97 protein-coding genes (2 of these 97 only partly in view) are annotated in these 115343 nt (G+C 38.5%); 45 read left to right on the top strand and 52 right to left on the bottom strand.

Going from position 1 to position 115343, the window contains the following annotated elements; translation table 11 throughout:
* A protein-coding gene (locus tag R8N23_RS11975; RefSeq protein WP_318171836.1) for a DUF2911 domain-containing protein crosses the window boundary here: on the top strand, nt 1–67 show its final stretch. It extends 809 nt beyond the left edge of the window; 67 of the gene's 876 nt are visible here — the last part of the coding sequence; the start codon falls outside the window, past its left edge; the stop codon is at nt 65–67.
* A gap of 64 nt (nt 68–131) precedes the next feature.
* On the opposite strand, the gene R8N23_RS11970 is transcribed toward R8N23_RS11975, so the two are convergent.
* The 3 genes from R8N23_RS11970 to R8N23_RS11960 form a co-directional block, all read right to left on the bottom strand.
* A complete protein-coding gene (locus R8N23_RS11970) occupies nt 132–968 on the bottom strand; it encodes a tetratricopeptide repeat protein (protein ID WP_318171835.1) in 837 nt (278 codons plus the stop codon).
* Nucleotides 969–1112: 144 nt separating this feature from the next.
* Nucleotides 1113–1358 (bottom strand): DUF6952 family protein, encoded by a 246-nt coding sequence (locus R8N23_RS11965; protein WP_318171834.1) that lies wholly within the window; start codon nt 1356–1358, stop codon nt 1113–1115.
* A 1-nt stretch (nt 1359) separates the two neighbouring features.
* Nucleotides 1360–1677, bottom strand: a complete 318-nt coding sequence (locus R8N23_RS11960) for a thioredoxin family protein (RefSeq protein WP_318171833.1) — start codon at nt 1675–1677, stop codon at nt 1360–1362.
* Nucleotides 1678–1776: 99 nt separating this feature from the next.
* Here R8N23_RS11960 and R8N23_RS11955 point away from each other — a divergent pair, with 99 nt between their 5' ends.
* The gene (locus R8N23_RS11955) at nt 1777–2388 is read left to right on the top strand and encodes a hypothetical protein (protein WP_318171832.1); all 612 of its coding nucleotides are present in this window, start codon (nt 1777–1779) and stop codon (nt 2386–2388) included.
* On the opposite strand, the gene R8N23_RS11950 is transcribed toward R8N23_RS11955, so the two are convergent.
* Both R8N23_RS11950 and R8N23_RS11945 read right to left on the bottom strand, forming a co-directional pair.
* Nucleotides 2385–4076 carry an ATP-binding protein gene (locus R8N23_RS11950; RefSeq protein WP_318171831.1) on the bottom strand — a complete coding sequence of 564 codons (1692 nt, stop codon included), beginning with the start codon at nt 4074–4076 and terminating at the stop codon, nt 2385–2387. The genes R8N23_RS11955 and R8N23_RS11950 overlap by 4 nt on opposite strands.
* A gap of 186 nt (nt 4077–4262) precedes the next feature.
* Nucleotides 4263–6692, bottom strand: coding sequence for an ABC transporter permease (locus tag R8N23_RS11945; protein ID WP_318171830.1), 2430 nt, complete (start codon nt 6690–6692; stop codon nt 4263–4265).
* A 170-nt stretch (nt 6693–6862) separates the two neighbouring features.
* On the opposite strand from R8N23_RS11945, the gene R8N23_RS11940 reads away from it, so the two are divergent.
* The 8 genes from R8N23_RS11940 (at nt 6863) to R8N23_RS11905 (ending at nt 17546) form a co-directional block, all read left to right on the top strand.
* Nucleotides 6863–8251 (top strand): sigma-54 dependent transcriptional regulator, encoded by a 1389-nt coding sequence (locus R8N23_RS11940; protein WP_318171829.1) that lies wholly within the window; start codon nt 6863–6865, stop codon nt 8249–8251.
* Complete coding sequence (locus R8N23_RS11935; RefSeq protein ID WP_318171828.1) at nt 8238–9539, top strand: sensor histidine kinase; 1302 nt, start codon at nt 8238–8240, stop codon at nt 9537–9539. Before R8N23_RS11940 ends, R8N23_RS11935 begins: the two co-directional genes overlap by 14 nt.
* 2 nt (nt 9540–9541) lie before the next feature.
* A complete protein-coding gene (locus R8N23_RS11930) occupies nt 9542–10051 on the top strand; it encodes a hypothetical protein (protein ID WP_318171827.1) in 510 nt (169 codons plus the stop codon).
* A gap of 114 nt (nt 10052–10165) precedes the next feature.
* The gene (locus R8N23_RS11925; RefSeq protein WP_318171826.1) at nt 10166–14527 is read left to right on the top strand and encodes a PAS domain S-box protein; all 4362 of its coding nucleotides are present in this window, start codon (nt 10166–10168) and stop codon (nt 14525–14527) included.
* A gap of 67 nt (nt 14528–14594) precedes the next feature.
* A complete protein-coding gene (locus tag R8N23_RS11920) occupies nt 14595–14972 on the top strand; it encodes a response regulator (RefSeq protein WP_318171825.1) in 378 nt (125 codons plus the stop codon).
* Nucleotides 14962–15237 carry a hypothetical protein gene (locus R8N23_RS11915; protein WP_318173574.1) on the top strand — a complete coding sequence of 92 codons (276 nt, stop codon included), beginning with the start codon at nt 14962–14964 and terminating at the stop codon, nt 15235–15237. Before R8N23_RS11920 ends, R8N23_RS11915 begins: the two co-directional genes overlap by 11 nt.
* Complete coding sequence (locus R8N23_RS11910) at nt 15234–15995, top strand: MBL fold metallo-hydrolase (protein WP_318171824.1); 762 nt, start codon at nt 15234–15236, stop codon at nt 15993–15995. The genes R8N23_RS11915 and R8N23_RS11910 overlap by 4 nt, the downstream gene beginning before the upstream one ends.
* Entirely contained in the window at nt 15996–17546 is a 1551-nt protein-coding gene (locus tag R8N23_RS11905; RefSeq protein WP_318171823.1) for an NFACT RNA binding domain-containing protein, read from the top strand. It begins immediately after the preceding gene.
* 29 nt (nt 17547–17575) lie between these two features.
* Here the strand turns inward: R8N23_RS11905 and R8N23_RS11900 are convergent, their stop codons facing one another.
* The 4 genes from R8N23_RS11900 to R8N23_RS11885 all read right to left on the bottom strand — a co-directional run bounded on the left by R8N23_RS11900 (nt 17576) and on the right by R8N23_RS11885 (nt 24109).
* Nucleotides 17576–18241 (bottom strand): heavy metal transporter, encoded by a 666-nt coding sequence (locus tag R8N23_RS11900; RefSeq protein WP_318171822.1) that lies wholly within the window; start codon nt 18239–18241, stop codon nt 17576–17578.
* Between the two features lie 75 nt (nt 18242–18316).
* Nucleotides 18317–19756, bottom strand: coding sequence for a TolC family protein (locus R8N23_RS11895; protein ID WP_318171821.1), 1440 nt, complete (start codon nt 19754–19756; stop codon nt 18317–18319).
* Nucleotides 19753–22989, bottom strand: coding sequence for an efflux RND transporter permease subunit (locus tag R8N23_RS11890; protein ID WP_318171820.1), 3237 nt, complete (start codon nt 22987–22989; stop codon nt 19753–19755). Before R8N23_RS11890 ends, R8N23_RS11895 begins: the two co-directional genes overlap by 4 nt.
* Before the next feature lie 31 nt (nt 22990–23020).
* Complete coding sequence (locus R8N23_RS11885; RefSeq protein ID WP_318171819.1) at nt 23021–24109, bottom strand: efflux RND transporter periplasmic adaptor subunit; 1089 nt, start codon at nt 24107–24109, stop codon at nt 23021–23023.
* Nucleotides 24110–24169: 60 nt separating this feature from the next.
* Here R8N23_RS11885 and R8N23_RS11880 point away from each other — a divergent pair, with 60 nt between their 5' ends.
* Both R8N23_RS11880 and R8N23_RS11875 read left to right on the top strand, forming a co-directional pair.
* The gene (locus R8N23_RS11880; protein ID WP_318171818.1) at nt 24170–24331 is read left to right on the top strand and encodes a hypothetical protein; all 162 of its coding nucleotides are present in this window, start codon (nt 24170–24172) and stop codon (nt 24329–24331) included.
* A 538-nt stretch (nt 24332–24869) separates the two neighbouring features.
* The gene (locus tag R8N23_RS11875; RefSeq protein ID WP_318171817.1) at nt 24870–25226 is read left to right on the top strand and encodes a DoxX family protein; all 357 of its coding nucleotides are present in this window, start codon (nt 24870–24872) and stop codon (nt 25224–25226) included.
* A gap of 21 nt (nt 25227–25247) precedes the next feature.
* Here the strand turns inward: R8N23_RS11875 and R8N23_RS11870 are convergent, their stop codons facing one another.
* The 7 genes from R8N23_RS11870 to R8N23_RS11840 form a co-directional block, all read right to left on the bottom strand.
* Complete coding sequence (locus R8N23_RS11870; protein WP_318171816.1) at nt 25248–26492, bottom strand: hypothetical protein; 1245 nt, start codon at nt 26490–26492, stop codon at nt 25248–25250.
* Nucleotides 26493–26615: 123 nt separating this feature from the next.
* On the bottom strand, nt 26616–27215 hold the full coding sequence (locus R8N23_RS11865) for a vancomycin high temperature exclusion protein (RefSeq protein ID WP_318171815.1): 600 nt from the start codon (nt 27213–27215) through the stop codon (nt 26616–26618).
* Nucleotides 27216–27914, bottom strand: a complete 699-nt coding sequence (locus R8N23_RS11860) for an RNA methyltransferase (protein ID WP_318171814.1) — start codon at nt 27912–27914, stop codon at nt 27216–27218.
* Nucleotides 27907–30606, bottom strand: a complete 2700-nt coding sequence (locus R8N23_RS11855) for a DNA gyrase/topoisomerase IV subunit A (protein ID WP_318171813.1) — start codon at nt 30604–30606, stop codon at nt 27907–27909. Before R8N23_RS11855 ends, R8N23_RS11860 begins: the two co-directional genes overlap by 8 nt.
* 3 nt (nt 30607–30609) lie before the next feature.
* On the bottom strand, nt 30610–32475 hold the full coding sequence (locus R8N23_RS11850) for a DNA topoisomerase IV subunit B (RefSeq protein ID WP_318171812.1): 1866 nt from the start codon (nt 32473–32475) through the stop codon (nt 30610–30612).
* 196 nt (nt 32476–32671) lie between these two features.
* Nucleotides 32672–33136, bottom strand: coding sequence for a hypothetical protein (locus R8N23_RS11845; protein ID WP_318171811.1), 465 nt, complete (start codon nt 33134–33136; stop codon nt 32672–32674).
* Nucleotides 33137–33191: 55 nt separating this feature from the next.
* Nucleotides 33192–34010 (bottom strand): DUF4197 domain-containing protein, encoded by an 819-nt coding sequence (locus R8N23_RS11840; RefSeq protein ID WP_318171810.1) that lies wholly within the window; start codon nt 34008–34010, stop codon nt 33192–33194.
* A gap of 125 nt (nt 34011–34135) precedes the next feature.
* Between R8N23_RS11840 and R8N23_RS11835 the strand changes: the two genes are divergently transcribed.
* Genes R8N23_RS11835 through R8N23_RS11820 form a run of 4 tightly spaced genes read left to right on the top strand, consistent with a single transcriptional unit; the run spans nt 34136 to nt 36734 of the window.
* Complete coding sequence (locus R8N23_RS11835; protein ID WP_318171809.1) at nt 34136–34633, top strand: mechanosensitive ion channel family protein; 498 nt, start codon at nt 34136–34138, stop codon at nt 34631–34633.
* Nucleotides 34634–34656: 23 nt separating this feature from the next.
* Nucleotides 34657–35487: a mechanosensitive ion channel family protein gene (locus R8N23_RS11830; protein WP_318171808.1), complete on the top strand. Its 831-nt coding sequence runs from the start codon at nt 34657–34659 to the stop codon at nt 35485–35487.
* A complete protein-coding gene (locus R8N23_RS11825; protein ID WP_318171807.1) occupies nt 35484–36236 on the top strand; it encodes a glucose 1-dehydrogenase in 753 nt (250 codons plus the stop codon). The genes R8N23_RS11830 and R8N23_RS11825 overlap by 4 nt, the downstream gene beginning before the upstream one ends.
* Before the next feature lie 39 nt (nt 36237–36275).
* Nucleotides 36276–36734 carry a heme-binding domain-containing protein gene (locus R8N23_RS11820; protein ID WP_318171806.1) on the top strand — a complete coding sequence of 153 codons (459 nt, stop codon included), beginning with the start codon at nt 36276–36278 and terminating at the stop codon, nt 36732–36734.
* Here the strand turns inward: R8N23_RS11820 and R8N23_RS11815 are convergent.
* From R8N23_RS11815 to R8N23_RS11800, 4 genes are read right to left on the bottom strand one after another with little or no spacing between them, the layout of a single operon-like run.
* Nucleotides 36731–39190 carry a TonB-dependent receptor gene (locus R8N23_RS11815; RefSeq protein WP_318171805.1) on the bottom strand — a complete coding sequence of 820 codons (2460 nt, stop codon included), beginning with the start codon at nt 39188–39190 and terminating at the stop codon, nt 36731–36733. The genes R8N23_RS11820 and R8N23_RS11815 overlap by 4 nt on opposite strands.
* Nucleotides 39171–40544, bottom strand: a complete 1374-nt coding sequence (locus R8N23_RS11810; RefSeq protein WP_318173573.1) for an HTTM domain-containing protein — start codon at nt 40542–40544, stop codon at nt 39171–39173. Before R8N23_RS11810 ends, R8N23_RS11815 begins: the two co-directional genes overlap by 20 nt.
* Nucleotides 40534–41646 carry an imelysin family protein gene (locus R8N23_RS11805; protein ID WP_318171804.1) on the bottom strand — a complete coding sequence of 371 codons (1113 nt, stop codon included), beginning with the start codon at nt 41644–41646 and terminating at the stop codon, nt 40534–40536. The genes R8N23_RS11810 and R8N23_RS11805 overlap by 11 nt, the downstream gene beginning before the upstream one ends.
* A 60-nt stretch (nt 41647–41706) precedes the next feature.
* Nucleotides 41707–42876, bottom strand: coding sequence for a DUF4856 domain-containing protein (locus R8N23_RS11800; RefSeq protein ID WP_318171803.1), 1170 nt, complete (start codon nt 42874–42876; stop codon nt 41707–41709).
* Between the two features lie 224 nt (nt 42877–43100).
* Between R8N23_RS11800 and R8N23_RS11795 the strand changes: the two genes are divergently transcribed.
* The 6 genes from R8N23_RS11795 to R8N23_RS11770 are packed head-to-tail and all read left to right on the top strand — an operon-like array spanning nt 43101 to nt 48518.
* A complete protein-coding gene (locus R8N23_RS11795; protein ID WP_318171802.1) occupies nt 43101–43757 on the top strand; it encodes a metal-dependent transcriptional regulator in 657 nt (218 codons plus the stop codon).
* Nucleotides 43754–44671, top strand: coding sequence for a metal ABC transporter solute-binding protein, Zn/Mn family (locus R8N23_RS11790; RefSeq protein WP_318171801.1), 918 nt, complete (start codon nt 43754–43756; stop codon nt 44669–44671). The genes R8N23_RS11795 and R8N23_RS11790 overlap by 4 nt, the downstream gene beginning before the upstream one ends.
* Nucleotides 44668–45459: a metal ABC transporter ATP-binding protein gene (locus tag R8N23_RS11785; RefSeq protein WP_318171800.1), complete on the top strand. Its 792-nt coding sequence runs from the start codon at nt 44668–44670 to the stop codon at nt 45457–45459. Before R8N23_RS11790 ends, R8N23_RS11785 begins: the two co-directional genes overlap by 4 nt.
* A gap of 4 nt (nt 45460–45463) precedes the next feature.
* Nucleotides 45464–46768, top strand: coding sequence for an iron chelate uptake ABC transporter family permease subunit (locus tag R8N23_RS11780; RefSeq protein WP_318171799.1), 1305 nt, complete (start codon nt 45464–45466; stop codon nt 46766–46768).
* Nucleotides 46768–47652 (top strand): metal ABC transporter permease, encoded by an 885-nt coding sequence (locus R8N23_RS11775; protein WP_318171798.1) that lies wholly within the window; start codon nt 46768–46770, stop codon nt 47650–47652. The genes R8N23_RS11780 and R8N23_RS11775 overlap by 1 nt, the downstream gene beginning before the upstream one ends.
* Nucleotides 47653–47702: 50 nt before the next feature.
* Nucleotides 47703–48518 carry an alpha/beta hydrolase gene (locus R8N23_RS11770; protein WP_318171797.1) on the top strand — a complete coding sequence of 272 codons (816 nt, stop codon included), beginning with the start codon at nt 47703–47705 and terminating at the stop codon, nt 48516–48518.
* Between the two features lies 1 nt (nt 48519).
* Here R8N23_RS11770 and R8N23_RS11765 read toward each other — a convergent pair whose 3' ends face one another.
* The 3 genes from R8N23_RS11765 to R8N23_RS11755 all read right to left on the bottom strand — a co-directional run bounded on the left by R8N23_RS11765 (nt 48520) and on the right by R8N23_RS11755 (nt 51140).
* Nucleotides 48520–49077, bottom strand: coding sequence for a rhomboid family intramembrane serine protease (locus R8N23_RS11765; protein ID WP_318171796.1), 558 nt, complete (start codon nt 49075–49077; stop codon nt 48520–48522).
* A 50-nt stretch (nt 49078–49127) separates the two neighbouring features.
* Nucleotides 49128–49601 (bottom strand): hypothetical protein, encoded by a 474-nt coding sequence (locus tag R8N23_RS11760; RefSeq protein WP_318171795.1) that lies wholly within the window; start codon nt 49599–49601, stop codon nt 49128–49130.
* 108 nt (nt 49602–49709) lie between these two features.
* Complete coding sequence (locus R8N23_RS11755; protein ID WP_318171794.1) at nt 49710–51140, bottom strand: thioredoxin-like domain-containing protein; 1431 nt, start codon at nt 51138–51140, stop codon at nt 49710–49712.
* Nucleotides 51141–51581: 441 nt separating this feature from the next.
* Here R8N23_RS11755 and R8N23_RS11750 point away from each other — a divergent pair, with 441 nt between their 5' ends.
* The 3 genes from R8N23_RS11750 (at nt 51582) to R8N23_RS11740 (ending at nt 56218) form a co-directional block, all read left to right on the top strand.
* Complete coding sequence (locus tag R8N23_RS11750) at nt 51582–54425, top strand: response regulator (protein ID WP_318171793.1); 2844 nt, start codon at nt 51582–51584, stop codon at nt 54423–54425.
* A 274-nt stretch (nt 54426–54699) separates the two neighbouring features.
* Complete coding sequence (locus R8N23_RS11745) at nt 54700–55782, top strand: potassium channel family protein (RefSeq protein WP_318171792.1); 1083 nt, start codon at nt 54700–54702, stop codon at nt 55780–55782.
* Between the two features lies 1 nt (nt 55783).
* Complete coding sequence (locus tag R8N23_RS11740) at nt 55784–56218, top strand: hypothetical protein (protein ID WP_318171791.1); 435 nt, start codon at nt 55784–55786, stop codon at nt 56216–56218.
* Nucleotides 56219–56255: 37 nt separating this feature from the next.
* Here R8N23_RS11740 and R8N23_RS11735 read toward each other — a convergent pair whose 3' ends face one another.
* Together R8N23_RS11735 and R8N23_RS11730 are read right to left on the bottom strand one after the other, a co-directional pair.
* A complete protein-coding gene (locus R8N23_RS11735) occupies nt 56256–56891 on the bottom strand; it encodes a GOLPH3/VPS74 family protein (protein WP_318171790.1) in 636 nt (211 codons plus the stop codon).
* Between the two features lie 39 nt (nt 56892–56930).
* A complete protein-coding gene (locus R8N23_RS11730; RefSeq protein ID WP_318171789.1) occupies nt 56931–58205 on the bottom strand; it encodes a sodium:proton antiporter in 1275 nt (424 codons plus the stop codon).
* A gap of 466 nt (nt 58206–58671) precedes the next feature.
* Here R8N23_RS11730 and serA point away from each other — a divergent pair, with 466 nt between their 5' ends.
* The 3 genes from serA (at nt 58672) to R8N23_RS11715 (ending at nt 62962) form a co-directional block, all read left to right on the top strand.
* Nucleotides 58672–60570: a phosphoglycerate dehydrogenase gene (gene serA, locus R8N23_RS11725; RefSeq protein ID WP_318171788.1), complete on the top strand. Its 1899-nt coding sequence runs from the start codon at nt 58672–58674 to the stop codon at nt 60568–60570.
* Nucleotides 60571–60886: 316 nt separating this feature from the next.
* Nucleotides 60887–61969 (top strand): aminotransferase class V-fold PLP-dependent enzyme, encoded by a 1083-nt coding sequence (locus R8N23_RS11720; protein WP_318171787.1) that lies wholly within the window; start codon nt 60887–60889, stop codon nt 61967–61969.
* Between the two features lie 69 nt (nt 61970–62038).
* The gene (locus R8N23_RS11715) at nt 62039–62962 is read left to right on the top strand and encodes a universal stress protein (RefSeq protein ID WP_318171786.1); all 924 of its coding nucleotides are present in this window, start codon (nt 62039–62041) and stop codon (nt 62960–62962) included.
* On the opposite strand, the gene R8N23_RS11710 is transcribed toward R8N23_RS11715, so the two are convergent.
* Nucleotides 62959–63420 carry a MarR family transcriptional regulator gene (locus R8N23_RS11710; RefSeq protein ID WP_318171785.1) on the bottom strand — a complete coding sequence of 154 codons (462 nt, stop codon included), beginning with the start codon at nt 63418–63420 and terminating at the stop codon, nt 62959–62961. The genes R8N23_RS11715 and R8N23_RS11710 overlap by 4 nt on opposite strands.
* A 126-nt stretch (nt 63421–63546) precedes the next feature.
* Here R8N23_RS11710 and R8N23_RS11705 point away from each other — a divergent pair, with 126 nt between their 5' ends.
* On the top strand, nt 63547–63972 hold the full coding sequence (locus R8N23_RS11705) for a DoxX family protein (protein ID WP_318171784.1): 426 nt from the start codon (nt 63547–63549) through the stop codon (nt 63970–63972).
* On the opposite strand, the gene R8N23_RS11700 is transcribed toward R8N23_RS11705, so the two are convergent.
* The 3 genes from R8N23_RS11700 to apaG all read right to left on the bottom strand — a co-directional run bounded on the left by R8N23_RS11700 (nt 63973) and on the right by apaG (nt 66168).
* On the bottom strand, nt 63973–64902 hold the full coding sequence (locus R8N23_RS11700) for a chromosome segregation protein SMC (protein ID WP_318171783.1): 930 nt from the start codon (nt 64900–64902) through the stop codon (nt 63973–63975). It abuts the gene before it with no gap.
* A gap of 76 nt (nt 64903–64978) precedes the next feature.
* Nucleotides 64979–65767: a class I SAM-dependent methyltransferase gene (locus R8N23_RS11695; RefSeq protein ID WP_318171782.1), complete on the bottom strand. Its 789-nt coding sequence runs from the start codon at nt 65765–65767 to the stop codon at nt 64979–64981.
* A gap of 14 nt (nt 65768–65781) precedes the next feature.
* Nucleotides 65782–66168, bottom strand: coding sequence for a Co2+/Mg2+ efflux protein ApaG (gene apaG, locus R8N23_RS11690; protein WP_084370606.1), 387 nt, complete (start codon nt 66166–66168; stop codon nt 65782–65784).
* An 80-nt stretch (nt 66169–66248) separates the two neighbouring features.
* Between apaG and ung the strand changes: the two genes are divergently transcribed.
* On the top strand, nt 66249–66911 hold the full coding sequence (gene ung, locus R8N23_RS11685) for a uracil-DNA glycosylase (protein ID WP_318171781.1): 663 nt from the start codon (nt 66249–66251) through the stop codon (nt 66909–66911).
* Between the two features lie 57 nt (nt 66912–66968).
* Here ung and lepB read toward each other — a convergent pair whose 3' ends face one another.
* From lepB to R8N23_RS11650, 7 genes are all read right to left on the bottom strand, one after another.
* Nucleotides 66969–68060: a signal peptidase I gene (lepB, locus tag R8N23_RS11680; RefSeq protein WP_318171780.1), complete on the bottom strand. Its 1092-nt coding sequence runs from the start codon at nt 68058–68060 to the stop codon at nt 66969–66971.
* Nucleotides 68061–68101: 41 nt separating this feature from the next.
* Nucleotides 68102–68815, bottom strand: coding sequence for a 4-hydroxy-tetrahydrodipicolinate reductase (gene dapB / locus R8N23_RS11675; RefSeq protein WP_318171779.1), 714 nt, complete (start codon nt 68813–68815; stop codon nt 68102–68104).
* A gap of 57 nt (nt 68816–68872) precedes the next feature.
* Nucleotides 68873–69469, bottom strand: coding sequence for a DUF5683 domain-containing protein (locus R8N23_RS11670; protein WP_318171778.1), 597 nt, complete (start codon nt 69467–69469; stop codon nt 68873–68875).
* A gap of 7 nt (nt 69470–69476) precedes the next feature.
* Nucleotides 69477–70391 carry a ParB/RepB/Spo0J family partition protein gene (locus R8N23_RS11665; RefSeq protein ID WP_318171777.1) on the bottom strand — a complete coding sequence of 305 codons (915 nt, stop codon included), beginning with the start codon at nt 70389–70391 and terminating at the stop codon, nt 69477–69479.
* A 30-nt stretch (nt 70392–70421) separates the two neighbouring features.
* Nucleotides 70422–71204 (bottom strand): AAA family ATPase, encoded by a 783-nt coding sequence (locus tag R8N23_RS11660; protein WP_318171776.1) that lies wholly within the window; start codon nt 71202–71204, stop codon nt 70422–70424.
* A 188-nt stretch (nt 71205–71392) separates the two neighbouring features.
* Complete coding sequence (yidC, locus tag R8N23_RS11655; RefSeq protein WP_318171775.1) at nt 71393–73228, bottom strand: membrane protein insertase YidC; 1836 nt, start codon at nt 73226–73228, stop codon at nt 71393–71395.
* 4 nt (nt 73229–73232) lie between these two features.
* Nucleotides 73233–74867: a CTP synthase gene (locus tag R8N23_RS11650; RefSeq protein WP_318171774.1), complete on the bottom strand. Its 1635-nt coding sequence runs from the start codon at nt 74865–74867 to the stop codon at nt 73233–73235.
* Nucleotides 74868–75070: 203 nt separating this feature from the next.
* On the opposite strand from R8N23_RS11650, the gene R8N23_RS11645 reads away from it, so the two are divergent.
* From R8N23_RS11645 to R8N23_RS11625, 5 genes are all read left to right on the top strand, one after another.
* Nucleotides 75071–75610 carry a sigma-70 family RNA polymerase sigma factor gene (locus tag R8N23_RS11645; RefSeq protein WP_318171773.1) on the top strand — a complete coding sequence of 180 codons (540 nt, stop codon included), beginning with the start codon at nt 75071–75073 and terminating at the stop codon, nt 75608–75610.
* Nucleotides 75611–75653: 43 nt separating this feature from the next.
* On the top strand, nt 75654–76097 hold the full coding sequence (locus R8N23_RS11640; RefSeq protein ID WP_318171772.1) for a hypothetical protein: 444 nt from the start codon (nt 75654–75656) through the stop codon (nt 76095–76097).
* Between the two features lie 22 nt (nt 76098–76119).
* Nucleotides 76120–76635, top strand: a complete 516-nt coding sequence (locus R8N23_RS11635) for a hypothetical protein (RefSeq protein ID WP_318171771.1) — start codon at nt 76120–76122, stop codon at nt 76633–76635.
* Nucleotides 76636–76680: 45 nt separating this feature from the next.
* Entirely contained in the window at nt 76681–77736 is a 1056-nt protein-coding gene (locus R8N23_RS11630) for a hypothetical protein (protein ID WP_318171770.1), read from the top strand.
* 97 nt (nt 77737–77833) lie between these two features.
* The gene (locus tag R8N23_RS11625; protein WP_318171769.1) at nt 77834–80365 is read left to right on the top strand and encodes a PAS domain S-box protein; all 2532 of its coding nucleotides are present in this window, start codon (nt 77834–77836) and stop codon (nt 80363–80365) included.
* Here R8N23_RS11625 and R8N23_RS11620 read toward each other — a convergent pair.
* From R8N23_RS11620 to R8N23_RS11590, 7 genes are all read right to left on the bottom strand, one after another.
* The gene (locus R8N23_RS11620; protein ID WP_318171768.1) at nt 80362–81339 is read right to left on the bottom strand and encodes an ROK family protein; all 978 of its coding nucleotides are present in this window, start codon (nt 81337–81339) and stop codon (nt 80362–80364) included. The genes R8N23_RS11625 and R8N23_RS11620 overlap by 4 nt on opposite strands.
* Nucleotides 81339–82196 (bottom strand): hypothetical protein, encoded by an 858-nt coding sequence (locus tag R8N23_RS11615; protein WP_318171767.1) that lies wholly within the window; start codon nt 82194–82196, stop codon nt 81339–81341. Before R8N23_RS11615 ends, R8N23_RS11620 begins: the two co-directional genes overlap by 1 nt.
* Nucleotides 82197–82304: 108 nt before the next feature.
* Nucleotides 82305–83396 carry an acyltransferase family protein gene (locus R8N23_RS11610; protein ID WP_318171766.1) on the bottom strand — a complete coding sequence of 364 codons (1092 nt, stop codon included), beginning with the start codon at nt 83394–83396 and terminating at the stop codon, nt 82305–82307.
* A gap of 56 nt (nt 83397–83452) precedes the next feature.
* Nucleotides 83453–85417, bottom strand: a complete 1965-nt coding sequence (gene nagB / locus R8N23_RS11605; protein ID WP_318171765.1) for a glucosamine-6-phosphate deaminase — start codon at nt 85415–85417, stop codon at nt 83453–83455.
* Nucleotides 85418–85729: 312 nt separating this feature from the next.
* The gene (locus R8N23_RS11600) at nt 85730–89014 is read right to left on the bottom strand and encodes a VCBS repeat-containing protein (RefSeq protein WP_318171764.1); all 3285 of its coding nucleotides are present in this window, start codon (nt 89012–89014) and stop codon (nt 85730–85732) included.
* A gap of 91 nt (nt 89015–89105) precedes the next feature.
* Nucleotides 89106–90689 (bottom strand): RagB/SusD family nutrient uptake outer membrane protein, encoded by a 1584-nt coding sequence (locus R8N23_RS11595; protein WP_318171763.1) that lies wholly within the window; start codon nt 90687–90689, stop codon nt 89106–89108.
* 25 nt (nt 90690–90714) lie between these two features.
* Nucleotides 90715–93813 carry a SusC/RagA family TonB-linked outer membrane protein gene (locus tag R8N23_RS11590; protein ID WP_318171762.1) on the bottom strand — a complete coding sequence of 1033 codons (3099 nt, stop codon included), beginning with the start codon at nt 93811–93813 and terminating at the stop codon, nt 90715–90717.
* A 301-nt stretch (nt 93814–94114) separates the two neighbouring features.
* Between R8N23_RS11590 and R8N23_RS11585 the strand changes: the two genes are divergently transcribed.
* From R8N23_RS11585 to xseB, 4 genes are all read left to right on the top strand, one after another.
* Nucleotides 94115–95176, top strand: coding sequence for a sensor histidine kinase (locus tag R8N23_RS11585; protein ID WP_318171761.1), 1062 nt, complete (start codon nt 94115–94117; stop codon nt 95174–95176).
* On the top strand, nt 95166–95879 hold the full coding sequence (locus tag R8N23_RS11580) for a LytTR family DNA-binding domain-containing protein (RefSeq protein ID WP_318171760.1): 714 nt from the start codon (nt 95166–95168) through the stop codon (nt 95877–95879). The genes R8N23_RS11585 and R8N23_RS11580 overlap by 11 nt, the downstream gene beginning before the upstream one ends.
* 65 nt (nt 95880–95944) lie before the next feature.
* Nucleotides 95945–97174, top strand: coding sequence for an exodeoxyribonuclease VII large subunit (gene xseA / locus R8N23_RS11575; protein WP_318171759.1), 1230 nt, complete (start codon nt 95945–95947; stop codon nt 97172–97174).
* Nucleotides 97171–97362: an exodeoxyribonuclease VII small subunit gene (xseB, locus tag R8N23_RS11570; protein ID WP_318171758.1), complete on the top strand. Its 192-nt coding sequence runs from the start codon at nt 97171–97173 to the stop codon at nt 97360–97362. Before xseA ends, xseB begins: the two co-directional genes overlap by 4 nt.
* A gap of 4 nt (nt 97363–97366) precedes the next feature.
* Here xseB and R8N23_RS11565 read toward each other — a convergent pair whose 3' ends face one another.
* The 3 genes from R8N23_RS11565 to R8N23_RS11555 form a co-directional block, all read right to left on the bottom strand.
* Nucleotides 97367–98425: an alpha/beta hydrolase gene (locus tag R8N23_RS11565; RefSeq protein ID WP_318171757.1), complete on the bottom strand. Its 1059-nt coding sequence runs from the start codon at nt 98423–98425 to the stop codon at nt 97367–97369.
* A 285-nt stretch (nt 98426–98710) separates the two neighbouring features.
* Nucleotides 98711–99373 carry a response regulator transcription factor gene (locus R8N23_RS11560; protein ID WP_318171756.1) on the bottom strand — a complete coding sequence of 221 codons (663 nt, stop codon included), beginning with the start codon at nt 99371–99373 and terminating at the stop codon, nt 98711–98713.
* A 12-nt stretch (nt 99374–99385) separates the two neighbouring features.
* Nucleotides 99386–100960 carry an ATP-binding protein gene (locus R8N23_RS11555; RefSeq protein ID WP_318171755.1) on the bottom strand — a complete coding sequence of 525 codons (1575 nt, stop codon included), beginning with the start codon at nt 100958–100960 and terminating at the stop codon, nt 99386–99388.
* Between the two features lie 503 nt (nt 100961–101463).
* Between R8N23_RS11555 and R8N23_RS11550 the strand changes: the two genes are divergently transcribed.
* Nucleotides 101464–101673 carry a DUF2892 domain-containing protein gene (locus R8N23_RS11550; protein ID WP_318171754.1) on the top strand — a complete coding sequence of 70 codons (210 nt, stop codon included), beginning with the start codon at nt 101464–101466 and terminating at the stop codon, nt 101671–101673.
* Between the two features lie 4 nt (nt 101674–101677).
* Here the strand turns inward: R8N23_RS11550 and R8N23_RS11545 are convergent, their stop codons facing one another.
* Both R8N23_RS11545 and R8N23_RS11540 read right to left on the bottom strand, forming a co-directional pair.
* Nucleotides 101678–102418 carry an alpha/beta hydrolase gene (locus tag R8N23_RS11545; protein ID WP_318171753.1) on the bottom strand — a complete coding sequence of 247 codons (741 nt, stop codon included), beginning with the start codon at nt 102416–102418 and terminating at the stop codon, nt 101678–101680.
* Between the two features lie 42 nt (nt 102419–102460).
* Nucleotides 102461–103276: a 2,3,4,5-tetrahydropyridine-2,6-dicarboxylate N-succinyltransferase gene (locus tag R8N23_RS11540; RefSeq protein ID WP_318171752.1), complete on the bottom strand. Its 816-nt coding sequence runs from the start codon at nt 103274–103276 to the stop codon at nt 102461–102463.
* Between the two features lie 417 nt (nt 103277–103693).
* Here R8N23_RS11540 and R8N23_RS11535 point away from each other — a divergent pair, with 417 nt between their 5' ends.
* From R8N23_RS11535 to R8N23_RS11520, 4 genes are read left to right on the top strand one after another with little or no spacing between them, the layout of a single operon-like run.
* Complete coding sequence (locus R8N23_RS11535) at nt 103694–104905, top strand: acyl-CoA dehydrogenase family protein (RefSeq protein ID WP_318171751.1); 1212 nt, start codon at nt 103694–103696, stop codon at nt 104903–104905.
* 4 nt (nt 104906–104909) lie between these two features.
* Nucleotides 104910–105995: a phosphotransferase family protein gene (locus R8N23_RS11530; RefSeq protein WP_318171750.1), complete on the top strand. Its 1086-nt coding sequence runs from the start codon at nt 104910–104912 to the stop codon at nt 105993–105995.
* Nucleotides 105996–105998: 3 nt separating this feature from the next.
* Nucleotides 105999–106979 (top strand): NAD-dependent epimerase/dehydratase family protein, encoded by a 981-nt coding sequence (locus tag R8N23_RS11525; RefSeq protein ID WP_318171749.1) that lies wholly within the window; start codon nt 105999–106001, stop codon nt 106977–106979.
* A complete protein-coding gene (locus tag R8N23_RS11520) occupies nt 106972–107721 on the top strand; it encodes a DUF1295 domain-containing protein (RefSeq protein WP_318171748.1) in 750 nt (249 codons plus the stop codon). Before R8N23_RS11525 ends, R8N23_RS11520 begins: the two co-directional genes overlap by 8 nt.
* A gap of 51 nt (nt 107722–107772) precedes the next feature.
* Here the strand turns inward: R8N23_RS11520 and R8N23_RS11515 are convergent, their stop codons facing one another.
* Together R8N23_RS11515 and R8N23_RS11510 are read right to left on the bottom strand one after the other, a co-directional pair.
* On the bottom strand, nt 107773–108945 hold the full coding sequence (locus tag R8N23_RS11515) for a mechanosensitive ion channel (RefSeq protein ID WP_318171747.1): 1173 nt from the start codon (nt 108943–108945) through the stop codon (nt 107773–107775).
* Between the two features lie 124 nt (nt 108946–109069).
* Nucleotides 109070–109642 carry a DUF4202 domain-containing protein gene (locus tag R8N23_RS11510; RefSeq protein WP_318171746.1) on the bottom strand — a complete coding sequence of 191 codons (573 nt, stop codon included), beginning with the start codon at nt 109640–109642 and terminating at the stop codon, nt 109070–109072.
* A gap of 77 nt (nt 109643–109719) precedes the next feature.
* Between R8N23_RS11510 and R8N23_RS11505 the strand changes: the two genes are divergently transcribed.
* Complete coding sequence (locus R8N23_RS11505) at nt 109720–110223, top strand: FKBP-type peptidyl-prolyl cis-trans isomerase (protein ID WP_318171745.1); 504 nt, start codon at nt 109720–109722, stop codon at nt 110221–110223.
* Nucleotides 110224–110305: 82 nt separating this feature from the next.
* Here the strand turns inward: R8N23_RS11505 and R8N23_RS11500 are convergent, their stop codons facing one another.
* Entirely contained in the window at nt 110306–111007 is a 702-nt protein-coding gene (locus R8N23_RS11500; protein ID WP_318171744.1) for a DUF2490 domain-containing protein, read from the bottom strand.
* Between the two features lie 160 nt (nt 111008–111167).
* A protein-coding gene (locus R8N23_RS11495; RefSeq protein ID WP_318171743.1) for a T9SS type A sorting domain-containing protein crosses the window boundary here: on the bottom strand, nt 111168–115343 show its 3' portion. It continues 6459 nt past the right edge of the window; 4176 of the gene's 10635 nt are visible here — the last part of the coding sequence; the start codon falls outside the window, past its right edge — the gene reads right to left on this strand; it ends in the stop codon at nt 111168–111170.

Raw genomic sequence — 115343 nt, 5'->3', positions numbered from 1 at the left:
AGCTTTTGAAGCTGGTGACTTTGGATACATCAAAAGAAATGAGGATCTTATTGCTTCATTGAAGTAAGAAGAAATTCCAAGGAATTAAAAGCCAACCTGATATAATCGGATTGGCTTTTTTATTAAACTTTTCAGTACTTGCTTTTCAACAACGCTAGATTCTCCTTGGCTAATTGATTAGTAGAGTCTAATTCAAGGCTTCTTTTGATAAGTGAATCGGCTAATGTGTAATTACCCAGATGAATTTGTATCAAGCCTTTATTATTCAGAAAATAAGGTTGATCAGCGACGAGTCCCATGGCTATATCAATAGTTGAATCTGCTCTGTCAAGTTTTCCTTGCTCCAAATACACTAACGACAGCGGGTTTAATACCTCAGGCGCATTCCCGCGAATCTTTAGCGCTGAATCGAATGCTTCTTCTGCGGACGAATAAGATTTGAGATGATAGTTCATCACACCAAGATTAGTCCAAGAGTCAAATTGATTGGCATCTTTTTCTATCGCCATTTCAAAACTTGCCTTAGCGCTTTCATAGTCTTCCTGTTGGCCATATACATATCCTTCTATTTGATATACCAATGCCGTATCAGGGTACAACTTCTTTAATACATTTAGATCTTCTAACGCCGTGCTATATCGCTCCATAGCTAGATACGTATACGCCCTATTGAACAACACATCGTTGAAATCAGGCCGAGTTTGCCGCACCACATTGTAGTCTGCAAGCGCCAAAGCATAATGCCCCGTTTCGTAATAAGCCACTCCTCTATTTAAATGTGCATCAATTACTTCATGATCCATTTCAAGCACTTTGGAATATAAGGCAATCGCATCCTCATAATAAGCGTCATTCAATTTTTGAGTAGCTGCTTCAAAAGTCTTCTTAATCCTGTTCTTCTTGTTGATTGGGCTACAGGCAACGAAAACAACACCAATAGAAATGATAATAATTTGAAAAATACGCATAGAGTCACTGTCAAAGTTCGAATAGCAAAACTAAAACTTCCAACCTAACATCAATAAGCTATTGAGGTTCAATTATGAAATAACCTGTAGAAACAAAAAAGGCCTCGAATTGATCCGAAGCCATAGATTAAATATCTTGATTCTTTAGCTAGATATGGATGTTCTAACCTTTTCAGTGTAAGCTCTTAGTGCTTTGGGAAATGGGATATCATCTTTATCCATTTTCTCTATAATCCACCCTGCAGCTATCAAATGTGTGAGTACCTCGCCATCATCTTTTCCTTCTACTTCAAATGGTAATTCTTTCTCTTCCATGAGGCAATATTCCGCCGCTTCTAGCTCCTCAACCGAGTGATTTTCCACCAGCTTTTTTATCACAGGTATTTGCATACTAGTTTAGTTTATTTAATAATTCTACAACTGCTTCTTCTTTGCTACTAGCAATGGTGTCAACTAATTCACCGCCCTTAAAAATAGCAAAAAATGGAAGGTTAGTAACACCAGCTGCTTTTCTTGCCAACTCATTCTCTTCAGCATTTACATTCAAAAATGTTACACCTTCAAATCTATCGTCTTTAGCCAACCTTTTGTACTTTGGGTTGAACAGCCTACAAGAACCACACCAGTCAGCATAGTACTTTACAATTGCCTTATCTGTACCTGAAATCTCTTGCTCAAAGTGGCTATCTATAGTTTCTTTTACTTCCATTATTTTATCATTGATTATCAACGCAATTTTACTGAAGTTTGTGGAGGAAGAATTTTTTCTGATATAAAATAATTTGATCGGGCCATTGCCTCAGTTGATATGAATCTAAGAACGTTTGTGAAGGTCGGAAGTATTACCAATTTAAGTGATGCTCGTTTTTGTGCAGGTTTTGGTGTGGACCTATTAGGATTTGATCTTAATCCCAATTCCGAAAACTACATATCAATAGAACAAGCCAATGAAATCATGGGTTGGGTCGCTGGACCTGCGTTTGTGGCTGAATTTGGTAATATGCCAGTCGATCAGATCGTACAGCTTCAAGAAGAAAACAAGTTTCCCTTCGTGCAGGTAAACAATATAGATCATGCAAATGAATTGAAACAGGAAGGTTTTCAAATCATCCTTGCTATTCAAATAGCTTCTGAAAGTGACATTAAAGTATTAGCCCAGGCAATCGGAAATGAATATTCACACATCATTGTTTCTTGCGATGCACCACAGCTTATTCCGGCAATCGAAGAAACATTGGCCACAGGTAGTGAAACTACATTAATTAAAGGGTATGATGTTGAGTTATCACAGTTGGACCATATCATTCAGGTCCAGCCATTTGCTGGAATTGAACTGAAAGGCTCTCAAGAAGAGAAACCTGGGTTCAAAGAGTATGATGATTTGGCTGATATATTAGAAGCTTTGGAAGTGGAAGATTAAGCAGAAGGTAATGAGATAGTAATATCTGTTCCTTTTTCAGGAATACTTTTGATTTCCATAGTGCCACTATTCAGTTTTAGTATATCAAGACAAAAATTTAATCCGAGCCCCGTACCCTTTTCTCCTTCGGTCCCCAATCTGGTTGATGCTTTGTTCTTATTGATTCCTTCCAGAACTGAAGTAATCGTATCCTGACACATACCAATTCCGGTATCGATTACAGATAAACTGACGTTATCGTATTCTCTTGTACTTTTCAATATGATCTTACCATTAACTGGGGTAAACTTAATGGCATTGCTTACTAAGTTTCTAATCACAATAGCCAAATGATCAGGATCAATAAAAACTTCAATTTCTTTGGAGATATCGTTTTCTACAGCAATTGATTTTCCTTTCACTGATTCATTGTACAGCTTAATTACATTGGCGGCCACTTTGTCCAAATTAACTTTTTGAGGATTTGCCATGAATGCTCCTAATTGGGATTTAACCCATGTAAGTACATTATCCAACGTAAAACTGATAGAATCTACCTGCTGTTTTACAGTGCCCATGAGTTCCTTGAATTTTTTAGGTTCAATATCATCGGCGTACACCAACAACCCCCCTAATGATATGAGTGGAGATCGCAAGTCATGAGATAATATACTTAGAACCTTATCTTTTGAAGCATTCGCATCCATAAGTTGGTTTTCAGTTTCTTTTACATCACTGATATCGGCCACATAAGTCAATATCCTAGACACATTTCCAAATTGGTTTTTCAAGGGAATGTATTTACCATAAGCATGAATGCTTTCTCCGTTCATAAAAGTAACGGGGCTATCTACAATTGACTCATACCCTTCCAAGCATCTGTTGAACAACGGAGTGGCCATTTTAGAAATTTCAGGGCCTAAAATTTCGGTGTAGTGCTTGCCTTCAATTGTGCTCACATCTTTAAGGATTACATCTTGAAACCTATTGTTGACAATCATGTAATGGCCGGTCTTATCTACTAGCGCAATAAATATCGGGAGATTGTCGATTGTCGTTCGCAATAAATGCTTGTTATACAATAAGTTGTCTCTCTCGAATTGAACAAGTGAGTTTTGCTTTTCAATTTTTTTGCTAAACATTCGGATTCTCTGCTCACTTCTTTGCAAATCCAATTTGAATACATTGGTAAATAGATAGACACAAGCAAACGCCACAGTTAAATTCGTCAGTGCAAGAAAGTGGTCGGATAAGAGTACACCGTCATGGCTCTGAGATATCCTCAAATATTTCATCACTAAAGCTGACAAAACCGCACAAAAAAACAAAGAGCGCTTTGCCATACCATCAAATAGCGCAACAATAATTGCAGAAAAACCAATGAAGAAAAATTCATTGTCGCGATTTTGGTTGTTAAATATGGTTATGTATCCAATAACATTTGCAAATGTCCAATTAGCAATCACCAAATAATACTTGGCGATAATGTTGTGCTTACCACCATTTAGAAAATAGACGGGGATAGTTAATAAAGCCAAACCTGAAAAAATACTAATGGCATGAACATAAGAACCAACAATCAGATTGATCGTTCCAAAAAGAACGATGATAAAACCCCCAATCGTGTTGAAAATATTGACCAGTCGAGTCCTACGGCGCTCGATAATTTCTGGATGACCATAGACTCCAGCGTTGAGAAGGAGCCGCATTAATTTTCTCAGTACTACCATTCAATTCTTACTGCTGCTTTATTTCAGTCTATTAGGTAGGTATAGTCTCAACTAAGATAAGATAATGAATTAATTACAAAAAACACTTAGGAAAAAAATGGATAACAAAAAAGTCGAAATAAAACTACTTCGACTTTGAGTTTTAGCTACCTCATTATGTATAGCTCATTCATCTCTCAGTGACAACACAGGATTAGCCCTAGCGGCTAATATAGCTTTGTAACCTGCAGTAATAACAGCTATGCCAAAACTGATCAATAAGGCTAAAAGAAATATGAAAAAAGACAATTCAATCTTGTAGGCAAAGTTGTCCAGCCAATCGCTCATCACCACATAGCTAATGGGTCCGGCAATGAGAAAGGAAATGAAAACCAGAAGTATCATTTCTCTAGAGAATATATTGAGTACATTCAATGTGCTTGCTCCAAGAACTTTCCGGACTCCAATTTCTTTGGTCTTTTTATTTGCTATATATGAAATAAGACCATACAATCCCAAGCATCCTATAAAAATGACGATGATCGAAAAGAGTTTGAACATACTTCCCATATTCTTTTCTTCTTCGTACCAGTCAGCGACCTGCTCATCAAAAAAAGTAAAATCATAGATATCCTTGCTATAGACACTCTCCCATTCTTTTTGTATGATAGATAAGGTGGGGTTGACTTCATCTATGGTTTGACCTGCAGAGGTAATCTTCACAGCCATTTCATAAAACATGCGTGGATTATTCATAAAAATGCAATAGACAAAGTCTGACTGCAAAGAATGAGTATGAAAATTCTCTACAACACCGACTACCTGCATGTCACGATACCACCCACTGATCTTCTCACCGATTACTTCTTCCGGATTATCGAAGCCTAATGCTTCAGCCAATTTTCTATTTACCAATATTCGGCTGGTATCTGCTTTATCCACCCACTCCCCAGCAATAAGTTTTAACCCATAAACATCAAGAAAATCTTTGTCTCCAAATTTGAAATTGACGCGCACATTCTCTCCTTCTGGAATACTATGGTGATTGATATGAGAGTTTGAATTTGACGTACCCATAGGTGCGCTGAGCGTAAACGTTACCCCTTTTATCTCAGGGTGGCTTAGTAGGTTAGTTTTCAATCGATTAAGATCCTCTTCATTTTGACCGGGAAGATCAGACAGAACAATATTGTCTTTTTCAAAACCCAAGTCTTTGCTTAAAAAGAAGTCCATTTGATGTTGCACCACCAAAGTCCCAATAATAAGAACCTGGGTAATGATAAATTGCACAATGACTAAAACTCTTCTGAACGATAAAAAGCCACTGCCCTCTTTGAGGTTGAATTTGGTTCGCAACGCTGCAATCGGATTGAGCTTAGACATAGACAATGCTGGGTAGATTCCCGCCAACAAACCAATAATTAGAATATTGATGGTAAGAAAAAGTAAAGTGGTTGGCTCTTCGAATAGGTTGATCCAAAGTTTATACCCAAGAATGTCTTCCAAATAAATCAATAGTACTTCGGCGAAAATCAGACCTATAAACGAAGACACTATTGTGATTAACAATGTCTCAGACAAGAACTGAATGGCTAGCTGATAAGACTTTCCTCCCAGCGTTTTTCTTATGCCAATTTCCTTAGACCGTTTAATTGATTGTGCAGTTGTCAGGTTAATAAAATTGATTGCTGCAGTTAGGATCAGAAATATTCCAATAACACCAAGTGCTTGAATGAATTCCATCGAAATGGTTCGCTCATTATAGTTATCATATTTATCACTAAAGTGAATATCACTCATGGGCTGCATATTGTATTTCAAATCGACAGAAGCCCCTTCCCCATGGTATTTCTCAACAAAGCCATGCAGACTTTCTTCAAAATTCTCTACGTTAAAATTGTCAGGGACCATGATGTAACAATTTGTAGCTGAACTATTACTGTTCCAATTACCTTTTCGATAGTATGGATTTAACCCATCTAAGTTTTCGTAGTGAATCAAGACATTGAAGGGAATATTGGTAGTTTCTTTGTAGTCCTCAACAAGCCCCTTAACAATCAGGTCTTGTGTGTTTGACAGCAAGACTTGTTTCCCTATAGCCTGATTAATGTTATCATCATTCAAACCAAAGAATTTTTTCGCTTGAGACCTGGATATCACCATCGAATTAGGTTCATCTAAGCAATTAAGAGGATTGCCTTCGATAAACTCAAAATCAAAAATTTGAAATACCGAAGATTCAGCAAAGACTAATCCCTCATCATCAAGATATCGATCGTATTCCCCGTTTTCTCTTTTAATGGCCACTTGATGATAGGGTTCGTAGTGCGTCCTTGCAATCACCAAATCCGGATAATCCGCTCTAAGTCCTTCTCCGACTGGATGCGGAACACCCTCATTATATCGAATTCCACTACTGATTCTTGTTTCTCGCACTGCACGATAGATATTATCGTAATTGGAATGATGCTTATCAAAACTTAGTTCGTAGGAAATGATTTTGAAGATGACAAGAATACAGCCTAGACCCAAACCGAGTCCTGACAGGTTAAGTAAGGTGAAGAGTTTTTCTCTCTTTATGTTTCTGTAAATGGTTTTGAAGTAATTTTTAAACATGGTTATTGGTATTTAGAGTTGTCCTTCCAATTACAACCTGGATGCCATATTTTATAACTCGCTGATTTACTGATAAGTACATTTTTTACTCATGTCAAAAAGAGACTCAACTGTTTGAAATCAAACAGTATATTGTTTGATTCCGAACCTTTATCCCTAGTTTTGAAAACATGGAATCATTGCCCACTTTCCAAGATGGAAATATACTTATTGTAGACGACGATGCCGGGATTTTAACCTCTGCACAGCTTTTTTTAAAGCAATACTACAAGAAGGTCTACGTCGAGCTTAATCCAGACAAAATTCAGAGTCAGTTTAAAAAACATGAAATCAGTATTGTGCTTTTAGATATGAATTTTCAAAAAGGGAAAAATGATGGTGAAGATGGATTTAAGTATTTGCAGCAGATATTAGATACTCAACCCCAGACGCAAGTGATTTTTATGACTGCCTATGGAGATATAGACATGGCAGTAAAGGCACTAAAAAATGGTGCCATAGATTTCGTAACCAAACCATGGAAAAACGAAAAATTTCTTACCACTGTAGAAACAGCAAACAAATTAGCTCAAAATCTCAGGCAACTTGAGGAATTAAAAAACTCAAGACAATATCAATCAGAAGAACAGGCTAGAGAAATTGAAGGCTTTATTGGCGGTGCGCCTTCGTTTTTGAAAGCCAAAGCAACCATGGAAAAAGTAGCTACCTCAGAAGCCAATGTACTCTTGCTGGGGGAAAATGGCACGGGTAAAGGGTTGGCTGCGAAGTTTATTCATCAGAATTCGGGTCGAAATGAACGGCCGATGATCACCATTGACATGGGTGCACTAAGCGAAACATTGATAGAGTCGGAACTATTTGGTCATGAAAAAGGGGCATTTACCGACGCTTCACAACAAAAAAAAGGTCGCTTGGAGATGGCACATCGCGGTACACTTTTCCTTGATGAAATCGGCAACCTATCACTACCAGCTCAGGCCAAACTATTGTCTGTTTTGCAAAATAAAAGGTTTAGCCGCCTGGGCTCGAACCAAGAAATTGATATTGATGTAAGGTTGATATGCGCTACGAACATGCCACTGTATGAAATGGTCGGACAAGGTAGTTTCCGTCAGGATCTTTTATATCGTATCAATACAGTAGAAGTGATGATGCCCAACTTGACAGACAGACTTTCAGATATACCTTTACTTGTCACCTACTATTTATCCTCCTTTAAAAGCAAGTATGCCAAACACAACCTTTCGATATCCGAAGAAGAGTTTGAAAAACTAAAAAGGATGAATTGGCCGGGAAACATTAGAGAACTTCAGCATGCCACCGAAAGGGCAGTGATACTTGCGGAAACAGATCAACTGCTGGCTTCTGATTTTCAAAATATACGTACTGGTGAAAAACAACTGTCCGAATCGACCTCTCTGAATCTAAAACAAATGGAAATCTCCTACATACAAAAGGCCATGGCACTTCACAATGGAAATGTAACCCATGCGGCAAAAGAACTGGGCATCGATAGATTAGCCTTGCACAGAAGACTAGAAAAGTATGGCTTACAATAGGTTTTCAGTATTTATCATTATCAGGATTATTCTGATTCTGATTAATCTCATTGGGATTGTTTACCTACACAATCGTGGAGACCTGATCTATACAATCATTTTTCTCTGCGTTCTTGTACTTTTTCAAACTATCGATTTGGTCCGCTTTGTAAACAAAACAAATAATGAATTAGCCAAGTTTATTCTAGCACTAAGAGACACAGACTATACCGCCAAATTCCCGAAGGCAGATAATGAATCTTTTGGATTACTCTACGAAAGATTTCAAAGCACACTGGATCTTTATAAAAAGAAGGAAACCAAATACGAAGCTCAATATTTATTTATTCAGGAGTTAATAGACAATATAGAAACAGGTCTAATGTCTTTTGATGAAAACAGAAAGGTTACCCTAATTAATAAGGTGGCTCGAAAAATGAGGTCGGATTACAAATTCGAAAACAATCAAGGCTTGGTTTCAATCTTGGGTGATATCGACGATTCGCAAATCATTGAGGGACGAAATGATGAGGGCCAGAAAGTAGAATTGCTGGTTAATAAATCTGTTTTTAAGCTTCTGGACAAGCCACAAACTATTTTCACTTTTAAGGACATCTCCAGTTCGTTGGAAAGTAAAGAAATTGAATCCTGGCAGAAGTTGATAAGAATCTTAGCCCACGAAATCATCAATTCTCTCACTCCTATTACATCGCTATCGGAAACTACATTACTCATCCTAAATAAAACAAAACAGTCAGGTTTGGAAGATATCGAATTGAGTCTTAAAACCATAAAAGATAGATCAGAAGGACTCTTAAATTTCATGGAAGATTATAGAAAGTTGGTTAAAATTCCAGAGCCTAAATTAGAAACATTCAAAATCAAAGAGACGATTGCAGGCATCCTTCATCTGTTTCAAAACCAGCTCGAAGAAACAAAAGTAACCGAGTCCTATGAAAGTTCAGAGATTGTTGCTGATCCAATTTTGCTAGAGCAAATATTGGTTAACCTATTGACAAACAGCATACAATCCATGCAAGATTCAAAAATAAAAAGCCTGACTATCACCTACTCCACAGATAGAACATGGATGAGATTGGGGCTTAAAGATACCGGCTGTGGCATGGACAAAGAAACGCTGGCCAAATCTATGATCCCGTTTTTTACTACCAAAAATAGTGGCTCAGGAATTGGTTTAAGCCTCGTGCAACAAATTCTCAATTTGCATCGTGGAAGAATCGAAATTGATTCCAAACCGGGTGAGTATACACAAATTGTCTTGCTCTTTCCGGTAAGCTACAAATTTTGATTATGGATCTTCAAAAAGAAATAGCCAAAGCACATAGCAAAGCGAACGCTCAGTCGATCGCTGGGTATATTGGCAAAGACACTCAACGGTTCGAGAAGTTAATGGAGTTGTTTTTTCATAAGGAGTATAAAGTATCCCAAAGAGCTGCACATGCAGTAAGTCATTGTGTAGACAGACATCCAAAACTGCTTGAACCATATATCAATCAAATGATTGAAAATCTTAGAGAAGACCCTAAAGTCGCGATCAAAAGGAATACCGTTAGACTTTTGCAAAAGCAGGAAATTCCAGAAGAATCTCAAGGCCTCTTACTGGATAAGTGCTTCGAATATTTGACCTCTGCTAAAGAAACTACAGCCGTTAAGGCATTTTCCATGACCATTGCTCATAATCTTACCAAAATCTACCCAGAGCTTAAAATTGAGCTTAAAATCGTTATTGAAGACTTGATTCAATATGCAACTCCAGGCGTAGTAAATAGAGGCAAAAAAATTCTAGTTGAATTGGGTTAACTAATTAGATGAAATATTGAGAATCTAAATCGAAAATATCCATACATATTTTCATTAAAAATGATAAATTACTGTTCTAGCCTATTCACTAATTTCTCAAAACAATAAAGCCAAATGCTCAATCAAGGCAGGACTGAACTGTTGAATGAAGTAGAAAAGCTCAAGGGTGAGTTGAAAGAGTTGCACAATAAGTACGACCTTTTACTTGAGTCTTCCGCTAGTTATTTTGTCATTTTTGAAGAAGGAAATGTTATTGAATTCAGTCCTAAGGCTGAAGAGAAATTTGTATTTGCTAGTGATTTTTCTGACAAAACGATTGATGAGCTTATGCCCATTTTTCAGGTAAGTGGAGAAAAAAGCAGTAAAACCTGGGAAGATAATTTCAAAAGCGCTCGAAGAGGAAAATCAGATACATTCGAATTTGAATTTTTAGATAGAAATGGTCAGTCTTTTGCCACTATCGCATCTATTAGTAAGGTAAAAGACGAAAGGTTTCTGGTGCATTTTGACCTAGCAGAAAACACAGAGAACCTGGTATCTTCTACCAATACGATTACCGACAGTGCTCCTGTTTTTATCAAAATTACCGATGAGAAGAATCGTGTCACCTATTTTAGCAAAGGCTGGTTTGATCTACTCGGTAGCAAAGATGAAAAGTCCTATAGTACTTGGAATGAGAAAATCCATCCCGATGACTTAGCTGCCTATAGTTCTACAGTAGATTTTTCGGTTTCAAAGAAAAAAAATTACGAGTATTCTTTTAGAATAAAAGATGCTCGTGGGGAATACAGATGGTTGCTAGAATCTGGTACCCCACGATATTCTAAAAACAAGAAGTTTATTGGCTATGCGGCTGCAGCCATAGACACTACCGAACGAAAGACACTAGAGCTTGAAGCCACCAGAGAAAGAGCCATTTCTGAATCCGAATTAAAAATCCAGGAGTCACTCGATGAATCTGAGGTAGTGGCCATGACGACAAATACAGAAGGAAGTATCACCTTTTGCAACAACAAATTGCTCGATACCATTGGACTGAAAAAATCTGATATCGTTGGGGCCAATTTATTCGACATCTTCATTCCTGATGCTTCAACCAAGATCAATCAGAAAAAATATGGTCAAATAGCAACAGATGGCAAGTACAATGGAACTCTTGCTGGCAAATTCTTCACGAAAGAGAAACAGGATATTTATGTTAGGTTTAATGTCATCCTTCTCAAAGACAGCTTCAATGAAGTATCAGGGATCAATCTGATCGGCGAAAATGTCACCGCTCAAAACAGAGTAAAGAAACAACTTGAAAAAAGTAACGATCAACTCAAAGAGCTTTTTGATAACTCTTATGATTTGATTCAGACTTTTGATCACGAGGGAGTCTTCCAATTTGTGAATCAGGCCTGGGTTGAAAAATTAGGCTATCGAGATAAACTTCAAAGTATAAGGTTCAAAGATCTTGTACACCCTAAAAACTGGCAACAGACGGTCGAAAACTTAGATAAAATCATCAAAGGAGAAGCCATCGACAGGTTCGAAACGGTGTTCGTATCGGATATGGGTAAAAACATCTTCGTTTCCGGTCGGGTAAACTGTTCATTCGACATTAATGGGAATGCTCAGTTTCGGGGGATATTCTATGATATTACTGAAAGAATTCGAGCCGAAAAAGCTCAGAGTCTATATTATAAAATAGCAGACTTCAATATTGAAGGACCGCAACTGGAAATACTATATTCCAAACTATTTGATGAGCTGCAAGGTTTATTAAATATTAAAAACCTTTCGATTGAACTGAATCTGACTGACAAGTCCAATGCCTCATCTCCTTATGTTCGTTCTGAGTTCAAGGACTCTATGGAGCTTCAAAATCAAAAAACAATCAATGATTTGATCGCCGAACAGATGATTGGCAATTCCAGGCAGCTCATCATTTATGAAGAGCAAATTCAGGAACAGGTAAAAGAAAATAAAAAGTCATTCAAAGGGGTATATCCAAAAGTATGGCTCGGTGTGCAAATTACTGTTGGCAACTCCCCTGTTGGACTGCTTAGTACACATTCATATGATGATCGTTCTGATTTTGGTGCGAAAGATTTAGAACTGCTTTATTTTATTGCCAGTCAAATTTCGCTCGCGATAGAGAGAAAAATCAATGAAGAAAAAATAGTTGATCAGGCAGCCAGGCTAAAAGCCATTTTTGAAAGCAGTAGTCATCAGATTTGGTCGGTCGATGATGACTACAACCTCACATCATTCAACAGCAATTATTCAGATTGGATGAAAGAAAGTTGTGATGTAACTACAGTCATAGGAAAAGAGTTTTCAAAGGAAAGAAAAAAGCTGTCCGATTCAGTCAACAAATTTTGGGAGTCGAAATACAATCAGGCATTTAAGGGAACTGCACTGAACTTTCAAAATGAAGTTAAACTTGGAAAGAACCAAACGCATTGGTCTGAAGTTTTCATTAACCCTATTGTGAAAGAGGATGGATCTATTGAAGAAGTATCTGTCATTTCACATGATATTACCGAAAAGAAAAGTTCTGAACTCGCTCTTTCTGAAAGTGAAGCGAAATTTAGAGAAATATTTGAGTCCATTCAGGATATTTATTTCAGATGTGATCTCAATGGCAAATTATTGATGATAAGCCCATCCGCTACGGAATCTCTCGGGCTTCACCCCGAGGAGGTATTGGGTAAAACCATCACTCACTTCTTTACTTCTGAGGAATCAGCCGACTCGATTCTAAAGACCTTACTCAAAGAACATAAATCACAAAACATAGAAGCTTCTTTTCATACAGAAGAAGGAGAAAAAATCGACTTCTTATGCAACGTGAGGGTTCTATTTAGAAATAAGCAAGCCGTAGGCTTTGAAGGTGTTGCTCGTGATATTTCTGAAATCAAGCGGGCCTACGAAGAACTATCAAAAGCGAAAGAATTTGCTGAAAAATCCTTAGCAATCAAAGAAAGATTCCTGGCCAATATGAGTCACGAAATTAGAACCCCGATGAATGGAATCATAGGTATGATTGATCTCATTGGTAGTACTAATTTAGATACGGAGCAAACAGACTACGTCAAGACCATTAAAAAGTCCTCTGAGACATTAATGGATATTCTAAATGACATCCTAGACCTATCAAAAATTGAGGCAGGGAAAATGGAACTCAAACAGCGCCCGCTAAAGCTAATTGGTACGTTCCAACGATTATATGACTTATTTTCTAAAGAAGCCTATGCCAACAATATCTATCTGAATTATAATCTAGATAGCAAGGTTCCTCCGGTCATCCTGCTTGATGAAACTAGACTACTTCAAGTACTTTCCAACCTCATTAGCAATGCCATTAAGTTTTCTGATGGCAAAGGAATCATTGATATCAGCTTAGTGCTCAAGAAAAAAGAAAACAACAAATGCACATTTAAAGTACAAGTCAAAGATGAAGGAATTGGCATACCTAAAGAACAGATTAAGAACCTGTTCATCAACTTCAATCAACTCGATAATTCAAGTACTAAGGTTTATGGAGGTACTGGTCTAGGTCTTGCCATTTCAAAGGAACTCGTAAGATCGATGGGTGGAGACATTGGCGTAGTGTCTACCCCTGGTTTAGGAAGTACGTTTTGGTTTACCTTCGATGGAGAAATTCCTGAGGGAGAAGAACCTGATAACTCTTCTGATGCAGATGAACCGATGGAAATCACCAAAGAGTTCACAACAGTTGTTCCAAGAATTTTAGTAGTAGATGATAATAAAGTAAATCGTACAGTGGCTAGTCAAATTCTTGAAAAATCCGGCTGTCACGTACATTTAGCTTCTAGTGGACTTGAGGCCATTGAGGTTGTTAAAAACAACGAATTGGATTTGGTCTTTATGGATATTCAAATGCCTAAAATGGATGGTGTGCAGACAACTCAAAACATCAAAGCATTGGGAATAAAGAACCTACCTCCTATTGTCGCTATGACGGCTTATTCCATGGAGGATGATCGCAACAAGTTTATGTCACAAGGTCTGGATGATTATGTGGCTAAACCCATACGGGCAGTAACTATCATTGAAAAGGTAAAAGAGTACATTCAGTACGATACATCTAATGTAGCTGTCGAAGAACAAAAAGATGAAGGCACTGATTTGCTGATCAACAAAGAAACATTAGAGCAACTATCCAAATTTGGTGGATCTGAACTTTTGGAATCTGTGCTATCTGATTTCGAATCAGAAGCAAATGAATTGATTAAGAATTGCATGATTCATTTTGCTGACGATCAGATAGAGGAAATCAGAAAGGAACTGCATACCTTAAAAGGTAGTGCTGGTACACTTGGTATTGAAAAATTGGCCAATCATGTTATTAAGTTGGAATTGCAACTTAAAACAGCTGATACCACCAATTTAAAACCGCAACTGGACACGATTCAGGAATGTTTTATTGAGTTTAAAGAAAATTACAAAAATATACTTCAAATGTGATTGATTTGTTTTTAACTTGACGCCTTGTTTTAGTGCTTGAGGAAGCAAGTCATTTAATAATCCTTCTATGAAAAAAATAATTATTGCAGAGGACAGTTCGGTCATTCAAAACTTAACCAAAAAAATACTAGAGATTCAAAACTTCAGTATTACTTCTGTAAAAAATGGTCAGGAAGTTTTAGATAAGCTGGATGTAGAAGATTATGACTTGATCTTAATGGATATTAATATGCCTAAAATGGATGGTATGGAATGTGCCAAGGCCATAAGAAAAATGGCAGATCCTATTAAATCTAAAATTCCAATATTGGCCATTACTGGTAATGCCAAAAATTACTCTATCAACGACTTCAAAGAAGTCGGAATCAACGAGTACATCCCAAAGCCTCTGAACTTCGATATCTTGGTTGACAAGGTTAAAGCTTACATTTCGTCTGATGATTAAATACTCGAAGCACTTTCTGAACAAGCTGGAAGATCTTTTTTCAGAATCGGACTATGTGCTTCGCTATGAAAAAGGAAACTTTCAGTCTGGTTATTGTGTATTGAAAGACACGAAAGTCGCTATCGTTAACAAATTTTACACCTTGGATGGAAAGATTAATTGTTTGCTGGAAATCTTGAAAGAAGTGAAACTTGACACGAGCAACCTAAACGATAAAAACAAAGCTTTATTGAAAGAGCTATCTCAAACTGCCCTTAAGATTTGAAACTTACTTTTCTCGGCACCGGTACTTCGCAAGGCATCCCAGTCATTGCGTGCAAATGTGAAGTATGTCGAAGTGTAGATTATCAAGACCAACGATTAAGGTCTTCGGTCTTGATCGAGCAGAATGGCACGAATCTATTGATAGACACTGGCCCTGATTTCAGACAGCAAATGCTTGTCAATCGAGTAGATCATTTAGACGCTGTATTGTATACGCATGAACACAAAGACCATACAGCTGGATTAGATGACATCCGCAGCTTCAACTTTAAGCAAAAAATGGACATGCCACTATATGGAAGGCCATCTGTACTGAATCAGTTAAGGCATGAATATGCATATATGTTTGCTGAAACCAAATATCCCGGAGTAGCTAGTGTTACTTTGAATCCAATCAAAAATGAACCCTTCGAAATCAATAGAGTAAAAATCATACCTATTGAGGTGATGCATTACAAACTCCCTGTTTATGGATTTCGCATCAATAACATGGCATACATCACTGATGCAAAAACGGTATCCAACAAAGAAAGGGAAAAGCTCAAGGAGCTCGACGTGTTAGTAATCAATGCCTTGCAAAAAAAATCACATATCTCCCACCTTACGCTAGACGAAGCCATTGATTTTATAGGAGAAATAAAGCCCAAAAGAGCTTATATAACGCATATTGGGCATTATATGGGTACACATCGAGAGGTTCAAAAGGAATTACCAGAAAATGTCCATTTGGCGCATGATGGACTAATATTACACGGATAGATGCAATTCAATTACTACTTTCTCAAGGCACTCTCTAATGAGTTGAGTAAGCATTTAGTAGGAAATAAGATTTCTGCCATTTTTTCACAAAATAAAAATGAGTTGGTCTTATGCTTTATCAATGACCGATCAAATTTTTTCATTAAAGCCAATTTAGACGGTCAATCGTCCCTCCTTTCATTTCCTACTTCATTTGCCAGAGCTAAGAAAAATTCGGTGGATTTGTTTAGCGAACTGTCAGGTCAACATGTACTTAATGTAAGACAATTTGAAAATGAAAGATCCTTTTCCATCCAATTTGAAAAGAATTTTGAGCTATTGTTCAAACTGCACGGTCGCCATTCAAACATTCTTTTGTTTCAGAAAAATGAACTGTTATCACTTTTCAAAAACAATATTGAAAAAGATCAACAACTAAAACTTAATGATTTAGACAGGCCCATCAATCAAAGCAAAGAGGCTATCATTAACGTCGGTTTTGATCTATTCAAGATTTACCCAACTTTCGACAAGCATATTAAGAATCATCTCAAAGTCAAAGGTTTTTATGAAGAAGGCCAACCTTTAGAAACTAAAATGAATGTACTTGAATCAGTGCTATCTGAACTTAATGATTCAAATTTCTATCTGTTAAAAGAGGTTCCTGGACTACGACTAATAAGGCCAGACACAGCGTACGAAGTGTACAACAATCCAATTGAAGTTTCGAATCAGCTGGCTCGTTCTTTTTTCTCCAATCAAGGCTTCGCTCAACTTAAAAATAAGCTACTTACTCAAGTCAACAAGGAAATAAAGAAATGTGAATCTTATATCAGCCAGAACGAAAACAAATTGACAGAAATTGAAAATCGTCGAGGATATGATGAGTTGGCCAATATTCTAATGGCCAACCTTCATCTTAAACTGGATCCGTCAGCAAGCCATATTGAATTGTTCGACTTCTATGCCAATGAGCAGGTTAAAATCAAATTAAAACCAAAACTGTCCCTACAGCACAACGCTGAACACCTCTACAGAAAAGCCAAAAATCAATCTAAAGAAGTGGAGGTTTTGAAGAAAAATATCCTATCCAAAAAGAAAATTCTTAAAGAACTGATCGAGCGTAAGGATTTAATTTCTTCAATGGATGATATCAACAAGCTTAAAACGCTCGAAAAAACAGGTGAAAAATCTAACACCAAAGAGCCAAAGCCATTCATAGAATTTGAGATCGAAGGGTTTCAAGTTTTTGCAGGGAAGAATGCCAAAAATAATGACCTGCTTACACAAAAATTTGCTAAAAAAGACGACCTCTGGTTACATGCCAGAGATGTGTCAGGTTCTCATGTCATCATCCGTAATCCAAATGGCATCAAGATACCTATTGGGATAATAGAGCAAGTGGCTCAAATAGCTGCATGGCATTCAAAACGCAAATCTGACACCCTATGCCCGGTCATATATACGCAAAAGAAATATGTAAGAAAGCCTAAAGGCAGCTTACCTGGACAGGTTTTACTATCCAAAGAAGAAGTCATATTGGTGGAACCCAAAAGAGAGATCCACCAATAATGTACTCTAGATTAGATCCTATAGATCTGCTACTTCAATAGATCTGTGTAATGCAAACCTAAATATTCTTCTATGACGTCATAAAATTCTTCCAGCTCCATTTCATCTAGGTCTATAGTCAACTGAGCATGATCCTGAGTAGTAACATCCAGTTTGCTGATGATGCCATCTTCATCCTTTATTAAAGCCAAGCCCGTAATATCAGTCACTTGTAAGACACCCTCCAGTTCGTTGTTTTTATATTCAATCTCGCTTTCGCTTAATCTCAGGAAATCATTGTAGTTATTAATGCCTGTTCCCAGCTTTCCTACTACAGGAGCAATCAAACACACCAACGCATATGGAATGAAACTAAATAGATTCACCTTGTAATTGACATACAAGAACCCCAAAATAACTGGAATGGTCAGGTAGATCAATACTTGAATCTTTAGTTTGTTTCTATGGTTTCTGAAAATCACTTCTTCATTCGTAGGGTTGATCTTAATCGGAAAGAACAATTCTTCCCAAAGGATAAACACCATTACAATCACTACCACACTGACCAAGAACATACCTATGTATAAGTTGGGCACATGTCCTTCTGCATGCGTCTCAAACAAACGGCCAGATAAGAAGAAGGACAAGACGAAAATTAATAATAGGATTCCGATACTATATTCAGTCGGAAGCTTCTGTCGAATTATTTTTCCCATTGTATTTAAGTTTTATTGTTGAATGATTAAAGAGGAGGTCTGCACCTCCCCTTCGTTTTGGTTTGCACTAATGGCTTATTCCCATCCGCCACCTAGTGCCTTGTAGATATTGATCCAGGTATGTAACTGCTCCATCTTGGTTTCTATCAAATCAAACCGGGAGTCCAGCGCTTCACGCTGGGTAAGCAACACTTCCATATAGTCCGCCCGTGCTGACCTAAAGAGGAAATTGGAAATCTCAATAGATTGATTCAATGCCTCTACCTGCTGTGCCCTCAAATCATAACTACTCTGAAGATTGCTAGATTTGGACATCAGATTAGCTACTTCTATGTACGCGTTTAAAATCGTACGCTCATAGTTGTATACAGCTTGAATCTGAGCCGAATTGGCACTATAATACATGGCCTTGATGGCATTACGATTAACCAATGGAGCTATTAAATCACCCGTGAGTGAAAAAGCCAATGACTCAGGCGTAGATAGCAAATGACTTGGATTGAACGCTTGGTATCCTACACCCGCTGTGATTCCTAGTGAAGGATAAAATCTGGCCTTAGCCACTTGGATATCCAGCTTGGCAGCCTCCAGGTCTAATCCAGCCTGTCTGATATCAGGTCTGTTTTCCAACAATTGAGATGGCACGCCCGTCTTCACTACATCTGGTACGAAACTTTCAAACAAGGCAGCATTCCGAGGAATCGGCTGTGGATATCGACCAAGCAAAAAGTTGATTTCATTTTCCGTTTCTACGATTTTCTGTTGGATGTCATATTGTAGACTCCTCGTATCCAATACTTGAGCTTCAAACCTCCGTACGGCCAATTCTGTAACTCGCGACGCTTGCTTCTGTAATCTTACGATCTCAAGGGCATCCGATTGAATCTGGATATTTTGCTGCACCAAGGCTAATTGATTGTCGAGTGCCAATAGTTCGTAGTACGAATTGGAAATCTCAGCTATCAAATTGGTCACCATAAAATTTCGACCCTCAACACTCGCTAAATATCTAGTGAAAGCCGATTTCTTGGCATTGCGCAACTTGCGCCAAATATCTACCTCCCACGTAGTAGCAGCACCAACTACAAAATCAGGCAAAGGCTCAGGAAACTCCTTGCCAGGCTCAATATCAGTAGTGGCCTCTAGCGCACCGTTTCTCGTATATCTGCCCACTTTATCGATGCCTGCACCAGCCCCCACATTTACCGTAGGTAGCAGCTCGCCCTTCTTTTCTCGAACTTCATTTCTCGCAATTTGAATTTCTTGCATGAAAATATTTAGCTCCTGGTTGTTGGCCAGTGCGGTATCGATCAAAGCCACCAGGTTTGGATCAGTAAAATAATTTCGCCACTGCACATCGGCTGTGTTCGTCGAATCCTGAGGCTGATCAAACTGCTCGGGTATATTCGGATCAGCATCCATCACGGTGAGTTTTGGTGCGCAGGCATGAATGGCCAACACCGATAATACGATCACCAGCGTTCTATTTACAATTTTTATATCTATGCGTCTCATTTGCTTTTATCTTCTTGGTTTGCACCTAACTTCTCTTGATGTATCTGCTTGAGCATCTTGTCCCGATCTTCCATCGTATGGACATACTCCTCGGTCAGCGGCTCATGCTCTTCGCCTTTGATTAAATTGCGCCCTTCGGCCAAAGTGTCGAATACATAGTACAGACCTGGTATGATGATCACTCCGAAGAAAGTTCCAATCAACATACCACCCATAGCGGATGAACCAATCGTTTGATTACCTACAGCACCAGCTCCATGAGAGATCACCAAAGGAATTAAACCGGCGATAAAAGCAAATGAAGTCATCAAAATAGGCCTAAACCGCACTCTGGCACCTTCGATGGCAGCGTCGAATACTGACAGGCCTTGTTGATGCTTCTGTACAGCAAATTCCACGATTAGTACCGCATTCTTACCAAGCAACCCAACCAACATAATCAAACCAACCTGTGCATATACATCATTTGCCAGTCCCATGGCTTTTAGCATTAAGAACGACCCAAACACCCCTACAGGCAATGAGAGTATCACAGCCAACGGCAGTAGAAAACTTTCATACTGCGCCGCCAATACCAAATACACAAAAATGAGGACGATAATGAATATGTAGACCCCCTCATTTCCCCGGCGTGATTCATCATAAGACAAATCTTCAAAAGCAATGTCGTATCCGCGGGGTAGATTAACTGCAGCTACTTCGCGTATTGCTGCAATAGCATCTCCTGTTGTAAACCCCGGGGCTGGTAAGCCTCTTATAGAAGCCGAGTTGTACAAGTTAAACCTGGTAATTTCATTCGGTCCTTGACGCTTGGTCAATTTCATAAACGAAGAATATGGTACCATTTCTCCATGCTCATTTTTCACAAAGTATCCATCCAAATCCGATGGATATCGGCGATACTCTGGAGAAGCTTGTACATACACCTTGAAAAATCGGCCAAACCGTATGAAACCTTGCTCATAGGTACTTCCAATGAGAATGTTTAGATTTTCCATGGCGGCATCAATAGAGACTCCTTTTTGCATAGCAGCTTCATTGTCAATCTCTATTTCATATTGAGGATAATTTGCTGCAAAAAAGGTGAACAGACCTGTTATCTCTTCACGCGCTCTTAAGGCATCCATAAAACTACCATTGATTTTATCAAATTCTTGATAGTCTGTGGAGCTGGTCTTATCCAACATTCGCATCGAAAATCCTCCAGAGGTTCCAAAACCAGGCACGGCAGGCGGTTCAAAGAATTCTATTATCGCTCCGAGGTTTCTCGTTTCTTCTTCTAACACTTCCATAATTTCATGAACTGAATGTTCACGATCTCCCCAGTTTTTAAGATTGATCAAGCAAGTACCGGCATTTGAACCGCGACCTTCCGTCATGATCTCATAACCAGCTAGTGCTGAAACTGACTCGATTCCATCAATTTTCTCAGAAATTCGCTGAAGTTCGTGGGCAATTTGATTGGTGCGTTCCAAGGTGGCCCCTGGAGGAGTCTGTATGATGGCATAAATCGTTCCCTGGTCCTCGTTAGGAATAAATCCCGTTGGCAGAATTTGGTTTTCAAAATAAATACCCACACAAAACGCTCCCAAAATGCCAAAGGTCACCATTCTTCGATTTACAATAACCTTCAATAACTTCACATACTTATTGGTTACCTTATCAAATCCACTATTGAACCCATCCAACAGCTTGTTTACCAAAGAGCGTTTCTTAGGTTTACCATGTGCGTTTTTCAACAACATGGCGCACAAAACCGGAGTCAAAGTAAGGGCTACTACTGCCGATAAAATGATAGAACTTGCCATGGTAATGGAAAACTGACGATAGAACGTACCAACAGGCCCTGGCATAAAGGCTATAGGAACAAATACTGATACCATAACCAAAGTAATAGCGATGATAGCTCCGCTGATCTCCCCCATCACCTCTTTCACCGCATAATAGGGTGACAGATTCTTTTCGTGCATCTTCGCATGTACTGCTTCTACTACTACAATCGCATCGTCAACCACAATTCCAATAGCCAATACGAGCGCAAAAAGTGTGATGAGATTAATTGACAAACCAAACGTCAGCATAACAAAAAAGGCCCCAATAAGCGAAACTGGGACAGCAATAATGGGAATCAAAGTAGACCGCCAGTCACCTAAGAATACAAAGACAACGAGAGCCACAAGAATAAAGGCATCCCTAAGCGTATGCACTACTTGTTCGATCGAAGCATCTAAAAAATTGGATACATCATAGCTAATTTTATAATCCATACCCGGCGGAAAGTCCCCTTTCATTTCATCCAACTTCGCCTTTACATCATCTATTACCTGAGAAGCATTACTTCCTACGGTTTGCTTTAATACAATTGAGGCAGATGGGAGTCCATCCAAGTTTGAATAAATATCGAAGAATTCACTACCTAATTCTACAGTAGCAATATCCTTCAAATGGATATTTTGACCTTCTTCATTCGATCGAATAATGATATTTCCATATTGCTCTGGCTTATTATACCTGCCTTGATAGGTCAAGACATACTCGAGTGATTGGGCTTCTTTTCCGTCTGCTCTGCCGAGTCTGCCCGGTCTCCCAATTATACTCTGTTCGAGCATGGCGTCCATCACATCTTCGGCGGATATTTTATAGGCTCGCATTCGATCCGGTTTCAACCAAATTCGCATGGCAAATTGCCTACTACCCAAAATTTGAGCACGTGCTATCCCAGTGATACGCTGGATTTCAGGAATCATTTTAACATTCGCATAGTTGTACAAAAATTTCTCATCAGCATTTTTATCCTCGCTGTATAGGTTCACGTACATGAGCATACTGGGCTGAATGGGCGAAATAATTACTCCTTCTCGTTGTACCAAAGGTGGCAATAATGGCATCACCTGATCTACCCGTGTTTTGACCCTGATCACCGCCTGATTTGGATCTGTGCCCGGCTCAAAAATCACTCTGATAGTTGCTTCTCCAGCACTGGTTGCATCTGACGATATGTAGCGCATGCCTTGCACGCCATTTATGGCTTGCTCTAAAGGGATGAGTGTAGAATTCACCAATACCTCTGCACTAGAACCTGGATAGGCGATAAAAAGATTTACGGTAGTAGGTGCAATAGATGGAAACTGAGAAATAGGTAATACCCTAATGGCCAGCCCACCCAAAAACAAAATGACGACGGATATGACGATAGCCAACACCGGTCTGCGTATGATTCTGCTTAAAAACATGATTATATGATATTTTTAGTGGAGAATGGAATTACTCTGAGTATAAATCCAGCTGAGACAATACAGTGGCGGGATCAACATACTCAATAGCGACCTTATCACCTTCTCTCACTTTTCGTAAACCTTCCAAAAGGATTTTATCAGATTCTTTTAGTCCATCGGTTACTTCATAGATGTGCGGCAACTCTGCTCCTACCTTGATTTGCCGAGACCTAACCATTTGGTCTTTGTCTATCACAAATACATATTTTTTATCCAATATTTCATAAGTCGTCTTTTGAGGGATCAGCAGTGCATCTTTCAGCTTAGCCTCTACGAGTACATTGCCTGTTTCACCATGTCGTAGTAACCCTCTTGGATTTGAAAATGTAGCACGGAATGCAATATTTCCGGTTTCATTATTGAAGTCAGCTTCGATCGTATTTACCACTCCTTCATTTTCAAACAGTTTATTATTAGCCATCATCAACTTCACTTTCAAGGGGTGCTCTTTATCATGACTTAGCTCCACCTTATAGTCGAGGTACTCAGCCTCAGGCACATTAAAATAAACCCACATTTCATGATTGTCTGATAAGGTTGTGAGCAATTCACCTTCTTCTACCAAACTTCCCAGTCTTACATGCAGATGATCCATGATGCCATCAAAGGGCGCTCGCACCTGCGTGAAGTCCAGGTGCACTTGTGCCAATGCCAACTCTGCCTTTGCCTTGTCATATTTGGCGCTAGCCAATGCTAGTTCGTTGGGTGCTACTACATTTTTATCAGCAAGTTGCTTCGTATTCTCATACTCAATCTGAGCATAATGCACTTCCGCTTGAGCACGTTGCAATTCTGCTTGATACAACCGTGGCATAATCTGAAACATCAACTGTCCTTTCTTTACGAATTGTCCTTCGTCTACATATATCTTTTCCAAATAGCCCCTTTCCAAGGCTCTCAATTCAATGTGCTGTGAAGAGTGAATTTGACTTACGTAATGTTTTGTAACTGAAGTATCCTTTTTAATCGGGCTTGTCACCTCAAATGTGCTTTGCAGCTCATGATGACCTTTGTGTGAATCACAGCTCGAAAACCCAATGATTAGGCTTAGAGCTATCAAAATATCGATTTTATTCATTTTTATATTCTTATGTGTGTTGGCTTGAATCCTACACTTTGGGATGGAAAAAACCGGTTATTGCATAGAGCAACACCAACTAACCCAAGGTGGGCACAAACACTTGTTAATTATTTACGATCATTGAATGCTGACATTTTGAAAAAAAATGATGCATTCAAAAAGCTGGAAGAAAATGAGGTTTTCAGACCTGGCATAGAACCAAATCAATCTGAATTGTAATTAATTAACTATGAAGCCGTAACTGGCCGTGCAGAATATATAATTTGGGAGGGTTACTAAATACAAGTGGGCAAAAAGAATTGCCATGTTTAAAGAAATTACTATTTGAAGGGGCTTTACTTAAGACTGAATTTGAAGAGTAAAACCAGTTGACATCTAAGAAAGAATGCTTGGTTTCTGAATTTGTCTTTTCTCTTAATTCCTCTTCGAGTTCTTTTTCCTTTTCCTTTTCAATCTCAAGCTCCGCAACAACCTTATGATCTTCAAATAATTCGATCCAGATATAATCCGTAACTGCTATAGTAAGCAGTAGAGAAAGAATGATATGGAAATATTTACTCTTCAATGTATATAGTATACAAACTTATAGCTCAAATATATACGAATTATGATTTAAAAGTAACCGATAAATAATTTGAATCTAAATTCTACGGAAAGTTACAAATCAATTGCTTCCGACGAGTTGTTAATTTGACGTCAAATGAGTAATTTATCTGTTGATACATTTATTTTATTATTCAACAAAACCAAAGTTATTATGAACAATCTACCAGTAGCTGGAAAGTACATGTTTGCAATTCCCATGGCTGTTTTTGGAATTTTCCATTTAATGAATGCTAACGGAATGGCTGGAATGGTTCCATCATTTATTCCAGGCGGAGTAATATGGGTCTACCTAACTGGAGTAGCACTAATTGCAGCAGCAGTAGCCATAATTATCGGCAAAAGAGCTAAAATGGCCACTCAATTATTGGGTCTGATGCTATTACTTTTTGCTATTCTCGTTCACCTAGTGGCCGTTACTAATGGAAACGACTCAAGCATGCCGAGTTTACTCAAAGATTTAGCGCTCGCAGGGGGTGCTTGGTATATGTCCGGGCATTTATCTGATTGACAATAAATTGCGCTCGTGATTCTAATGCACAAGAATCATGAGCGTATCCTTTTCCGACCCCATCATTCTTGATTGTTCTTCCTTGTAAGAAATGTCTCCTTTTGAAGTAGCCATTTCTTCTACAAAAGACGCATCTACGCTATCTGTATTTGGATTGGTACGGATATAGTGAGCAAGGCCAGTTAAGAAACCTCCAGTATAATAACCTAAAGGCGCTTTGGTGTTACCCACCAACTTCAAGAAGGCATTAGTTTCTGGGTTGTTGATCACATTCACTTTATATTCAGTCGAACTGCCTTCAGCCAATTCCCACTTTCCACAGCCAAATGCACTCATGATGTCTAAACAGGCATGCCACATGCCATTCGTATCGGTGCTGACTATTCCAGTAATTTTTTCTTTCCAGAAGTCAGAATTTAACACTTTGCCTAGAATAAAGTAGGCGTTCTTTTCTGCCCCTTCTGTGAATATTTTTCGAATATGACCTACTCCTCCTTTGCCCAATTTTTTCTCTGCTTGCATCAATAACTTGATCATGACCAGCGGATAATAATTGGCGTAAATCTTTGTCCATGACGCACCAAAATATTCAATCAACCCTTTATCAGTAGCTAGACCCGTCAGGTGTAAATCTCTGATCAATTCGATAACCTTGAAATCATTAATTCCACTTGTATCTGTCAAAGGTTCATCCTCTTCCTGTGATTTTCCTACCGAGGGCGATGGATTAAGGGTTCTTCTAAGCCCTCTAAATACTTCAAATCTACTCTTATTGTCACCTTTTGATATACACATCGTTTGCTTCCCATCAAAGGTACCGGAAGGCACTTCGTAGATAGCTTCTACTGCACCACATAAAAAACCACAAACAAAGTACCCAACACCAGGTTGATTTTTTGGTCGCTCCCCAAAGTACTTAAACCACGCCGACGCAAAATGATCTGATATAAGCTCTGCATGTCCACCTTTGTTTGAAATAGAACGCATAGAAAGCTTTCCAAATCCACAATGAGCAAAATAGTTTTCTACAAATTTCTTTCTATCCTCCTCGCTCATTTTTCTCTGCGACTTGAAAAACTTAGAAAACTGAGCATAACTCAGCACTTGAGCGGAAACTACTAGTACAGGATTGATATCAATCTTCCCTCCTAATTTTTCTATTTCTTTTAAAATATTAACGTTGAAATACTCACTCTGCAGTGATAAGGGCTCTTCAGCGAATTGATAAGTACTTTTATCTTCAAGATAAGTATCAAGAATCTCCATTTATTCAGGCTTCATTTAAGTCAGATAGATAAATTAAGCGCATAAGGCCTAATTCAGCAAGTTTGAAGCGAAGTTATTATATGGGGCTAAGAAAAAAAACAGTGATCCTATTTAATAAAAAGACTAATTCGTGACATCCGAAAGTATATATAGATCCATTACCGCCTTAGTCCGTGCTAACAACTCTCTCAACAAAGCCCAAAGGTGAGCCTTTTTGTCTGGTGTTTTTGCGATATAACATTGGGCATGCAAGCCCATTTTTTCGGCAATAAACAAACATCTATAAGCATGGTACTCTTGAGTAATCAATATGCATTGATCATAACCATATACATCTCTAAGTCTGGCGACAGATTCTAGTGTTCGGTTACCATATTTATCCAGTATAAGTGCTTCTGGTGCTATTCCTTGATCCACCAAAGCGGCTTTCATAGCTTCTGCTTCATCATAATAGATAGAATCTTTGGAGCCACTTAGAATTAAGCGTTCTACTTTTCCTGAAAGTAATAATTGTTTAGCAGACTGCACCCTGTGTTTGAAAAATGGATTTGATTCACCATTGACTTGGTGTTGGCTCGTACCAAATACTAGTCCTACTTCTGCTCCTAAAAGTTCCCTACTGTCCTCTATTATTCCACTATGAGTAGAACCTACAATCCAAACATTGCAAAAAACAATGAAGGAAAGAGTAATTATGACCAGCCATTTAATAAGTTTCAGCATTTATAAGTTTTTCTCTTCCTCATTTATTTTCTTGTCGAATGCTCGCTGGTGTACTTCTACGTTAGGTACCATTTTTTGATACCATTCTAATTTCAATTCAAATATTTCATCAGGAGATAAAGCAATTTCCCTATCATCCCTAATTTGTCTAGAAAAATCCTCTAAAACGATGGCGGCACTCACAGATATATTAAAGCTTTCTGTAAAGCCGTACATAGGAATTTGCACAAATCCATCTGCATTCTCTTTTACAAAATCGCTGATTCCTGTTTCTTCTGCACCAAATACTACCGCTGTCTTTTGTTTGATGTCAAACTCACGATAGTCTTTCGCATATTCATGCGGTGAAGTAGCCAGGATTTGATATCCCTGACTTTTCAATTGATCAAAACAGACTCGCATGTTCTGCTCTGTTTGATTGTATTTATGCAGTGTAAGCCACTTTCCTGCTCCCCTTAGCACATAGGGATTGTAATCATAAGCATTTCGCTGTTCCACTACATGTATGTCTTGAATCCCCAGACCTTCTGCTGTACGCATCACCGCACTCGCATTGTGCGCCTTGAATAAATCTTCTAGAACGACTGTCAAATAACGAGTACGTGTGCTGAGTACTTTTTCAAAAAGCTGTTTCTTATTGTCTGTCACATATTCAGACATATAAGCTAGCCATTGCTCCTGATATGCGCGGTTATTCAAAAAGTCCAAGCTGTGGTTTGTCTTCGTCGTCCTCGTCGTCAGATTTTGAACTGCTTAAGTCTATTGAACTCCCTACATCAAAGCCTTCTTTCTTAGTTTCCTCCTGCTCCACTTCTTTTTGTACCTCAGCTTTTAGACCTTCCAGCAGCTCTGGATCAACTGCAGGTTCATCGACTTCTTTCGCTTCACTTTCAGCACTTAATTCCACAACTTTAGAAATGTTCTGAACCGGAAATTTGTTACCGATAGATTTCCATCCTTTTTTATCAATTAGCTCTGCCAATGCAAATTCTCTTTCACTTTTGGCGCGTTCTCCTTTCTTTCTAAAAGTCACTTTCACCTTTGGTTCGTCTACTGTAGAAATATGCAGCAACTTAGAATTAGGTGACTCATTGATAAATGAAAATGCCTTACCTACAGTAAGTGTTTCTATAGTAAATCGCTTGACATACACTACCTTAGACTCTCCATCTTGATGTAATACACTAAGTACTTGATCAGGATCGAATTTGTGAATACTAAAAATTTGACTTTGGTTGTAATGATTAGACAACTCAAATGAAGTGAGCTCATAGCTACCGTCTTTGTAGAAGACAATCACATAGTCTTCCGCATTGAAATTACCCAAATGAATTCCTCGCTCATCACGGTTCAGTCTTCCTATGGTCTCGTCATACCAAATGTCAGTGCCTGCGAGGGTTGATTTTCCTGCAGTCTTCAATTCGATCTTTCTGACTGGATACTTGGTAAGAATATTACCACCAGCTCCACGACCTTTGATGTCTATTTCGGCAAAGTCAAAGTCAAATACTTTTTTACGTGCTTTAGCGCCCGCTGTTAGATAAACAGTGACTACTTCTGCCTCTCCATTTGGGTTAGCAGTGAAATAGTGAACCTTAGAGCCTTTTTCGCTCTTAGTGAGGTTATACTCCTTGTCCCTGGTTACAGACGTTACATTGAAGCGCTTGATCATCGTACGTCCAGATTTGCCATCCAGGTAACACAAGTTGTAAACCATCCTTTCGTCCCCTTTTTTGAAGACGCCCGCATATATAATGTCCTTTCCTACAAAAACTTTGTCCTGTATTTTCGTGACGACACATCGTCCATCCTTTCTGAAAACGATAATATCATCCAAATCAGAGCAATCAGAGATAAATTCATCTTTTTTCAAACCATAGCCGATAAACCCGTCTTTATAATTGGCATATAGTTTTGCATTATTGGCAGCTACGGCAGTGGCTGCAATAGTTTCGATCGAAGAGATTTCTGTTCTTCTTTCACGGCCTTCTCCATATTTCTTGAGCAGATTGGAGAAGTAAGCTATAGCATAATCAATAATATTGGCTAAATGATGCTCTACTTGAGCCAATTCTTCCTGAAGCTTGCGCATCATCTCATCCGCCTTGAATGAGTCGAACTTGGATATACGCTTGATCTTGATTTCCGTCAATCGAACAATATCATCTTGCGTGATTTCTCTATAGAATTGTGGTTTAAAAGGCTCCAATCCTTGGTCAATCGTCTCAATTACAGCTTCCCATGTCTCACATTCCTCTATATCTCTATAGATACGGTTTTCAATGAATATTTTTTCCAAAGAAGAGAATAAGATTTTCTCTAACAACTCAGCTTTCCTAATCTCCAACTCTTGACGAAGAAGATCTACCGTTTGATCTGTATTCATCTTGAGAATCTCATGCACATTCGTAAACATGGGCTTCTCGTCCACAATCACACAAGCATTGGGTGAAATGGATACCTGACAATCAGTAAAGGCATAGAGCGCATCTATAGTAATATCAGGAGATACACCAGGTGCTAATTGCACTAAAATCTCAATATCCTTGGCGGTATTATCTATGACCTTCTTGATCTTGATTTTGCCTTTGTCATTGGCTTTGATGATCGATTCAATCAAACTGGTAGTAGTAGTCCCAAATGGTATGTCTTTGATCACCAACTGCTTTTTGTCGTACTCTTCGATTTTGGCACGAACCTTCACTTTCCCTCCCCTATGACCTTTATTGTATTCTTCCACATCAATCATACCTCCCGTTTGGAAGTCCGGGTACAACTTGAAAGATTTACCTTTCAAGTGCTTGATAGACGCATCGATCAGCTCACAGAAATTGTGAGGAAGAATCTTTGTAGATAATCCTACGGCAATACCTTCTACCCCTTGAGCAAGCAACAGAGGAAACTTAACTGGAAGGGTGACAGGTTCTTTCTTTCTACCATCATAGGACAATTGCCACTCGGTAGTTTGGGGGTTGTATAGAATATCCAAAGCCAACTTAGATGGCCTGGCTTCTATATATCTTGATGCTGCCGCGCGGTCACCAGTACGTACATCTCCCCAGTTGCCCTGCATGTCAATGAGCAACTCTTTTTGGCCCATATTCACCATAGCATCACCAATGGACATGTCTCCATGCGGGTGATATTGCATGGTACTGCCTATGATATTGGCTACCTTATTGTATCTGCCATCATCCATTTCCTTCATGGCATGAAGGATACGACGTTGTACTGGTTTTAAACCATCATTGATGGCTGGTACGGCTCTTTCAAGAATAACGTAGGATGCGTAGTCCAAGAACCAATTTTCATACATCCCAGAAACTGGAATGACATCGTGCAAAGGTTCATTGGATGGATTTTGGCCGTTGATATTATTATTTTCTTCCATTGGTTAAACTAGTTCTTCCTCTACTAAGTCTTTTTCAACTCTTAGTTTATCAATTATGAAATTTTGTCTATCTGGTGTGTTCTTACCCATATAGAATTTTAATAGATCCTCTATCTTGGTATCCTTTCTAAGTATGACTGGTTCCAGTCTAATATCTTCTCCAATAAATTCTCCAAACTCTTCTGGCGAAATCTCTCCTAACCCTTTAAATCTGGTAATTTCAGGTTTACTTCCTAGTTTGTGAATCGCTCGCTGTCGTTCTTCATCACTATAGCAGTAAATCGTTTCCTTTTTATTACGCACTCTAAATAGTGGTGTCTCTAAAATGAAAACGTGACCACTTTTGACCAATTCAGGAAAGAATTGCAAGAAATAAGTCAACAGCAATAAACGAATGTGCATACCATCTACATCTGCATCAGTGGCAATGACTATCTTTCTATAACGTAAGCCTTCGATACCATCTTCAATATTAAGTGCATGCTGAAGCAGGTTGAATTCTTCATTTTCATAAACCACTTTCTTGGTATGACCAAAGCAGTTAAATGGCTTACCTCGCAAACTAAATACCGCCTGCGTTTGAACATCTCTTGATTTTGTGATGGATCCACTCGCTGAATCTCCCTCGGTGATGAAAAGCATGGTTTCGGACTTTTTATCCTCATCTCCTTTTTTATCATCAAAGTGCAAACGACAATCTCTCAGTTTCTTGTTGTGGAGATTGGCCTTTTTGGCCCTGTCATTGGCGAGTTTCTTGATGCCAGCAATTTCTTTTCTCTCACGCTCAGACTGAAGAATTCTCTTGAGTAGTGCATCAGCAACCTCCTGATTCTTATGCAAATGATCATCCAATGCTTTACGCACAAAATCAAGAACAAAGCTTCTCATGGTTGGTCCATCGTGTGCCACATTCAAAGAACCCAGTTTCGTCTTTGTTTGAGATTCGAAAACAGGCTCCTGCACTCTTACAGCAATCGCTCCTACTATACTTGCTCGTATATCTGCAGCATCATAATCTTTTTTATAGAAGTCTCTGATGGTTTTTACCACCGCCTCTCTAAAAGCAGCCAAGTGCGTACCACCCTGTGTGGTATACTGCCCATTCACAAATGAATAATACTCCTCTCCGTACTGATTAGAGTGTGTGATGGCCAGTTCTATATCGTCACCTTTGAGGTGAATGATGGGATAGCGTAAAGTATCAACATCTGACTTTCTTGTCAACAGGTCTAACAGCCCATTCTCACTATGATATTTCTGCCCGTTAAAATTGATAGTCAATCCCGCATTCAAAAAGGCGTAGTTCCAGATTTGGTTATCCAAATACTCAGGAATGAAATGATAATTTTTAAAAACGGTATTATCTGGTTCGAAAGCAATCAATGTCCCGTTTCGCTCAGAGGTCTTTGCTATTTTGGCATCATTGGTCAATTCCCCTGTATTGAACTCTGCCAGTTTTGTTTCGCCTTCACGGAAAGACTGGACTTTGAAATAAGTAGAAAGCGCATTTACTGCCTTGGTACCCACTCCATTTAATCCTACTGACTTTTGAAAGGCTGAAGAATCGTATTTTCCACCAGTATTGATCTTTGAAACGCAGTCAACCACTTTACCAAGAGGAATCCCACGACCATAATCTCTGACCTCTACACGATGATCACCCACCTTCACGTGAATGGTTTTGCCATGTCCCATGACATGCTCATCAATACAGTTATCAATCACTTCCTTCACCAAGACATAGATTCCATCGTCGACGGCTGATCCGTCTCCAAGCTTACCTATATACATACCAGGCCTCAGCCTGATGTGCTCTCGCCAATCGAGTGACTTGATACTATCTTCATTATATTCTACACTAGCAGCCATACGTCTCCTATTCCTAAAGATTATTAATCAAAAACTAAAAATGGGGGTTTTACACTTTCCAAAATCGGAGGTGAATATAGAGCATTTGGAGTAAAAATTTCAACTCGAAATACTCGTGCATCGGTCTGAAAATCATGAAAATATTTGACTGATTATTTAAATCAATCGGCATAACTAATTGACAGACAGAAGTTTTTTACCTCTTTGAAAATTGTAAATAAATAAACCAAAAAATCCAGCCAGCTAAAAGTACCGGACCGATGTAAATCAATGCGACATAGTTGGTGATATCAAAATGTTCTGAATTGTGATACATACCTACAAACATGATTGAAAAGATGTAAATCACATTAATAACAAATGAAAGTCCGTTGAGCCAGTGATAAATAATCTCAGAGGCTGTCATATCTTCAAAACTCGTTTTTCCAAGATTAAGGTATCCCCTATTCATCCTCCTATACAACAGGATAGATCCGTTAGTTAGGATAAACAACCCTAAGGCTGAGTAAAAGAAATCGGCCCGGTGCATAGATATCGATGCATTACCAGTTGTATCGAAGAATACGCCAATTTGATCTGGTAAAAAAGCATATACATAAAGCAGGGTAACAAGAAAAACAAAAATGGAAAGGGTATAAAGAAGTTTGGTGATCTTAATCATTTTGTCGCGTCAGTTCAAAACACAAATGTACATAATGTGGAAATGAATCGAATGATTAATTACCCGTAGCCTCATCGCTGCCAAAGACTTTTTGGATAATGTCACTAGCATATTCGAGTGGATTCTTTCTTATCTTCTTTTCTTCCTCACCTACTAAATGAAATAGGCCATCTACCGCTTTGGTAGTTGCGTATTCGTCTAAAGTTTCAGGTAAACTGAGATCCTGACCTATGTAGTCATTCACTTTTACCGTTACAGGTACAAACAAAACAGTTTCAGTATGTTCCCAACTTAAAAAATCAACAACCCCTGCATAGATATCTGTAGCAGCAGTCTCTCCTAGTGCAGTTTTAATATCTGGTTGGAATGCAGTGATTAATGCACTGCTAGTATTTGTTTTAAAGTAATCTGTAGCGGCTGTTTCTCCACCCTGCAAAATACCCAAGGCATCCGTAAAACTCATACTCGTAATTGCGTCCACAAAAATCGGAGTGGCTTTTGTGGCGGCTCTCTCTGCTCCTCTATTCATGGCAACCACGAGTTCTTCGAATGGGTCTGTATCTATATTTGCATTTGTTGCCACATATAAATCCAGGAGATCTTGATAAGATATGACACCGGCTACACTTCCACTTGCTATCTCTGACTGCAGTTTAGTCACCTCTTCAGGTAGCAAGACTTTAATGGCTTCATTTTTTAAATAACCATCAACGGAGGACCCTGAAGTCACCGCACTATCCAATCCTGTATCCAAAGCCTCTTTCAAACCTTCAACAATCTCTTCATCGGATAAACCTAAGTCTAGAATTTCATCGAGTTCATCGCATGAAACAAATAAGAAAGCCAGGATCGCAACCAATAGCGGAAATTTCATAATAATCAATTTATGTTTCTCTAATACTAATCAAAAATAGAGTGATTTTGTTGCATCATAGTCGAGAAAATAAAAGAATTAAATTCTAACTTCGATCCAATAAAACTATTTATCACAATTAATCAATGCAAGATAAGCTTATCATTCAAAGTTCACTTTCTGTAGGATTGCTCATTGTTTATTCTATTGCCAAGTTTCTTACGAGGCGCTATACAGAAAAATTTGCAACTAGTCGCAAATTCAAGAAGGGTCGCGCCGCGGACACGGCCAAGATTATAAATAGCACGTTTACAGTAACTTGTTTAATTCTCCTGGGGTTCATTTGGAACATCACTTTTGAAGGTATTGCCATCTATTTCGCCTCTTTTTTCACTGTAGCCGGCATCGCACTTTTTGCCAGTTGGTCTATCCTGAGCAACATTACTGCAAGCGCCGTGCTCTTCTTCAGTTTTCCACATCGTATAGGAACAAAAATCAGAATAGTAGACGGAGACAATACTATTGAAGGAACCATAATAGATATGACTCTCTTCTCATTGCAACTCGAAGTAGAAAAGAAAAAAACGGTATTTTACCCTAACAACCTTGCATTGCAAAAACCTATTATGGAAATTAAGGATTAGTCTTTAACAACCTCAAACTACCAATGAAAGAATTCCTTCAGTTTAAGCTTGTTCACTTCGGTGAAATCAATATTATGGTCTATCATATCCTTGCCATTGTGGGTGTGGTAGTAGCCACTAGATTGGTTCTCTTTATTCTTAGACGTTTTTTCAAAAGACAAATAAAAATTGGTCAATTTGATGAAGGTAGAGCCTGGGCCTTTTATCAAATCATTAAATATGTAGTAATCGTGGCAGCAATTGCTGTTGGCTTAGAATTGGTCGGTGTTAAGCTCACCCTATTATTGGCCGGTTCGGCCGCGCTATTAGTAGGTTTCGGACTTGGGGTTCAGCAGCAATTCAACGACCTCGTGTCTGGCTTGGTATTACTCTTTGAAGGTACTGTGTCTATCGGGGATATAGTTGAATTGGAAGGATTGGTAGGAAAAATCACAGAGATCAATATCCGAACTTCTGAGGTCGTGACCAGAGATGGTATCATTATTATTGTACCCAACTCAAAATTAGTCAGTGACAAAGTGATCAACTGGTCTCACAACCGCCAGTCTACTCGATTCAAAGTAAGTGTAGGCGTGGCTTATGGCTCGGATGTCAGAAAAGCTACCGCATTGATAGAACAGGCAGCTGCCAAACATCCAGAAGTAGCTAAAAAACCTAAACCATTTGGGCGATTCATGAATTTTGGTAATTCATCACTAGATCTGGAAATCAGATTTTGGTCAAAAAATATGTGGGAGATAGAATCGATCAAAAGTGATATTAGGTTCGAAATCAACGAGTTGTTTAATAAAAACGGAATTGAAATTCCTTTCCCTCAAACAGATATTCACATTAAATCCAATCATACGAAATGAGCAAGTTTTCACTTAAAGATAAAGTAGCCATCATCACCGGTGCAAGTAAAGGAATTGGCGAGGCCATGGCTTCGATATATGCCGCAGCAGGTGCCAAAGTAGTCGTATCCAGCAGAAAGCAAGAAGCCGTAGATGAAGTGGCTGAGACAATTACAGCCGCAGGATTTGAAGCTATTGGAGTGGCTTGTAATACGGGTGACTTGGATGAAATTGGAAACTTGGTAGATAAAACCCTGGAAGCTTACGGAAAGATTGATATTGTGGTGAATAATGCCGCCACCAACCCCGTTTTTGGACCAGTAATTCAAACAGACACAGCAGCCTTTGATAAGATCATGGATGTAAACGTGAAAGGGCCATTTGAATTGGTCAAGCTTTGTGTGCCACATATGGAAGCTGGTGGTTCAATTATCAATATCAGTAGTGTGGGTGGTATTTCACCTGAAGCTCATTTAGGTATATACAGTGTAAGCAAAGCGGCACTGATTTCTCTGACAAAAGTATTAGCAAAAGAACTTGGTCCCCAAGGTATTCGCGCCAATGTCATCTGTCCGGGCTTGATTAAAACTAAGTTTAGTGAAGCCCTTTGGAGTAATGATGACCTAACCCAGAAGTTTGTTAAACATCTACCGCTTCAGCGTATTGGAGAGTCGGATGAGATTACAGGCCTCGCGCTGTTTCTTGCCTCAGAAGCATCTTCTTATTGCACAGGTGGTGTTTATACCGCGGATGGTGGTTTTACTATTTAAATCTTCTATATTCGAATCCAATTTTTCAAGAGTAAAAAGATGACACTAAAGACAAAAATTATCGCTGGCCTTGTTGCCGTTCTGATCATCATGCAATTTTTCGGAATTGACAAAGAGAATCCATCGTATGATGTGAACAATGATTTCATCGCAATGACCAATCCGCCCGAAGAAATTGCGCAGATGATTAAGACTTCTTGCTATGATTGTCACTCTTATCATACAGAGTACCCGTGGTACACCAGCGTTGCCCCTCTTTCGTGGTGGATCGGGGATCATATCGAAGAAGGTCGTGAGCACTTCAACCTTTCTGAATGGGGTACTTACTCAGAAAAGAAAGCTTTGCACAAACTAGAAGAGTTCTATGAAGAAGTAGAGGAAGGAGAAATGCCATTATCCTCTTATACATTTATTCACGGAGAGACTAGCTTATCGGATGAACAAGTAGAAAAACTAGTGGCTTGGGTAAAAAGCTTGCCAGGCGTAGAGCAGGATTAAAGTTTGATCCCTAAAGTCAAATAGAAACTTCTGCCGTCTGATGGAATGATACCGGGCCCTGGGTAGCCTGTGGCCCTTCGGGTGAAGTAGTTGTTGTCCGTCAGGTTATTGATCCCCGTTTCTAATTTCAACATCTTGTAACTATAAGACAACGAAAAATCAACGATATGATAGGCTGGAATTTCGCCTATCACCCCTTCCCTGGCATTGCCAGGTTCTGCTACACCCGAGTTTTCTGCATCGGTAAACTGTTTGGTCATTGTAGTTAATTGCACACTGGCCAAAAGATTTTTATACCCCATGTTCAAGCCAGTTTTGATATTAACATCTGGAATAAATTCTACTTTATTTCCGTCTACGTTGTTATTCCCTTCAATAGCGTTGAGATATTTGGATCCCGTGAAAGCTGCATTGACGAACCAATTGAATTTGAAATTTTTATTGTTCCATTTTAAAGTCTCTACAAGATTCCAATCAGCAAAAAATTCTAAACCATAGATCATCGCATCGCCAATGTTGGTTCTTACCCGATTGGCCCTATTGTCAAACACAATTCCTATACGATCCTTATACATCATCACATATCCTCCAACGTCATAAGACAAATACTTCTTCCATTTTCCACGCAACCCAATATCTGAAGTATATCCATTTTCATCCTGAATGTCTTCGTCGATGATAAATGATGGATTTACGGTTCTAATGTCGCTAAACGTAACCGAACGATAGTTCTGAGAAAAATTCCAATACAACTCCAGGTTGGGATTGAATTCATTGCTCAAGCCTAAACCCAATAAAACAAATGTTCTAGGTAGAGATTCTACATCAGTCGTATCTCTGGAGTCAGGAAATATACGATAAGCACCGTCACTCTCCGTTTTAATGTGCTCAACTCTTATGCCTGGGGTAATAGATAATTTATCATTCAGGTAAAATATATTCTCTCCAAAAAAGGCCAAATTCTGATTGGGAAAGGTAAAGTCAGAAACATTAGGATAAGTAGAATTATTCCGATCGAATGTAAAATCAGCGTCACTACCAAATGAACCTGGTCCTTGTAACGATGTATTGTTTGCTTTGTAAAATTTGGTACCGATTAAGAACACAGCATCTCGATCAAAAAGGCTATATCTCGTCAGCAACCTCGCCTCTACACCCCAGTTATTGAAACTCCCTTTAATTAAATCTCTTGGGTAGATATAATTCCCATTTTCATCGGTCCAATCCGGTTCGCTCACTGGATTTCTATTGAGTCCATCTGGTCCTGGGATCCCTCTAAATCCAAGCGCATTACGCTCGGCATCCAATCCAAACACATTCAGGCTGAAATCGGTGCGGTTGGAGAACTTATGATCTAATCGGATAGAATACAGCTTCCAATCTACTTCAAACCAGTTTCTCTCTCGATTGGTAAACATGGGGTCTTCTGCCAACTGGCTATCGGTTAATCCGCCAGCTTGCTGCGCCAGGTATTTGAGATAAGTAAAATCCGCAGAGACGCTCGTTTCATCACTAAATGCATATCCAAAATTGGCAAAGAAGTTTTTAGAATCGAAGTCTGAATTGGGTCTGTATCCATTGCCCTGTTTGTAATTAAAATAAGTATAGTAACTGAATTTGCCTACCGTTCCGCTCAGGCTGTTGAAACTAGTAAAAAGGCCAAAAGAACCAATGGTTTGCCGTGAAACCAACTCCACCTTCTTATCAGCCACAGGCTCTTTCATTTTGAAATTGATCAGCCCTCCGAACTGTGTACCATATTGCAAGGAAGCGGCGCCACGAATCACTTCGATCTCCTCAAGCCCCTCAACCGGTGGCGTATAGTAACTTTCCGGATAACCCAGAACGTCTGCACTGATATCATATCCATTTTGTCTGGTATTAAAGTTTGAAGTACGATTAGGGTCCAGTCCTCTTCCTCCTATGCTCAGCTGTAGTCCTCCGTCATTACTTTCATAAATATTGAGCCCAACCACTTGAGAATATACTTGACGGGCGTTATTACTCGCACGATTACCAACCATCTGATCCAACAGAATTACTTCACTTTTTTTACCCGCATAGATAGCCGTTCCTTCTACTGGCTGGAGACGCTTCAAACTAAATATCTCTTCCTTCTTTTGGTTGATAACCACCTCTGAAAGCTCAGTCAACAATTCGGAGAGTTCGAAGTCTAAGGTTTGATTGCTACTTAGCTCTAGTTGCGTAGCCAGTGTTTCGTACTGATAAGAAAAAACGATTAACGTGTATTTGCCAGAAGGAACATTTTTGAAACGGTAATAGCCACTCTTATCGGTATCAGCCAATGTTTTCAACTCTTCTATATAAACCTGAGTAGAAGCGATTCCTTTTTTTGAAACAGCGTCTGTTACTCTACCCTTCAATTCATGCTGTGCCCAGGAAACCTGAACCAGCAATAGCAACACCCCTATTAAACTACAAACCTTTAATCTCATCTTCGAATGGTAAAATCCAATCTTTATGTTTGAATGACTCTTTTTCCTTCATTAAATCAACTTTGGGGTTGACAAATGGGCGACTTGATCTCCCATTCAGCGCCACAAAACTATCTACATACACCTCAACATTCTGATGTCCTTGAGACTCAAAATGTCGTCCTAAATAATGGGCGTATTCCAAAATAAAGTCAGGTTGAAATGACATTTGCTTCTCTTGGAATGGTGTGAGAAAGTCTCTGTTTTCCACGTAAAACCGTTGACCTGTTTTCCCATCAACAATTTTGAAACTAGCCACACCAGCTTTTTCCATCAACATCACACGCCAAGAAAACCGAAAGCCTTCTTCTGTCCAAAATAACTCTCCAGGATACAACAGATATCTAAATGGAATGGCCAATTGGAGCGCAAAGAAAACGATTATCAAGTTCAATCTTACGCTCTGCCATAAAGATTTATTGTCAATGTTCAAAGAACGACCAGAGTGAGCCGTTGGTCTCAACCAAGGAACATATTGACTCAGTTTTTCTAACACTTTGACATGAAATGATGGTGTGAAAAATATTAATGTACAGGCAATCATGAGGTATGGAAACATTCCGATAGGAAATAGCATACTGGTAAGGACATGAAAAACAATAACCATAAAATACCCTAACCATCTGGTAGTCGCATAGAGCAATAGAAAGGGAACCGTCAGATCATACAAGGCACCCATCCAACTCAATGCATAATGCACCCAGGTCTGCTGCAACCAATAACCCAATAATGGCAAATCATAACCACCAGGCAACCACATTTTCAGAGGCATGGCGTGAACTAACCAATCAGAATTCAACTTAGCTAAACCAGCATAGAAATAGACAATACCGAGCATCAATTTGAGGACATCTACATTCCAACGGGGTATATAATCAAATGACATTGTTGGATTCTTGCATGAATCAATGGAGGCATAAACATGGGCCGGTAGGAAAATAAGAACGAAACTCACCAGACTTACAAAATAATAGTGATTGAGATAGGTGGTCTTATCCATCAACTCGATGTAGGTGAAGCTCAAAAAGAAAACAATAATAGCTATTCGATACTTATAGCCCACCGCAACCATCAATGCAGATAAGCCACAAACAATGAATATGACATAAGTAAATCCCCCCAAAGGTTTCACCCATTCAAAACCATAATAGGTAAAATGAAAACTGGGGTCTAAGTACAACCGCTCGATCCAGCCATAGGCCCAAAATCGAATCATGCTCATAAACATGAGCAGCCCGAATAAAATACGAAAGACCGCTAGTGGAGCGGCCTGTAAAGATTGATTCCAATATGATGATTGCCCATCAGTCACCATCAGCATCTACATAATCGACTTTGATATTTAATGCTTGCAACATGTCGAGCTTGAAGTAAATTACATTCTTTTGTAGCTCATCATAGGTATTGAGCATCAATGTATTATTTGTTTCTACTTGCTCAGAGAAATCATCCAAAAGATTTGCCCCTGTAGTTTCTATTGTAACAAACTGATCATTGATCAACTTAACTAAATCCTCTCCTTCTTTAATTGAATTCAAATATTCCAGATAGGTAGCAAAACTTTCCCCTTTCGTTGCACTGCCATAATGCTGACCATTAAAAAAGGCTTCACTTGCCGCTAAAGCTTCTTCGTAAAGCGCTTTTGAAAAGTCTGAATTGTAAAAAGCTTCTACATCCGTCGGATCAGGTGAATTGCTTGAGAATACACCTGCCGGAATACCAATTTTACTGGCACGTAAGTGCTTTTCGAAATAATAGATATAATCATTCGCCACCTTATTAACCGCACCAGTCGCACTAGAACCGTCATTGTTTACAAAAGTGTCACGGTAACCATTATTCCAATCTTCCACTACTTCCGTGGTCATGGAATGTAATCTATTGACTATATCACTTAAATAGGTTTTATAAGAAGAACCAGTTTGAATATTTGTATAGAAAGCGACAATATCTGCATCAGTACTCCCCAAACCATTAATCAAATAATCAATAGCTGGAAAACCTTGCTGATCTCTTCTTGAAGGGAGCTCCAAATTGTAATCACCAGAAGTAATACTGGCTTCTATTTCAGTGGGATTGGTAGGATACAAATTTGAATAACTCTGCATACTAAGTGCTTCTGCCCTACCAATTTCAAACATAGATACCCATTGCCAGGCCAGGTAAGCCGACTGCCACTTATCTCTTAGAGATACCAAATTACTTTCAGAAGCATCAGCCGTAAAGGTCTCAACTGATGACACGAGTGCGTCCAATTCCTTTTCATAGTTTGCATAAGCAGGAATAATGATGTTGTCCGCCCAATTGGCTAACATAGCCCCACGATCAAAATTATCACCGGCGGACTCATCGCTTCCTGTATCGCAAGAGAATAAGAAAACTGTAAATACTAATAAGAAAACTCTAGAAACCTTCATAAACTTAAAAATGAGGTCAGTTTAGAACTGACCTCATCCAATTTTTTATTATCAATTCATTTATAATGCTGCTTCAGCTAGCACTAGATCGAAAGCATCAACGATTTTATTTGATATCTCGTCAAGTGTGGTTGAAGAAGCACTCCATAGGCCATTTTCATTGGCCAATATATCTTCGTAAAATTTTTCTACTTCAGTCTTAGTGAAGTAAGGTGAATCTGTATTTGGCTTTCTTGTAAACTGCAAACTGTATACAAAGCCTAACCCTTCAGACAAATCATGGAAAGCACCTCCATATTCCTGAGATTCGAGCAATGCTTTACCTCCTTGAAGATAATGTACAGCTCTTACAGCTATCACCTTAGAAATGTTCTCTCTAATTATTTCTGCTTGGGTATCTCTTACGGTATAGTCTTTGGCAACAATGGCCGCTCTACCCAAAATAAAAGCATCTTCAATTGCATCAGCAATCCCAGTGTAATTTTCATTTCCATCAACGCTTCCAATGTACTTCAATAAATCGCTCGGCTTCTCAGCTGTACCTCCATATACATATCCGTAAGCTTCATCCCATTTGTGCTCCATATTCGTATACGTCTTGCCTTCTGCAAGCACATCAGCATCATTATCTTCAATGTTGGAACCAGCATCCAGCACAGCTGTACTCGTATAGTTATTCAAAATCTGATCTGCTAAAAGAGCACCGATTAGAGACTTGGCGATTACCTGATTGTATTCTACACCTTCTGCACTCACATATCTTGTAGAAGTCCCATCAGCAATTTGACCAGCATTACCTGCTGAAGCGGCATCATTCCAACGTGGAAAAACTTCATCATGTTGGTTTCCAATCCAAGTGTCGATTTGTGTTTTAATAGCTGCAGCATCCGTAGCGTTGTCTGAATAAAAATCAGCTGAAGCTGCAGTTTTACTCTTTAGGTTTTTATCAGAAGCATTTAAGTCAGCATCCGAAAAATCAGCCTCACCCTCTTGGTGATTGTACATACTTAATAGCGCTTCTTCAGAATTGGTTTCCACTTTTAGCGCACCACCGAATTCATGATTCATGGCTATTCTTGTAGACTGACCACTGTAAGAAACAGTACTCGCTCCATCTCTGGTGAATGTATATGTATCTGGCGTTTCTATCGATGGAGTGGTTTCATCATCGCTGCATGACATCAATGTCGCTCCAAAAAGTAAACCGATATAAATCTTACTGAATTTCATAAGTCGCAAATATATTATGTTTATTAAGACTGATTATAAATAATGATGCAAAAGTAAATATCCACCCTATCCAGACAACCTTTGACTTAACTAATTCTTAATTACTGATAAAAATCACTAATAGTAGTGAGTTACACGATTGAATATATTTTTCAACTCTATCAAAATATATTTTTAGATTAATCTAAATTTTGTTTTCTTTTGCATAAAGCCAAATGAAATCCATGCTGAGTCACGCAGAAGAGAATTATTTGAAAGCCATTTACCATTTGTCTCAAGCAGACAAATCGGATGTTTCCACTAATGCCATTGCAGAAGTTCTGCAAACTAAACCAGCATCGGTTAGTGATATGATTAAGAAACTTTCCGATAAAGGATTTGTCAATTACCAGAAATACAAGGGGGTGAATGTATCTGTTAAGGGAAGAAAAGAAGCGCTCCAAATAATCAGAAAGCATAGACTTTGGGAAGTTTTCTTAGTTGACAAACTTCAATTTAAGTGGGACGAAGTGCATGAGATCGCTGAACAATTAGAACATATTAAGTCCCCTATCCTAACTCAAAAGCTCGACAAATTTTTAGGGCATCCTAGAATCGATCCACATGGAGATCCAATTCCGGATGAACGTGGAGAAATTGTAGTAGGCAAGAAAGTTCCATTATCAGAAATCAATATTGGTAAAACTGTTTTGGTAACTGGGGTCGATGATTCTGATTCTGAGTTTCTATCACATCTTGACAAAATTCAGATTGCCTTAGGAACCAAAATAGTTGTCATGGAGAAAAATTCATTTGACGGATCCATGCAAATACAAATGGTCAACGACCAAGTCATATTTATTTCAAAACAAGTGGCAGACAACTTATTAGTAACCGAATGAAAAACTACAAATACATATTCGTCCTCGTTTGCATCATTGCTTTCAATGCCTGCCAGCCTAATAGCAATACGCGTAACGGTAAACTAAAAGTGGTCACTACTACAGGCATGATCTATGATGCCGTGATCAATATTGCTGGAGATAGTGTTGACGCCCAAGCACTCATGGGGCCTGGTGTTGATCCACATTTATACAAAGCTACCCAAGGGGACTTGAAGAAACTCCAAGAGGCTAACCTTATATTTTATAATGGATTGCATCTAGAAGGAAAAATGGGTGAGGTATTTGAGAAGTTAGGACGGATTAAACCAGTACGAGCGATTACTGAGAATATCCCACCTTCCAATTTTCGTGCTAGTGAATTATATCCCGGTACCTATGATCCCCATATTTGGTTTGATGTATCACTTTGGAAAGAGGCAGTAAAGAATATCCAAAAGTATCTAAATGAAGTGGATGAGAAAAACAAAGCATACTACGATCAAAATGCTACTAATTATCTTCGACAATTAGATTCACTGCACACTGCAGTTAGCCAATCGATAGCTCAGATTCCCGAGAAACAAAGGTTGTTAATTACTGCTCACGATGCCTTTGGGTATTTCGGAGATGCCTACGGAATTGAAGTAAATGGCCTTCAAGGCATATCTACACTATCCGAACCAGGACTCAAAGATGTGGCCGATCTGGTTAACCTGATTGTAGAGAACAAAATCAAAGCAGTATTTATCGAAACTTCCGTTTCAAAAAAGGCTATTAATGCTGTAGTAGAAGGTTGTAAACAAAAGGGACATCAAGTAGCTATCGGCGGTAGTCTGTACTCAGATGCCATGGGGCCCTTCGGACAATTTGAAGGCACCTATATAGGAATGGTTCACACCAATGTAGAAACAATTGTAAACGCACTGAAATGATTGTAAATGTAGAAGACCCGGTTTTAGAAATTCACGATCTAACAGTCACCTATAGTCGAAAACCTGTATTATGGGGAGTTGACCTCACCTTACCTAAAGGGGCATTAGTTGGTGTTATTGGACCTAATGGAGCAGGAAAATCCACACTTATAAAGGCCATCATGGAGATTGTCCCTTTGAGTAGTGGCTGGGTTGAGCTTTTAGGCCAACCTATTGAGCAGGTTCGAAACAGAGTGAGCTACGTTCCTCAGAAAGAATCTGTAGACTGGGATTTCCCCGCCTCTGTTCGTGATGTTGTCGTCATGGGGCGGTATGCAGAATTAGGACTATTCAAACGACCTCGAAAAGCCGATTATGAGGCTGCTGATTATGCTCTTGAGCAAGTAAACATGCAGCAGTTTGCCAATAGACAAATTAGTCAACTGTCCGGTGGGCAGCAGCAAAGAGTATTTCTGGCTCGTGCACTGGCACAAAATGCTGAGATCTACTTCATGGATGAGCCATTTGCAGGAGTAGATGCCGCCACTGAAAAAGCTATTATCAACATTCTTAAAACGATGTCCGATGAAGGCAAAACAGTTATCGTCGTTCATCACGACTTGCAAACAGTATCTCAATATTTCGATTGGGTGGTACAACTTAACACCAGACTGGTTGCCTCAGGACCGGTTGAAGAAGCGTTTACACAAGAGCTATTGCAAGAAACGTACGGTGGCAAACTGAGTATCCTTTCAGAAGTAGGGAATCTTTTAAAGAAACAGCAATTTCCAACTCGTGATTTGACTTGATTCAATGGAAGATTTAATCACATTCTTTTCATTTCAAAATCCAAACATCAGGTTTGTGACTGGTGGGTCGGTATTGCTGGCTATCAGTTCTGCGCTGGTGGGCTGCTTTACTTTTCTTAAGAAAAAAGCACTTGTTGGTGATGCAGTTGCCCATGCCGTATTACCGGGAATCTGTCTAGCCTTTCTCCTGTCCGGAACAAAAAATCCAATTTATCTCATAACTGGAGCCTTTATTACTGGTTGGCTTTCCTTAATCTTAATAGATGTAATCACACGAAAGTCAAAGATCAAGGAAGACACCGCCATTGGCCTTATTCTCTCCGTCTTTTTTGGCGTGGGAATTTTGCTATTAACAATGATTCAGCATTCTGGAAATGCTGCTCAAACCGGTTTAGATTCTTTTTTATTTGGTAAAGCAGCTGCTCTGGTGGGCGATGACCTGGTCATATTTAGTGTGATTAGTATTTGCTTACTTCTGGGGGTAATTCTTCTTTACAAGGAATTTGCCTTGATCTCGTTTGATGAAGACTTTGCTAAGTCCATCGGATTCCCAGTTAAACGACTGGAATTGGCCTTGACAACATTAACCGTCCTTGCCGTGGTCACAGGTATACAAGCAGTTGGCGTCGTACTTATGGCTGCCATGCTCATTACTCCTGCAGCGGCTGCACGTTTTTGGACCAACAAACTTAGTATTATGCTACTATTGGCTGCTATTTTCGGAGCTTTCTCAGGGGTGAGTGGTGCTTATATTTCTTACGTTGCGCCATCTATGCCCACGGGTCCATGGATTGTGATGGTCATTTCCATGATTGCCTTGACTTCTTTCTTCATTGCTCCCGAAAAAGGCATTCTATACAAACTCATTCGTCAGTCGAAGATCAAAAAACGAATTCTAACAGAGAACATCCTCAAACTGTTTTATCAATTGGGTGAAATGGACAGCAATTTTGAAGAACAAAGGAATATTGAGCAAATTCAAGCCAAACGCCCAATCAGGACTCCTGCCCTACTATCAGGCCTCAACCGATTAAGCCAACAAGGTTTTTTGAAACATCATAAAGGAAGCTGGCAGTTAACTGACCAAGGACAGAAGAAAGGACAAAGAATTGTGAAACTGCACCGTCTATGGGAGGTTTATTTGACCAAATACTTACGCATAGCTCCTGATCATGTGCATGAAGATGCCGACAACATCGAGCACATACTAACTCCAGAATTGGAAGCTCGCTTGGAAGCACTATTGCAGTATCCGACAAGCGATCCGCATGAGTCAGTAATACCTTACAACAAACCTATCAAAAACTAATGGATGCACTTTATATCATATCGGCTGGATCATTAGTAGCAGTTACATGCGGCTTATTGGGTTGTTTCTTGATTTTGAGAAAAATGGCCATGGTGGGCGATGCTATATCTCATGCTGTGCTACCAGGTATCGTTCTAGCTTTTTTGATTAGTGGAAGTAGAGATTCGGTAATCATGTTGCTAGGTGCTGGAATCATTGGAATTCTCACCACAGTATTAATTGAGTTTTTTCATAAGAAAGGAAATCTTCAAACCGACGCTTCCATTGGAGTTACCTTCACCTGGTTATTTGCGCTTGGAGTTATCCTTATTTCCGTTTTTGCCAATGAAGTGGATTTAGACCAAGACTGTGTTCTACACGGCGAAATAGCTTATGTGCCTCTCGATTTGTGGATTACAGAATCAGGGTTGATCTTAGGCCCTAGAGTATTGTATGTTTCGGGATTTGTTTTTCTTGTAATTCTCGGCTTCATCATTTTAGGCTACAAGGAGTTGTATCTCACTACATTTGACCCTGCTTTCGCTACGGCCATTGGTATTTCCACCGTACTATGGCACTATTTATTAATGGCCGCCGTTTCACTTACTACTGTGGCGTCATTTGAATCAGTGGGCGCCATATTAGTTGTAGCATTTTTGATTGCTCCACCAGCTACCGCTTATTTACTCACCAGCAGCTTCCCTCGAATGCTCTTACTAACTGTCATACTCGGTATTGTTGTTTCTGCAGCAGGTTATTATTTGGCAGTTTTGCTAGACGGATCCATTGCAGGGGCTATGTCATCTGTTGCCGGTATATTATTCCTAATTGCCTTTTTGTTTTCACCCACTGAAGGAGTAATAACCACAAGAATTCGCCAAAAAACGATTAAACCTAACGCTTGACTTTTTTCTCCAACAGAAAAATGTTTTCTTTATCGAAATTGAATTTAAAAATGCGTTCAACCACAGCTTTCATCATAGTTTTTCTCTCGTGCTTTTTAGTCGCTCTTTCACCCAAAAAGACGTACAAGCATACACCTCATGACTTTCACATGAAGCACGAAAAAATAATAATTCCATCTACAGGTGGAGCACAGTTAAGCGCTTGGTACTTTCCATCGGATCTTGGTGATCAGCTCATGATCATGAGCCATGATGGCGTTGGGAATATGGGCGACTACCTGGAGCGGGTACGAATTCTTGTCCGCTATGGGTTTAGCGTACTGATTTACGATTACCGCGGTTATGGGGCAAGTAGTGGTTTTAAAATCAACAAGTACCAATATGTTTATAAAGAATTTTATGACGATTTTGATGCGGTTTATAATTACTGTGAAGACAGATTTCATCACGAATTAATCGCCTACGGTTGGGGAATCGGCGCTGGCATATCTGTGACAAGGGGGTACATAAAAGATGACATTGCAGGAATTATTGCTGATGAACCGTTTGTTGATTTTACTGCCTTGAAAACTCAATTCAAAAAAATTAATGCAGTAATGACCTTACCCGAAGGCATCGAAAACAGCGACTACAATGCTTTGAACATTGTGAAGAAAGAACCAGGCAAAAACCTACGAGGCATTTTGTACATTCATGGTTCAAAAAACTTCTTGTATACCACCGAAGACATGGAGAATCTCCTTCATTCGACCTCACATGATTTCAAAGAATTATATCAATTTGATGTGGCCTCTAGAATGGACAATTTTACTGTCAATGAATCGGAATATGCGAAGCAGATTTACGCTTTTGTGTTGAATTTATAGATCAGTCCAAGCTTCGAGTGTTCCTGTACATGAAGGCCAATCCAATTCCGATAGATGCACCAAATGCATGTGACTCCCAGGAAATGTTGGATACCGTTGGTAACATACCGTAAACCAATCCTCCATACAAGATCACAACAACTATAGAAATAGCCAAAGAACGAAAGTCCTTTCTAAACAAGCCAAAAGATATAAGAAAAAAGGCCAATCCATAAATCAACCCACTAGCCCCAATATGATAAAATGGCCTACCGAAAAACCAAACCAGTATTCCGGTAAGGATATAGCAATTAGCAAATACCCAAAGGGCAATTCGGTTGTAAAACACGAACATGGTAATCCCTAAAAAAAGTAACGGAAGTGTGTTTGATAAGATATGTTGTGTATTTCCGTGAACTAAGGGCCCTGTAATTATACCGATTAGGCCATCAATTCTCCTTGGATATATACCCAAGAAACCTAAGTCAATATGGGAATAAAACTGAAAAGTAAATACGAGCCAAATGACAAAAGTCAATCGAAGTGGATAAATAATATCAGCCCGGTATCTGGTATACATCGTTTAGGTTTGGAGCAAAAAAAACCCCGACTGGCGGGGTTATCAAATTCTTAGTTTTCGTAATCCGATGGATCGTCTATCATTGTCAATTCCATAAGTTTAGCTTCTTCATAGCTCACGGACATATAGCCTAATATCCCACCAGAAGCCTCAGCTATTTTCTTAGCCATATCCTTTAGGCTAGCATGCAGTTTTACAGCAAATTTGTGGTCAATTTTAGGTAAGATGAAGTTCAATTTCCTCAACTCCTTGCCAATAATTTCTGCTCTCCCGTCAGGTGTATCTGGCATTTCATTAACCATCTTCTCAAACTTCTCTTTAAAGTCTTTACCCACTTCTTTATAGTAATCTATAAGTTGCTCTCTCGCTCTTGACTGCTTACTATTTGCAATTTCCACAGCTTGATGGATTTCACTCTTGTCTATCTTATCATCAGCTCCGGCTATTAAAATAGACACCAAAACGGGAGCCTTAAGTAACACCTCTATTTCATCATCACGCAACGTGTTGAATTCCTTAATCATCTGATTGAAATTTTTATTGGTTTAAAAAATCGAAAATAAACTAATTCGTGTAAATCAGAAAATTTTCATTACAATTTAGGTATTAAACGAGAAGGTTAAGCAAATCCCCTACTGAGATAGCTTGTCCATCCTTTTTCTATCATTAATAAAGCCTTCTATTTGTTCTACATCTAGCTTTTTTGCGATGATAGTTTTGTCTTTATCTACAATATAAACCTGCGGGGTGCTTCGTACATTGTACTGGACTCTAAAATTACTTTTGTAATACGGATCCCCTAGGTTGATCCATCCATCCAATCCAAACTTTTTAATAAAATCCTTCCACTTTTTGGTATCCGTTCCAACAGTAACTGCAGCCACATCAAAATCTCCTTCCATTTTTTTGTACAAATCATACAGAACTGGAGTCTTCTTTTTGCAGTGTCCACAATCAGGATCATAAAAATACAATACCAGATAATCAGACTTTATATTATATAAACTCTTCCTATTTTCTAAAGTATCCAATAGATACATCTGTGGAGCTTTTAGACCTATTTGATTTTCGCGGAGAAAAGTCATCTCCTTACTCAATTCTGCAAGTAGGGTACTGTCTGCCCAATCAACCTTTCCATTCAAGTAATAGTTATCGGACAAGTGTACAAATACCTTATCCATGCCCATGATTTTTGGATTTTGATATTCTCCAAAAAAACTACCCATCCAATATCTATAAAGCTCAGGATTGTTTTTGCATTTAGCTAAAACATGATCAATTGAAGCAATTATTGAGTCTGGATTCTGGAAAGTTACGCGATCTATATACTCTTTTACTTTTCCATAAAAATTCGGAGTTCTAAGCAAGCCTTCAGACTCAAAATCGAGGCCATCAAAAAAATGATCTTTGTAATAATTGTATTGTGATTTTTTTTGATCTATAGTCAGAGAATCACTTTCTATTTCTAGTTCCGGAGACTTGGCCATCATAATCAAAATTTGGCCCATAAAAGTATCCCCAAATGTCTCAAGCAAACTATCTCGTTTTATACTATTTCGTTCAGTTAGTTTAGCTATTTCTTCTCGTACACGAGCCGTGTCGCTCCTTACACTGGTAGAGTCCAACGACTCTGTTAGCTCTTTCACCTTGGTTTGATGGTCAATCATCGTTAGTTGAAATGCTCTAAACTGTTCATTATCCTCAGAATTTATCACTTCAAGATCTTGATAAGTGGTAGCCATTTTAGTTTTCAGTTCGAAGTCCAATGATCGATCTACCAAAAACTCCATCGTATAGCTTCCAGTGTATAGAAAATACACCCCTGTTTTGATCGCCTTCTTATTTTCGAATACCATATTTCCCTTATTATCAATAGACGTGGTATCCAAGACATATCTTTTGTTGCCCATATAGTAACCTAGGTAGGCTACTGAATCCTCGAGTCCGTCAATGGTTAACTCGATTCTATATGGTCTTTTTTCTGACTCAGCCTTTTGAGCAAATCCAGAATTAAGCAATGTCAAAAACAAAAAGAGTATAAATAAGTGTCTGTAATGATTCATGTAATCCAATTGAATGAAACAAAATGTAAAACAAACAAATTTGATGCTAGCATATAGATAATTAACAAAATTTTAACTTAATACAATTATGAATATTCAGCGTTTCAAATCTTAGCTTTTAGCAAAATTTGTTCTTATAGATGAAAATAACCGTCCATTCATATTCCTAAATTATAAACTTGTAATTGGAGCAAACAATTGAATTGTTCTTGATGATATTGCAATGATTTACTACCTTGAACGCAATTTATTCTAAATATAAAAATATAAGCTATGAAACTTATCGAGGAAATGAATTACATCAGTAGAAAACCTAAAGACGAAGAAGAACCAGATCCACCTAAGAATCCCGACGGCGGACGTTATTAGGAGGTGAGCTTAGCAGCATTTTGAGAATTTATTATTTTATTTTACAACCTACCTGTGCACCGGTTTTATATATTGATCTTTTTACTTACCGCCCTGCCTTGCACATTCAGTCAGGCACAAAATCTCACATTTCAAAAGGACGAATCTTTTAATCAATTTGTAAAAGCCTACGATTCCCTCATCTATTCAAATGAGTTAGACTTGGCCTACGACTTATTGTTAGAAGAATCAGATGACCTCCTTAGCAATGAAATTTACAGCAGCCTATACTACCAGTTGCTTTACAAAAAATTGAAAAGTGAATATCTAGGTGGAAATTACCTGGAATCTATTTCTACAGCCAGAGAGTTTCTTTCCAGTTATAATCAGCGTGATACTTTAATGGCATATACGTACTATTATCTAGGCAATGGATATTATCGCTTTGAAGATTATGACATCGCTATGGATTGTTACTTTAAGGCAAACAAAATTTTCCAAGAAACTTCAAAATTCAATGAAGTTGCTAACCTCACCAGTAACATTGGATCTATCTACAGCAACCTTCAAGAATATGATCAGGCATTGAGCTACTATTTAAAATCACAACAAACGCTAATAAAATATGGATTAGCGCCAGACCCTTACACCTACGCCCAAATTGCGCGATTAAATACTAGGTTGCGAAAGTTTGACTTAGCTAAACAATATCTTGATAGCGGTCTGCACTATGCAAAAGTTCATAATGATTACGACGAAGAATATTTTATTTACAGATCTCTGGCCTCAATGTTTACCAAACAAGGTCTACTTCAGAAAGCTAAACAGTACCATAAAAAAGCATATGATGGATATGTGAGTATAAATGATATTGACAATGCATTGGACTGTGCTAGATATCTATCAGCTATAGATATAAGGCTTGGCAATTATGAAGAAGCACTTGAAAACTGCGAGAAGCATTTGGCACTCGCCTACTCCTCCAAGAACATGAATGAGATTGCGGCTTTTTCAAAAAAAATCTATGAGATCCTTGTAAAACAAGAAAGGTATAAAGAAGCGATCTACATCCAACAAAGTTATGACGAAGTACAAGATTCAATTGACCGCTCACAAAAAGAGAAAAATAAATACAAGGTACAAATGCGGCTAGAAGCCGAAAAAAGAACAGTAGAAAACGAACTTCTTAAACAGCAAAAAATAACAGATCAAGAAACAATTAGAGCACAAAACACGCTACTTCTTAGTGTTTGTATTGGGCTCATTCTTGTCATAGTTATCTCATTGATCATTTACCGTACCTACATTATAAGCAAGAGATTAAACCTCAAAATACAGGAACAATCCAATAGACTAAAGCAGCTCGATGAGGCCAAATCTAGATTCTTCGCCAACATATCTCATGATCTTCGAACTCCATTAACGCTTATCATGGGTGGAATAGAACAAGTACTAAAAAGTGATGACCTTCTATTAACAGAAAAGGCAGAACGGCAATTGAAAACTGGTCTACTCAATGGAGAAAGAATCATCCATCTAACCAATGAAATCAATGAACTTATCAAATTAGAAGATGGGAAACTCACGCTTCACAAAAAGTATATTGATATTGATAAAATGCTTAAGCTCTTTGTGAAAATGTTTGATTCGATGGCACAATTGAAAGGCATTCACCTTTCCTATTCCAAATCTATTTTTGAAGGTCCATCAGTTCTTCATATAGATCCGTCTCAATTTGAAAAAGTACTTTTCAACCTTATTACTAATGCGCTCAAACATACAAAGGAAGATGATTCTGTAACTGTAGCGCTAAATAAAAAAGGTCATAACTTAATCATTGCAGTTATTGATTCCGGAGAAGGTATCCCCGAACAAAATATCCCTTACATCTTTGAAAGATACTACCAAGCCCCTGACACCACATTTAAAACCCAAGAAGGTTTTGGAATCGGATTGGCTCTTGTAAAAGAAATCATCCAGAAACATGGAGCTAAAATAGAAGTTAAAAGTAAGTTAGGAGAAGGCTCTGAATTTGTAATTAGCATGCCTCAAGAGAACGTATCTGTTGAAGAAATTACCTTTTTACCTGAGCTAGATTTTACTAGTAGAACCAGAGGTCTATTTAAGAAAATTGATGAACCTATAGCCGAGCAAATACCTGTAGTAAATCTCGCAAGAACCTCAGACCAAAAAAGAAAAACTGTTTTGATCGTAGAAGATCATCCGGAAATTCGAGAGTATATCCAAAACATTGTTGAAGTCGATTACAATGTGTTGACAGCTCCCAACGGTCAACGTGCGCTGAAAGTTCTGGACAAGGAAGAAGTTGACCTCATCATCACTGATTTAATGATGCCCTGGTTTGATGGGTTTGAACTTCTTGAAAGATTGAAAGAAAATGATGAACTAAAAAAAATACCTGCGCTTGTATTGTCCGCCAGAACATCCGAAGAAGATAAAACCAAAGTATTGTCTCAAGGCGTGAACGATTTCCTTTGCAAACCATTCAAGCCCGAAGAACTCATTTTAAGAATAGAGAATCTATTAAATCAGAAAGAACTGTGGAACAACAATAATGAAGGAGCACTCTTTATCAATAACCAAGAAACGCTAGATGACATCGAAAAGTCCCTACTTAAGAAGGTAGAGTCTCTGATTTTTGACCGTATCGATGATCCAAATTTATCAGTCAATTGTTTGGCCGATGAAATTGCGGTAAGTGAGCGTAAATTTTACCGTATGATTAAAAAGATGACTGATAGCACTCCTTTTGAATTTATAAAGGAAATTCGAATGCAATACGCCAATAAAATTCTTAAAGAAAAAAAGATAAGCAGCGCGTCCGAAGTGGCCAAAGCCATTGGTATGAACAACGTGAGTCACTTTAACACACAGTTTAAGAAGAGATTCGGTAAAACCCCAACCGAATTTATATAGCTCCAGCGCTTATAAAAGGAGTTTGGCAAGATTTTCAAGTAGGTTGGCAACATTTTGAAATTGCATATACTCAACTTAGAGCATAATTAATTTTTCTCAAAATGCTGCTGGCTCCAGAATTTATTTCTGGAGCTTTTTTTGTCGTCTCACTATCAGTGCTCCACACCTTCATATTTGATCTCCATGTAAGAATAATCACACCAAAATTTCTTTAGGATGTCAATTTTAAATATCTTCAATTTTAATAAGTAGAGTTGCATTTTATGACTAATCAATGCTGAACGCAAGTGAAAGAAGACGTGTAAACCGCTTCATAATTGGATCAATTGTAGGCCTGGTTGTCTATTTTATCTTGATTACTTTGTTAATTAATTTTGAGAAAGATAGCACACAATCTAGTATTACTGATTACCATCAGGCTATGTGGTTTACCATAGCTACATTGACTACCGTTGGATACGGCGACATCTATCCTGTAACGCTATATGGCCGGTTTATTGGATTTATTTTTGTCCTTATGAGTGTAGGTATATATGGCTTGCTTATTGGACAAATTACAAACTTAATTACCACTTTAAAACAAAACAAAATGTTAGGGTACAACGGAACCTTGTTTGAGCAACATGTTGTCATGATTGGTTGGAGCGATTTTGGTCAACTCGTTGTTGAACAGCTAATTGGAGCAAGCAAAAAGGTAGCGATCGTCACGAATGTAAAAAGTCATATTGAACACATTCACGAGAAGTATGATACCAATATGGTATTCACTCTTTATTCTGATTTTGAGAATACTGAAATGCTCAAAAAGGCCAACATTGAAGAATCAACCGTTGTCTTTGTCAACCTGGATGACGATACGGAAAAACTCGTATTTATTCTAAATATGAAAAAAGTGTTTGAAAAATTAGAGTTCGTCGTTACTCTCGAAAATGCCAACTTGAAAAACACATTTATAAATGCGGGGGTTACTAATGCCATATCACCTCATGATATTTCTTCTAAGATCTTAGCTAGTTATATGTTTGAGCCAGATGTAGCTGCATACACAGAAGATATCATGTCATTTGCGCATACCCCAACAGATTATGATATCAAACAATTTTTGGTCACCTATGATAATCCTTATCTCAATAAAGATTACCACGAGTCTTTTACCAAAATCAAACAGACCTACAATGGAATATTGATAGGAATGAGTAAAAAGGACAAAAATGGAAAGCGGCAACTAATAAAAAACCCAGAAAAGAAATTCACTATAGCGCTAGGTGATTATTTGATTATTATCGTTAATGGTAGTTCCTTTCAGCTTATTCAAAAAGCTTTTAATGTTCAGGAAGGGTATTTTAAAGAAACCTAATATGTGGTACAACAAGTATATCTCAACTCCATTTGCATTCTTGGTCGCAAGCGTTGCTCTTTCTTCTTGCGAAAACAGAGATGTTAATCATTCTGATGGACCCAACTTTAGTGAAATTCATGAAGACATCCAATATCACTTTGATCAAGTGGAAATAGAAGGCCATGAATACTTTATTCTAGAAAGAGATCGAAACAATCCGCACGAGGGTTTCGGTTTTATGGCAATGAAGGCTAATAGGACAATAGCGAATCAGGATTCAATCAAAGCCTATCTAAAGACGCTTATCGATCTCCAAACGCAAGTGTTAGCTGATAAAAATGGCAGCACCGTGCAAGAGGCTGAAGGACAGGTTAATGCGCTCTTTGAATACCACTTACAGAACAGCAAAACACTGAAGAACGAGACTAAAAAAGTAAAAGGAGCTGACAACTAATTATCAACTCCTTTTTTATTTCCTACAGAGGATATTCTTATAGAGTAAGAAAATGCTCTTTCAAGTCATTGAGTACCGTCTGAGTCTCAGGATCAATAGCTGGAGAATTAGTGATATCCTTAGCAACTTTTACCGCATCGATCAATTCATCCTTTTCTTGGAAAACTTCTTCCAAAATTTTGCAATTCGAAATCATAGACATCAATATGATAATTGCCGGTGTTGGCTTCTGCCCTTTCTGAACAACTGCTTTTAAGGTATCTCTAATTTCCTGTTCAAAAGCATAATTGGCATTATCCATTCTTTCTGAAACAGGAATCCATAATAGTTTAGTTGACTCAACCTTCAGAATTCCTCTTTGAACTAGTAATTCAATGACGTCATCCTGAATAGAATCAAAGCCAGAAGCAATCTTCTTAATAGTAGCAGAAACAGAATCTCCACCGCCACCAATAGCTTTCAAAACACTATCAAGCACTTTATTACCTGTACCTGTAGAATCCTTAACCACAATTTTATTGCTTTCGAATCCTACTCTTTTAATTAGAGAAAGTTCTAATATTAAAATGGCCAACAGCCCGTGATCAATCGAATGCTCCGCTGCTGACAATAATCTTCCCTCTTCATCATCCAACGCAATCAGCATCAATCCTTCTGCTAAACTTAATTTCATCTAATCGTAATTTATTTTCTACTAATTTGATTTCAATCCTTAATTTTTCAATATCCCTTTGATGGTCAAACCTTGTACCAGAATAGAAAAGACCACTACAGCATACGTAGCTGCCAAAATAATATCCTTATGTGGTATCTCATCTGACAATGAAAGCGCCAAAGCTACAGAAATTCCTCCTCTTAAACCGCCCCAGGTCAATATAATGATACTTTTATCCTCAAATTTCTTACCCAACATCTCCATCACTTTTATCGGAATAGAAACCCCAATAAATCTCGCAAAGAGAACTATAATAATCGCAATTGGTGCGATCATCAAAAACTCCATTTTAAAATCCTGAGCAATTATAATTACCTCTAAACCTATCAAGATGAAAAGAATGGCATTCAGCGCTTCATCTAAAAGGTGCCAAAACTTGAAAACATACTCACCGGTTGCATTAGCCAGATGCTCACTCCTACCTTCATTACCTATAAACAGCCCCATCACAACCATACCTAATGGGCCCGACACATGAAGCAGTTCTGCCACTCTGCCACCTACCATTACTAAAGTAAGTGTCACTAAAACTTCGAGCTCTACATGATCATTATCGATGTAATTCAACAACTTAAAGCCCAAATAGCCAAAAGCGGCTCCTAACAACAACCCTCCTGCAACTTCTTTCACAAATAAACCTGCCACACTCATCGCAGTAATTTCTTCACCACCACCATGGGCGCCATGTCCACCACCATGTCCGGCCATTGCAATACTTGAAATGGTAAGGAAAATCACAACTCCAACACCATCATTAAATAAGGACTCTCCAGCTATTTTTATTTCAAGATTTTTATCTAACCCAAATTCTTTGGTTAACGCCAAAACGGCGATTGGATCTGTAGGCGAAATCAGCGCTCCAAATAACAGACAATAAATAAGTTCAACATCGCTTCCTACAAGGCCAAATCCAAATTGCATCAAAAAGCCCACAATGAATGTTGACATTAAAGTCCCGATGGTAGCCAATACGATAATAGGTAAACGTTCTTGGAGTAGTTTGCTCAAATCCACGGATAAGGCACCTGCAAAGAGCAAAAAGTTAAGCATCACATTCAATAATACTTCCTTGAAGTCAAATTCTTCGACAATATGACTTGCACCATTCATTACAGCTGGGATAGCGAATCCTAAGAACACAATCGCAACAGAAGACATCAAGGCAATCGCCATTAGTCCAATAGTAGAAGGCAATTTTAGGAATGTAATATTGATTAGTGTAAAAGCAGCGGCTAGGAAAATAAGTAAGGTTATGAGGTCTAAAATACCCATCTGAGCAAAGTTTAAAGTTTTAGTTGCTAAATAATTCCACTTTCAATTTTCTTCCAATAGTGCAATTATACAATTTGTTAAGAATATCACCAATATACTACAAATAAACTATCAGTACACCTCTTGCTATTCAATTTATTGATTCCATTATAGATAGCTATTGAACTTCTAACTAAAACTTTAATAAACCCCTAAAACACAACTTGATCAATCTTAAATAAGTAACGGTAAACCTAAAACATATGAAGAAGTGAGGAAAAAGAATATCCTTTGGTTAAGCAAGATTATTTTATAAAATTCCTAATGGAAAGTAGAAATTTTGCCGATGCATTAAAATATCACAGTAACCATTATAAATTTCACTGTAAGTGACCATTTATATGTAGAATCAAAATAATTTTACCATTCCAAACCCAAGGTGATCAAAACAGGTAATACTCATTTCATATAAAAGGAGTTTTAAAGCATGACTGAAACAGTTACAAAAAATTTTGTGATTGACTTTGATAGCACTTTTACTAGTGTCGAAGCATTGGATGTTCTTGGAACCATTTCGCTAAAGAGTCATCCGGAGAAGAATGAAAGACTAAAGAGAATTGCAGAAGTCACTGATTTGGCCATGGGAGGTGAATTGTCTTTCAGAGAATCATTGAATCAACGATTGCAGATCTTAGACGCAAAAAAGGAACATTTACCCATTCTTATTGCGATGCTAAATAAATTGGTATCCAAATCTTTCAAAAGAAATAAGACATTTCTCAAGGAACATGCTGATCATGTTTACATCCTTTCCAACGGATTCAAAGAATTCATTTTCCCTATTGTTGAAAAATATGGCATAAAAGAGGAGAATGTTCACGCCAATACATTCGTCTTTGATGAAAATGACAATATTGTTGGTTTTGATGAAGACAATATACTATCCCAAAGCAAAGGGAAACCAGCAAAAATCGAAGCGCTAAAGCTCGAAGGTGAAATACACGTTATTGGAGACGGTTATAACGATTACGAAATTAGAAAAGAAGGTAAGGCTAATAGGTTCTATGCCTTCACAGAAAACGTTTCGCGAGAAAATGTGGTTAAAAACGCGGACCACGTGGCACCCTCGCTAGATGAAATATTATATCATAACAAAATGGAAGGAGCATTATCATATCCTAAGAATAGAATCAAAGTCTTGCTTTTGGAAAATATCCACGAGAAAGGAGTAAAAATTGTAAAAGAAGAAGGGTATCAAATTGAGATTTACCCTGCTGGCATCGATGAAGACGAGCTTTGCGAAAAGATTAAAGATGTATCCATTTTGGGTATCCGTTCCAAAACCATGGTGACGAAAAAAGTGCTAGAACACGCCAACAGACTAATGGCCGTGGGCGCATTTTGTATAGGTACTAATCAAATCGACTTGGCTGAATGCACCAAACGTGGCGTTGCAGTGTTTAATGCGCCATTTAGTAATACACGATCCGTGGTTGAATTAGCCATTAGTGAGATGATCATGCTGATTAGGAATCTACCGGATAAGATCTTCTCCATGCATCAGGGCAAATGGGATAAATCAGCCAATGGAAGTTTCGAAATCAGGGGCAAGAAACTGGGAATTGTCGGTTATGGTAACATTGGGAAGCAGCTTTCGGTCCTGGCGGAAGCACTAGGTATGAATGTATACTATTATGACCTTGATGAAAGGTTGGCGCTAGGAAATGCTACAAAATGTAAATCGTTGAAAGAGCTTCTCACTAAGGTAGACGTAGTTTCATTGCACGTAGATGGTCGAAAATCCAACGCTAACGTTATTGGCAAAAAAGAATTCGGCTACATGAAGGATGGAGTCATATTCATGAACCTCTCCCGAGGTCATGTAGTAGATATTAAAGAACTAAAGAAGAACATTGAAAGTGGAAAAATTGCAGGAACAGCGGTAGATGTATTTCCTGAAGAACCGCTAAGCAACGCGCATGAATTTGTATCTGAACTCAGGGGCCTTCCCAATGTAATTCTTACTCCACATATCGGAGGAAGCACATTGGAAGCTCAAGAGAACATTGCAGAGTTCGTTCCTACGAAGATCATTGATTACATCAACACAGGAACAACTACGAATAGTGTGAATTTTCCGAATCTAACCTTGCCGATTCTTCAAGATGCTCATCGATTTATACACGTCCATCACAATCAACCTGGTGTCTTGGCTAAAATCACAAATACACTGGCCAAGCATGATATCAATGTCATGGGACAGTATTTAAAAACCAATGATACCGTGGGTTATGTGATTACCGACATCAATAAGGACTACAATAAAGAGGCAATCGCAGACTTAAGAAAAATAGATGGTACTATTAGATTTAGAGTACTCTATTAAAAGAAAAAAGTCTTCTCGATAAATCGGGAAGACTTTTAAATAAAACCTCTGAGTTCAAGGTTTAAATTAAACCTGTAAATGTAAGGATTTGAGTTATCCGTGCGATTCAATCTTCCTCTGTTATCTCCGAAGAGTTCCGATCAGAGATCGAAATGAGGCCCGATTTAGCCGCCGAAATCACTCGGTCATTTTTATAGTTATAGTTTAAATAAACATACAAAAACCCAGAGATTTGTCCGACAAATGTATTCATTTTGCAGCGAATTATAGAAGGTAATTTTGTCTTTATCTTTCATTTATATATTTAATCATTCTAATGAAAAATATGTTCTTCACTCCTGGTCCCTCAGCATTGTATTTCACAGCTGAGCAGCATATCAAAGATGCCTTAAAATCAGACATTCCATCTATTAGTCATAGAAGCAAGGCTTATGTCAAAATGCATCAAGAGACCACTGAAGTCTTGAGGGAGTTACTTCAACTGCCAGAGAACTTTACGATTGGATTTACCTCTTCTGCTACTGAAGTTTGGGATCGAATGAGTGAAAATTTGATTCGCAACCATTCTGTCCATTTCATCAATGGGGATTTTTCAAAGAAGTTTCACACTGCAGTAGCTTCTCATGGCAAGAATGCTGAGGGTCGCATAGCTGAGGCAGGTACTCACCACGATTTGCTTTCAGCTGTCATAAGTGATAAAGTTGAACTCGTAGGTTTGGCACAAAACGAAACCAGTACAGGTGCCGCCATGCCGGTAGAAGACATTAACAGTTTTAGAGATAAGAATAAAAATCCACTACTTGTGGTTGACGCAGTTAGCTCCCTTCCTATCCCCGACTTTGATTTCAATAAATTGGACAGTATGTACTTTTCAGTTCAAAAATCTTTCGGCCTACCTGCTGGACTAGGCGTATGGACATTTAATGAAAGATGTATGGAAAAAGCCGAACTATTAAAAACAGAAGGTAATTACCACGACTCTTACAACAGCATCCTGAAGATTGCTAAAATGGCTGCAAAACATCAGACTACCTGTACGCCCAATGTACTTAACATCTATTTGTTAGGCAAAGTAGCTAAAGACATGCTTGACAAGGGCATCGGTCAAATTCGACAAGAGGCGAAGTATAAAAGTGCACTGCTATACAATCTATTCGAAACACATCCAAAACTGAATGCTTTTGTAAGCGAGAAAAAATTCAGATCACAAACTGTTGGTGTAGCAGAAGTAGATGGTGGGTCAGAATCTTTGATCCAAGCCCTAGCAAAAAAAGGATTGAATATTGGAAATGGATATGGAGAATTCAAGAACAAACAAATTCGTATCGCGTCTTTTCCAACTCACTCTAAAGAACAAATAGAATTGCTTGTAGATGAGATAAATCAGTTGGATTTCTAAAAATTGATTTATCTTTTTGCATAAATTGAAATACGTAAGAAAGATTGACGACCTGAACGAACGAATCTAATGTATAAATTCGAGAAAATATTAGTAGCTCTTGACCACTCCGACTTAGACAAGGAATTGATCTATGCCGCATCAATGATAGCTAAACTTGCTGACACTAAGCAAGTTAAATTCATCAATGTTATTAAAGATTTGAATGTTCCTGCTGCTGTAAAAAAGGAATTTCCTAATATCATAGACGATGCATTGGCAGAAAGAAAAAAAGAATTAGAACGTGAGATTGATCGATACTATATTCATAATGATTCGAAGGTAAGTGTTGAAGTCAAATCGGGGCAACCTACTAAAGCCATCCTGAAATTTAGCGCAAGCAAAGAGGTAGATTTGATCATCGTAGGGAGAAAAAATGAAAAGCCAGGTGGCGGAGTAATAATCAGTCGATTGGCTCGTCGAGCAGCTTGTTCTCTACTTATCATTCCAAAAGGATTTGATAAGAGAATCAGTAAAGTTCTGGTTCCTGTTGATTTTTCTGACAATGCGTTAGATGCTGTCAATCAAACCATTGACTTACTTAATATTGATCACTTTCCTAAGCCAAAGTGCTTAATCCAACATGTTTACCAAGTACCAAGTGGGTATCACTACACCGGGAAATCATTCGAAGAGTTTGCCGCTATCATGGAAGAGCATGCCAAAAAGGATTATGAAGTGTTCAAAAAGAAATTTGACAAGACAAGTCTCACTATTGAGCCAATCTATACACTCGATCGTCATGAAGATGTAATCTCATCCATTTACAAAACGGCTAAAAAAATCAACGCAGGTGCTATAGTCATTGGTGCAAAAGGAATTACAGCTGCGGCTTCCTTATTTATTGGTGGCAGTGCCGAGAAACTAGTTCAGCTACATTCAGAGATTCCAATATTAGTTGTGAGATCAAAAGACAAGAAAAAAGGACTTCTAGATATACTGAAAGGTATTTAATCTGGCTCCGTACCTCTAAATCGATCTAAAAAATCACTCACTCTACTGCACTCTTCATCTGAAAAGTTATTTATTTCTTCGAAAAGTGCTTGGAATGAATCATCCAATTGTTCGAGTATTTCGAGACCCTTTTTTGTAATAAACACATCAACAGCCCTTCTGTCTTTCAAATTGGGTATTCTAGAAACTAACTCTTTAGAAACCAGCTTATCTACAATTCTGGACACATTTGACATTCTATCCAGCATCCTTTCAATTATTAGATTCACGGTCGACACTTCAGGGTGTTGTCCCCTAAGAATCCTCATTACGTTATATTGAGGTATGGTTAGCCCATAAGGCTTAAGTACTTTTTGTTGCTGCTCATCCAACCAGTTTCTAGTGAACATCAGATTCACTACTACCTTTTCAAATTCCGACTTGAATTTCTTTTGCTTGATATCCTTATTCAACCCCATAGCAATAACTTAATTTGTATCTCATGTAGCTACATTAATGTTAGTCACTAAAATTTTGAAGTCCAAAACAGGCCTTCATTTTATTAGATTCTTGTAACTTATACGTCAAATACATGGATTGCAGAAATGACACTGAAGAATATCATCAAATATCTACCTAGGTTTATTGCCGCTATCATCCTGCTTGAGACCTTGCTATTTAAATTTGGAATTGGTGGTGAAGCTTTTCTAAATGAATCGAAAGCACTATTCACAAACCTAACTATTTCAATTTTTGGTCACGGAGATTTTGAGGCTTTCTTCAGAGTGAGCACAGGTGTATTGGAATTGATAGCCTCCATCCTTTTACTTTGGCCCAAACACGCCGGATTAGGTGCGCTGCTTGGCGTAATACTCATGTTTGGTGCCACCCTATCTCACTTGTTTTTTATTGGTGTAATTGTAGGGAATGACGGTGGTCAATTGATGGTAATGGCCCTAATTGTACTTATGTGCTGTACAAAGGTCCTACTGGATGAAAAACCAAATGTCTTGGCCTTCTTTGGAAAATAACTATTTAACGATGAAAGATGCTTCGCCCATTTTATAGTCGTCAGTAAAGACTTCTAAAACGTACTTCCCAAGTTCATAATCACTTCCTTTATTATACAAAAATGTAAGGGCTTGGCTATTTCTATCAAAAAGGATGTCCTTTTTTACCGTATAGAAGCTTTCTCTTCCTTCATACATGAAAGTACCAGAACCCGCCGCTACATCAAAGACAACATTACCATCCGGACCGGTGATTTTCACCAGGATTCCTTTTCCTTCAATCGGAGCTACTCTGTTTTCAACAATCTCAAAATTGATCTTTAAATGATCAATATGCCTATTTTTGAACGGCGAAGGTCTTTCTTTTCCACTAGAGCTAATCGCTAGAATTTCAACTTTTTCAACTTTCAACTTAGATGCTGTGGCCACCTTCTCCTCTAACTTTGCTTTACTTTGATTGAGATCTTTAATGGACTCATTCAAGTTGTTGGCAGCCACTTTCAATTCTGTATTTTCAACCATCAAAGAGTCATTCAATACTTTCAATCGTTCAATTTCCTCATCTTGAGCTAAAAGAAGCTCTTTATAACCATTAACCTTTCCCTGTAGATCATTGATCTGATTGTATGCCTTTTTTCTAAAGGCTTTCTTTTCCTCTTCTAACTGAGTTTTGATTTGCAATAACGTATCAATCTCACCACCAAGTTGAGCAATCTTGAGGATTCTAGTATCTAGCTCATTGCTCATTGAGTCCAAATCATTATACGCTTGGTCTAGCTGCTCCTGAGTCAATTGGTTTTGTTTGGCCAATTCGGAAGACTCTAAATATTTATAAACAAACGCTCCACTAGCTGCCAAAAGAAGCAGGACAAGAATGACAGTGAATATTCTTTTGTTTTGACCTTTTTCAGGCGTACGACTTGCTTCCGAAGCTGAAGATTTATTTTCCATAGTTGAATTATATAGCTGCAAAAATATAAGATAATTGCACATAAGCAATTACATCAAAAACACTCATTTGAACAATTTAAAACCTCAAAATGTAATGTCTCTTTACAGACTCTACGTTTGCAAATACTATTCCAATTTTGTCATTTTCAATATAAAGATGATCGGGATATTCGTCTTGAATTTCAGTCCAGGCTTTAGACATCTCAGGAGACCAATTAATATCATCGAGTATAATTATTCCTGAGTCAGATAAATGATGTAGAGATTTCGAAAAAAAGCACCTAGTAGCCTCATAAGTATGATTTGCATCTATGTATATAAAATCAAAAGTTCCATCCAGTTCTTGTAGAAATGTATCTATATCTGAATTGACCTGCTCAATGTTTCGCAATTTCAGTTCTGAAAAATGACTTCTTGCGATTTCACACAAATCCGTGTTTCCATCCACAGTAACTACATGTTCCACTCCCTTGGCTCGACTCAAATAAATAGTATTTACGCCCAAAGAAGTACCCAACTCCAACACAACTTTAGAACCTTGATATTCCAGCAAATTGACTAAGATTTCAGATTGACTCTTGCTGGTAATACCTAAACGGGCAATATTCTTGATACGCTTTGAACGTGGTGAAGACATACTTGACCCTGAACCGAAGGCATTCAATTCAATTTTTCTCTCATCATGGTGAAGCCTTCTACGAAGCGCCTCTACTTCCGCACTGTTTAACCGCCCCCTTCTTGCTGGATTTAGTGCTTGTTGATAAAGGTTAAATAAATAAGGAGACTGTAGGCTATGTTCATCCATGGCCAAAAGCCAATACCTGATGTATCGAATTATTCGAAAGAAGATTATTGTAATATTCAAGAAAAGGAATTGATCTAATTGAAACGGTCGGGCACTACCATTACGAACTCTGGAATCCGTACTTCAATTTTTTTACCGTCAATGATTCGTTCTATGAGGTAGGTTCCAATCATTTTACCCAAACCACTTTTTAGATTACACCCAGAGACATATACATGCTCTTGTCCTGGCTCAATAATAGGCTGTTGACCTACTACACCCTCTCCTTCGATCTCACGATCACTATAGGCTGCATCTTTAATATACCAGTGTCTTGATTTGAGTTGAACGGTATGCTCACTTTGGTTTTCGATAGTCACCTTGTAGGTAAAGACATAGTGAAATTGTCTGGGGCTGGAATACTTTGGCTGGTATTCCGTCTCCACGCTCACTTTAATGCCTTTTGTTATTTCTGTAACCATCAAAAAATATCACTATCAATTGTTAAATAGGATTAGGATTGAGTGTACAAGTAAGTCAATTTATTTTATTTTCGAAAATAATGGATGTAAAAATTGAAAAAAGCTGGAAGACAAGACTTCAAGGAGAATTTGAAGCTGAGTACTTTAAGAATCTGACAGACTTCGTCAAGTCTGAATATGAAAACCATAAAATATTTCCACCCGCCAAAAACATATTTAGCGCTTTTGATCTAAGCCCATTTGAAAAAACTCGGGTCGTCATACTTGGCCAAGATCCTTATCATGGTGTAGGTCAGGCTCATGGCTTATGCTTCTCTGTTCAAGCAGGCACGCGTATGCCACCTTCTTTACAAAACATATTTAAAGAGATAAAAGATGATCTAAACATAGACATACCGGCTCATGGCTGCCTAAACCGATGGGCCGAACAAGGCATTTTATTGCTCAATGCGACATTGACCGTTCGTGCACATGAAGCAGGATCACATCAGAATAAAGGATGGGAGCAATTTACTGATGCAGTGATTAAAGTGCTGTCAGAACAAAAGGAGAATCTGGTCTTTTTGCTTTGGGGAGCGTATGCTCAACGCAAAGGAGAATTAATTGATAAATCTAAACACTATGTTTTAGAATCTCCTCACCCATCACCATTCGCCGCCCATCGCGGTTTCTTTGGAAACAAGCACTTCAGCAAGACGAATACTTATTTAAAGAGTAATGGGTTGAAAGAAATCGAGTGGTGAAATTTGACACAAGAATCAAGGTATAAGACTCTACCTTGACTCTTGTGTTAATGTCTTTTAGTTTATGCCGTTAAACAGTCTAGACCATCTGATTTTACTTAAGAAGCTTTCATTAGGATCAATCGACATCCATATAAATGAAGCCTCACCTACTACATGGTCGCCAGGGACAAATCCCCAGAACCTTGAATCTTCAGAGTTGTGACGATTATCACCCATCATGAAATAGTAATTCTGATTGAATGTATATGAAGTGGCTTTTTCGCCATTAATGAATAACTCGGTCTCTTTCAATTCGACATCATCGAGTCCTTCATAATTGCGTATAGTAGTGCCATACATCGCCACATTGTCTTCAGTCAATTCGATGGTCATCCCCTCGGCCGGGATAACCAATGGACCATAAAAATCAGCATTCCATGGGAATCTGGTTGCGTTTGGGAATATTCTTGGGTTGACAAAATCTTCTGGCTCTTTGTGAGGTATCACTTCTTCAACAAAATCTAGGCTTTCAAACTTCTTGGCGTCTTCTGGACGAGCATGCATCTGATAAAACCCATTGTTGCTTCCACGATTGTAGTCCCAAACTCCGTTCTTTTTAAACACCCTGTCATTGATTTTGCTATCCGTTCTTAAGTAATAAGCAAACTGCATGTCTTCTGGGTTCTTTCCTTTTTCACCATTTACATAGACTTGAGAATCTCTCACTTCGATCGTATCTCCTCCTATAGCTACGCACCTTTTAATGTAATGTGTCTTAAGATCAGTTGGGTGTTCAAATTCGGGTGGGTAATTAAATACAACTACATCGTTTCGTTCTACATCACCGAATCCAGGAAATCTGAATTGTGGCAATTGAATAGCATCGGTATAGGATGGAATATTAGTCCCCCAAATTTTAGCATGAGTCAAAGGAAACTGCAAAGGAGTCTTTGGCGTCCTTGGGCCATAGTTAATCTTACTTACAAACAAGAAATCACCCACCAACAACGAATTCTCCATCGATGGTGTAGGGATAGTAAATGCCTCCATGAATGCCCATCGGATAAGTGTAGCCGCCACTACTGCAAATACAATAGCATCTACCCATTCTTTCACAGGTCCTTTCTTCTCTTCTTTCTTCTTGGGTTTAAAAAAATTCCAATTCATAGTTGATTTAATTTCGGCAAATATATGATTTAATCTGAATCCTAAAGTTTTAGCAGGTCATCCATAGAAAAGACGCCTTTCTTTCCAGTCAAAAATTCTGCAGCCAGTACTGCCCCTTGAGCAAAGCCTTCTCTACTATGGGCAATGTGACTGATTTTGATAGTATCTACTGCTGAGTCATAAGTAACTTCATGAGTCCCTGGAGCTGGGTCAACTCGTTCAGAAATAATTTCCAATTCTTCTGGGTTTTGAGTTTTATTATTCACCCAGGTTTTCTTTTCGTCACTGTTTGCGATCAAACCTTCTGCCAGTGTAATGGCTGTTCCGCTCGGTGCATCCAGTTTTTGTGTGTGATGGATTTCAACCATTGAACTTTGATAGCCCTGCCCATTCATCATCTTGGCAAGTTGTTCATTGAGTTTAAAGAAAATGTTAACCCCTAAACTATAATTTGATGCATAGAAAAATCCGGAGTCTTGTGCTTGACAAAAGTTCACCACATCATTATAATGTTCCAACCATCCCGTACTTCCTGATACGACAGGCACTTTATTGCCAAGCACTGATTTGATATTATTGAGCGCAGATTCGGGTGCTGTAAATTCTATGACTACATCGGTATTAGATGGAGTGATTTCATTGATCTCCTCTGCATTATCAATATTTATAATTTTTGAAATCGTGTGTCCTTTAGAAAGAAGTATTTTTTCAATGGCCTGTCCCATTTTCCCATACCCTACCAGTCCTACGTTCATTATTCAGTGTTTTAAAAAATTAACAGTTGATTAGTTACAGCTACCTTTGATTTATTACTATTTTCTCAATTTAAAAACCAAAGACATACCTACATTTTGGGCAAAGTATTCCTCTCTAGGATAATATGTTGGCTGCAAGGCCAAATCATCGTTGATGTTGAATTCGATTAAATGGGCAGACACATGAGCGTCCACGATCTGAACTAGATAATATACCACTCCCATAATGACCATGAAATCTCGATTTCGCTTAAATCTTTCTGCGTTCCTCTGTAGGGCTTCTTCACTAAACTGAGGAAATGGGTTTAATGTACTATCATCTCCATCTGTTTGTGCTATATAAGCATTTCGAAAAGCATTATAAAAGTCATTGTTGTACTTAATGAAATGACCAATAACTATGGCCCCTCCATAAAGGATAGGTAGTTTCCAATATTGTTTATTGTACATCTGACCCAGACCCGGGAATACAGCGGCATAAAGCGCTGCCTTGTCTGGATCTAAAGTTGATTTGCTTTGAAAAGTTTCTATTCCGCCTAGATCAGTAGCCACTATGGTAGTGTCAGTATTCGCTCGAATGATCGTTTCATTTTGAGCTACAGCTGAAACGCTGATGATCAAGCATCCTATCCAAACTAGTACCGATGATTTCACTCTATAGTTAAGCGTCAATGATTTCCAAAATACGATTCAATTCCGTAACGGATGTAAAAGGTATTTTGATCTCTCCTTTATTGTTATCTTTCGAGGCGATATTTATTTTCGTCCCAAAGTGCGAAGATAACTTGTCTTGAACACTTAATATCTCTTTACTTACTACTTTTTGTGCAGGCTCTTCCTGTGGCTCGTCAGGGAATGACGCTTGCTTCACCAATGCCTCTACTTTTCTGACCGAAAGATCTTCATTTAGAATCTTTTTGAGCAAGTCTAATTGCAGTGTAGTGTCTTCTACATTGATCAACGCTCTGGCGTGCCCCATAGAAATCTTACCATCTCTGACTGCTGCCTGAATATCTGGTGGCAACTTCAAAAGCCGCAAATAGTTGTTTACCGTTGATCTTTTCTTTCCAACTCTATCTCCAAGTTGTTCTTGTTTCAAATCACATTCAGAAAGTAATCGTTGATAACTCAAGGCAACTTCCATCGCATTCAAATCCTGACGCTGGATGTTTTCAATCAGAGCCATCTCAAGCATTTGCTGATCATCGGCTGTCCTGATATAGGCTGGTACCTTGTCCAGACCGGCTAATTTACTTGCTTGAAACCTTCTTTCCCCTGAGATTAATTGGAAAGATTTGTTATTCAATTTTCTTACTGTGATGGGCTGAATAATACCCTGTATCTTGATAGATTCAGAAAGCTCTTGCAGTGCCTCCTGATCAAAGTCTGTTCTTGGTTGGAATGGATTGACCTCAATCTGATCTAGATTGATTTCCGAAATACTACCAGCAGAAGCACTTCTTTCTCGGAGTGGCTTTTTAGCCAATACGTTCTTGTCTCCACCACCGTCATCACTCAATAGTGCACCTAACCCTCTACCTAACGCGTTCCTCTTATTTGCTTTCTTTTGGCTCATCTAAGTAATTATTTTGTTGATCAGCAGATCTTAGGCCATTTCAGCCAATTGTTCATTATTGGCTACAATCTCATTCGCAAGATTCAGGTAACTAATCGCACCCTTACTTTCCGCATCATGCGAGATCGCTGGCAATCCAAAACTTGGAGACTCACTCAGCTTGATGTTTCTTGGGATCAAGGTATCAAATACCATTGATTTGAAATGAGTGGTTACTTCTTCCACTACCTGATTAGACAATCTTAATCTCATATCATACATGGTCAGCAAGATACCTTCGATCTCCAATTCAGGATTCAACCTGGATTGAATAATTTTGATCGTATTCAAAAGCTTACCTAATCCTTCCAAAGCGAAATATTCACACTGTACAGGGATTATAACTGAATCTGAAGCGGTAAGTGCATTGACAGTAATCAAACCTAAAGAAGGCGAGCAATCTATAATGATGAAGTCATAATCTTCTCTGATAGCCTCCAAAGAAGCTTTCATTTTCATCTCACGCTCATCGTAGTTGACCAACTCGACCTCAGCACCGACCAAGTCGATATGAGACGGCAACAAATCCAAATAATTGATTTCAGATTTGATAATACACTCATACGGATCAATAGCATCCACCATACATTCGTATATCCCAGCCTTCACTTGCTTGGGGTCTTCACCGATACCTGACGTAGAATTCGCCTGAGGATCAGCATCTACTAGAAGCGTTTTGTATTCCAGTGCTGCTAAACTAGCTGCTAGATTAATCGCTGTAGTAGTTTTACCTACTCCACCTTTTTGATTTGCAATTGAGATGATCTTACCCATAAAGCTCGTTGTCAGATTTAATGAAAATTGTCAATGAGTCGATAGTTACACTTCATCGACCTTGGCAAATATAATTTTCGTTTTCGCATTTCTTTCATTTGTATATGGAAACTTCTCCACATCAAAATGTTGATAAATACCTAAACGTCTAGAAACGAAAAAGTCCCGCTAGATGCGGGACTTTAAATTTACTTCTTTTTCTTGCCTTTTTGCTTGCGCTGTTCTTCGCCTGCCTTCATGGCCTCTTCCAGTTTGAGCTGAAATTTAGATTTCTTTTTATTCGCATTCTTTTTCCTATTCTCTTCCATCACTCGAAGAATCTTGTCTTCATCAACAAACTTTCTAAACAATGCCATTTGTCCGAATGACACAATGTTCGAAACAAAATAATAGAAGGTTAAACCTGCAGAGAAGCTATTCAAAAAGAACAAGAACATAATCGGCATCATGTACTGCATGGATTTCATTGGCCCCTGCATTTGCGTATTCATCTGGCTATTTGACCAAGTATAAAGCAAAGTAGATCCTGTCATTAATAAACAGAACAAACTCACGTGCGATCCATAAAATGGAATCTCAAAAGGCAGATTCAATACATTATCATAAGTAGATAAATCCGATGCCCATAAGAATGCCTGCTGTCTCAACTCGATCGAGTTCGGAAAGAAGTTGAACATCGCCAGCAAGAAAGGAAATTGAAGCAATACGGGAATACATCCACTTAGTGGGTTAATTCCCGCTTTGCGATAAAGCTCCATAGTCTCCTGCTGAGACTTTTGCATATCTCCATCATGTTTCTCTTTGATGGCATCCATCTCCGGCTTTAAGACTTTCATCTTAGCCATTGACATATGCGACTTGTAAGTCAAAGGAGCCAAAATCAGACGGATCACGAATACTAAAATGATAATAATAATACCATAGTTAGAAATTACGCCTTCCAATAAGTTGAAGATTGGAATGATCAGCCATTTGTTAACTAACCTGAAGATAAACCATCCAAGGTCTACATTTTGTTCAAAACCATCAACTACCTTTTTCTGAACTGTATAATCATTTGGCCCAAAGTAATATTGGAAACGTCCTTTTCCGGTTTTCAAATCACCAATAGGCAACGACAAGACAGCTGTACCTGTTTTTACTGTAGAACTATCCGCTGGATCTACAATTGTGCTCAGTGTGGATTTACCAATTTTATTATCAGCAATCAAGGCAGCTGAAAAGAATCGCTGCTTAAAAGCAAACCATTTTAATCCTTGCTCAATGGTTTCCGACTCTGCTCCTTCGCCTATTCCGAGATCATCAAAATCGTCACCGATAGGCTGATAATTGATGGTGGTCTTTGCTCTTGATTCTTTAAGGGTGTGCTCCACATTTTTCATGTTATCCACCCAAGTTAATTGTGCGTCTTGGTTATCGATTACACCATCCATACCAACTAAGTTGATCTCGTAGCGCAATTGAAAACCTGTTCCACCTAATGTATACTTATGCTCTAAATATCTTCCGTTTTCCAGGGCCACTGTAAAGCTCACAGTCAATGAATCTGTTCCCTCTACTTTCACCTTATTGTAATCAGCCTTATAGTACAGCTCCGAAACATTGATTGGCTTGTAGTTACTAGTAAAGAGCAAGTCTGATTGGCTACTATTCCTGTCAATCAATATCAATGGGTCTTTGTCATAAGTCAAGTAGTCCTTAAGTTCTACCCTTTTAACAACACCGCCTTTACTCGTAAGAATGATCTTCACTGACTCATTCTCGATTTCAATTTCTTTAGCCTCGCCAGTTGCGAACGGAGCAAAAATCCCATAGCGCTCTCTGTGAATGGCTGAAGTCAACGAATCATTTACTGCCAAAGGCGCTGCGCTATTTATCTGTGCATCCTGAACCGCGTCAGGACTTGTAGCTTCAATGGTTTCTGTTTCAACAGGCTGCTCAGGAACTTCCGGAGCGAAAAATTGAAAATATATGGTCATCAATGCAAGCATCAAGACCAGACCTGTGATCTGATTTTTATCCATTTAATTAATTATTGTTTTCTGATAAATTATCTTTCTTATATGATAGGGCCGCTTTTACAAATTTCACAAAAAGCGGGTGTGGGTTGAGCACTGTACTCTTCAATTCCGGGTGAAACTGAACACCCACGAACCATCGATGCTCCTTCAATTCGATGATCTCAACCAAGTTCGTTTTAGGATTTCTTCCAGAAGCAATCATTCCATTGTCTTCAAAATCCTTCAAATAAGCATCGTTAAATTCATACCTGTGTCTGTGACGCTCTTGTATTTTGGCTTGTCCATAGACGTTATACGCCTTAGTTCCTTTTTTTATTTGACAATCATAAGCACCTAGTCTCATGGTACCACCCATCTCAGTGATGTTCTTTTGATCTTCCATGATATCTATGATCGGATGCTTCAATTTCTCTACCATCTCCTTAGAGTTGGCATCTTTATGCCCAAGCACATTTCGTGCAAACTCGATACTGGCACATTGCATACCCAAACAAATACCGAAGAATGGAATACCTTCTTCTCGTGCTATTCTGATCGCCTCAATTTTCCCTTCAATACCTCTTTCTCCAAAGCCTGGCGCTACTAATAAGCCATCTACACCTTCCAGCTGTTTGGCCGCATTATCTGGTGTAACATCCTCAGAAGAAAGCCATTTCACTTTTACCTTACATTCATTCTCTGCTCCTGCATGAACAAATGCTTCAGAAATAGACTTATAAGCATCCTGAAGTTCAACATATTTACCCACTACGGTAATATTGATTTCATTCACAGGATTTTTTAGTTTCCCTAAGAATGTCTTCCAATGCTCCAAACCTGGCTCCTTTTTGTAGGAAAATTTCATACGAGAAAGCACTCTTTCATCAAGTTTTTCCTTTCTCATCAATAATGGCACATCGTAGATTGTGTCAGCATCTTGCGCTTCTATTACACAATTAACAGGCACGTTGCAAAACAGAGCTATTTTTCTTCTAAGGTCCGCATTTAACTTGTGCTCACTTCGGCATACTAAAATATCTGGTTGCACTCCTGCCTCCAATAGCTGCTTTACTGAATGCTGCGTAGGCTTTGTTTTTAACTCACCAGCAGCCGCCAAATATGGCACCAATGTCAAATGAATGTTGATTGCATTAGTAGGCCCTAACTCAAAACGAGCTTGTCTCATAGCCTCAATAAATGGTAGAGACTCGATATCACCTACACAACCACCTACTTCGGTAATTACGAAATCATATTTCTCGGTCTTTCCCAGTCTGTAGATGCTTTCTTTGATTTCGTCAGTAATATGAGGAACTACTTGCACAGTCTTTCCTAAAAACTCTCCCTCTCTTTCTTTTTTTATGACATTATAATAAATACGCCCGGTAGTCACATTATTAGCCTGAGAGGTAGGCTCATTCAAAAATCTTTCGTAGTGACCGAGGTCAAGATCAGTTTCGGCTCCATCGTCTGTAACATAACATTCTCCGTGCTCATAAGGATTGAGCGTACCAGGATCAACGTTGATATATGGGTCTAATTTTTGAATCGTAACTGAAAACCCTCTGGCTTGCAGTAACTTACCTAAAGATGCTGAAATGATTCCTTTACCAAGAGAAGAGGTTACTCCACCCGTAACGAAAATGTATTTTGTTGATGTCATTTGATGTGAATTCGAAACTTCTGTTACGGGGCTCAAAGGTATGGCATTCGCTGCAATAATCTTTGGACGGACTAGATATTATTTTGAGAAGTGTGACAAAAACAGGAAGTTTGAGTCAATCGAAACAGGATAATTTTAAAATTTTTAAATACAATTTTAAACCTTTACTGATAGCATGCATCTAAGTTGCAAATTGCACTACTTTGACTGACCAAGAATTAATAGAAAAACTCAGCAATGAGGAGAGCCGGAATCATGGGTTCAACTTGCTGGTACGTGAGTATCAAGAAAGAATCTATTGGCATATCAGAAAGATGGTTATTGATCATGATGACTCCGATGACCTGGTTCAAGATGTATTTATTAAGGTTTGGAACAACATTCACAAGTTTCGAGAGGACTCCAGTTTATATACTTGGATTTACCGAATAGCTACTAATGAGTGTTTGAATTTCTTGAAAAAGAAAAGAAATAAGTTCTTTCTACCTATCAACGATGTGGCTGGGGAATTAGCTAACAAATTGGACCAAAGCGCTCATATTAGTGGTGAAGAAATTCAGCTCAAATTGCAAAAAGCCTTATTGAAACTTCCAGACAAACAACGTTTAGTCTTTAACATGAAATATTTTGACGAAATGAAATTTAAAGAAATAGCCAAGATTACGAACACCAGTGAGGGGGCATTAAAGGCCAGTTATCACTTGGCTGTAAAAAAAATCGAACAATATATGAACCTGGATTAAACCATCTACACATTTGAATGTCTAATCCTCAGACGCTTATATTATGAAAAAGAAAATAGATATCGAATCGCTTGAACGCAAAAGCATTCATCAAGTACCTGATGGCTATTTTGAAGATCTGCCTTTGAAAATTCAAACCAGGATTAATGATCAAAAAGAACCAACCTCCCCTGCTTTCATAACTAGAATGCAGATGGTATGGAGTATGTCCGCTGCGATTGCTATTTTTTTAATTGGCTGGATCATATACCCACAAGATACCAGACCAACAGCTGAACAGCTTCTGGCATCTATTGAAACTGAAGACCTGATAGACTATTTATATGAAGAAGATATTAGTACCGATGAAATAATAGCTTCTGTGGATGAAAACTTTTTCCTGGAAGAATTAGAAGATCTGGAAACGGAAATGATAAATGAAGATTTATCAAATGAGGATCTGGAAACCATCTATTCCGAACTCGATTATTCAACAGAAATCATGTAAGACCTATATAATAGCGAAAGCCATGGATATATTTGTAACAATGAAAAAACTGCTTTTTACAACACTTTTACTGTGCTTGGCAACTCTTGTTCATGCTCAAAATGATGAAGCCAGACAGAAAATAGAGTCAGCAAAAATTGCGCTGATAAGTGAACGACTGGGACTCACACCTGAAGACGCACAAAAGTTTTGGCCTATTTACAATGAGTATAGTCAAAAGCGAAGAGAGAACCATCAAGCGTTTGCTCAAGCAAGACGAGATTTCAACCCTGAAACAGCTACTGAGCAAGAAACGAAGGAAATGCTCAAGTTGGGTAGAGAAGTAAAAGAAAGACAGTTGAAACTGGAAGGTGAGTATTCGGATCGAATGCTGCAAGTGATAGATTCGAAACAACTGATGAATCTGCAAAATGCAGAGAGAGATTTTAAAAGAATGCTTTTGGACCGTTTGGATCAAAGAAGACAGCAACAACAAAACTCAAATGATCAGCTCAGAAGGCAAAACAATGAGCGAATGAGAAATAAGCGAAACAACTAATTCTAGTATTTGCGTCTTTGTACTTTAACCATATTATCCACTTGTTTGGTAGGATTGTTCAGTTTGTCCATTCCTTGCTATGCCCAAAATGAGCTCAAAGAGGAATTGGCTAAACTTGACGCTGAGTTAGACGCCATATTCGAAAACGAAGCAGATTCAGCCTCATTGTTTGCATTAATCGATGAGTTATTAAAACCAACACCCAAACAGTCTCAACTACAGGTAAGAATGGGATATTCAAGCCGAGTGACCTCTGCTGGTCGAGATTTCGGCATTGATCAACAAGGATTGACTCCTGGTATATCCTTTTACCATCACTCTGGCTTGTATGCAGATGCCACAGGCTTTTGGAATAGTGAATTTGACCCTAAGTATAATCTCACCGTTCTAACCATTGGCTACATTGGACAAATTGCCCAAAAAACTACCTACAACCTTTCGTATGATCATTCATTCTTTTCAGAAAAAGACGATACTCAAACACTTACTAACTCACTTGGTGGTTCAATAACACAGGACTTTAAATATGCTTATACCGGCTTAGATTATTCTTTTTCCTTTGGGTCTGAAACGGCTCATCGCCTGATTTGGAATTTGACAGGGAATTTTGGTTTTAAAGGGTTTAAACCATTCAAAAAAATAACAGTCCTACCTTCCGTCGCCGTGCTTTTTGGAAACCAAAATATCACAACCCAATATACCCGAACCAATCATTTGACCAGATTTCAAAATTCCAGTGATCGGGAAATGATATTTTTTGCTGATCGACTACGCCAAGCCGGATACACCAATACGACTGCAGGTTTTCTCGTTAGACTCAGGGATGCTGTTAATTCAGGAGAAGAGCTCAATGCCTTTCAATCCCAAGCCTATGAATACCTTTTTCTTTCCAATTCTACCGAAGACACTTTTAGTTTAATGAACTACTATCTGACTCTTCCCATTTTGTTTGAAACTAAAAAAGTTAACTTCTATTTGAGCTACAACTATAATATCCCGAGAAATTTGGATGGTGCAGAATATGAATTTGAATCGAATGGCTATTTTGGATTTGCTATTACCTACAATCTGGTAATAAGCCAAACAAAATCAAATCAATAAGGCCGAAGTTGCCAACATTATTTTTCCATTTAGTATATTGTAGTAATAACACGATCTACCTGATGATAGGCAGACTACTAACCAATTTGGTCCATTCATGACTACTATTCGAATCACCGCACTTACTATCCTACTAGCTGTTTGTGCTATTTTGATTAGCGTCAACTACTACACATTAAAAACCACCTCTGCAGTAAGAGCCTACATCAATGGCGAATCTCAATATTCCAAAGGTCAAAAAGCGGCCTCCAACCACCTTATTCTCTATTTAACATCCAAAGAAGAGCACTATTGGGATCAGTTTCTTTCCGATATGAATGTGCCTATTGGAGATAGTTTAGCTCGAATCGCCATGCAAAATGATCTGGATAGGCAAGAAATAAAAAAGAGGCTATTGCAGGGAAAAAATCATGAAGCAGATATTGAGAGAATGATTTGGCTCTTTAGAAGCTTTAATACTGTATCTTTTATGAGGGAAGCCATTTCACTTTGGTCTTATGGAGACCAGCTGATTGGAGAGCTGTACCACCTAGGCCTTGAATACCGAGAAAAATTACAAGGTGAACATTGGTCTGAGCAAGATTTATTGAATGCTCTTAAACAAATAGCTCAGCTATCTTCTGAATTGACCCATATAGAAGAAGATTTTAGTGAAGTACTTGGCATTACTGCTCGAAAGCTAGATAGTTGGTTATTTATCACCAACAGTGCCCTGATTATTATCGTAATTGGCCTAACTACAAGGTATGCCATGCGATCGATAAAAAAATTGAAATCTGCCAATGAATTACGTAACAATTTGGCTAACGCTTCTTTTGAAGCTTCCATTTGGTATGACAAAAACAGTGTTATTTCCTTTTGGAATCCCCAGGCAGAAAAAACCTTTGGATGGAAAGCCGACGAAATAATTGGAAAGAAGCTAACAGAGACAATTATCCCAGCAGAATATCACGATAAACATAACATTGGTATCGAGAATTATGTAAAAGTAGGCATTCCACCTTTGCCTAACCCAAGAGTAGAGACTGTAGCCCAACACAGAAATGGAACTATTATTCCCATTGAATTATCCATTTTAGCCCTAAATGAAGGGAAAGAGGCATTGTTCTGTGCTCACATATTCGACCGCACATCTCTTGTGGATCAAAAAAACATAGAAGAAAAACAAACCTCCTATCTAAGAGCCATTCTGGAATCTACGGATGATGGCATCCTTGCTACCAGCAGCAAAGGTCACATTCTTGAGGCCAATCAAAGATTTTGTGAACAATGGGGAATTGATCAGGACTATATCATGTCTGCAGCATTTGAGGAAGTCTCAGCATTCATCCTTGATCAAATAGAAGATGCTCAAAACGTTCTTTTAGAAGTACGAGAACTATTCCAATCTGATGAGGTACACACGCGACTAATTCATTTAAAGAATGGAAAGATTTTCGAAAGACATTCAGTCCCAATGATACTTGACAATACCAACATTGGTAGAGTATGGTCATTCCGAGATATCAGTGATAAAATCAAAGCTGAATCTGATTATAAAAACTTATTCGAAAATTCCGCAGAAGGCATATATATTGGGCTTGGAGGTGGCAATGGCTCATTACTCACCGTAAATCCAGCCATGGCAAAAATGTATGGTTATGGCTCGCCTGCACAAATGTTAGATCAAGTCAAAGAACCAGCCCTTCAATTTTTTGTAGATCAAAAAGATAGACAAGCTATCCGAGAGCAACTAAAAGCAGGCAAGACTAAGATTGAAGCAGAATATCGGAGTTATAAGAAAAATGGAGAGATTTTCTGGGTTAGAAATCACCTCAAATTTACTGTAGATGAAAACGGGGCTCCGTTGCGGTTTGAAGGTTCTGTAGAAGATATTACTGCTAGAAAACACACCCAAGAACAGCTGGTTCAACAAATAGAAGAACTCAAAAAAGTAAACTTCGAGTTGGACCGATTTGTATACAGCGTATCACATGATTTGCGTGCGCCACTCCTATCTATCAAGGGTTTAGTAAATATCTCTGAATCAGAGAATCCATCTCCTACTTTGATGAAATATCTAAACATGATAAGAACCAGCGTCGAGCGACTCGACAAGTTTATTATGGATATTTTGGACTATTCCAGAAACTCAAGATTAGAAGTTCAACAAAATGAAATTGACTTTAAATCCCTGACCAATGAAATCATCAATAACATGATTCATATGGAAGGTTATCAGCACGTCTTGTTCAATTTGAAGGTAAAGTTGAAATCAAAATTTGTCTCGGATAAACGCAGGATTGAAGTGATTCTGGCCAACCTGATTTCAAATGCTATAAAATATCAGGATCTGAATAAATCATCTCAAAACATAGACATTTCTATAATTGAACAAAAAGGAAAAAATCAACTAGCCATAATTGTAGAGGACAACGGTGTTGGGATCGAACATTCCAGTCAAGGTAAAATTTTCGATATGTTTTATCGCGCTAGCGACAGGTCCAAAGGAGCTGGACTAGGTCTTTATATCATCAAAGAAACAGTTGAAAAAATGAACGGATCTATTGAGCTCTTATCCAAAGAAGGAAAATTCACCAAATTCACCATTAATCTTCCTATAATAGATACTACAAAACATTCCGGTTAGACCGGAATGCTTTTTTTATTCTCTATATCCTCCAGAATCAAGCTAGCTGCACCAATGATAGGTGTATGTGTACTATCCAACTCAGAAGGCAATATTTTAATTTTACCTTGATAGACATTAAGTAAGTTCTTCTCGAAATGCTTTATCGTTGGTTTGAATATTAGGCCACCAGCTTTTGCCAAACCACCCATAATGAAGATAGCCTCTGGGCTCGTATGGCCTACTGCATCAGCTAGTTTTGCACCCAGTACCTTTCCTGTATACTCAAACGCTTCCTTCGCCACCACATCTCCATTATTGGCTGCATCTGCCACCATTTTGGTGTTTAAATCATCGAAACTGTATCGCTTCAACTCACTATCCATGTGGTGATCAGCTAATAACTTGTATACCGTACGTTTCAAGCCAGTAGCCGAGACATAAGTTTCCAAACATCCTTTTTTACCACACTTACACAAACGACCACCACCAATTTTATACGCAATATGTCCTAACTCACCTGCGTGACCATCATGCCCCTGAATCAATTGGCCATTGGCCACAAATCCAGAACCAAGGCCAGTGCCTAGCGTAATAGTGATAAAATCTTGCATGCCCTTGGCTCCGCCAAACATCATCTCTCCCATGGCAGCCGCATTGGCATCATTAGTCAATTTAACAGGCAGACTGAATTCTGACTCAAGTAAATCAGCAATTGGAATAGATCCAGACCATGGCAGATTGGGCGCATCTTCAATAGTACCTTTTTTGTAATTACCGTTTGGTGCGCCTACACCTACCCCAATCAGTTCAACATTTTCGTCTAATGAATCTACCGAGTTTCTTATAGCTTTTGCTAATTCAGCGATATAGGCATTAATATCTGGATTATCAGTAGCAATACTACTGTGTATTCTCACCTTGCCTGAGGTATCCACCAGACCGAATTTAGTACTGGTACCTCCTATATCTATTCCAACTATTAATTCAAGCATTATTTTGTAGTGAAGTGTTTATTAATATGATATTGTACTAGATGCTCAATGGGTTCTTTAATTATTTTACCCAGAGCAATTTCTTTTTCAATTAAAATTTCTCTCAAAATGTCTTCGAAAAAGAAGGGTATAGAACCCACAAAATGAACTGCGTAGTTCTTGTGATCTGGATAACACTCTAAATAAATTTCGACATACTTTCGTATTCCATCTTTCAGAATAACTCTAAAAAATGGATGATCCATATGTTGATGAATAAATTCGGAAAATGAGGCCAAATACACATTTGCAAAAGGTTTCATGTAGACATTTTGCAATATATCATGCTTGGTAATGTTGTATGTTTGTTCAAATGCTGTTGCAATCTCAGGCGGTAGTTGTTTTCTCAAAAAAGACTGCAGCAAAATCTTACCGAAATATGCTCCGCTTCCTTCATCTCCCAAGACGTAGTCAATGCCCGGCACTTCTTGTCGCACAATGTCTCCATCGAAAAAACAAGAATTAGCACCTGTACCCATCAGACATGTAAAACTTGGCGTGCCGTCATAAGTGGCAAAAGCAGCCGCTACAATGTCATGATTGACATAAATGTGAGACTGGACAAATACCTTAGCCAATGCTCTTTCTACAATGTTTTGAAGTTTCTTACTGGAACATCCACTACCGTAGAAAAATACTACTTCTATCTCTTCGGTATGTTCAAGTAATTCGTTCAAAGAGCGAACAGATACTTCTATGATATCTTCGGTATGAAAATACGGATTGATACCACTGGAACTCATATTCAGAACAGTTTCATTGCCCTCAATAAGCTGCCAGTCGCATTTAGATGATCCGCTTGTTCCTATAAGTATCATATGATCTATTGACTAATTTTCAAATCTAATTGTAAACTCCTATTTACTTCATTTTCTTAAATGGAATTACAATAAAATTTAAAATTATTATGACATTTCTAATTCCTGCTATACTTTGATAAAAATCTTCTTTCGATACAATAATAATATTGGGAGGTAACACAAGGCGACAAATCCAATTGCATATACAAAAGACGCAAAATAATAATCACCAAAAATACTTACCAGTCCATCATACAACACTTGATGGATAGAACTATCCGCTAGGGGTAATATCCCAAAAAGAGAAGCTAGCACTCCAGATAAAGCATATGCTGTGATGGCATTGGATCCAAAAACTTCAAATGGAAAAGTTAGCTTGGAGCGGAACTTTTTTATATCAAGTAGCCAAAAGAGTATGCCATAAAAATTCATGGCAATTCCTCCTGTGTATAGAACAAAAGAGCTTGTCCATAAGCTCTTGTTAATTGGGAAGATCATATTCCACCCAAGAGCCACTCCTATCAATACATTGCCAAGCACAAAAATTTGACTAAGTCCTTTAGATTTATCCTCTGCCGTGAACAATAGTTTCCCTGTAAAAACTCCCAGCAATCCAGTAACCACAGCCGGCAAAGTGCTCAGCAATCCCTCCGGGTCCCACGTCTCACTCAAACGCCACATATGCCCAGAAAGGAAAAGGCGATCAAACCATGCCGCAAAATTAGTTTCTGGTTCTAGATTGGCTGCGCCAATACCTGGAACCGACACAAAGTCCATGATTATCCAATATCCTACAAGCAAAATACCCCCTACTATTATTTGAACGCTATCCTTTACATAATGGTGCATCAAAGCAATCGCAAGAAAAACCAAAGCTATACGCTGCAATACGCCGGGGATTCTGAATGTAGATAATTCGAAGTACGGAAAGCCGTTTAGAAAAAGACCAATTAGAAACAGATACAAACTCCTTTTTAGAATTTTTCTAGTTATCAGTTTTCGATCCTCACCTGTTTTTGGTTTGCCTAGAGATACAGCTATGCCAACCATAAAAAGGAAAAAGGGAAATATTAAATCTGTCGGTGTACAACCATGCCATTTAGCATGAAGCAGAGGCGAATAGACATATGACCAAGATCCTGGGTCATTGACCAATATCATGGCAGCTATAGTGAGACCTCTAAAAACATCAAGGCTAAGGAGTCTATCTTTATTCAAATTGGAAGGTTTATGTTGGCTCGGTGAACAATTCACCGAGCATTATTTTATTTATTTTAAAGGAAGTGATATCTTCTGAATCCTTCAATGGCCTCGTATTCTGCTAACCCAAGATTATCATACATTTCAGCCGTTTCTCTGTTTCTGTCTTCAGATCGCTGCCAAAATTCACGACTATCATCTCCTTGGAATACTACCCCATCCTTTTGAGATTGATGTCTAAAAATAGCCATTCTTTTCTTCATCAGTTCTTCGGGGCTAATAGGTACAGCCATTTCAATTTCATCTATCGGATATTCATGCCAAGCACCTCTATATAGCCAAACCCAGCAATCCTTCATGTACTTCTGCTTTTTGAGTTCTTCTAAAGCAGCAAATATTCCTTTCAAACATACTTCGTGCGTACCATGTGGATCTGCCAAATCACCAGCCGCATAGATTTGATGTGGCTTTACGTCTTCAATCAGATTTTTGATGATCTCAACATCTGCCTTTCCTAGAGGATTTTTCTCTACTTTTCCAGTTTCGTAAAATGGTAGGTCCAAATAATGAACCTGGCTATCAGGTATGCCATAATAACGACAAGCACTAATGGCTTCACCTCGTCTGATCAGACCTTTCACTTTTCTGACATCCACTGAAGTGATTTCCTTTTTAGACTTGCTGTTTAATTCTTTAAAGATCTTATCAAAGACCTTAGTGTCTGCCTTATCGCCAGCTGCGTATTCATACAACTGTTGAGCAAATTCTGCAAATCGATTGGCTTCATGATCAGCCACAGCTATATTTCCAGAAGTCTGGTAAGCGACATGAACTTCATGCCCCTGATCAACCAATCTCAAAAACGTGCCTCCCATAGATATTACATCATCATCTGGGTGCGGGCTGAATATAATTATTCGCTTTTTGGCTGGTGTTGCTCTTTCAGGTCTGTTGGAATCATCAGCATTTGGCTTACCGCCTGGCCACCCTGTAATGGTATGTTGGAAGTGGTTGAACATTTTGATGTTCACCTCGTAAGCTCCGCCTTCGCCTAATATTTCAGACATGCCATGATCATTGTAGTCTCTGTCAGCTAGTTTAAGAATGGGCTTGTTCAATTTTTGACTTAACCAAACAACGGCCTTTTTCTTCAAGTCTTTGGTCCACTCACAGTCTCCCACGAGCCATGGGGTTTGGAATCTTGTAAGATCTTGTGAGGCATTTTCATCCAGTACGAACGTTACATCTTCATGCTCTTGTAGAAAAGTAGCCGGAACGTCGGTAGACATTTCCCCTTCTACTGTCTTTCTTACAATCTCCGCCTTCTTCATACCGTAGGCCATGATTACGATTCGTTTGGCCTTAAGAATAGTACCAACTCCCATCGTTACTGCCTTTCTAGGGACGTCAGCCATACTATTAAAAGCAAAGGCGTTGTCCTGTCTGGTCAAGTAATCCAAAGTAATCATTCGTGTAGTTGAATTGATCTTGGAACCTGGTTCGTTGAAACCGATATGTCCGGTTCGCCCAATACCTAGCAATTGAAAATCTAAACCGCCGTAACTTTCAATTTTTTCTTCATACTGCGTACAGTACTCAGCAATATGTTCAAAGGCTATTTTACCACTTGGTACATTGATGTTTTCAGGAAGAATATCAACATGATCAAACAAGTGATGGTGCATAAAATGAATATAGCTCTGATTGTCAGTTTTGTCTAGCCCATAGTATTCATCCAAGTTGAATGAAACTACATTTTGAAAACTTAAACCTTCCTTCTTGTGCATTTTGACCAACTCAGCATAAACCTGAATCGGAGAAGAACCAGTGGCCAAGCCCAAAATACATTTTTCGTTTCTTTCTGTTTTATATCTAATTAAGGCCGCGATTTCCAGGGCTATAATTCTAGATGCCTCATCCGAGCCTTTGAATATTTCGGTATGTATCTTCTCAAATTTGGTAGATTCCATCGCACTCCACTCCTTGCGGCTAGTTCTCTTCAATGCTGTTGCGGTATCTTTTACCATAGTTATGCTCATATCCAATTTCTTTTAAAAAGTGTGCAAATACACTTTTATGTAATTTATTATGGAATAAAGCTAGATATTCAATGGAAGGGATAGAAAAAATTTAGCTAAACTGGTATTTTTTGAAGCTAAATGGGAAAACGTCCTTAAATGCCTATAAAAAAGAAAAGATCACGCATAACGTGACCCTTTCTAACCCAAAACTCTAATTTAATTTCTTGTACCACTACTAAATGTAGATACTAAAATATGATCTGTTCAATTGCAGTTGAAATTCTTTCGCTGTATGACTATAAAACGGAGCTAAACCGCTTCGAAAAAAATTTATCGTGTTTTGAAAAACTTTAGACCGCTTCCATTTAATGATACCATGAGATATTGCTCATCATTAATGATCAATTCATTTACAGACCTTGTATTCCCATCAACAAAAAATCCAGATTGACTTTTCGCTACATTAATCATGTTTCCATCTTTATAGTTGAGTACTACTCCTTTCATGGCATCATACCGAACAGTCTCCACTTCAGTCTCAAACAGATTGCCTACAATGAATATTTCGTCTACCCCATCTTTATTCACATCTAGAATTTCAAAATCTTGAATTGGTGCAATCTGAGCTTCATTTGGAAGCTGAATTAGACTAAACTGACCATTTCCATCATTGACAACCAATACACTCGTCAATATATCGACTTGTATATGGTGCGCTTGCTTAAGTTTCTGTTCACCATAAATATCCTCCAAACTCGCTGATGCGAAATCTTGAAATGAGGTAAATTCAGTCTTAATGGATGGTATTTGTTCACTAGAGCACTCGAGCCCTCTCGCAGGTACTAAATTCCCTTTATACTTATTGGTAAGTACAATATCATACATCCCGCTATTGTCAAAATCATGACTAAAAATATGGAACTCCTTTTCTCCTCCCGTTTTATACTTTGTGTTCAGTCCAAGATTGCCAACCAAATAATCATCGTCACCATCCTGATCAATGTCCACCACTTCTAAGGCACTCCACAAACCAATTGTCTCATCCAAAGAACTCGAACTGTGCTTACTCAATAATCCACTATGGTTTTCAAAAAGTTGTATAGCCGACCATTCGCCAACTACCATTAAATCTAAGTCGCCATCCTGATCAAAATCTGTAAACGAGGCTCCAGTAACCATACCTATGCTACTCACATCAGGGGCCACTTTTTTAGTCATATCACGAAACTTCCCATTTTCATTTATTAGCACATAGCTATCTGGTGATAACGGGTAAGAACCAGAAATTACTCGACCGCCAACAAACAAGTCTAAATCTCCATCTGCGTCTATATCCGCGCATGCCACCACCTTTCCATTGCTTGCATTCTGAGGTAGCACTTCGTTATTTTGAGAAAAATTTCCGTTACCATCATTTTCATAAAGATGATTTCGAAGTAGCGAAGTACCTTCTTGAAATTCATAGCTACCAGTCACCACATATAAATCCTCATCTCCATCTTGATCAAAATCGAAAAACAACGAACTCACTTCCTCTGCTGATTGATTGTCTTTCCATGGCCCTGTTCTTTTCTCAAAGCCTTTGTTTGTTTGAATGTATAATTCTCCAGATTGGTTTGCGCCACTCCCAATATAGAAATCCTCTTTACCGTCGCCGTTCACATCTGCAATTGAAGGCTTTACTCCCTGTTGGGATAACTTATAAGGAAGTAAAAGTTGCTTACTGAAATCATTAAAAGGCTCCTCATCATGTTTAAACTCAATACCTAGATCTTTTGACTCTACTTCGACTAAAAATGGATCAAGTTGAGCTTCAGCAGTCGAATCTTCTATTGACTGAGTCCATTTTAATTGGTGTATTTTGTTTAGTTCAAGTTTTTCGGCTTTGGTAACTCTACCATCTGGCCACTTAACTTTTACAGAATCAACATAGTCTGTCGTCCCCAATCCAAAATGAACCCGAGGAGATACTGACGACAAATAGCCTCTGGAGAGGTATAGGCTTTTCTCCTGTTTGTTTCCATTCGCATACAATTCAATCCTAGCACCTATGCCCAGTATATTTGAGGAAGGCCCCTCCAATTCAATATTTATTGAATTATTGGTACTATTGTTTTTATAGATGTGAGCAATATCGTTGACGTTGTTGATCACCACATCAAGATCACCATCATTATCCAAATCCGCATATACAGCTCCATTGGAAAAAGTTGGTGTATCAAATCCCCATTCCTTGCTCTTATTCTTAAATTTAAAATTGCCTTGATTCTGATAAACATAATTTGGAAGCTTATTAGACGGAACCATAGCCTGAGCTTCTTCTAAAGACATTTTGACCTTGCTAGCTATTCGAGTCATTATTTTGTTTCGATAGTCACTATTGGCCAAATCTTTCATTACACCATTGGTGACCAATAAGTCATTAAAACCATCTTCATCCAGGTCGGCAAACAAAGGCGCCCAACTCCAATCTGTCTTTGATACGCCAGCGATTTGAGCGTAGTCACTGAAACGACCGTTACCCTCATTTACCTGCAGCGTGTTTACCATGTATTGATGATGATAACCGCTTTTCACCAAAATATTGAAGTTTTCAGTGCTCATCGATGGCATATTCTCTTTGCTACGGACATGATCTTCAGGAGACATCTCTAAAACCATCAAATCATCTAAACCGTCATTGTTGATATCTCCGAAATCCGAACCCATGCTATGCTGTGACATATGATCAAAAGATTCTAGATATTGATTTGAAAACGATCCGTCCTGATTATTGAGGTATAAGAAATCAGGTTGTAAAAAGTCATTACACACATATATATCCTCCCAGCCATCGCTATTGAAATCTCCTATGGCAGCACTAAGTCCCCAAGTCATACTTTCTAAACCTGCTTCTCTAGTAACCAGTACAAAACGGTCTCCGTCATTTCTGTACAATTGGTTTGAAAAATCTTTATTGATCGCTACGTCTCCTATCGGGATAACCTCATCATTTTTATCAAAGTCAGCTCGATGATTTACAAGGAATAAATCGAGATCTCCATCTTTGTCGAAATCAAGGAAAGAGGCCTGTGTACTGAATCCTGTAAAATCTAATCCCCATGCTCTAGCATCTTCCTTGAAGGTGTTGTCCTTTTGGTTGATATAGAGCTTATTGGCTCTGAGTTGTTTATCTGCAAGTGAACCTGACTTACAGACATATATATCTAACCATCCGTCATTATTGACATCTAACATAGTTACCCCACTTGACCAACCAATTTTATCGGAAAGGTTAGCAGAACTTGTGATATCTTCAAATTTCAAATTCCCCTTGTTGAGGTATAGTTTGTTTTCTTGTTGGTTGGCAGTAAAATACAGATCTATGAGGCCATCATTGTTGATATCTCCAGCCGCAACTCCACCACCATTGAAAATGTAAGAGTAATTGATGAAGTTGAAATAAAGATTTTCTTTTATTGGATTTTGGAATTCAATGCCTGTTGAGCTAGGCGATAGTAATCCTAATTGGGAAGAACCTCCCTCTTTTGGGGACAAGGTAGTAGTTGTATCATTACAGCCTGATATCAACGTGATTGATACAATCAGAAAAGACAAAATTGGGTTTATTCTCATAGCTTTGAATAGTTTACAAAAAGCAGGTTAAAAATAAAAAGATCATACAAAGCATGTATGATCTTTTTATTCCAATATTGATTACACGTTATTAGTCAACATCCCACCAAAGAGCGGTTCCGCCATCATCGTCGCCACCAAGAGCAGACACTCCGCTAGCAAGACCTTCTGGGTTTGTAGTAGCTTCTGCAGCCGGGAAATTGATTCTTTTGATTTGCTCATCAGTATCAATTTTTCCACCACTGTTATTTACTACCACTGGGAAAAGTTTTGGATAACCTGTTCTTCTATATTCAGACCAAGCCTCCTGGCCATCAGGATACATAGCAATCCACTTTTGTGTAATGATTCTTTCTAACTTTTTCTCGTCAGAATCAGCATCTTCCCAAGCAATTGTTATCGTACTTAAATTCGGATCACCTGTTTTCACATCGTTACTCGAATTTACCGCATCAATAAACTCTGCAGGTGTACTCGAATTATCAGCCAAATAATCAACTACTGCACCACCTACACCATGCTGAAGGAATGATAGTGTCACACCAGCTTCGTAATTAGTTTTTGCATCACCAGCACCTGCCCATCCTCTAAGAGCAGCCTCAGCTTTAAGAAATTGTACTTCAGCAGAAGTCATCAACTGAATACCACCAAACGTAGTCAAAGCAGAATGAGCTCCGTAAGTGTCCTTCGCTTCAATTTCAATTCCCATTCTGATACCTTTATAAATATCTAACCCATCAGGATTGACTTTTTCATCAGCAGCAGGTTCGAAATAAGCTCCTAAACGTGGATCATCATATCCAGTTAAAATTGACTCCATTTCAGCACTCATTCTAATATCTCCCCAACCATTATTGATAGTATTCAATGGGTGATCTCCAACTGATTCAGAAAGTGTAAAATTGGATGCATTATCAGCTAGCAAACCAGTTGCATCAGCCAAAGCGCTCTCACCTACAGTTTTAGCATAAGCTGGATCTACTTTAGACATTCTAATTGCCAATCTCAATTTTAGAGAATTTGCAAATTGTATCCATGTAGTTACATCACCACCATATACTAAATCAAACTTAGCAAAACCAGCGAAGTCAGTATAGTTTTTAAGGGTAGCAATTGCCGCATCCAGGTCAGAAATGAAAGTTTTGTATACATCCTCTTGAGAATCGTACAAAGCAGGGTCTTGTCCAAAAGTAGAATAAACAATAGGACCATAGATGTCTGCTACTCTGTGCATAGCTTCCACTCTAATAATCTTACCCCACGCAACGAATTGAGGAAAGTCATCTCCAGCAGTCTCGTCCATTGTAGCCAATGGAAACATTACGCTTTGATAAGCTGTTGACCATGGAAAGCCATTCCAACCATCAACCAATGCATATGTCATGTTATTCACATTCCCTGCAAAAGGTGTTGGAGGAGTCATGTATCCGCTGAATACATCTCCCATCAAGTTTTGCTGAAGCTGTGTAAGCCAAGCTGGTGTTACAGAGTAAATATTCTGCGTAGCAGTTACTATACGTCCACCAACATGGTTAAAGTCTTGCTCTAAAGTCTCATTAGACACCCCGTAAGGGCTACTATTGATCTCCTCGAAGTTATCAGTACAACTTGTTACAGACAATACTGTAATGGTACCAAACGCAAGTAATGATTTATATATCTTATTTATTTTCATGATTTCAATTTTTGTCGTGAATGGATTATAAAGTCAAAGACAGGTTGAAACCTATGCTTCTAGTTGATGGTAGTCCAAAAACATGAACTCCTTGCAAGCCAGTACCCGTAGACATAGACACGTCCGGATCAAACGGCGCATCATTTTTCAAGAAGAACAAGTTTCTTCCAACCAATGATACTTTAGCCGATTTGATAGGGCCTAGCTTTTCCATAACAGAAGATGGAAGAGAATATCCTAATGACAGTTCTCTCAATCTAATGTTGGTTGCACTATAAACATAATGCTCTGTGATACCCGCTCTACCACCTACAGTTTTGTAGAAAGTATCTGCAGGAAGTGCACCTCCGAAAGATGAACCATCAGCCAAGACAGCTGGCATATCTACACCACCAGCATCTCTTGCAGCTGCTGAGTTTTCTGATACACCATACAAATCATTCATTGCTTCAGTAATAGACATTACCTCTCCACCAATTCTAGCATCAATCAAGAAACCAAGTGTGATTCCTTTGTAATCGAATGAGTTATTCCATCCCCACATATAATCTGGGTTTGGATTTCCTACATAACCTAATCCATCTTCGTGTGGCTGAGGAGCACCAGTAGCATCAACGATAATAGTTCCATTAGCATCTCTTGCAAAACGCTGTCCGTAGATATCACCAAATTGTCCGCCTTCTCTTATTACCATAGCGTAGTTGTTTACACCAGGAGCAGTCAACTGAAATTCGCCTTCTGCTAAATCATCAGACAATTTTTTCACTTCGTTGATGTTTTTTGTAAAGTTGAAAGTAGAAGTCCATGCAAAGTCTTGCGTCTTTACAGGAACTGCTGTTAATGCAGCTTCAAATCCTTTGTTTACAATTTCACCACCGTTGATATAGAAGAATCCACCGCCTTGTGAAGAAGGAGCAACAATTGGAATTCTTTGATCTTTTGTTACAGTGTTGTAGTAAGCGAGGTCAAGATTCAACCTTCTTCCAAACATTCCCAACTCTGCACCAACTTCGTATGAAGTTTGAATTTCAGGCTTCAATACATTACCTGGCTCTACTCTGCTTGGTAGTTGCTGAATAGTACCGTAAGGTACAATGTTGTTAAATGAACCTGATCCAACATCATATGCATTTACGCCATTACCAACTTGAGCAAATGAAGCTCTTACTTTTAATAGGTCTACTGAAGAAGATAAATCTACCATTTCAGAAATTACAGCAGTAAGACCTACTGAAGGGTAAAAGAATGAATCATCTGGTAATGTAGAAGACCAATCATTTCTTCCAGTTACATCCAAGAATAACATTCCATTGTAACCGAAGTTCAAACTACCAAATACTGATTGCAGTTGCGATCTGCTTCCTCCTTCATTGAATAATGCGCTACCGCCTACAGCAATATTTTGCAAGTTGAAGACATTAGGGTAGAACAATCCTTCTACTCCATCATTTCGAATATCATCACCACCTTTTGAATCAAAGAATTGTGACTGAACCTCATTATCTGTAATACTAGTTCCTAATGTAGCTGAAATGCTAAGTGTCTCTAACGTCTTGTTGTACATCAAAAATGCATCTCCATACTTCTGAGTAGACTCAGCATTTTGAACAACATATCTACCATTCAAATCTGCTAATGTCGCTTGCGTACCTGCGTATACATTTTGGTTGTATCTATCAACTGATTTATCTACGTTTCCTCTGATTCTGAATGTAAGATCATCAGTGATTTTTACTGAAGCACCAAGATTAGCTATCACTCTGTTTCTTGAATCTTCATTTTGGTTTCTGTTCAAAATCCAATATGGATTTTGCTGAACGTCAATATCAGCTACCCAATTTTGTACATTGAAGTTTCTATTCGCATCAAAAGTTTCGAAGTTGTTTTTGTAGCTATTGAAATCCAATCCTCTAGGAAAGAAGTACAATCCAGTCAATGGATTGAAGTACATACCAGAGTTTGCTCTGTTGTTAGTCTCTTGAGTAATTATGCTAGCACCACCGTTGATTTTAAGTCTACCATCATAAAGATCTAAAGTCTCCTTAAAAGTAAAGTTGTGCTTCGTTAATGTGTTTGTAGGGATAATTCCCTTAGAGTCTGTATTAGCATATGAGAAATAGCTTTGAGCCATTTCGTTTCCTCCTGATACGGAAATCGTATTGATCCAAGTTCTTCCTTTATCAAAGAAATCTTCTACGTGATCAGGAGCAGATACTGGCTGACCCCAGCTATCTATAGATCCAGCTGCAGCAGATTGTCCATATCTATACTGCATCTCTGGCATTAGCAGCACTGATTCAGTAGTAAAATTAGAAGATGCAGAAACTGTTACTTTTCCAGCCTTACCTTTTTTGGTAGTAATAAGAATAACTCCATTGGCCGCTTGGCTACCATAAAGAGCAGCAGCTGAAGCACCTTTCAAGACAGAAATACTTTCTATATCTTCAGGGTTGATATTAGCAATACCATCACCACCATCTCTACCAGCTCCACCAGTACCTGAAGCACCTGGAACCGAAGCATTTTGTCCCCAAACATCGTTTGGCTGAGATGCTGAGAAGTTGTTCATTGGTACACCATCAATTACGTACAGTACGTTATTGTTTCTAGTGGATGAGTTACCTCTAAGTACAACTCTTGTAGAACCACCTACACCAGAACCACTTCTATTTACAAATACACCTGCAGCCTTACCTGTCAATGAATTCATGAAGTTGGCATCTTTGACTCTTGTAAGTTCTTCACCTTCCACTTCTTGCGTAGCATAAGTCAAAGACTTTTTCTCTCTAGAAATACCAAGTGCGGTTACTACTACTTCGTCCAATTGTTCTGTATCGGCTGCCAACACTACATCAGCAACAGACTGAGAGCCCACTGTTAATTCTTGTGACACATAACCGATATAAGAAAACAACAATATATCAGCATCTGATACATCAATCTTATAAATACCATCGATATCTGTGATGGTACCTGTACTCGTGCCTTTTACCGACACGTTCACTCCCGGTAAAGCAGCGCCATCGTCTGCTCCGGTGACTTTACCAGTCAAAGTCCGGGTTTGGGCTTGTGCCATCAGCACCATGCCCATGACAAAACTTAATAAAAGTATTCTCTGTTTCATAGACTTAATTTTAGATTTAGTCATTATTAATAGATTTTAGCATCCTCTATTTTCACTAATCTTTATGCCTTATTAAAAATAAATAGCTGAATGGCGGGATTTTGTCTTTGAATGAATCTCTGAGCTCCAATCTTTCTCTTAATGGCTAGATATTACCATTGGGCTTTGACTCTCAGCCATCGAGCGAATTATTGAGTACGCTTGAATTAAATTTGATATTATATCGGACATTTTCATTTTACAACTGAGAGTAATAGTGTTAACTTCCGATCATCTTTTTTTTAAGCCTGAAGAAACCCCTATGCAAAGAACCATCAGCTTTGCCAAAAAACCAGTTGTGTACCATACCCTATTCTGGGTCATTTATTTTTCCTTCAATTGGGTGAGGTGGGGATCTTATTTCGATGATTATGCTTATTCGTTTCGGTCTAATCTTGTAGAGTTTCCACTTCATATAGTCATTGTATATTTCAATATATACTACCTCATGCCCAGACTGATCCCGAAAAAGATCACTTGGTATATTGTTGTTCTATTTTTATCTACGCTTGGAATCACGATAATTAGAATTATCCTAACCTATCTTTTTGTGACTACTGAAGTGTACAAAGAGTCTGGCATTCAGGATTTGTCTCTTTTTAATTTCAACTATGTGATGGCCTCCTTTATAGGAGAAATATATGTAGTAGCGATTGGTACCGCCATTAAAATGACTATAGACTGGATACAGTTCAAAAACAAAACGGCACAGCTTCAAAAGGTAAACCTCGAAACAGAACTTGCCTTTTTAAAATCTCAAATTCAGCCTCATTTTTTCTTCAATACGCTTAATAATCTTTACTCCCTTACTCTAGATAAATCTAACAAGGCACCCTATACGGTATTGAAGTTGTCTGAGCTCATGAGTTATGTGATCTATGATGCCAAACAGAAAAGTGTACCGTTGGTCAAAGAAATCAAACACATTCAAAACTATCTGGATCTGGAAATGCTTAGATATGGAGAAAGACTCAATGTAGATTTAGAAATATCTGGTGACATAGAAGGTAAGTTGATTCCACCCGTCCTTCTTTTGCCGTTTATAGAAAATAGTTTTAAGCACGGCACCAGACTCATTGGTCAGGATATTCCGATACTCATTTCTCTTCATGTGAAGGATGGAAGGCTGACATTCATTACAGAAAACAACAAGTCACCAGGGCCTATTGCAGATAACGGATTGAAAACGTATAATCATGGTGTCGGTTTAGAAAATACAAAAAGAAGGCTTAAATTGATATACGATACAGATTTCAAACTAGATCTGATCGAAGGAGAAGTAAAATATAGGACAGTTTTAAATATACCGTTGAATGAAAATTAATTGCTTGATAATAGATGACGAACCATTAGCCATTAATGTGATTAAGAATTTCTTAGTCAATTTTAAAAATTTCGAGGTGGTTGGTACGTGCAAAGATGCTGTGGAAGGGTTCAATTTTCTGTCCAACCAAGAAGTAGACGTCATCTTTCTTGACATTAATATGCCTACCATATCAGGCTTAGATTTTCTAAGAAGCTTGCAAAATCCGCCCGCTGTAGTTATTACAACTGCCTATAGAGAATACGCGGTAGAAAGCTTTGAATTGGATGTTATTGATTATCTGGTCAAACCTTTTTCTCTCCAGCGTTTTATGAAAACGGTTAATCGCATAGAGCAACGAAACGCTGAAAAGGAATCTAATGACGGAGGAAGTTCGGACGATGGAGAAAAAGCTCACGTATTTTTTAAGATTGATAAAAAAATGATCAAGGTTTACCTCGATGATATTTTGTATATAGAGAGTCTGAAAGATTACGTTCGGATCAAGACCTACGACGAAAGCTTGATCAACCATAACAATCTGGTCGGTATTGCTGAAATCTTACCTGGTGATGATTTTGTGAGAATTCACCGTTCATACATCATTGCAAAAAACAAAGTAAAAGCGATTGATGGCAATCAAGTAGAAATTGCGGACAAACTCCTTCCTATTGGACGCAACTATCAGAAAGATATTAAGAATTTACTTTTAGGTACTGAATAATTTTAACCCGTCACTTCGTTGAGTAAAGGCTTGGGAATTGCGCCAGATTGATCCAATTTTGAATTGTGAATCATTACTCTCTCCACGAATTTAATTTATTTGTAAAAGAAGTCCTCAGCGACAGCCTAGAGCGGTCGTATTGGATCATTGCTGAAATTGGTCAGATCAATCTGCATGGTAATGGTCACTGCTATCTGGAACTTGTAGAAAAAGACAACAACTATGTGAAGGCGAAAGCCAGAGGCACGATCTGGGCCAATATTTATCGAGAGATCCATCCGTGGTTTGTGTCCCAGACGGGCACAGAACTCAAGCAAGGAATGAAAGTATTGTTTAATGCCTCATTAGAGTTTCACGAGGTATATGGAATAAGCCTCAATATCAGAGACATCGATGTCAACTTCACTATTGGGGAAAGAGAGCGGAAAAAACAAGAGACTATCCAGCAACTAGAAGCCGAAGGAATCATCGACATGAATCAAGCCTTAGAGTTATCGATAGTCCCTCAACGATTGGCTATCATTAGTTCTGAAACAGCCGCAGGGTATGAAGACTTCATGAATCAGTTCGAAAGCAACCCGTATGGGTATCGTGCGATCTTGGATTTATTCCCAGCTACTATGCAGGGTGATTCAGCGCCATCGTCCATTATTGATTGTCTTCATAAAATTCACGAGTCCGGCCTGGGCTATGAAGCCGTCATCCTCATTAGAGGCGGTGGGTCTAAAATGGACTTGGATTGTTTTGATGATTATGATCTCTGCGCTCACCTGGCGCAATTTCCATTACCAATAATTACTGGCATCGGGCATGAGCGCGATCAGTCTATTGCGGACTTGGTGGCCCATACAAGACTAAAAACACCAACATCCGTTGCAGAATTTTTAGTCTCAAGGATGATGACCTTCGAATCAGAGATTAATCAAGTTCAGGAATCCATCAATCAGCTGACACAAGAACTTCTCTACCGTCAAAATGAAATAATCAATGAGATAAAATTCAAATGGCAACTAAGTGTGAATCAAATTTTACAGCGTCACACCTTTCAATTGGAACAATTCGTTCAATTGATTAAACAAAAGCCTTCGCTAATATTAAATCGGCAAAAAGAATTCTTGGGTCACAATCAAAAACTTGTAGACGCCTACGACCCACAAAACCTTTTGAACAAAGGTTATTCCATCACCAGATTGAACGGAAAGGTACTTACGAAACAAAAAATCAAATCAGGAGATCAAATAGAAACGCAAACGGCATCTCAGACCATTATTAGTACAGTAAACGAAACCAAATGAGCAAGAAGAAATTAACTTATCAGTCGGCATACGATGAATTGCAAACTATCTGTGCGCAGCTAGAATCTGAGGAGGTAGATGTAGATCAAATCACAGCCCTCGTAAAAAGAGCCAATGAGTTAGTAAAGTATTGTCAGGATCGCTTGAGAGGAATCGAAAACGATTTAAACCAATCAACCGAAGTTTGATAAACTAATTCAAAAGCTTAGAACGAATTTTAACTTTCTTATTAAATGACTGATAGGTGACTTCAACTTCGAGATTATCCTCTCCATAAAGTTCGAATCTGCCATCTTCATATACTTTACCAGCACTTGGATTGGCCACCTTATAATTAGCTTCATAAGCCAAAGAATATTTCAAGCCACCTTTACAGACAATCACTGGATTCAACCTTGTAAACTTTTTCTCCGGGTTTGATTTACTGGGAATAATTTCAATTTCAACATTCATTTTGGAAGGAACTTGTGGTTTAAGTCCAGCAAAAACAAGTAAAGGCATATGAATCCGTTGCCTTACAAATTCCCAATTATGCGCAGCGTCTTTCACTTCGAAATAATAAACTTGGCGATTTATTTCAGCACCCTGCTCTTTTAATAGTTTCTGAAAAGGCACATAATAATTCCATTCAGAAGTACCGATATCAAACCATATTTTCTGATTCGATTTGTATTTTTCGACTTCTTTAAACATCGCAAAATCGTCTACCCACATAGAGGCAGAAATACCGGCAGCCATCGAAAATGTTTCGGGTCTATTCAGTAGCATCCATATGGCATTCAAGCCGCCAAACGAAAATCCAAAAATTGCTCTTCCCTCTGGTTTTGCCATGGTACTATAGTTTTCATCAACATAAGAAACTACATCATCGATGAGAAAATTCACATAATGAGCAGCGTAAGACTCTCCACTTGGCATTTTATCAAAGTCGCCGTTTTGATAAGGCACATACCTTTCCGCGCGTCTTTCATCCGCGAATACACCCACGACGATCAGTTCATGTATCAGCTGCTTGTTTATTAGGCTGTCCAATATGTCTTGTAAGGCTATAGTGATTGTGGAATGCCCAAATAACATTTGACCATCATTAAAATAAACAACCGGGTAATCTTTTGATTCGGAATAATTTGGGGGCAAGTAGATATCTACAGAGACATCATTAATTTTTACTGCTTCAATCTTCCCTTGAGCATTTGACACATGCAAGGAAGCAAAAAAGCAAAGAATGGCTAACCCTCTTTTTAAAATCATATCCCCAAAACAACCTTTTGGGTAAAACCCATTACTTTCAAATAGCTATCCGAGGTTGTGTTTTTTTCGAGAGAGAAAATACTCGACATCAACATGATTTTGTTTAGGTGTTGTCCAGCCAAATCGCTTCCTCATCTGGCCGACTAATTTTTGAAGGAACTTCATATTATTAAATAGCTTGGTTAAAGCAAAAATACGAAATTTTGACTGACTAGGTTAGAAATTTATCTTTGCGACTTCGCCTTTGTTCCCTATTGAATTTATTCTCTATTTAAAAAACAAGCATTATAAATCATCAAACAATTCTCTTTCCAAAGCATAAACGACCAAACCCGCCACGTTCTTACATCCTGTTTTTTCTAGCAAATTTCGTTTATGAGCGTCGACTGTTCGCATGCCAATAAACAAAAGATCAGAAATTTCTTTGTTCGAATGCTCCTTACATATGAGATGTAGAACTTCTAACTCCCGAGGAGTCAGAGGTATCTCCAGAGACAATCGTTGCTTTGGTTTTTTATCTCCTGACAAATCATTCATAATGATATCGGTCACCTCTTGCGAGTAAAATTTATTGCCGGACATCACTGTTTTGATAGCATTAAATAATTCTGTCTCTGAGCAATTCTTTAGCAAATACCCAGATACTCCAGCTTTGAGCATCTGCTTGATGTGATGATTTTCATTGAGCATTGTAAGTGCAATTACCTTCACTTCGGGATTCATTTTGACTAATTCTCCAGTGAATTCAATACCATCCATCTCTGGCATTAGAATATCGGTAATCACAAGATCAATTGTTGACGGATTATATTTCTCTAGCGCTTCTACCCCATTCTCTGCTTCCAACACTACCTCATATTCATCACTCTCCTCTAAAAATGATTTGATTCCTTCTCTGATCATCTTATGATCATCTACTAGCAATATCTTGATCAAATTGGTTGTCATAAAGTTTAAGTTTTAATATGGTATTTCTACAGTTAATTGAGTCCCATTACCTACTTGACTATCCAAAAAAAATTGTCCGCCTACCGAAGAAGCTCTGTTTTTCATACTATTCAATCCGAACGATTCAGCATTCATGACCACTTTGCTTTTATCGAATCCAATACCATCATCTTCGATGGTTAGAATCACAGTCTTCTCATGCTTCATCAACTGAATCGTGCATTTTTTGGCTTGAGCAAATTTGATAATATTACTCATTGCTTCTTGGGTAATTCTAAACAGACACAATTCCACCTTGGCTGAAAGGTGTTCTCCTTTTAGATTATTGTAGAATTCAAATTTTGTATCCACCACCTCATCTACATTCTCTATCAGCCCTTCGACTGCTTCTTCAAAGCCATAATCCTCAATAGCCTTTGGCATCAATTTGTGAGATAGTGAACGAGACTCTTCTATGGCCTTTTGTAAGTACTCATTAGCTATCTCATATTTTTGAATTTCTTTACTAGTAAAATCTGCCTGACGTTTCTTCAGAAAAGTCAAATTCATATGGGCGGTAATGAGGAGTTGCTGAAGGTTATCATGGATGTTTCTGGATATCCGACTTCTTTCTCTTTCTTCTGCTTCTAGCGTAGCTGAAAGCACTCTTTCGTGACTACTCACCCGATCTGAGATATCTACAATGCAGCCTTCCAAGTATTCTTCTCCATTGTCTATGATTTGAACTCCCTGCTCCCAAAGCCATTTCACTTCTTTATTCTTGGTTATAATTCTATAAGTCGTTCGGTAGTGCGGACCATTGACAAGCTGTGTTTCAACGTCCTCTTTGGCCATCAGTTGATCCGACTCATGAATGATCTCATTGAAATGAATACCATTCTTGTGATCCAAAAAATCTATGGGTTCATATCCAGTAATCGATTTCACATACGAACTGATAAATTCCATCGACCAATCCGAATCATTTTTGCATCTAAAAATAATCCCCGGCACATTTTCAATCAACGAAAGGTATCGTTCATTCTGATTGAGCAGGGCTTTTTTGCTTCTGTCAATTTCTTTCTTTAGTCCACTTTTATAAGCTTTGGTTCTCACTTTGGAGCTGATGACGGTTGCCAGAGAATCTAATGTGGCTCTAACCGACTTTGGCCAATTTCTTTCATCCTCAATATCTGACATGGACAGCATACCCCAGAGCTCTTCTTCGATTAGAATCGGAACCAGTAGAACTGATTTCCCACCGGTCTCATCAAAATGTTTCTTGAGTTTTTTCTTTGCCTCACTATACTTGAGAGTAATAATTTCACCATCGCGTAAACGACTACTGATATCTCCAAATGTACTTATCACTAAATTTTGATTTCTAGCCACTCGTTGATTATCCGGTATTCTCATCCAGGAATGATGAATATTACTGATCCATTTATTGTTCTCCAGAGAGATTTTAGACAAGAAGCAATCACTGTTGAAAGTTTGCCCGACCAGTCGAACTGCGTGATCAAGTGCCTGATTGAGATTTTGATTTACAGTCAGCTCATTGATGGCCGACAGTACTCCTTCTAGAACTTCCTCAGACGATTTGGTCATATTCAAATATCATGTAATGAGATCTAAATTGAATAATTTTCATTGAGAAAATTAAAGGCTATAATAAAAAAGCACCAAAGACAAATCGTCCTGGTGCCCAATACCAATCTCATAGCTGATTAGATCCTGTGTATTGTCAAAATAAAACAAGGGCTTCACCTGCTGAACCAACTCCACTTTCGCCCTTGTTTACTTCCAAAAACCAACCTTACTTCTCATAATAACCTGCTGGCTTATTATCCCTCTTAGTTTTAATAAATCTGAGAGCTACTTCCCTGCTAAATCCACTGCTCTAGCCCTCAGATTACTTCCAAAAACCAACCTAACTTTTAATGTTGTTTAATTCTTTTCTAAACTCTACAATACAAAGTTGCTCCATCAATGGGTGCTATATAAGAGGGAAATACCTAATGAATGAAATAGGTGAAAAACCTAGGACAGGCTCTTTACTTTGAGGATCTGAACAATTCTGACTATCTCATATTCAACCAAAATATTAAGTCATGCAAAACGTAGGAAAAATTGACAGTATGATTCGGATCATATTGGGCATCTGTTGCATTGTGGCCATCGTGTACAACTATGCAGTGGAGACTATTTTACCTTTATACGGAGTAATACTAGTAGCCATTCTGATTCCACTGTTTCTTAAGACGGGAATTACAAAATTCTGCCCAATTATGAAAGGTCTTGGTGTATCAACCAAGAAATAAAGAATTACAAGTATTGGCTAAGAAAGGCCGTAACCGCATCCCAGTAACCTTTATTGTCAGAGAATTTCATCCAAAGTGCCCTAGAACCATGGTTACCAGAAGTTTCGGGTAGATAGTAAGTTTTGGTATCCGTAGGGATAGCTTCGTAGATAGACCACCAGCTGTTTTTTTCGCTTCGCGAAGAAGTAATAAAAGATGGACATTGAATGTTCATTGCACTAGTGGTTATATAGTCCTTAGGTTTTCCCATAGACTGAAAGTACTCACCCGGAGAAAATGCTAGCACGCCATCTATTTCATTAGCACGATCACCTGCAATCTTCAAGGCTAGTGCAGAAGAGTATGAACTTCCCCAAATAATTAATTTTCCTTTCGTCAAAAAAGTCTGTGCATGAGAGATAGCCGCATTCATATCAGGCAGGGCATCTACGTACTTTGTTTCCTTCATGAGTTGACGGGCACTCTGAAAAGTTTGGTTTTCTACATTGTTCACCGATTTACCAGATCGCTGATCTACCGCCATACAATTGAATCCTAGTTGATTCAGAATAGGTGCAATTTCCTGATATTCTCCTCTACTCCAGCCAGCCTGATGAAACAAAACAATGAATGGTACAGTATCTGGGTGTGCGATATGCAAATCAACCGTAACCTCAACACCATCCGAAGCTTTGATTTTTATAGTTTCTGCAGCATTCATCTTGAATGCAAAAACCAAGGAAAATATCAGGAAATAGAATTTCATATGATCAGATTTAATTGATTGAATAAATCTAATCAAAGTATCTTATACTGCCACACTGTTTTCTCTAAGCGCATCGTTTAGAGATGTTTTCTTGTCAGTACTTTCTTTTCTTTTGCCAATAATAATAGCGCAAGGGACATTGTACTCTCCAGCTGGAAATTTCTTTGCATATGAACCTGGGATGACTACAGACCTTTCAGGAACGTAACCCTTGTATTCTACTGGCTCATCACCTGTAACGTCAATGATTTTAGAGCTAGCAGTCAATGTAACATTAGCTCCTAATACTGCTTCCTTACCAATTCTTACCCCTTCAACTATGATACATCTTGATCCTATGAAAGCATTGTCTTCTACAATAACAGGTGCTGCTTGGACTGGTTCCAATACCCCACCAATTCCTACGCCACCACTTAAGTGAACACCTTTGCCAATTTGAGCACAGCTACCTACTGTAGCCCAAGTATCCACCATCGTCCCTTCATCTACGTAAGCGCCAATGTTTACATAGGAAGGCATCAAGATGGTCCCACTAGAAATGTAAGCACCATATCTTGCCACAGCGTGAGGAACTACACGAACACCAAGCTTATCGTAATCAGATTTCAGTGCCATCTTATCGTGAAATTCAAAAGGACCCACCTCAATTTTTTCCATTTTTCGAATTGGAAAATATAAGATCACAGCCTTCTTCACCCAGTCATTTACTTGCCATCCGTCAGTGGTTGGCTCGGCACACCTCAACCTTCCTTTGTCCAATTCCTCCAAAACAAACTCTATGGTTTTTACAACTTCAGCGTCTTGAAGTTTTGAACGATCTTCCCAGGTTTCTTCTATGATTTTTTTAATATCTTTCATTTCTAAAATTGTAATTTATTTGGCCTTTTCGGTAGGCATCATTTAGGCAACAAAACTAGCTACATTTCCAAGTTTCAAAAACTTATAGTCTGCTTTCATTTTCACGAAGCAGAAAACATTTGTTAATTAATTAACACACAACTCTGTGTGACTCATGAAATCATGGAAATCATTCATGATTGTAGCACTACTATATATTACTTTAATTACATATTGTTATTTATTTGATTCATAGTATTTTACATACACGTACCAAATATTATTTGGCATGATAAATACGCTAAAAACGCCTTTTTTAGACAAATTTCAGGGAACAAATTATCTCCAAATATTCGCTCTAATAATAAACTTCACTATCTCCTATCCTTCATTAAATCCAATCATTTACTTAACTTGATCATATATAAACTACGCTAGATGATCGATCTTTTTACAACTCCAAAAGTCAAACTTTTAATTCCGAAATACACCCAATTCATTAAGGAAGAAATTCTCCCAATTGAGATGAAACTACTGGATGTCACGAATCGCGAAGCGCATGAAAACTTGCTTTTCCAGTTAAGAGAAAAAGCTAAACAATCAGGACTCTGGGCGCCTCACCTACCCGAAGCAGAAGGTGGCCTCGGGCTAGATCTAGTTGAGTTCGCACAGGTAAGTGAAGTCTTGGGAACCACTCCCTTTGGACACTATACATTCAATTGTCAGGCGCCTGATATTGGCAACATGGAATTATTACATTCCTATGCCTCTGAAGAAATTAAGTCCTCTTATTTAAGCCCGTTACAAACTGGGAAAATCAGAAGTTGCTTTTCAATGACAGAGCCAGATAATGCAGGGTCAAACCCAAAGAACCTAAGCACATCTGCAGTCAAAGAAGGTGATCATTATATCATCAATGGACACAAATGGTTTACTTCGTCTGCGGATGGCGCCTCATTTGCTATCGTCATGGCTATCACCAATCCAGAAGCTGAAAGTCCATATGAGAGAGCTAGTATGATTGTGGTGCCTACTGATACTCCAGGATTCGAACTGGTAAGAAATATCCCCATCATGGGAGAAGAAGGTGCTGGATATGTGAGCCATGCTGAAATCAAATACAAGAATTGTAAAGTACCCTTATCTAATCTCATTCATAAAGAAGGCCAAGGATTTATGCTTGCACAACAACGGCTTGGTCCTGGAAGAATCCATCACTGTATGCGATGGATAGGAATAGCTGAAAGAGCCTTAGACCTCATGTGTCAAAGGGCAATATCACGTAAAATTTCAAGCAAAGAGGTATTAGCAGACAAGCAAACCATTCAAAACTGGATCGCAGAATCCAGGACAGAAATAAACGCCGCTCGATTGATGGTTTTGCATGCGGCGGATAAAATAGAAAAGCATGGAAGTCAAGCGGCCAGAGTGGAGATCTCCTCGATCAAATACTATGTGGCCAATGTATTGCAACAAGTCCTGGATAGAGCCATTCAGGTGCATGGGGCACTAGGTATCACTGACGACATCATCATTTCCTGGTGGTATAGACATGAAAGAGGTGCCAGAATCTATGATGGTCCTGACGAGGTTCATAAGTCAGTTATTGCAAGAGCCGTATTAAAAGAACATCAAACCAAATCACGTTAAACAGATGAGCCTCAGGAATAAAAACATGTTGATGGATCGCTCTGGCATGATACGTCAAGGGGAAAACATAGACATAAACAAGCTTAGTGAATTTCTGAAAACCTCTCCGGATTTTGAAGAAGGAAATATCAGTATAGAGCAATTTCCTAGTGGATTTTCGAACCTCACCTACTTACTCAAATGTAACGAACAAGAATTTGTACTTCGCCGGCCACCTATTGGAGCGGAGGTAAAAGGTGGACACGATATGAAAAGAGAATATGATCTCTTAACTAAAATCAATCCAGTTTGCCCTTACTCTCCACGTCCTATTTTACATTGTGCAGATAAGGATATTATAGGTGATGAATTCTTCATTATGGAACGCGTGAGAGGTATCATACTTAGAAATGCACCACCTAAAAATATGCCGATGACTGCAGAGCTCATGCAAACCATCAGTACCAATTCAGTTGATATTCTTTGCGACCTTCATCAGCTAGACCTGGATAAAAACAATCTGTGGGAATTGGGAAAACCAGAAGGCTATGTCAAAAGACAAGTGGAAGGCTGGGTGGAGCGATACAATCAATCCAAAACAGACCAGTTGCCGGGTATGGAAGCCTTAGGTGAATGGCTCACTCAAAACATCACTACGAGTCAAACCGTCACTTTATTACACAATGATTATAAGTACGATAATCTAGTGCTGTCTTTAGATAATTACTCAGATGTACTAGCTGTACTCGATTGGGAAATGGCTACCATCGGCGATCCGCTCATGGATTTAGGAACAGCATTAGCCTATTGGGTAGAACTCATTGATCCACCAGCACTTAAATCATTCAATCTGACTTGGATGCCAGGAAATCTAAACAGGCAACAAGTACTGGAAAGGTATACTGAAAAGACTGGAATTGATACCTCCAATATTCACTTCTACTATGTATTTGCTTGCTTCAAGTTAGGTGTGATTTGTCAGCAAATTTATGCTCGCTACAAGAAAGGTCTAACCAAAGACCCTCGTTTTGCGGGACTCATTGGCGTAGTAAACGCCTGCGCTTTGAATGGACAAAAGGCACTTGATACTGGATCAATCTCTAATTACTGATTTGTGAATTGCACAGTTGCTGTAACAGGTGGAACAGGTCATATCGGAACCGCATTGATTAATCTGCTCCTAATGAAGGAATATACTGTTCGGGCGCTATATCATACTTCAAAGACCACCATCCAACATAAAAATCTCATTTGGATACAAGGTGATATCAATGACCCGACCATTTTGAATCATTTGATACAAAATACTCAAATACTTGTCCATAGCGCAGCCATGATCTCCATAGACGATAAAGCTCCAGATATGCTTTATCAGATCAATGTAGGTGGAACATTATCAGTGATCAATGCGTGTCTCAAAGTCAAAAACATCCGCCTTATTCATATTAGTTCGTCCGAAGTATCGGATTACAATTCTAACCACACTTCCTCTTTCGAAACATTGCCTACTAGAAACAAAAAGAACTTGAGTTATGAAGCAAGTAAGTCAATAGCGGAAAAGGCCATACTCGAGTCTGTATCGAATGATCAACTTGATGCTGTGATCCTGAGACCTACAGCAGTTATAGGTCCTCCAGACCATCAGCCCTCACTTCTAGGTCAGACTATTCGGAATCTAGCGAAAGGAAAAGTTCCAATGATCACCACCGGAGGATATGATATGATTGATGTGAGGGACTTAGCTCAGACTATAGTAAATAGTTTCACCATGGCTAAGAAAGGGCAAATTTATCTACTCAGCGGATCCTATTGCTCGATCAAACAATTGGCGCAATTAGCCAATCCGCGAAAAAACCTCATCGCAATTTCTACAAAGTTTCTTCTAGTCTTATTTCCTCTGGTTAAAGCATATTTGAATATGTCTAAATCAAATCTTCCGCTTACCAGAAAGAGTCTTATAACCCTACGGCATTCGTCAAAAGAGATGAATTCCGAGAAAGCACGAAAAGAACTAAATCATAACTGTAGGAGTATTGAAACAACCATTTCAGATCTACTCATTTGGTTTAAACAAAATAATACTGTCAATGACTAAAAACGAATTCAATACAATATGCTTCGTCTGGATTCTTGTTGCTTTAGCTGCATTTATTCTACTTCAGTTTGTAACAGCACCCTATGGCAGGCATACTCAAAAGGGTTGGGGAATTGAAATCAGCAACAAATGGGGCTGGATCATCATGGAGCTTCCCTCCTTTTTGATCATGCTATATTTTTGTGTTATCTCAAAATCGAATGCCTATAGCTACTTTCTATTTGGACTTTGGTTGATTCACTATTTTAATCGAACATTTATTTTTCCTCTTCGAATAAAAACTAAGGGCAAAAGAATGCCTCTTGTAATAGCTGGCTCGGCCATATTATTCAATGGAGTCAACGCTAGCTTGAATGGTTATTACCTTTGTTATCTTTCCACTTTTGATATAGGAGATTTTATGAACACCAATTTCCTATTAGGCATTCTTCTTTTCTTTACAGGGTTTATTATCAATCAAAAAAGCGACGACTATTTAATCAAATTAAGAAAACCAGGTGAAAGCGGGTATAAAATACCAAATGGATGGCTATTTGAATATGTGTCTTGTCCCAATCACCTTGGAGAGGTCATTCAGTGGGCAGGCTTTGCACTCATCGCATATAACTATGCAGCGCTATCCTTTTTGATATGGACGCTTGCCAACTTGGTACCTAGAGCTATAAAACATCATAGGTGGTATCAAGAGAAGTTTCCAGAATATCCTTCTAAAAGAAAGGCACTTATTCCATGGTTGATATAAAAAAAGCCTCAACCAGTTTGGCTGAGGCTCTCATATATAATTCTTTGTCTGTTACTTATCCTTTCGGAATTTCTTGAGAATGTCTTCCATATGTTTTCCAGCAGCCTCACGACCACCCAAACCGTACGCAAGGGCTACTGTCACCGCTAATGAACCTAAAGTGAGTCCAAAGGCCAAATCAATAATACTATTAGCTATACCCATGGTTCGAAGTGCAATGGCTAAAAACAAACCTATAATTGCCATTCGAGCTATTCCTGCAGCGAACTCGTTTTCTTTCTTTTGGCTCATTGAGCCATGAACTACTGATGCTACAAAGTTGCCCAGCACCATAACTACCAGTCCAAACAATATATCCCCAGATAGGTTTAAGATATTATGCATTACCTCAGTCAACCTGTCCATGCCTAACAATTCCACTCCAGAAATCACACCGAAGAATACGATGAAGAAGTGCAATACATGAGCGATAACTTTTGACAACGATTGATCTTCTGCTATAATAAAGAGATGCAACTGTTTAGATAGCTTATCCACCCCAATATTGACTAATAGGTCATTGATGAAAGTAGCAATAAATTTTCCTCCAATAAAGAATATAGTCATGATCAACCCGGCTCCAATGATATGTGGAACCGCATCCATCAGTTTATGAAGAATATTGTTGGCTGGAGTTGTAATGGCATCCAATTCCAAGGCGTTTAGTCCCTGAATAATAGCAGGAATAAAAATGGCTATGAAAACAATTTGTTGGAGGAAGTAGACCAGCTTATCTGTTTCTTTGAATCCAATCTGATCGCCCAATCGATCCAAAAAGCTACCCGCCATTTTCACCAAATTAGAAACAAACTTAGCCAGAATATATCCAATGAATACAACCGCACCTGCAGCAACAATTTTTGGAATAAAGCTCAAAAATTCATCGAGCATGTTTCTTATTGGGTCCAGTACATAACTGAAACCAAGCATTTCTAGGACAATCAATAGGTTGATCACCATAAAAATATAGTAAGCGAGATTCGCTAGAAATTTATTGGTATCTACAATCGTATTACCAAGGAGGCGTTCATCCCAATCCGTTTTTTTCATGAGACTGTGAACCACTCTACGAATAACAACGGCGATAAGCCAGCCTATAACGAAAACCACCAATGCGCCTAGTACGCCTGGCATGATTTCGTGAAGGGAGTTAATGAGTGTTTGTAAATAATCAGGAAAGACCATTTCTTTTATAGGTTTTAGATTTGTGAAAATTCAGACGAATAAGATAGCCCAAGCCCGTGAATTATCCTAGCGAAGAAGAAAGAGATGCATTAGAATAATTCAATAGCATCTCATTTTTATCTAATTATTGCAGAGCTTTTTTAATTATCGACAAGTCCTCTGGACTGTAGTCCAATTTCAAAGCCATCTCATGCCCTTTCTCAGTCATCTTCGCCCAAGTCTTTTGAACAATGGAAATCACTTTTTCTTCTTCGTGCTCAGCAGCGAATTCTGCGAAATAATATTTGAGAAAAACCAAACATACCACATCCTCTAACTGCTGAGTTTCAGCATCACTCTTTAGTTTTTTCTTTGTCACCAGGTCTTTGACCTTGTCAGCTAAAGATTGATCTGCTCCCTCCTCTTCCAACAACTCAGAGAGTATTTCTCCATGCATCAATTTTAGTTCTGTTCTCCACTTCAAGTATCCTTTTCGATCCATTGGATAATCTGAGCGTGGAACAGCCCATCGCTGGATGTGTTGACCACGGGCGGCTATTTGCATCGCAGCGGAAGGTGATGAATCATATTCATGCAGCATATCAGTCATTCGCTGCCCATAGACTAGCTCCTTTGGACATTCTTCCTCGTGGTACAGAACAGTGTTAGGGTCTTCTGCATTAATGGCATCAATCTTAGCTATAATTTTCTCGATCATAATTCAAATTTTGAATCGTAAAGATATAGGATGAACCTCAATTGGCATTCGTCAAATGATAGTTCTAACTTCGCGTCATGAATATAGGAAACGAAAAAGTAGTATCCATCACCTATAAGCTCCAAGAGGGAAATAAGAGTGGTGCGGTAGTCCAGGAAGTGGACAGCAAGGAACCATTTGTATTTTTATTTGGTGCACAGCAGGTTTTACCTGATTTTGAAATCAATCTTAAAGATAAATCGATAGGCGATACATTCGAATTTGGTATTGAAAGCGATAAGGCCTATGGACCAGTAGATGAAAATGCTGTAGTCAACTTGCCAAGAAATATGTTTGAAGCTGATGGAAAATTGGGAGAAATTGTAAAAGTAGGCAACTTCCTTCCAATGAAGGACCAGGAAGGAAATCCGTTACAGGGATTGGTGAAGGAAATCACCGATGAGCATGTAAGAATGGATTTTAACCACCCTATGGCTGGAAAAGACTTATTCTTCTCAGGAGAAGTAGTAGAAGTCAGAGAAGCAACAGCTGAAGAATTAGACCATGGTCACGCACATGGACCAGGTGGACATCAGCATTAAGAAATTAGACATAAAAAAGCTACCAGATTAGAATATCATTTCTTCGTCTGGTAGCTCTAACAAAAGATATCTTTTGTACCTCTTAAAAATCGTACTGAAACATAAGTTGCAAGGTGGGCATTTCAAGAAATTGATCCCCCACACTAATCCTTTGCCCCATATATCCAAGCTGCACGTTGCCCGAGCCTACTCTGTATCCGAGACCAGCATAAAACCAGTTTCTATCAAATCGCTCTGGCTTCATTCCATCTTGATGAAACCAGAATTCATCAAACACATGAGCAAACCATTTTTCACCTAGATCATGACGCAAAGTCAAACGATATCTAAATCTATTGGTGAAATGAGTTCCATCAATATCTAGCCCAGTTGATGGATCTCCCTCTATTTCTCCAATCCATCTATGTTCTTGTCTCAGACGATGTGAAATCAAAAGTTTTCCTACCAGATGATTTAAGGTCACCTGTTCCCAGATGTTGTTTTCGGGTACGGTGATACCAGACGGTAACGGGCCAAATGAAGAAGTTTTGATATAAGTATACCCTGCAGTGAAAGTGACATCTTTATTCAAAATATAATCGACAAATGGTCTGATCAAAAATTGCTCTTGGTCTTTCACCCAATCGTATCTTCTAACATGGATTTCGTTTCCAACTCTCCATTTTTCATTGACTGAATAATGGTTGAGCATAAAGAACCAAACATTCATCTCTCCTTCTACTTCCTGTCCTTTGGCATTAGACAGCCCTGATATCAATAGGGCAACAAGTATTAATTTCTTCATTTCTAGTTATTTCAAATATTTAAAAAGCTAGTGCAATATTAAATCCCAAAACATCAAATACTTATCCGAATTTTTACTGACTTCATTGAATGACTAGGCAATAAAAAAAATCGCGTTCTAATTTTTTAGAACGCGATTCATATATAGCAATACTGTTTGCTTAGTATTTAATAATTCTGAATTTCTTTGTACCAAATGAAGTTTCTAATAAAACTTGGTAGATACCCGCAGGTAGTTCATTTAAATCAACTTTTACCTTTTGATTATTTATTCCAGAGTGGATTTTCTCATAAGCGATGCCTCCGGCTATTGAAACAATTTGAATTCTGGCTGCTTTAATTTCCTCACTAGTTTCTAATGTAAGCACATCTAAAACTGGGTTTGGATAATACAATACAGAAAATTCATATAGCACAGGTTCAATTCGAATAGTTTCAGAAAATTCAAACTTCCCATCAAAATCAATCTCTTTAACTCGATAATAATTTACCCCATCAAGAGGAGACTTGTCATTCAAAGAATACTTATTGACAGTAGATTCAACATTAACTGCATCAACACTTCCAATAGAACTAAACACCTCTCCGTCAGAACTTCTTTCTATCTCAAAATGACTAACATTGATTTCATTAGTAGTAGTCCATGTAAGTGAAACTTCTCCATTGGCATACTCCCCATCAAACGATAAGAAATCCAAAGGAAGTGAAATCACATTATCCGTATCTAATTGATTAGGAACCACATCATTATCGTTATCAGGCACACCTGATACACCTCCATATTCTACTCCATTCTGATCACTATCAAACAAGTCTATAATTCCATCACTATCCGAATCTCTGTAAAAGGCGTGATTTGTGTCGGCGAAATTTAATATTCCATCTGTGTCATCATCTTCTAGCCAATCAGGGATATTATCACCATTGGCATTGGCAGAATTATCATAATGTCCGGGATCACCATTCGCAGTTTCATATGCCGTCGCTCTAGCTTCAAAATCGACTAATACATCGTCTACTCCATACGGTTCAATAGTATCTTCGTCATCGTCAAATCCTTCATATAAATCTGGTGAACCGTCATTGTCTGAATCGCTATCCAAATAATCAAGAATACCGTCTATGTCAGTACTTGTCCAAGTCGGTGATGTACCATCAGTATCGTCAGCCAAACCATCATTATCAGCATCATTTCCTCCTACTGCAAATCTTCCATGGTCATCGGTCCCACCTGGGAAAAAGCCTCCATTGGCTTCAGCCGCATCCGGTATACCATCACCGTCAGAATCAAGATCTTGAAAATTTCGAATATCATCATCGTCAGTATCAACAACAGTCAACGCTACTCCACCATTAGAACTATCAAATGTGTCAGCCCAACCATCACCGTCGCTATCAGTTTCATCATCAGCTACTCCATCATTAGTGCTATCAGTACCGCCGGCTTCAGTCAAATCTGAAATACCATCATTATCTGAATCTCTATCTTCATAATCAAAGTAGGTATCTCCATCTGTATCGGGTATTGTTAAAGCTACACCTCCATTGTCTGGGTCTAGAATATTTGCCCAACCATCACCGTCTGTATCACCAAAGGTGTCTATAGTACCGTCATTGTTGTTATCATTTCCACCAACTTCGATCAACCCTTGAATACCATCATTATCAGCATCCAAATCCAAGAAATCATCTAGTCCATCGCTGTCAAAATCACTTGGCACATCTGTACTAAAATAAACCCCGTCAATATACAATGTTCCAGCTGTGCTGTTGATCAATTCAATGGCGATATAATCTGCAACAGCGTTCAATTCAAAAATATAATTTGCATGGATTGTATTAGATATGCCTGTGTATTGCACATCATTGGTAAACGCAGCATCAGAGAATGTACTTGCCGTATGCTGGCTAATCTCAATATCATTATTCCCTGCACCAGCTGCATCAACTCTTGCTACAATTGAAACTTTTGTTCCTGCTGGATAAAAAGCATCCAATCGTTGGACAATATACTCGCCTGTACTATTCAATTCAGCATCACCAAAGGCTAACGAACCAGAATTTCCAGCATTAACCACGCCGTCTCCCCCGCCATTATTATTATGTACCGCTTCTCTATAATCAATACCATCATCAACTCCATTGCTATTTGCGTCTGTGAAGCTATCAACAGTTCCATCGTTATCTGAATCGGTCAAACCTCCTCCTTCGATCATATCCAACAAACCATCGTTGTCACTATCCAGATCAAAGAAATTAGGGATACCGTCCAAATCAAAGTCATAGCGATCGTCGATATTATCAGCGTTGACGTCTACACCTGGGTCATTGTAATTTAATAAGCCATCCCCATCATCATCAGCAAAAGGATCTGCAAGAGAAGCCTCATACTCATAAATATTTAGAATTCCATCATTGTCATTATCCAAATCCTGTAGGTCAGCAACCCCATCGTCGTCATTGTCAGCAAAATATAAGTAATCTGGTATAGCACCTCCCCCTTGAGTTTTATCATCTGTCCAGTCATTGTTGCCATTGGCATCTTCCGCTGAAGTATCTATCCCATCCTCATCGTCATCAGTATCTCGAACATCTGCTGTACCGTCGGCATCTGTATCCTGGAGATCTGCTGAGGTACCTACTACATTATTACTACCTCTACCGGCATAGATATCATAGATATCCCAAAGTCCATCACCGTCAGTATCTACATTGTAACCGGTCTCATCGGTAATATCATTATCATTGTCAGTGTCCCAATCGCCAAACCCATTGGTATTGCCATCATAGGCCTCTATCATATCCTCCACTCCATCATCGTCACTATCAGCATCTCTATAGTCAGGTTCGCCGCCAGCATCCGTATTGGTTGGTGTAATTGCTGTTCCACCGTTATCATTGTCGTATGCATCGTCCAAGCCATCTCCATCTGTATCATTACCCGTAAGAGCAACAAAAGCAGCTTGACTTTCATAGTGGTCGGTGATACCATCGTTATCTGAATCCAGGTCGAGAAAATCCTCCAAACCATCAGAGTCAAAATCTTCATTTGCCAGAGTGGTACTTTGTGCATTATTGCTCACACCATCATTTTGATCAACATCACTCGATATTCCATCTCCGTCAGCATCAACTCCAGTAAATCTTCCGGTATTAGTATCAAATCCAGCAGCAACTGTGCCGTTGTTCGCTTCTATACCATCATAAACCCCATCATTATCGCTATCGACATCAAAAGGGTTGATAATTCCATCACGGTCTTGATCGTATTCATCCAAAACTCCATCACCATTGGCATCCGTGAAATTATTCCCAAAACCATCGTCATCAGCATCAATACTGTTAACGTCGCCATCTCCATCCATATCATTATCCAGGTAGTTGTAGATACCATCATTATCAAGATCACCATCAAATATACTACCGTCATCTGGGCCTCCCGCAGGAAGAGGAATCACGCCGAATGGATATTCATCTATAGAGGCTATACCGTCATTATCAGAATCTCCATCTAAAGTATCTACTATTCCGTCACCATCATTGTCTGCTGCAAATAGGTAATCAGGAATTGGATTACCGTTTTGAACAAAGTCGTTTGTCCAATCACCGTCAGCTCCTCCACCCATACCGTCACCAGTATCTTCAGCACTGGTAAGTGTGCCGTCATTATCATCATCTGCATCTCTGTGATCAGCTTCATCAGTACCATCTGTATTTTGTAACACTTGATTAGATGCATCTATATTGGAGAATGAAATAAAACCTGAGTTATCCGTATCAAATATATTCCATAATCCATCGCCATCTGTATCTATACCGTACCCAAACTCATCAGTGATATCATTGTCTCCATCGGTATCCCAATCGGCAAATCCATTTGAATTTGCATCGAATCCTTCTATTACATCCAGCACTCCGTCCCCATCAGAATCTGTATCTAAATAATCTGCAGCGGCTAAACCACCAGAATTTATTGGTGCAATAGCATTACCTGCAGAAATATCTTCGTCATATACATCTAGTATACCATCCCCATCTGCATCACCATCTACAGGCGCTACATAAGTAGCACTTGCCTGCGCTTCTCGGTTATCCGTAATCCCGTCATTGTCTGAATCCAGGTCAAGATGATCGGCCACACCATCAGAGTCAGTGTCGGTTATCACCAATGCTGCTCCACCTGAACAATTAGTAAAACTGTAAGACAAAAGGTGTATATCAACCGGTCGATTGGTTCCAGATTCTTCCTGAACTCTTATATATCGAGCATTTCCAGATAAAATATAATCAAAATTTTCAGGACCAAAAGGGCCAGTTTCGGCTCCCGTTGTAGCCGT

The sequence above is a fragment of the Reichenbachiella sp. genome (assembly GCF_033344935.1).
Classification (GTDB): domain Bacteria; phylum Bacteroidota; class Bacteroidia; order Cytophagales; family Cyclobacteriaceae; genus Reichenbachiella.
The sequence above is the reverse complement of the archived record's forward strand: the minus strand, read 5'-3'. Positions and strand labels throughout refer to the sequence as shown.

Excerpts from the sequence above, each read along its gene's own strand:
- R8N23_RS11710 (WP_318171785.1), bottom strand. The coding sequence starts at position 63,420 with ATGGGGTTGAATAAGGATATCAAGCAAAAGAAATTCAAGTCGGAATTT.
- apaG (WP_084370606.1), bottom strand. The coding sequence starts at position 66,168 with ATGGTTACAGAAATAACAAAAGGCATTAAAGTGAGCGTGGAGACGGAA.
- R8N23_RS11875 (WP_318171817.1), top strand. The coding sequence starts at position 24,870 with ATGAACAATCTACCAGTAGCTGGAAAGTACATGTTTGCAATTCCCATG.
- R8N23_RS11635 (WP_318171771.1), top strand. The coding sequence starts at position 76,120 with ATGGATATATTTGTAACAATGAAAAAACTGCTTTTTACAACACTTTTA.
- xseB (WP_318171758.1), top strand. The coding sequence starts at position 97,171 with ATGAGCAAGAAGAAATTAACTTATCAGTCGGCATACGATGAATTGCAA.
- R8N23_RS11810 (WP_318173573.1), bottom strand. The coding sequence starts at position 40,544 with ATGGTGACTGATGGGCAATCATCATATTGGAATCAATCTTTACAGGCC.
- R8N23_RS11545 (WP_318171753.1), bottom strand. The coding sequence starts at position 102,418 with ATGAAATTCTATTTCCTGATATTTTCCTTGGTTTTTGCATTCAAGATG.
- R8N23_RS11535 (WP_318171751.1), top strand. The coding sequence starts at position 103,694 with ATGATCGATCTTTTTACAACTCCAAAAGTCAAACTTTTAATTCCGAAA.
- R8N23_RS11890 (WP_318171820.1), bottom strand. The coding sequence starts at position 22,989 with ATGTTTTTAAGCAGAATCATACGCAGACCGGTGTTGGCTATCGTCATA.
- R8N23_RS11935 (WP_318171828.1), top strand. The coding sequence starts at position 8,238 with ATGGCTTACAATAGGTTTTCAGTATTTATCATTATCAGGATTATTCTG.
- nagB (WP_318171765.1), bottom strand. The coding sequence starts at position 85,417 with ATGAGCATAACTATGGTAAAAGATACCGCAACAGCATTGAAGAGAACT.
- R8N23_RS11595 (WP_318171763.1), bottom strand. The coding sequence starts at position 90,689 with ATGAAAATAAATAAGATATATAAATCATTACTTGCGTTTGGTACCATT.
- R8N23_RS11625 (WP_318171769.1), top strand. The coding sequence starts at position 77,834 with ATGACTACTATTCGAATCACCGCACTTACTATCCTACTAGCTGTTTGT.
- R8N23_RS11580 (WP_318171760.1), top strand. The coding sequence starts at position 95,166 with ATGAAAATTAATTGCTTGATAATAGATGACGAACCATTAGCCATTAAT.
- R8N23_RS11705 (WP_318171784.1), top strand. The coding sequence starts at position 63,547 with ATGACACTGAAGAATATCATCAAATATCTACCTAGGTTTATTGCCGCT.
- R8N23_RS11815 (WP_318171805.1), bottom strand. The coding sequence starts at position 39,190 with ATGAGATTAAAGGTTTGTAGTTTAATAGGGGTGTTGCTATTGCTGGTT.
- R8N23_RS11805 (WP_318171804.1), bottom strand. The coding sequence starts at position 41,646 with ATGAAGGTTTCTAGAGTTTTCTTATTAGTATTTACAGTTTTCTTATTC.
- R8N23_RS11600 (WP_318171764.1), bottom strand. The coding sequence starts at position 89,014 with ATGAGAATAAACCCAATTTTGTCTTTTCTGATTGTATCAATCACGTTG.
- R8N23_RS11925 (WP_318171826.1), top strand. The coding sequence starts at position 10,166 with ATGCTCAATCAAGGCAGGACTGAACTGTTGAATGAAGTAGAAAAGCTC.
- R8N23_RS11550 (WP_318171754.1), top strand. The coding sequence starts at position 101,464 with ATGCAAAACGTAGGAAAAATTGACAGTATGATTCGGATCATATTGGGC.
- R8N23_RS11820 (WP_318171806.1), top strand. The coding sequence starts at position 36,276 with ATGACACTAAAGACAAAAATTATCGCTGGCCTTGTTGCCGTTCTGATC.
- R8N23_RS11620 (WP_318171768.1), bottom strand. The coding sequence starts at position 81,339 with ATGCTTGAATTAATAGTTGGAATAGATATAGGAGGTACCAGTACTAAA.
- R8N23_RS11590 (WP_318171762.1), bottom strand. The coding sequence starts at position 93,813 with ATGAAACAGAGAATACTTTTATTAAGTTTTGTCATGGGCATGGTGCTG.
- R8N23_RS11660 (WP_318171776.1), bottom strand. The coding sequence starts at position 71,204 with ATGGGTAAGATCATCTCAATTGCAAATCAAAAAGGTGGAGTAGGTAAA.
- R8N23_RS11500 (WP_318171744.1), bottom strand. The coding sequence starts at position 111,007 with ATGAAGAAATTAATACTTGTTGCCCTATTGATATCAGGGCTGTCTAAT.
- R8N23_RS11510 (WP_318171746.1), bottom strand. The coding sequence starts at position 109,642 with ATGATCGAGAAAATTATAGCTAAGATTGATGCCATTAATGCAGAAGAC.
- R8N23_RS11830 (WP_318171808.1), top strand. The coding sequence starts at position 34,657 with ATGAAAGAATTCCTTCAGTTTAAGCTTGTTCACTTCGGTGAAATCAAT.
- R8N23_RS11795 (WP_318171802.1), top strand. The coding sequence starts at position 43,101 with ATGCTGAGTCACGCAGAAGAGAATTATTTGAAAGCCATTTACCATTTG.
- R8N23_RS11835 (WP_318171809.1), top strand. The coding sequence starts at position 34,136 with ATGCAAGATAAGCTTATCATTCAAAGTTCACTTTCTGTAGGATTGCTC.
- R8N23_RS11955 (WP_318171832.1), top strand. The coding sequence starts at position 1,777 with ATGAATCTAAGAACGTTTGTGAAGGTCGGAAGTATTACCAATTTAAGT.
- R8N23_RS11905 (WP_318171823.1), top strand. The coding sequence starts at position 15,996 with ATGCAATTCAATTACTACTTTCTCAAGGCACTCTCTAATGAGTTGAGT.
- R8N23_RS11930 (WP_318171827.1), top strand. The coding sequence starts at position 9,542 with ATGGATCTTCAAAAAGAAATAGCCAAAGCACATAGCAAAGCGAACGCT.
- R8N23_RS11540 (WP_318171752.1), bottom strand. The coding sequence starts at position 103,276 with ATGAAAGATATTAAAAAAATCATAGAAGAAACCTGGGAAGATCGTTCA.
- R8N23_RS11895 (WP_318171821.1), bottom strand. The coding sequence starts at position 19,756 with ATGAGACGCATAGATATAAAAATTGTAAATAGAACGCTGGTGATCGTA.
- R8N23_RS11760 (WP_318171795.1), bottom strand. The coding sequence starts at position 49,601 with ATGATTAAGGAATTCAACACGTTGCGTGATGATGAAATAGAGGTGTTA.
- R8N23_RS11585 (WP_318171761.1), top strand. The coding sequence starts at position 94,115 with ATGCAAAGAACCATCAGCTTTGCCAAAAAACCAGTTGTGTACCATACC.
- R8N23_RS11840 (WP_318171810.1), bottom strand. The coding sequence starts at position 34,010 with ATGAAATTTCCGCTATTGGTTGCGATCCTGGCTTTCTTATTTGTTTCA.
- R8N23_RS11850 (WP_318171812.1), bottom strand. The coding sequence starts at position 32,475 with ATGGCTGCTAGTGTAGAATATAATGAAGATAGTATCAAGTCACTCGAT.
- R8N23_RS11515 (WP_318171747.1), bottom strand. The coding sequence starts at position 108,945 with ATGGTCTTTCCTGATTATTTACAAACACTCATTAACTCCCTTCACGAA.
- R8N23_RS11520 (WP_318171748.1), top strand. The coding sequence starts at position 106,972 with ATGACTAAAAACGAATTCAATACAATATGCTTCGTCTGGATTCTTGTT.
- R8N23_RS11530 (WP_318171750.1), top strand. The coding sequence starts at position 104,910 with ATGAGCCTCAGGAATAAAAACATGTTGATGGATCGCTCTGGCATGATA.
- R8N23_RS11870 (WP_318171816.1), bottom strand. The coding sequence starts at position 26,492 with ATGGAGATTCTTGATACTTATCTTGAAGATAAAAGTACTTATCAATTC.
- R8N23_RS11615 (WP_318171767.1), bottom strand. The coding sequence starts at position 82,196 with ATGATACTTATAGGAACAAGCGGATCATCTAAATGCGACTGGCAGCTT.
- R8N23_RS11885 (WP_318171819.1), bottom strand. The coding sequence starts at position 24,109 with ATGAATAAAATCGATATTTTGATAGCTCTAAGCCTAATCATTGGGTTT.
- R8N23_RS11900 (WP_318171822.1), bottom strand. The coding sequence starts at position 18,241 with ATGGGAAAAATAATTCGACAGAAGCTTCCGACTGAATATAGTATCGGA.
- R8N23_RS11730 (WP_318171789.1), bottom strand. The coding sequence starts at position 58,205 with ATGGGTATTTTAGACCTCATAACCTTACTTATTTTCCTAGCCGCTGCT.
- R8N23_RS11740 (WP_318171791.1), top strand. The coding sequence starts at position 55,784 with ATGTGGTACAACAAGTATATCTCAACTCCATTTGCATTCTTGGTCGCA.
- ung (WP_318171781.1), top strand. The coding sequence starts at position 66,249 with ATGGATGTAAAAATTGAAAAAAGCTGGAAGACAAGACTTCAAGGAGAA.
- R8N23_RS11965 (WP_318171834.1), bottom strand. The coding sequence starts at position 1,358 with ATGCAAATACCTGTGATAAAAAAGCTGGTGGAAAATCACTCGGTTGAG.
- R8N23_RS11945 (WP_318171830.1), bottom strand. The coding sequence starts at position 6,692 with ATGTTTAAAAATTACTTCAAAACCATTTACAGAAACATAAAGAGAGAA.
- R8N23_RS11970 (WP_318171835.1), bottom strand. The coding sequence starts at position 968 with ATGCGTATTTTTCAAATTATTATCATTTCTATTGGTGTTGTTTTCGTT.
- R8N23_RS11640 (WP_318171772.1), top strand. The coding sequence starts at position 75,654 with ATGAAAAAGAAAATAGATATCGAATCGCTTGAACGCAAAAGCATTCAT.
- R8N23_RS11785 (WP_318171800.1), top strand. The coding sequence starts at position 44,668 with ATGATTGTAAATGTAGAAGACCCGGTTTTAGAAATTCACGATCTAACA.
- R8N23_RS11700 (WP_318171783.1), bottom strand. The coding sequence starts at position 64,902 with ATGGAAAATAAATCTTCAGCTTCGGAAGCAAGTCGTACGCCTGAAAAA.
- R8N23_RS11505 (WP_318171745.1), top strand. The coding sequence starts at position 109,720 with ATGAATATAGGAAACGAAAAAGTAGTATCCATCACCTATAAGCTCCAA.
- R8N23_RS11950 (WP_318171831.1), bottom strand. The coding sequence starts at position 4,076 with ATGCGGCTCCTTCTCAACGCTGGAGTCTATGGTCATCCAGAAATTATC.
- R8N23_RS11920 (WP_318171825.1), top strand. The coding sequence starts at position 14,595 with ATGAAAAAAATAATTATTGCAGAGGACAGTTCGGTCATTCAAAACTTA.
- serA (WP_318171788.1), top strand. The coding sequence starts at position 58,672 with ATGACTGAAACAGTTACAAAAAATTTTGTGATTGACTTTGATAGCACT.
- R8N23_RS11765 (WP_318171796.1), bottom strand. The coding sequence starts at position 49,077 with ATGTATACCAGATACCGGGCTGATATTATTTATCCACTTCGATTGACT.
- R8N23_RS11790 (WP_318171801.1), top strand. The coding sequence starts at position 43,754 with ATGAAAAACTACAAATACATATTCGTCCTCGTTTGCATCATTGCTTTC.
- R8N23_RS11770 (WP_318171797.1), top strand. The coding sequence starts at position 47,703 with ATGCGTTCAACCACAGCTTTCATCATAGTTTTTCTCTCGTGCTTTTTA.
- R8N23_RS11715 (WP_318171786.1), top strand. The coding sequence starts at position 62,039 with ATGTATAAATTCGAGAAAATATTAGTAGCTCTTGACCACTCCGACTTA.
- R8N23_RS11755 (WP_318171794.1), bottom strand. The coding sequence starts at position 51,140 with ATGAATCATTACAGACACTTATTTATACTCTTTTTGTTTTTGACATTG.
- R8N23_RS11800 (WP_318171803.1), bottom strand. The coding sequence starts at position 42,876 with ATGAAATTCAGTAAGATTTATATCGGTTTACTTTTTGGAGCGACATTG.
- lepB (WP_318171780.1), bottom strand. The coding sequence starts at position 68,060 with ATGAATTGGAATTTTTTTAAACCCAAGAAGAAAGAAGAGAAGAAAGGA.
- R8N23_RS11780 (WP_318171799.1), top strand. The coding sequence starts at position 45,464 with ATGGAAGATTTAATCACATTCTTTTCATTTCAAAATCCAAACATCAGG.
- yidC (WP_318171775.1), bottom strand. The coding sequence starts at position 73,228 with ATGGATAAAAATCAGATCACAGGTCTGGTCTTGATGCTTGCATTGATG.
- R8N23_RS11855 (WP_318171813.1), bottom strand. The coding sequence starts at position 30,606 with ATGGAAGAAAATAATAATATCAACGGCCAAAATCCATCCAATGAACCT.
- R8N23_RS11825 (WP_318171807.1), top strand. The coding sequence starts at position 35,484 with ATGAGCAAGTTTTCACTTAAAGATAAAGTAGCCATCATCACCGGTGCA.
- R8N23_RS11560 (WP_318171756.1), bottom strand. The coding sequence starts at position 99,373 with ATGACAACCAATTTGATCAAGATATTGCTAGTAGATGATCATAAGATG.
- R8N23_RS11665 (WP_318171777.1), bottom strand. The coding sequence starts at position 70,391 with ATGAGCCAAAAGAAAGCAAATAAGAGGAACGCGTTAGGTAGAGGGTTA.
- R8N23_RS11720 (WP_318171787.1), top strand. The coding sequence starts at position 60,887 with ATGAAAAATATGTTCTTCACTCCTGGTCCCTCAGCATTGTATTTCACA.
- R8N23_RS11960 (WP_318171833.1), bottom strand. The coding sequence starts at position 1,677 with ATGGAAGTAAAAGAAACTATAGATAGCCACTTTGAGCAAGAGATTTCA.
- R8N23_RS11775 (WP_318171798.1), top strand. The coding sequence starts at position 46,768 with ATGGATGCACTTTATATCATATCGGCTGGATCATTAGTAGCAGTTACA.
- R8N23_RS11745 (WP_318171792.1), top strand. The coding sequence starts at position 54,700 with ATGCTGAACGCAAGTGAAAGAAGACGTGTAAACCGCTTCATAATTGGA.
- R8N23_RS11865 (WP_318171815.1), bottom strand. The coding sequence starts at position 27,215 with ATGCTGAAACTTATTAAATGGCTGGTCATAATTACTCTTTCCTTCATT.
- R8N23_RS11940 (WP_318171829.1), top strand. The coding sequence starts at position 6,863 with ATGGAATCATTGCCCACTTTCCAAGATGGAAATATACTTATTGTAGAC.
- R8N23_RS11555 (WP_318171755.1), bottom strand. The coding sequence starts at position 100,960 with ATGACCAAATCGTCTGAGGAAGTTCTAGAAGGAGTACTGTCGGCCATC.
- R8N23_RS11845 (WP_318171811.1), bottom strand. The coding sequence starts at position 33,136 with ATGATTAAGATCACCAAACTTCTTTATACCCTTTCCATTTTTGTTTTT.
- dapB (WP_318171779.1), bottom strand. The coding sequence starts at position 68,815 with ATGAACGTAGGACTGGTAGGGTATGGGAAAATGGGACAGGCCATTGAA.
- R8N23_RS11735 (WP_318171790.1), bottom strand. The coding sequence starts at position 56,891 with ATGAAATTAAGTTTAGCAGAAGGATTGATGCTGATTGCGTTGGATGAT.
- R8N23_RS11650 (WP_318171774.1), bottom strand. The coding sequence starts at position 74,867 with ATGACATCAACAAAATACATTTTCGTTACGGGTGGAGTAACCTCTTCT.
- R8N23_RS11565 (WP_318171757.1), bottom strand. The coding sequence starts at position 98,425 with ATGATTTTAAAAAGAGGGTTAGCCATTCTTTGCTTTTTTGCTTCCTTG.